Consider the following 115,343-nt stretch of genomic DNA (forward strand, 5'->3'; position numbering starts at 1 on the left):
CCAATGCTTTAACCACATCGAGACGATCTCGATACTTCTTGCGAAGCACATCGAGATCCCTATCGGTACCTTTACAAGCACTATTGATCTTAGATATTTCGCTCTCGTACGGATGGTCGGGGAGTTCCCCGCGAAGATGATCACAGATATTCCGCTTTTCAATAAAGGAAAGCACATCGTCCGGCAATCCGCGATCACCACAAGCTGATGCAGACGCAATTACGGCGACCCAGAGAAATACCACTCGCCTCATGTCAGTGGCCATCCTTCGCCAAACACCACCAATACACTGCACCTTCCACGAATATTACAGGCTAACGATCAATACCAGCCTAGTTAAAGTTCACATCTAGGGAGCGCCCCGATTGTTCCGCCTCCCACTCATACCAACCTCCTCGACTGCCAGAAAATATGGCTCGAAGATGTCTACAATAGGCTGGTCGGTTCAGTTTGATGAAGTATGTCCAGCCACTTCCCACTTCATGGTCCCCATAGAGGTACTCGGCACCAACAAAGAGCCGGTAAGCCAGACCCATGGCGATTATCAAACTGGCATAAAGCAGCCATTTCATGGGCCTGATGCTCATCATCGTCAAATATCACGCTCGTGCATCCTTGCGTAGCACATCACGATGTCTTTTATGCCAAAGCGAATTACGCAGAAGTCTTTGAGCTCCACTCTTTCTTCCGGGGTTAGGTCTCCGTAAGACTCAATGTCGAGCAGACGCTGAGCCGGGTTATGAAATTCGTATTGCCAGGTCGGCCGGCGCTTTATAAACATTGACCAAGTTGATCCGACCTCGTGATCACCGACCAATAATTCTGTGCCCACAAATAGGCGGAAGCCAAGGAACAACAACAAGATTACGCATAGCCGAGCCACCCAGTTCTTCATACATTACTCAATCATGCTTCTGTGGCGGACTTACCCCGAGCTCTCTACGGAGCTGATCAGCAACAATCAGGCCGTAGCCCCCTGGGCATGCGCGACTAGTACCCCTCGTGTGAGCAAACTCCCTATGGCCGCCGAGTTCTTTGATATGAAAAAAGTCCGCTAGGGTTCTAACCAATGCAGATGCAGCGTCAAGTTGACGTTCTGTCGGCTCGTCATGATCAATCGAGAATTCGTCCTTTGTTACACCCGCCCACTCTCGGACGGCGGGTCGAAATCCTCTCTTTTTGGCAACATTCAAGATTCCAGGCCCAAACTTTCCAGCTTCGCCGCGCACACTAAAATCAGCCAGGAAAACTATTCCGATCACGCCAGTATTGCGATCCTCAATGTGCGCGCCTTTGTATCGGATATCCAATGCCTCATAAATCACGCCCTGGCAGTCGATAGCGTAGTGATAGCTCACCTGGCCAAAGGTGCCCATATCAATCGCCTCTGCTTCGCGCATTTGCTCGGCACCGTCTGCTGAGCAACTGAAACTATTGCCTGCATGGTGGATGGCAATGCCCCAGTAGTCCCAGTCCTGCCAGGGGCTGATAGCAGGGGACTTTGCCTTCCAATCCGAGCGAGTCTTGACGGTGAATTTCTCATCGCGCAGCGCATCAATGATGGCCTGTCGAACCGCCGCACGATTGTTCACCGTAATCTCGATGGCATCATCCTTACTGCTGCCAATCTCAGTGGTCGCGGTAGTCCAATGTCGAATAACGTAATCGGCCATACTTATACTCCTCCATTTGCTTGTAACGGGCGTTTGGGCGAAGCAAATGAAACATGCAAGTTGATGACGCAACGACTCGTCGCGCTTATCACGGCGTATCCATCATTGTTTGTCATACCGTTGCGTCGAATGCCATCGATTTCTGCGATAAATGGGCGATCAGGTAGCGGATCGCCACTCGAACCATCACGAATGAGGAACCATCGGGCGTATTGGGCGCTTGCACCCGTGGATCGGTTCGCAGCGACATCCAAGGGGGCTGTTGCATCTTGAGCCGGCGCACTGGAAGCAGCTCGGGCTAGCGCCGTGGAGGTAGGCACATAGTCCTTGATCCATGCCCGATCCGCACAAGAACTGATGGCGTAGCACCCACAGCTGAGCCTGTGGCCCTGCAAGACGATGCCCTTTCCGTGATAGGAGCGTGATACGCACCCTTCGGTGAAGAACTGGATACCGCCGTGTTTTTTGCAGGTTGCCTGATCGCCTATCAACACAACAGGGCGACCAAATATATGCATGTTCGTTCCGCTGGCGCTGATTACCTTGCCGCCGCCCGTCGTTTCGTCACCCAACCGAATGGGCCCGCCCTCAATCGCCATGCTTGTCATCCGCAAGGGCGAATACGGTGGTGCTTCCGTCAGCAAGCCCGGCCCAATACAGGTAACCCTGGCCTGCCTCAACAATGAAGCTGCCGTTACTTAGCACGCTACCTAGCGCAGCAATCGCTCTATCACTTTCGGTGAATTCATCGAGCCCTGTGATGATGGTGACCTCTCCATCTACCGGGTCAATCAGCTTGTCTCCGACACGGGCGGCCCTTTTCCCATCGACCTGAAACGTGCTGGTGGTGCCACTAATTTCTAAGACAGCACCCGTGTTAGTTCGTGTGCCGACAACGGCAATGGGAAGTACGCGCTTGAGAGTACGGTCCGAAGTCATGAAGCCATTCCTCGCCTTTCGGTAGTGGAATCTACTTTCTAGCTGCGGCGATCTCTTAGGCCAATCGGATTTCACCTCGACAACAATGGAGGTTTTTCCGATACATCAGCCGTAGACAGTCGGGTCACGATGCATTGGCTACTCAAGAAGTGACCCATGACACACATAAAAGAAAGAGGGGCGGTGCAAAGCACCGCCCCTCTTCGTTTCGTAGCGAACGCAGTGGATTACTGGTTCACCGGCACCTGTGCAAGCTGGGCCAGACGACGGACGGCGACCGAAGCGATCGGGTAGTCCGCGTTCTGCGTGAGGATTTCCGCCAGCATGTTGCGCGTGTACTTGAGCGTGGCGTCGTCACGCTGCAGCCACGCCTGCACCGGCGAGATGTCCTTCGATGCACCCGTGAGCGAGAGCACCTGCAGGGCCAGCGCACGATGCTGGTGGTTGAGCTCGTCCAGCAGCGAACCGCGGGCCTGCGCATGCCATGCACCTTCCACCGGCAGCGCCTCGATCTGACTGCGAAGCCACTCGAGATCGAGCGACTCACCCAGTTCGTAGAACACGCCCGCCACCTTGGCAATCGGCTGACCGCTCTGCTGTGCCACTTCGACAATGTCGAGCATGGCGCGCAGTTCGGGGATGCGAGCCAGACGCAGGGCCAGCTCCGACGAAATGCCCAGGCCTACCCACTTCTCCTGGCTGGTGTCGAAATCCGCCTTGCCGGTTTCGGTGAGTGCATTCGGCAACGCCGCATGCAGTTGGCTGACGCCCGCCTGGTAACGCTCGACATTGGCATTGATGTCCAGCGTGCCGCCCGGGCGGTTGAGCAACCATCGCGTCATGTGACGCAGCAGCGACCAGATCTGCAGGATCGCGTCGATCTGCGTGCTCTCAGCCACCTTGCTGTCCAGCGTTTCGATCTGCGACCACAGCTCGCGAGCGCCCATGATTTCACGCGCCGCCGTATAGGCCTTGGCGATAGCCGCCGGGCCCTGTCCGGTATCTTCCTGCATGCGCATCATGAAGGTAGCGCCCATGCGGTTGATGGTGGAGTTGGTCACGGCCGTTGCGATGATTTCGCGCTTCAGGCGATGACGCTGCATGTGATCGGCATACTTGTCGTGCAGCGGCTCGGGGAAGTAGCGCACCAGCTCCTTCGACAGGTAGGTGTCTTCCGGCACGTCCGACTCGAGCAGCTGCTGGTACAGCTTGATCTTGTCGTACGACAGCAGCACCGAGAGTTCCGGACGCGTCATGCCGATGCCGCGCGTCTTGCGCTCGGTCAGCTCCGCTTCGCTCGGCAGGTTTTCCACCTGACGATCGAGCAGGCCTTCGGATTCCAGCATGCGGATGAAGTGCGCCATCGAACCGATGCGCTGCACCGACTGGTGCTCCATCAAGGTGATGGCCTGGTTCTGGCGGTAGTTGTCCCACAGCACCAGCTGGCCGACTTCGTCGGTCATGCTGGCCAGCAGGGTGTTGCGCTGTTCCAGCGTGAGCTCGCTGCGCTGCACGGCATCGCCGAGCAGGATCTTGATGTTCACCTCGTGGTCGGAGGTGTCCACACCGGCGGAGTTGTCGATGAAGTCGGTGTTGAGTAGCACGCCGTGCTGGGCAGCCTCGATGCGGCCCTTCTGGGTGAAGCCCAGGTTGCCGCCCTCGCCCACCACCTTGGCGCGCAGTTCGCCGCCGTCGACGCGCAAGCCGTTATTGGCGCGGTCGCCCACGTCGGCATGCGATTCACTGCTGGCCTTCACGTAGGTACCAATGCCGCCGTTCCACAGCAGATCCACCGGCGCCTTGAGGATGGCGCTCAGCAGGTCGTTCGGCGCCATCTGCGTCACTTCAGGCTTGAGGCCCAACGCGGCGCGCACTTCCGGCGACACCGGAATGGACTTGAGCGAGCGCGGATACACGCCGCCACCAGCGGAGATCAGCGACTTGTCGTAATCATCCCAGCTCGAACGCGGCACCTTGAACATGCGCTCGCGCTCCACGAACGTGCGCGCCGCATCCGGATTCGGATCAAGGAAGATGTGGCGATGGTCGAACGCGGCCACCAGGCGGATGTGCTTGGACAACAGCATGCCGTTGCCGAACACGTCGCCGGACATGTCGCCGATGCCCACGCAGGTGAAGTCCTGCGTCTGGCTGTCGCGGCCCAGCGCGCGGAAGTGGCGCTTGACCGATTCCCACGCGCCCTTGGCGGTGATGCCCATGCCCTTGTGGTCGTAACCGTTCGAGCCGCCCGAGGCGAAGGCGTCGCCCAGCCAGAAGCCGTGCTCGATGGAGATGGCATTGGCGATGTCGGAGAAGGTGGCGGTGCCCTTGTCGGCAGCCACCACCAGGTACGGATCGTCATTGTCATGGCGCACCACATCATGCGGCGGCACCACCTTGCCCTCGACGAGGTTGTCGGTGATGTCCAGCAGGCCGCTGATGAACATGCGGTAGCAGGCAATACCTTCGGCCAGCTGCGCGTCACGGTCGCCGTTCACCGGCGGGCGCTTGACGAAGAAGCCGCCCTTCGAGCCCACCGGCACGATCACGGTGTTCTTCACCATCTGCGCCTTGACCAGGCCCAGTACCTCGGTGCGGAAGTCTTCGCGTCGGTCGGACCAGCGCAGGCCACCACGCGCCACTGAGCCGAAGCGCAGGTGGATGCCTTCCACGCGCGGCGCACTGACGAAGATTTCGCGGTGCGGCACCGGCTTCGGCAGATCCGGCACGCGATGCGAGTCGAACTTGTAGCTGATGTAGCTGCGGTAAGCGTCGTTCCACTGCTGGAAGAAGCTGGTGCGCAGGGTGCCGCGAATCAGCGCCACGAAGCTGCGCAGGATGCGGTCGTCGTCCAGGCTGGAGACAGTTTCCAGCAGCGAGCCGATGGCCTCTTCCACCACCGTGATCTGCTCGGCGCGCGGCTTGGACAACGCAGCCACCAGGCCATCAATGAGGCCCGGATGCGCGGTGCGGATGGATTCCGGAATCAGCGCCTGCATCTCACCACGCAACGCCGCACCCGCCTTGCTCAGCTCGTCGGCCGAGAGCGCTTCACGGCGCGGATCGAACTTGGCGAGGAACAGTTCCACCAGCAGGCCGGCAATGGCCGGATAGCGGTTGAACGCGTCTTCCATATAGCTCTGCGAGAACGCCACGCCAGTCTGCAGCAGGTACTTGCAGTAGCCACGCAGCATGGCGATCTGACGCCAGCTCAGCTTGGCACCCAGCACGAGGCGGTTGAAGCCGTCGTTCTCGGCATTGCCGCGCCAGATCTGCTCGAAAGCGTCCTCGAACAGCGAGCCCACCTGCTCCACGCTGAATGTGAGGCTGCCGACGGTGCGCACTTCGAAGTCCTGGATGTACAACTTGCTGCCGTCGACATTGATGTCGTACAGGTGCTCGGTGAGCACGCGCAGGCCAAGGTTTTCCAGCTGCGGCAGCACTTCGGACAGGGCGATGTCGCCGCCACTGCGATAGATCTTGAAGCGCAGCTCTTCCGGGCGAGCGGCCGGGTGATAGAACGACATGCGCACGGCATCGTCGCCCTTCAACAGCGACAGCTGGTACACGTCATCGGCAGCCGCCACTGGGGCAACGTCTTCCACGTAGCCGGCCGGCATGGCCTTGCCGTAGCGGTTGGCCAGCACGACGCCATCGTGGTCACCCAGCTTGGCCACCAGCGCGTCGCGCAGGTCGTCCTGCCAGTTGCGCACGATGGTCGCCACGCCCTTCTCGAGTTCGGCGACGTTGTACTGCAGCTGGTCGCCGATTTTCGGACGCACCACCACATACAAGCGCACCAGCGAGGCCTCGGCCATCAGTACGGACGAGTCCAGATGCTCGCCGCGCATGGCATTGCTCAGCATGGCCTCAATGCGCTCACGCACCGTGGTGTTGAAACGATCACGCGGCACGTAGACCAGGCAGGTCACGAAACGGCCATAGCGGTCGCGGCGCACGAACAAGCGCGTGCGCGCACGCTGGCGCAGTTCCAGCGTACCCATCGCGTTGCTGTAGAGCTCTTCGTCGCTGCTCTGGAACAGCTCGTCGCGCGGCAGCGTTTCAAGAATGTGGCGCAGCGACTTGCCCGAGTGCGAATCGCGCTTCAGGCCGGACTGGTTCATCACATACTCGTACTTCTGGCGCACCAGCGGCACGTCCTGCGGACGCGACATGTAGGCGTTCGAAGTGAACAGGCCCAGGAAGCGCTGCTCGGCCACCGGCTTGCCGTTGGCGTCAAACTTGAGCACGCCGATGTAATCCATGTAGCCCGAACGATGCGCATGCGAGCGCGCGTTGGTCTTGGTCAGGATGATGGCGTCGGTGGAACCGGACTGCGGCAGGTCGTGCGCGACCAGCGAGCGCAGCGAACGCGGCGCCAGCGAACGCTCGCTGCGATGCAGGATGCCCATGCCGGAGGTTTCATCAGCGCGCAGCACTTCCTCGCCATCGGCCTCGGTCACGACGTATTCGCGATAACCGAGGAAGGTGAAGTTGTCGTCAGCAAGCCAGTGCAGGAATGCCGAGGCTTCCTTCACCGCTGCGGCGTCGATCGGCAGCTGGCGCGTCGGCAGGTCAGCTGCGATCGCCAGCGCCTTATCGCGCATTTTGGCCCAGTCGCTGACGGCGACGCGCACGTCTTCCAGGGCGCCTTCGAGCTTGGTCTTGAGCGCGGCCTGTTCGGCCTCGCCCGCCACGCGATCCACTTCAAAGTGCATCACCGACTCGGGCTGTGCGTCTTCCGCACCGAGCTTGAGCAGCTTGCCGGCGGCGTCGCGCGTTACGTTGACCACCGGGTGGATCACGCCATGAATCTGCAGCTTTTCCGACGCGACCATGGTGACGGTGTCCACCAGGAACGGCATGTCGTCGGTGACGACCTGGATGTAGCTACGGCCGGCGTGGCCCGATGCCGGGTTCACCACGCGCACCGAAGCGCGGCCCGGCTGACGCTGCTGCAAGAAGTTCAGCAGGTCACCGATAAGCGCAGCCCACTCGGCTGCGGTGTGCAATTCCAGATCGCCTTCGGCAATGCGCGCAAAGAAGGCGCTGATAAAAAATTGCGCCTCATCAAGGCGCGCCGTGGAAAATCCGCTTTGCTTCAGTTCTTCGAAAACAACAGTGGGGAATGAGCTGTTGCTAGCCGCACGAATCGCGTTCATGGCATCTACTGTTTTGGGGAGACGGAATGAGGCTAAAAAAGCCTTAAAAGCATACCCCTCGCGTGTGGGCTTATCCACCTGTTTAAAGGCACGACTTCAGCTGGCGGCAGGTCATGACGCCTGTGCAGCAAATTATTCCTCGTGCTTTCTGTGCGGATCACCCGCTTACCGCTGATGCCATGCATGCAAAAGCGCGAGCACAAAATACTTGTAGCCCTCGCATGTTGCCCGCCGCTTACCGTCTTGGCTCTGGGATTAATCGCGCGCCAATACCTTGGCGTATGTCATGACAGTGACAGGCTTAAAGCGCTGCATCGCAGCACGTAGAAAATCAGCAAGCCTTTGTCACAGCATTATGTGAGGGATGGCCGTCTCCCTTTTGGAAGACTTGCTCTCATCGCCGGCTTGCGTGCAACCCGAACCATCGGCACAGGACCGCCGCGAGGCTGGCTGGCAAGATCCAGGCATTAGTCGCGGTTCCCCCTGGCATCGACACCCTTCCTTCACGGAGTTGGGCCAAAATCAGTGACTCACGGACATATGACGGAGCATGGCCACCGCAATGGAAGTCCCTCGACGCACTCCCTGGGGCTCGATTTATCGTCTCTGGGCCACGGAGATGGCTCTACAAATTTTAAACTGTACGGTATAGTCCAAGCTTGACTGCTTTGTACAAGCGATCGCTAGCCGGGCCCTGCAACGTCCCAACCCTTTCCCCAAGGGCCGGGGCTGCAGGGTTGTCGTGCGCTTGGAGCAAGTCCGAATTCGCCGCCGGCCGTCGTGGCCTCGGCACCCTGCATCCCTGACCACTTATAAGAAATGGAGTCCACATGAAGTCCACGTCATTGCGCACGCCACTGTTGTGCCTTGGCCTGCTCTCTCTGGCCGCCTGTGGCAAAGGCAAGGAACAAGGGCCACCTCAGATGCCGCCGCCGGAAGTCGGCGTGGTCAAGGCGCAGCCCCAGAGCGTGCCCCTGACCAAGGACCTGGTCGGCCGCGTCTCCGCTTTCCGCAGCGCCGATGTGCGTGCCCGCGTATCCGGCGTACTGATGAAGCGTGTGTACCAGGAAGGTACCGACGTGAAGCAGGGCCAGGTGCTGTTTGAGATCGACCCGGCCGTGTACCAGGCTGCGCTCAACTCCAACCAGGCCAACCTGGCCGCGGCGCAAGCCACCTATGTGAACTTCCACAAGACGGCCGAGCGCTTCCGCCAGCTGCGTCCGCAGAACTTCGTTTCACAGTCCGATCTTGACGGTGCCGAAGCCAACGAGCGTTCCAGTGCCGCCTCGGTGAGGCAGGCACAGGCTGCCGTGGAAAATGCGCGCATCAACCTGGGCTATACCCGCGTGACCGCGCCCATCGCCGGTCGCGCCGGCCAGCAGCAGGTCACCGAGGGCGCCATCGTCGGCGCCAGCAACGCCGATACCGGCTCCACCTCGACCCTGCTGACCACGGTCGACCAGCTGGATCCGCTGTATGTGAACTTCACCGTCAGCTCGGCTGATCTGGACCGTCTGCGCAGCGCCCAGAAGGCGGGCAATGTTTCGCTCTCACAGCAGGACCAGACCACGGTCAAGATCACCCTGCCCGACGGCAGCAAGTTCGACCAGGCCGGTACGCTGGATTTCTCGGGCGCCACCGTCGACCCGACCACCGGTGCCGTGAACCTGCGTGCACAGCTGCCCAACCCGACGCACCGCTTGTTGCCAGGCATGTATGTGACGCTCACCGCCAACCTGGGTGAACGCCACAACGTGTTCCTGATTCCGCAGCAAGGCGTTTCGCGCGATGTCTCTGGCGCTTACACGCTGGTCGTTGGCCAGGACGGCAATGTCGCTCGCAAGCCCGTTACCGCCGAGAACTTCAATGAAGGCAACTGGGTGGTGACTGACGGCCTCACCAGCGGTGATCAGGTGATCGTCTCGGGCCTGCAGGCCGTGCAGCCGGGCAAGCCCGCCAAGGCATCGCCGTGGCAGCCGGACCAGCAGAAGCCCGGCGCCCCGGGGCAACCCGCCGCAGGTAACGCCAAGTCCGCGGCCGGCGCGCACTAAGGGAGTCGACCAACATGCCGAGTTTCTTTATTGACCGCCCCATTTTTGCTTGGGTGGTCGCCATTCTCATCACCCTGGTCGGCACCATCGCAGTGCTGAACATGGGTATTGAGTCGTACCCCAACATTGCACCGCCACAGGTGGTGGTGTCCGCCACCTACCCTGGCGCCAACGCCGATACCGTGGAGAAAACCGTCACCCAGGTGATTGAGCAGCAGCTCACCGGTATCGACCACCTGCTGTACTTCAGCTCGTCGTCCAACTCCAATGGCTCGGCGTCCATCACCCTTACCTTCGAAACCGGCACCAACGCGGATATCGCGCAGGTGCAGGTGCAGAACAAGGTACAGCTGGCGCAGCCGCGACTGCCTCCTGCCGTGACCCAGCAGGGCGTGGTGGTGGCCAAGAACAATCCGGACTTCCTGATGTTCGTGTCGCTGGTGTCCACCAACCCAGCCATCGATGGCAATCGTCTGGCTGACATCATCGCGTCGCAGGTGTCCGATCAGGTCGGCCGCATTCCTGGCGTGGGCAGCACCTTTCTGGTCGGTTCCGAATACGCGGTACGTATCTGGCTGAACCCGGACAAGTTGCAGGGTTATGGTCTCTCCGCCAGCGGTGTGTTTACCTCGGTGGCCCAGCAGAACGTGCAGTTCGCTGCCGGCTCGATCGGTGCCGACCCCTCGCCTCGCGAGCAGGGTTTCACAGCAACGGTGTCGGCGGAAGGTCGTTTCTCCACGCCGGAAGAGTTCGGCAACATCATCCTGCGCGCCAATAGCGACGGCACGGTGGTGAAGCTGAGCGACGTGGCACGCGTCACCTTCGGCCCGCAGAGCTACGGCCTGGCCTCGACCTGGAACGGTCAGCAGGTGGGTGGTCTCGGCGTGCAGCTGTTGCCGGGCGCCAACGCGCTGGACGTGGCTGATGCGGTCAAGGCCAAGATGAACGAGCTCTCCAGGGACTTCCCCGAGGGCGTCACCTGGTTTGCGCCGTACGACACCACTCCGTTCGTGAAAATCTCGATCGAGGAAGTGGTGCACACCCTGGTGGAGGCCATCATCCTGGTCTTCCTGGTGATGCTGATCTTCCTGCAGAACTTCCGCGCCACCATCATCCCGACCCTGGTGATTCCAGTAGCCCTGCTCGGTACCTTCATCGGTCTGGTCGCACTGGGCTTCACCATCAACCAGCTGACCTTGTTCGGCATGGTGCTGGCCATCGGTATCGTGGTGGACGACGCGATCGTGGTGATCGAAAACGTCGAACGCATCATGACCGAGGAAAACCTGTCGCCGAAGGATGCCACGCGTAAAGCGATGGGCCAGATCACCGGCGCCGTGGTGGCTATCACGGTGGTGCTGGCTGCAGTGTTTGTGCCTTCGGCCTTGCAGCCGGGCGCATCGGGTGTGATCTACAAGCAGTTTGCGCTGACCATCGCGGTGTCGATGGGCTTCTCGGCGTTCCTCGCGCTGTCGTTCACGCCGGCGCTGTGCGCCACCATCCTCAAGCCGACGCACGAGCACAAGAAGAACGCGCTGTATCGTGGCTTCAACCGTCTGTTCGACTGGGTGACGCACACCTATAGCGGCCATATCGGCAGCGCGGCGCGTCATGCTCCGCGTTGGATGCTGGTGTTTGCCCTGGTAACGGCGTTGGCGGGTTTCCTCTACACCAAGCTGCCCACCAGCTTCGTGCCGAGCGAAGACCAGGGCTTTGCCCTGGCCATCGTCAACCTGCCGCCGGGTGCCACGCTGCATCGCACGCAGGAAGTGATGGCGGAGATGCGTGAGCGCCTCAACAAGAGCCCGCTCAATGACGACATCGTCGGCGTCTACCAGATCAGCGGCTTCAGCTTCATTGGTAACAGTGAAAGCACGGGCATGGCGTTCATCAAGCTCAAGGACTGGAAGGAGCGCAAGATCACCGCAGATGAGCTGATCATGCAGGCGAATGGCGTACTGCACGGCATTCGCGATGCGCAGATCTTCGTGGTGAACCTGCCCACCATCCGTGGCCTCAGCCAGTTCGGCGGTATCGACATGTACCTGCAGGCTCGCGCCGGTCAGTCGCATGGTGAGCTGATGCAAGCCATGTTCACTGCGGTCACCAAGGCCAAGGACAACCACGCGCTGTACGGTGTGCGACCGAACTCGCTGGCTGACGCACCGCAGTGGGATCTGAAAGTGGACCGCGTGCAGGCACAGGCCATGGGCCTCTCCGTCGGTGACGTCTACACCGCCATCCAGCTCGCGCTGGCGCCGGTGTACGTCAATGACTTTGTCTACGGTGGCCGCGTGAAACGCGTCTTCCTGCAGGCGGATCAGGCCTACCGCATGGGCCCGGATGCACTGAACCACCTGTACTCGCCGAGCAGCCTGGCCAAGGGCTCCAACAGCGCTTCCAACGTCAACCCGTACAACATGATCCCGCTCTCCAGCGTGGTGAAGACCCAGTGGGATACGGGCTCCCCTGCCCGCACCCGCTACAACGGCTACGCGGCGGTGGAAATCGTGGGTTCTGAAGCGCCGGGTTACTCCACCGGCCAGGCCATGCAGGCATTGCAGGGCATCGTCGAGAACGATCTGCCGAAGGGCTTCGGTGCCGACTGGACCGGCCAGTCGTACCAGGAAATCCTGGCGGGTAACTCCGCGACGCTGTTGCTGGTGCTGTCGATCGTGATCGTGTTCCTGTGCCTTGCGGCCTTGTACGAGAGCTGGTCGATTCCGGTCGCCGTGCTGCTGGTGGTTCCGCTGGGTCTGTTGGGCACCGTGGTGTTCTCAATGCTCCGCGGCCTGCCGAACGATATGTACTTCAAGATCGGCCTGATCACCGTGATCGGTCTGGCGGCGAAGAACGCGATCCTGATCGTGGAATTCGCGGTGGAACAGCAGCAGCAAGGCCATTCGCTGTTCAGCGCGGTAGTCACCGCGTCCCGCCAGCGACTGCGCCCGATCCTGATGACATCCTTTGCGTTCATCCTCGGTGTGTTCCCGCTGGCCATCTCCACGGGTGCTGGTGCCAACTCCCGTCACTCCATCGGTACGGGCGTCATCGGCGGCATGATGTTCGCCACGTTCCTGGGTCTGCTGCTGATCCCGGTGTTCTACGTGACGGTGCGTCGTGCGCTCGGCGACAAGCTGGACGAGGCATCGCACACCATTCGCCAAGGTCACGGCGGTGGTTCGTCCGACAACCCGCCGGAGGGTGGTTCGCCCGGCATGCAGCCGTTCGATTCGGACCCGCGCCGCGGCGCCTGATTCGAGTCACCGTTGCAGTAGAAGAAAAGCCCCGGTCGCAAGACCGGGGCTTTTTCTTTCGTCGCGCGCTTCCTGCGTCGATGCCGATGCTGCACGTGATGGGATGCGTGTTACGGCCCACTCAGTTCACGGTGGATCGCTGGCTGCTCCGGCGCGACCGCTCACAGCTCGCCGCTGGCCGTCGTATTCCGCCCCCGCACCTTGGCGGAATAAAGTCTGCGATCGACCAATTCGAGGAACGCCTGCCGTTCGTCCCCCGGCATAGGCACGACCGTGCCCGCGCCGACGCTGAGGGTGAGCGCCATGCCGGCCATCGAGCGCTCGTGGGGAATCCACTGGGCACGAATCAGCTCGTGACAACGCTCGGCCACCTGCATGGCGGTTCCCGCATCGGTATCGGGCATCACCAGCACGAATTCTTCGCCGCCAAAGCGGGCAAGGAAATCGCGAGGGCCACGCACGGCCTGCTCCAGCGTTTTGGCCACCACCTTCAGGCAGTAATCGCCCTGCACGTGGCCATAGTGGTCGTTGTACTGCTTGAAGTAGTCGATATCGAGCATGAGCATCGACAACGGTCGCCCGCTGCGACGGGCGTTGTCCCACTCTTCCCCGAACACGGCGTCGAAACGGCGGCGATTGGCGACACCCGTAAGCCCGTCCTTGAATGACAGTGCTTCCAGTTCCCGCTGCAACTCGACCAGGCGCTGCTCGGTGCGCTTGCGCTCGCTGATGTCGAACATGAAGCCGACCAGCGCATCTACGCTGCCGTCGTCCTTGCGCACGACGTGCACGACATCGCGAATCCACACGTAGTTGCCGTCTTTGCACAGCGCGCGGTAGTCGGCCTCGTGGTCTACGCCGGCCTTGGATTGAGCCACGCAGAAGTTCACTGCCCAGTCTCGGTCCTCCGGATGGATGCGGTCAGCCCAGTCCTGCACGCTGACCCAGCTTTCGGGCGCCCAGCCAAGCAGCTCTTCGATCTGCGGCCCGATGTAAGAGAACGACAGACTGTCCCACTGGATGCGCCAGGGAATGGCCTTGGTGGATTCAAGTAGCGTCTTGTAGACCGCTCCTTCTTCTACGGCGACGTCGACTTCGGTCATGGGCGGCTTGCTCGATGCGCGGAGTGGCAGACCCATGGGGACAAGCAACCACCATGCCGCGAACCGGAACCTCCAGGGAAACCGCGCCGTGAAGCGGCTTGCGGTCGGGCGCGGAGTCGCTCCGGCGGGAGGCCCTGTCGCCCTCCCCGGTCAATTCACGACGCGCCCCGGCAGAGACACGGGGGAGCTTAGACAGGCCGTCCAGGCAGTGTCATGAAAAGCATCGACATCTGCTCACGCACGCGCGTGATGGCCAAGCACCAGCGCGATCAGCACGAGCAGAAACGTCAGTAGGGGGCCATCCTTGGCGGGAGGGGGCCTGACTCCCTGGCTGATCGCAAGTATTTGCGATTACATCCACTGACGTCAACCTTCCCGCCCCCTCCTGTAGGAGCGCACTGGTGCGCGACCGCTGCGCAACAACGAGTCGCATCGCGGTCGCGCACAAGTGCGCTCCTACAGGCGAAGCAAGGGCACTCACAAAAAAGCCCCCGGCGCAAACCGGGGGCTTTTCAGGATACCGTTCGCTCAGCGCAAACCAGTTTCCGCGCGAGCGATCACGATGCGCTGGATTTCGCTGGTGCCTTCGTAGATCTCGGTGATCTTGGCATCACGGAAGTAACGCTCCAGCGGCATCTCCTTGGAGTAACCCATGCCGCCGTGAATCTGCACGGCCTGATGGGCGATCCACATGGCGGCCTCCGAAGCGGTGAGCTTGGCCATGGAAGCCTCGGTACCGAAACGGCCGCCGTTCTTGTCCGCTTCGCCCTTGGCCCAGGCGGCGCGCAAAGTCAGCAGCGTGGCTGCATCCAGCTTGCACTTCATGTCAGCAATCTTTGCCTGGGTCATCTGGAACGTGCCAATCGGGTGGCCAAACGCCTTGCGGTCACGCGACCACTGCAGCGTGGCTTCGTACGCAGCACGCGCAATGCCCACTGCCTGCGAGGCGATGCCGATGCGGCCCGCATCCAACAGGCTCATGCCCATGGCAAAGCCCTTGCCCTCTTCGCCCAGCAGATTTTCCTTGGGCAATACGTAGTCGGAGAACTCGATTTCGCAGGTAGCCGATGCGCGGATGCCGAGCTTGGGCTCGCTCTTGCCGGCATGGAAACCCGGCAGCTGCGTGTCGACGATGAAGGCGGACACGCCCTTGGCGCCGATGCCCGGCGTGGTGATGGCGAACAGGATGATGTAGCGCGCGACCATGCCGGAGGTGATCCAGCTCTTCTTGCCGTTGATCACCCAGTCGCCATTGGCGTTCTTGGTGGCGCGGGTGTGCATGGCCGAGGCGTCGGAACCGGACTGCGGCTCGGTCAGCGCATAAGCACCAATGGCTTCGCCCTGCGCGATGGCGCGCACATACTTCTGCTTCTGCGCTTCGGTGCCGTGCTTGAGGATGCCGGTGCAGAACAGCGAGTTGTTGACCGACATGATGGTCGCGGTGGCCGCATCGGCCGCGGCGATCTCGATCATCGCCAGCACATAGGCGATCGGGTCCATGCCCGCGCCGCCGTACTCCGTCGGCACCTCGACACCCATCAGGCCCAGCTGGCCCATCTCACGGATGTTGTCCAGCGGGAACTCCCCCTTCTCATCCAGCTCTGCGGCCACGGGCACGATGCGCTTCTGGGCGAAGTCGCGTGCGATCGCCTGAATGGACAGCTGGTCTTCGGTAAAACGGAAATCCATGAACGACTCCAAGGGGAGAGGAGGAAGCTCTCCATTTTAACGTGGTGCGCGTGACGACCTCTGTGCGGGTGCAGCAACGGCACCGGTCCCTCCTTGTAGGAGCGCACGTGTGCGCGACCGTGGAACTGCATGCGCCCTCTCATTCGCAGGCTTGTCGCGCACACGTGCGCTCCTACAGGCAGTTGCCCCAACTTGACGGGCCGCCCGGCGGGGCCTAGCCTTATGCATCTCTGTATCGCGATATAAGGATGCTCGATGGATCTGGCCACCGCTTCCAGCGTCCTGCGCCTGCTGGCCGACCCCACACGGGTACGCCTGCTCGCCTTGCTGGAGCGCGAGGAGCTGACCGTGGCCGAGCTGGCGTCGGTGCTCCATCTGGCCCAGCCCCGCGTGTCCACCCACCTCGCCAAGCTCAAAGAAGCCGAGCTGGTCCGTGACCGTCGCGCCGGCGTTTCCGCGTACTACCGCGCCAACAGCGAAACCGACGAATACCTGCAGGTGCTGCTGAAGTCCCTGCGCGAAAGCATCGACGACGCCCTGCTCCGCGAAGACGCCGCCCGTCTGCCCAGCGTGCTGGCCGAACGCGCTCGCGAGGAAGGCTGGGCCGATACGGTCGCGGGTGACATGGAGCGCCACTACTCACCGGGCCGCACCTGGGAAACACTTGCGCGCTCGCTGCTGCAGCTGCTGGAAACCGGCGACGTGCTCGATATCGCCTCGGGCGACGGCATCACGGCCGAACTGCTCGCGCCGCATGCCCGTTCCATTGTCTGCGTCGACAGCAGCGAGCGCGTGGTCGAGGCCGCCACGCAGCGCCTCAAGGCCTTCCCTCATGTGGAAGTGCGCCAGGGTGACATGCAGGCGCTGGATCTCGGCGATCGCCGCTTCGATCTTGTACTGATGCTGCACGCCCTCACCTACGCCGAACAGCCGGCAAAGGCGGTGGCAGAGGCCGCCCGCCTGCTGCGCAGCGGCGGTCGCCTGCTGGCGGTGACGCTAGGCAAACACGATCACCGCGCCGTGGTGGAACCGTTTGATCACAGGAATCTCGGATTCTCCCCTGACGAACTGACCGGCTTCGCCAAGCAAGCGGGCCTGGAAGCCCTCAGCTGTACCCGCCTGAGTCGCGAGCGCAAGGCACCTCATTTCGAGGTGATCAGTCTGCTCGCTCGCAAATCCTAAGCCTGGAGTTGTTGTCATGAGTACGCTGCCCTGGCTCCACCCCGAACGCGTCGCCTTGCTGCAACGACAGCTGCGCGAGCGCATCCTCATCATCGATGGCGGCATGGGCACCATGCTGCAGCAACATCAGCTCGATGAAACTGCGTTTCGCGGCGAGCGCTTCGTGCATGGTCACGACAGCGCGCACACGCACGATCACCCGGGTGGTTGCGACCTGAAGGGCAACAACGATCTGCTCACGCTGACCACCCCGGACATCATTCGCGGCGTGCACCAGGCCTATCTCGAAGCAGGCGCGGATCTGGTCGAAACCAACACCTTCAATTCCACGCGCATCAGCCAGGCCGACTACCACCTCGAGCACCTGGCCTATGAGTTGAACCGGGAAGGTGCACGCATTGCCCGCGCTGCATGTGATGCCATGGAGGCGAAGACGCCCGACAAGCCGCGCTTCGTCATTGGCGTGCTCGGCCCCACCAGCCGCACCGCATCGCTGTCGCCGGACGTGAACGACCCCGGCTTCCGCAACGTGACGTTTGAAGAGCTGGTGACCAACTACACCGAAGCGGCAAGCGGCCTGATCGACGGTGGCGCCGACCTCATCATGGTCGAAACCATCTTCGATACGCTCAACGCCAAGGCGGCGCTGTTTGCACTCAGCGAACTGTTCCACCAGCGCGGCGCACGCTTGCCGGTGATGATCTCCGGCACCATCACAGATCGGTCCGGCCGCACGCTCTCGGGCCAGACGGCCGAAGCGTTCTACTACTCGGTACAGCATGCCCGGCCCATTTCCGTGGGCCTCAACTGCGCGCTGGGCGCGGCCGACCTGCGCCCGCACGTGCAGGTGCTGGCGAATAGCGCCAATTGTTTCGTCAGCACGCACCCCAACGCCGGCCTGCCCAATGCTTTCGGCGAATACGACGAAACGCCCGAACAGATGGCGTCGGTAATCGGCGGCTTCGCACGCGATGGCCTGTTGAATATGGTCGGCGGTTGCTGCGGCACCACGCCAGCGCATATCAAGGCCATTGCCGACGCCGTGCGCAACGTAACTCCACGCACGCTGCCGGCCGAAAAGCAGGAGGCCGCGTAATGCGAGGCATGGTTGCTGGTTTGGAGATTGACTACGTAACGCCGGGTCTCGCTCTCCGTCATTCCCACGAAAGCGGGAATCCAGCGTCTTTAGGGTTTGCGGCCAAGGCGAGCCACTCAAAGGCACTGGATTCCCGCTTTCGCGGGAATGACGTTGAGGGAACAACTCGCGGCCACTCGCCCCACCTCTGCTTGCACGTCTCCACGCGTACCACCATCCACGGTCTGACGCCCACGGCCCCTTCACACCAATCCTCTCCCCGCCGGGGAGAGGAGGACAAAGCATGATGCCCCGCTACACCCGTCTCTCAGGCCTCGAACCGCTGGTCATCACCCCCGATCTGTTGTTCGTCAACGTGGGCGAACGCACCAACGTCACCGGATCGGCGCAGTTCCGCAAACTGGTCAAGGAAGAGCGCTACGAAGAGGCTGTGGATGTCGCACGCCAGCAGGTGGCCAATGGCGCGCAGATCATCGACGTCAACATGGACGAAGGCCTGATCGATTCCGAAGCCGCCATGACGCGATACCTGAATCTGATCGCCGCTGAGCCTGACATTGCGCGCGTGCCGGTGATGGTCGATTCGTCCAAGTGGAGCGTGATTGAAGCCGGCCTGCGCTGCCTGCAGGGCAAGGGCATCGTCAACTCCATCTCGATGAAGGAAGGCGAGGAGCTCTTCCTCGAACACGCGCGCAAGGTGCAGCAGTACGGCGCCGCGGTCGTGGTGATGGCGTTCGACGAACAAGGCCAGGCTGACACCTGCGAACGCAAGGTGGAAATCTGCTCGCGTGCCTTCGAGCTGCTCACCACCAGGCTCGACTTTCCGCCTGAAGACATCATCTTCGACCCGAACGTCTTCGCCATCGCCACGGGCATCGAAGAACACAACAACTACGCTGTGGATTTCATCGAAGCCACGCGCGAACTGAAGCGCCGCTTCCCCGACTCACATATCTCCGGCGGCGTCTCCAACGTCTCCTTCTCGTTCCGCGGCAATAACACCGTGCGCGAAGCGATCCACTCCGTATTCTTGTATCACGCGATCAAGGCCGGCATGGACATGGGCATCGTCAACGCCGGTGCGTTGATGATCTACGACGACCTCCCAGACGAGCTGCGCGAACGCGTGGAAGACGTGGTGCTCAACCGCCGCTCCGACGCCACCGAACGCCTGCTGGAAATCGCCGACAACTACAAGGCGAAGAAGGGCGAAGTTGTTGTCGAAAACCTCGCATGGCGTGAAAAACCCGTGCGCGAACGCCTCAGCCATGCCCTCGTGCATGGCATCGACCAGTACGTGGTCGAGGATACCGAGGAAGCACGCGTTGCTACGACACGCACGCTGGACGTGATCGAAGGCCCGCTAATGGATGGCATGAACGTCGTCGGCGACCTGTTCGGCGCCGGCAAGATGTTCCTGCCCCAGGTGGTGAAGTCGGCGCGCGTCATGAAGAAAGCCGTGGCCCACCTCATTCCTTTCATCGAGGAAGAAAAGTCCCGCACCGGCGACGCCGGCAAATCCAACGGCAAGATCGTGATGGCCACGGTCAAGGGCGACGTGCACGACATCGGCAAGAACATCGTCGGCGTGGTGCTTCGCTGCAACAACTTCGACGTGATCGACCTTGGCGTGATGGTGCCGGCGCAGAAGATCCTCGACACGGCCATCGCCGAGCAAGCCGACATCATCGGCCTCTCTGGCCTGATTACACCTTCGCTGGAAGAAATGAGCCAGGTGGCGCGCGAGATGCAGCGCCAGAACTTCCAGATTCCACTGATGATCGGTGGTGCCACCACTTCGCGCGCGCACACCGCGCTCAAGATCGAGCCGCACTACAAGTCACCCACAGTGTGGGTGAAGGACGCCTCTCGAGCGGTAGGTGTCGCCCAGTCGCTGGTGAGCAAAGAGCTGGTCGATGCATTCATCGCGAAGATCAAGGAAGAGTACGCCGAAGTGCGCGAACGCCATCGGCAGCGTGGCAACGGCAAGCCGTTGGTGCCGCTGGACAAGGCACGCGCCCAGCGCTTCAGCACTGATTGGGCAAGCTATGCGCCGCCGCAGCCGCGACAGCCTGGCATCAGCGTATTTCACGACTACGATCTCGCCGAGCTGCGTCGCTACATCGACTGGTCACCCTTCTTCAATGCCTGGGAACTGGCCGGGCGTTATCCCGCCATTCTCGAAGACGAGATCGTGGGCAAGCAGGCCACCGAGCTCTTCAAGGATGCCCAGGCGATGCTGGACAAGCTCATCGCCGAGAAGTGGCTCACTGCTCGCGGCGTGATCGGTTTCTGGCCAGCCGCCAACGTGGGCGACGATATCGAGATCCAGGCCGGCGATGGAAAGAAGACGGTGCTGCACCATCTTCGCCAGCAGGTCGACAAGCCGGTGGAACGCCCCGACTTCTGCCTCTCCGACTTCGTGGCGCCAAAGAGCGCCGGCAAACAAGACTGGGTGGGCGGGTTCGCGGTCACAGCCGGCATTGGCATCGACGCGCACGTCGCGCGCTTCGAGGCCGAGCATGACGACTATTCCGCCATCCTGCTCAAGGCTCTCGCAGACCGCCTCGCCGAAGCTTTTGCCGAGCGCATGCACGAACGCGTGCGCCGCGAGTTCTGGGGCTACGCACCCGACGAGTCGCTGGACAACAACGCACTGATCGACGAGAAGTATCTCGGCATCCGCCCTGCCCCAGGCTACCCGGCGTGTCCAGACCACACCGAAAAAGCCACGCTATTCCGCCTGCTCGACGCCACCCACAACGCCGGCATCGAACTCACTGACGGCTTTGCCATGTTTCCCACGGCGGCGGTATCCGGCTGGTACTTCTCCCACCCGGACAGTCAGTACTTCGTGGTGGGCCGCCTTACCCGCGAGCAAGTAGACGATTACGCCAAGCGCAAAGGCTGGACGCGTGAGGAAGCCGAACGCTGGCTGGCACCGAACCTCGACTACGACCCGGATTAACAGCCCGACCTCACCCTTTTGTAGGAGCGCACTTGTGCGCGACAACCCAGCGAAGCGGTACGGTTGATGCGCCGCGGTCGCGCACAAGTGCGCTCCTACCGTGGGTCGCATCAGCGACAAACAGGCGGCCGACTATGCCGGGCTCAGAGGAGAAGCTGAGATCCCAGGGGCAACTACAGATTTGTAGGAGCGCACGTGTGCGCGACAACCCAGCGAAGCGGTACGGTTGATGCGCCGCGGTCGCGCACAAGTGCGCTCCTACAATGGGTCGCATCAGCGGCAAACAGGCGGCCGACTGTGCCGGGCTCAGAGGGGAAGCGGAGATCACAGGGGCAAGAACAGAGAAGTGAGAGAAAGCGCGAATGCCGGCTCTCGTTTCGCACTCCTCTGCACTCACTCCTCGCTCTCAGACCTCACTCTCGACCAGGTCGCGGCGCTTGACCTCGCGCATGTGCACCACGAGGTTGTAGACCGAGACAAACGCCGGGAAGAAGTTGGACAGAATGCCCACCGAGTCGTTCTTGCCGAAGATGAAGTACGACAGCAGCAAGGCACTGCCGACCACCGAAAGCCACCAGAACGACAAGGGCATCACCACCCGTTTCAGTTTGCGGGTGTAGTACAGCTGCACGAACCACCGGCTGGTAAACATCACCGAACCCAGAAATCCGACCGTTTTCCAAGGCGTAAGCTCGAAGTTACGCAAGGATTCCACTACGTGGGTGATGTGGTGCGGCTGGAGGTCCATGGGGCGAGCCAATATCGGGGAAACGGGCCATTGTACGCACCTACCTTTCAGCCAACTGCCTCGATGGACCTATTTTTATGTCGGAGACTTGACCCACCCGGCCACACCCCGTATATTTCCGGGCTCGGCGGGCGATTAGCTCAGCGGTAGAGCACTGCCTTCACACGGCAGGTGTCGCAAGTTCGATCCTTGCATCGCCCACCATCCGTATTTGAAAAAGCCACCCCAAAAGGGTGGCTTTTTTGTTGGCGTGTACGGCGCATAGAGGCTACCCCAACCAGGTGAGTCGCGTTTTTTGGCCCTTATTTCGAAGCTCCACCGAGTGGCCCATCGCTTACCGGGCTCACCAGCCCGAGACATCGCCCCTGGCGCCGGCGCCGCGCAACAAAAAATCGCCTCCGGGATTTGCATGGTAACGCGCGACTCGACCGCCCCTTGTTGAAGGTGCGCCTACACATATGCCGACACAACGTAGGCGAAACCCCGACAAGGTGGCAGGTGCCCGCCCGATTTACCGAAAGTTCTGGCATTGCGATGTTTCACAGACAACAGAGATATGGATATCTGTGCGCTGTGAACCGCCGTATTGCCTCTCATGACCTTATTGAAGCCCTGTCGATGATCCCGGCACTCCGTCAAACGGAGCGTCGTCTTCACCGGCAGTGGCACGACAACCCACCAGAATCCCTGGTGTACGCCATGGTGGGCAAAACCCTGGCGGATTGCTTTGCCGATCTGGAGCCGGCGCACCGCCTCTATGCCATGTCCGTTATCAAAACGGGGCTCGATCCACGTCACCCACGGGGTGCACTCGTAAGGCAGGCGCTGCTCGGCACGTTGAAAGCGCGCATGCGCTACATGGATAAGAAACGCGCAACGGCGATACGCGCAGCCTTGGAACAGATCGACCACGTTGCGGCATAGGGCTCTCGTTTGCTGGGGCGGACACGCCTTGCGTCAAAACCTGACCAAGGGGCAACGTAAGCACCCCGTCAACCTACCGCCGACGGGGTGACACCGCCGACCGGTGATCTGCGCCAGATGTATTGACGCGTTAGTTCGCTGCAAGGCTGAGGCCAGAGCGAACCACAGCACGCAACCACCTGACACTCATGGAGATTCATCGACGGGGGGGGGGGAGCTCTCAACGGTGGCACGCTCGTGGCTGCCATCCCTGGGACACTTCCATTCTTCCCATACACAAAAGCCCTCGCTCCGTGGACAATACGCCACTAACTATTCTCCGGAGGGGGTGCCGGAATGATGACCCAGAGTGAAGGCGGGGTTCGACCCGTCACTCAGCTGCTTGTTGTTACTCGTAGCCTGGTCGAGCTGACGGATCGAGCTGTTTCTGATAGTGAGCTGTCGCACGCGACGGCCGATGTGCTGGTATTTGCCGCCCGGCAGGCAGCCCGGCTGGTGGAAGATGTGGTGAATCTGCGCTCGCGTGACCCCGAGGGCGCACATGCCTTTGTGCAGTGCCAGAGCAGCACGGATCTGGATCGCGCCTATAACGACCTGGAATGTCTCGCCGAGGCCGCCAGCATGATTCGCGCGCATGGCATCGGCTCCCAGTACCGCGCCCACCTGGCTTACCTGATGCGCTACGCCGCGGAGTCGGCGTGCACCGCGCTAGAACGCGCAGAGCGTTCGATGAACCTGGCCGACATGGCCAACATGCCCCCTCCCGCTACGCTGGAAATGCACGGCTAATCAGGTGCGCCAAGGGCCAATGCGGGATGCTTCTTTCCACGAGGCGCCCCGCCGCGTGATGGGCAGCCCCGTTTCCTAGGCGAGCACCACACATCATCGCGACGAGGCGCGCGCATTGTGGACGCCTTGCTCCGCGCCGTCGTTGCGACGACTCTCATATTCACTTTGAACCACTGCGCAGTACGGGCATGTGCTGGCGATGGCGCGGATGGGCGCGTGGTGATGGACTCCCAGGATTTGCGACGCTTCTGGCCGAAGATGCGCGACATCTCTCGCCCGCTCGGTGAAAATGCCCCCATGAGCAACCTCGCCCCTTGCCTGCCGTGACGCACAACCTGGACCTGCCTCTGGAGGCCCCTATCAAGCCGGGCCTGATGGTGATCCATGGCAATCGCATGGAAGACCTGCGCGACCTGCTCACTGCGTGGCTGTCCCGCGCCCCCCTGCGCCCGCTGGAGAACGAGCTGATGCTCGTGCAGAGCAACGGCATTGCGCAATGGCTTAAGTGGGCTTTGGCACGGCCGGTGGATGAGGGCGGCCTGGGCATCAGCGCTGCCATTGACGTGCAACTGCCCGGCCGCTTTCTTTGGGCCGCGTACCGTGGCGTGCTGGGGCGCGAGGCGGTAGCCACCACCTCGCCATTCGACAAGTCACGCCTGAGCTGGCGCTTGTTGCGACTGCTGCCGGCCCATCTGCACGAACCCGACTTCGCACCGCTACGGGATTTCCTGCGCAACGACCCGGACGAGCGCAAGCGCTTCCAGCTGGCCGAGCGGGTGGCCGATCTCTTCGACCAGTACCAGGTCTATCGCGCCGACTGGCTGACCGACTGGGAGCACGGCCATTACCAGCTGCGCGACGAACTGCGCGGCAAGCACACGCCACTTGCCCCCGACCAGCGCTGGCAGGCTCGGCTATGGCAGCTGTTGCTCGACGACGTAGGCAGCGAGCGCCACAACCATCGCGCCGCCGTGCATCAAGCCTTTCTCGATCGCGTCGCCCTGCTGACCACGCGCCCGGCGGCGCTGCCAAGGCGCATCGTAGTGTTTGGCATCTCCTCGTTGCCGCAGCAGACGCTGGAGGCGCTGACGGCCTTGTCGAAGTTTTGTCAGGTGATGCTGCTGGTGGCCAACCCGTGCCGCCACTACTGGGCCGACATCATCGAGGACCGCGAGCTGTTCAAGGCCGCGCAACGCCGTCACTCCGGCAAGCCCGGTCTGCCTGCCGAGCCGCGTTACGAAGAACTGCATCTGCATGCCAACCCGCTGCTGGCGGCATGGGGGCGTCAGGGGCGCGACTATATCCGCCTGCTGGATGCGTTCGACAAGCCCGAAAGCTATCGCCAGCAATTCGCTGCGTGGAACCGCAGCATCGACCTGTTTGCCGACACCGACAGCAGCACCCTGCTGCGTCAGATGCAGCAGGCCATACTCGATCTGGAACCGCTGCCGACGCAGCCGGCGCAACGCAAGCCGTGGCATGGCAGCGACAGCTCGCTGCGTTTCCACATCGCGCACAACCCGCAGCGCGAAGTGGAGATTCTGCACGACCAGCTCCTTGCGATGTTCGAGGAAGCCGGCAGGAAAGGCGAAGCGCTGTCACCGCGCGATGTGATTGTGATGGTGCCGGATATCCAGACCTACGCGCCGCACATCCAGGCCGTATTCGGCCGCCTGTCGCCGGATGATCCGCGCCATCTGCCCTACGCCGTGACCGATCAACCGAGCCGTGGCGCCGTGCCGTTGATGGTGGCGCTGGAACACCTGTTGTCGCTGCCGGAATCGCGCTTTGCCGTAAGCAACCTGCTGGACTTGCTCGATGTGCCGGCGTTGCGCACGCGTTTTGGCGTGGACGAATCCGGCCTGCCCACCCTGCGCCGCTGGATCGAAGGCGCAGGTATTCGCTGGGGATTGGATGGCGAACAAAAACGCAGCCTGGAGCTTCCGGGCTTCGAACAAAACAGCTGGCGTTTTGGGCTGCGCCGCATGTTGCTCGGTTATGCCGTGGGCGATGGCGAAACCTGGCAAGGCATCGCCCCCTTCGACGAAGTAGGCGGACTCGATGCCGCGCTGGTCGGGCCACTGACCCAACTGCTCGACGAGCTGGAACGCTACTGGCAGCAGCTGCGACAACCGGCAGCCCCGACTCAATGGCATGAACGCCTGCAGCAACTGCTCACCGATTTTTTCGATGCCACGGATCCGGGCGACAGCGATCGCCTGACTCGCCTGGCCGACGCGCTGGACGACTGGAAAGAAGCGTGCGAACAGGCCGGCCTCGACCTGCCCCTGCCCTTGGGTATCGTTCGCGAGCACTGGCTGAAAACGATGGACGAGAGCCGTCTCTCGCAACGTTTTCTCGGCGGCGCGGTGAGCTTCTGCACCCTGATGCCCATGCGCGCGATCCCGTTCCGCGTGGTGTGCCTGCTTGGCATGAACGATGGAGACTATCCGCGTCGTCAGGCGCCGGCAGACTTTGACCTGATGGCGCAACCCGGTCACGCGCGCCCCGGTGACCGCTCGCGCCGCGAGGATGATCGCTACCTGTTTCTGGAAGCGCTGGTTTCCGCGCGTGACGCGCTCTACATCAGCTGGGTGGGCCGCAACGTGCGTGACAACACAGCGATGCCACCTTCGGTACTGGTGGGCCAGCTGCGCGATGTCGTGAGCACGGGTTGGCATCGTGACGATGACGATGCTGCGGACATCGATGCCGGCAAACACCTGCTTGCCGCGCTCACCACCGTACACCCGCTGCAGCCTTTCAGCCGGCGCTACTTCAGCGCCGATGCGGATGCGCACCTGTTTACCTATGCCAGCGAATGGCGGCAAGCGCATCGTTTGCCGGAGCCGGTAGCCAATGCGCCGCTGCCTGCGTGGGTGCCCGACGCCTCCATCAGCATCGCGCTACTGCAGGCTTTCCTCAATCGACCTGTCCGCTACTTCTTTAATCATCGCCTGAAAGTGCATTTCGGCGAGCTGGACGAGGAGGCGCTCGACGACGAACCGTTCGGGCTGAATGCGCTTGAGCGCCACCTTGCTACCGCCACCATCCTGCGCGCTGCCGTTATCGCTGGCGACGCTCGTGAGGCCGTGGATGCCGCCACGGACCAACTCGCCGTACAAGGCAACCTGCCGCCGGGTGGCTTTGGTGATTTGGCGCGCGGCCTGCTGGCCCGCGAGGGGCGTGAACTCGCCGGGCGCTGGCTGACTGCTTGCGAACGCTGGCCCATGACGGCCGACAAGATTGAGCTGCAGTACGCGGCATACGGCATCACCGTGGAGGACTGGCTCACCGACCTGCGTCGTGGCGAAGATACGTCGTACACGCGGCTTGAACTGGCGCCTGGGAAGCTGATGCAGAAAAGTGGCATCCGCTACGACAAGCTGCTGGGTGCCTGGGTGATCCACGTGCTGGCTCACGCCTGCGGGCTGCGTCTGCGCACGCGCATCATCGGTCAGGATGCGCACCTCACCCTAGGGCCGATGGATCAAGCGGACGCGAAGGCGACACTCGATGCGTTGCTCGAAGCCATGCAGCGCGGCATGAGCGCACCGTTGCCGGTGGCGCGCAAGACCGCCTTTGCATGGCTGCAGCAAGCAGACGATGAAGAGAAAGCCATCAAGGCCGCCCAGCTGGCCTATGAGGGCAGCGACTTTGGCGGTGTCGGCGAAGTCCGGGAAGATGCCTGTCTTGCCCGCGCCTGGCCGGATTTCAGTGCCATGCAAACCGGCGGCTTTACGCAATGGTTGACGCTGTATCGCCCATTGATGGCAGCCGTCTCGCCGGGAGAAGACGCTTGAGCACCAGCGCCCCACTCAAACCACTCTCGCTGCCCCTGCATGGCATTCAACTGATTGAGGCCAGCGCCGGCACAGGTAAAACCTGGACTATCGCTGCGCTGTATCTGCGGCTGGTGCTCGGTCATGGCACACCCGGCAACGCACCATTGCTCCCTGCACAGATTTTGGTGCTTACCTTCACCAAGGCGGCCACCGCAGAATTACGCGAGCGCATTCGCGAGCGATTGAGCGAGGCGGCCGACGCGTTTCGTCAGCGTCGCGAAGCGGATGATTTCCTGCGCGACTTGATGGCCGTCTACCCCGACGATGACGCGCGGGCACGCGCAGCACGTCAACTGGAACTGGCGGCACAGTGGATGGACGAGGCTGCCATCCACACCATTCACGCATGGTGCCAGCGCATGCTCAGCCAGCATGCGTTCGACAGCGGCCACGCTTTTGTGCAGGACACGGAAGTCGACGAAAGCGAATTGCTGGCGGAAACGGTGCGCGACTACTGGCGCAGCCACTTCTTTCCGCTGGACCGCGCCGGCGCCGCACTCATCTCGCATTGGTGGAAGACACCGGCCGAGCTTCAGCATGCGCTACGACCGCTGCTGCGCCAGCCACTGGAGAGCCTGCGACTGGCTGGCAGGCCTTTGCCGGACCCAGCGCATGTGCTCGATGACGTCAGCCAGCAGGTTGGGGCCGCACGCACCGTCGAGGATGAAGCCCGTCAGCGCTGGCGGAGTGACATCGAGCAGATTGAGGCCATGTTCGTCGAAGCACTGCAAAGCGGCGCCCTCAATGGCAACAAGATGCGGCGCGACAAAGTACTCGCCGAGCTCGCGTTGTTGCGGCAATGGGCACACGGCCAGGCCGAGGCCGCGGATACCCTACCCCGCTACGCCCAATCGGCCTTGATCGCCGCCAAGAACAAACAAGCGACGCCACTCACGCATGCTGCTTTCGACGCTGTAGAAAGATGCGTGGTGGCACTGGGAACGCTCGCACCACTGCAGGCACCCGTGCTTGCCCACGCCCTCATCTGGGTATCGACCCGGCTGGACCAGACCAAGCAGCGTCGCTCGCAGCTGGGCTTCGACGACATGCTGAAGCGTCTGGATGGCGCGTTGCATAGCACGACCGGCAAGCGACTGGCCGACACCATCGCCACGCAGTATCCGATGGCGTTGATCGACGAGTTTCAGGATACCGACCCACTGCAGTGGCGCATCTTCCGCCGTGTGTACGCAGGGCGCGAGGCCACCGGCCTGCAGTTGATCGGCGATCCCAAGCAGGCCATCTATGGTTTTCGTGGCGCAGATATCCACACCTACCTGAAGGCACGCGGCACCGCGCAGCAGCCTATGTGGACGCTGGGTACCAACTACCGTTCGACGCAGGCGCTGGTGAATGCGGTCAATCGCGTGTTCGAGCATGCCGACACGCACGAGGACGGTGCATTTGCCTTCGGCAAGGGCCACCATGCCCTGCCCTTTCATGCCGTCGGCGCACGTGGCCGCAGTGATCGGCTGGTGCTCGACGGGCAACCTTTGCCGCCCATGCAGCTCGCCGTGGAGGACCACCCGGAAGCCATCAGCAGCTCGGCCTATACCACTCTTATGGCAAGGCATGCGGCCGCTTATATCGTGGACCTGCTCACCGCCGCTCAGGAGAAACGTTGCGGCTTCGTCGATAAGGATGGCGAACTCACGCCACTCAAGCCCGGTGACATTGCCATACTCGTGCGCAAAGGCAGCGAAGCGGCGGCAGTGCGCGAAGAGATGCAGCGGCGCGGACTCAAGAGCGTTTACCTCTCCGATCGCGATTCCGTTTACGCCTCAGCTGAGGCGGCCGACTTGCTGCGTTGGTTGCGAGCCTGCGCGGACCCCGGGTCTGACCGTGCCATGCGCGCCGCCCTGGCCACCCCGACACTCGGCCTGAGCGATGCGGATCTGGATCGCCTCAACGTCGACGAGCACTACTGGGAACGCTGCGACGCGCGTTTTCACCAACTGCATGCCACCTGGCAGCGCCATGGCGTGCTGGCCATGCTGCACGACCTGTTGCATGCCTTTGATCTTCCGTCGCAATTGCTCGCGCGTATCGATGGTGAACGCGCACTCACCAATCTGCTGCATCTCGCCGAGTTGTTGCAGCATGCTGCCACCTATCTTGATGGCGAACATGCACTGATTCGCTACCTGGCCACGCAGATGGCCACCGCCACGGACCCGCAGGCGGAGACGCAGGACGAACAAATTGTGCGACTCGAAAGCGAGGCCGCACTGATCAAGGTAGTGACGATTCACAAGTCCAAAGGTCTGGAGTACCCGCTGGTACTTCTTCCCTTTGTGTGCTCCGCACGTGAGCTCAAACAGGACGACCACTTCACCTGGCACGACGAGCACGGCGATCCACGCACCGACCTGCGCGCCGATACAGCCGCATGGGCCCAAGCCGAACGCGAACGTCTTCAGGAGGACCTGCGCCTGTTATACGTGGCACTCACCCGCGCGCAATACGCGTGCTGGCTGGGCGTTGCCTGTTATCGCGTTGGCAACAGCAAGGCATCCGTCTTGCACAAATCGGCCTTTGGCTATGTGCTCTCTGGTGGCGCCACCATCCCACCTGAAGATTTGCTGCCACGCCTGAAGTCATTGCGCGGCGAATATGCAGGGCTGGAGATTCGTACGCTCTCGCAACCGGAGGCGCGTCCCCTCAAGGCGAGCGATAGCGATATCCCTTCGCTATGGGAAGCACGCGAATACAAGGGCATGCCCATCGAGCCGTGGCGAGTCGCCAGCTATAGCTCGCTGCGATATGACGAGATCGAGGAAATCCGCTTGCCCGCGCCGGAAACCGCTGCGCAGGACACGCGCATCGAAATGAGCGCCGAACAGCCGGCTGCCGTGGATATGCCACAAGCCATCGCACAAGGCATTCACGCCTTTCACGCCGGCGCGGAAGCCGGCACCTTCCTGCATGATTTGCTGGAATGGGCCGCCGACGAAGGTTTCGGCCTGGTCGCTGCGGACGCTAGCGGCCTCGAGACGGAAATTGCCAGGCGCTGCCAGCGCCGCGGCTGGCAATCACATATACCGTTGTTGACGCAATGGATACCTCAGCTGCTGCGTACACCACTTTCCCTGCCCGATGGCGGGTCGGTTAGCCTTGCCGGTTTCAGCAGTTACTACGCTGAACTGGAGTTCTGGTTTGAAGCCCGCCACGTGGACACGCTGGCGCTGGACCGACTGGTGACTGCGCACACGCTCGATGCACAGCCGCGCCTGCCCTTGCAGGCGGACCGCATCAACGGTTTGCTCAAGGGCTTTGTCGACCTGGTGGCCGAAGTTCAGGGCCGCTACTACGTCGTCGACTACAAATCCAACAAGCTCGGCGGTGACGCCAGTGCCTATACGCCGGAAGCCATGCGCGCATCGGTGCTGCGCGAGCGCTACGACCTGCAATACGCCCTCTACACGCTGGCCCTGCATCGACAGTTACGCGTGCGATTGCCAGGCTACGATTACGAGCGCCACATGGGTGGCGTGGCTTATCTCTATTTGCGTGGCGTGGATGGCATGGGTCATGGCGTGCACGGCGAGCGTTTGCCGCTGGCCTTGATCGAGGCGCTCGACCGTCTGTTTGCCGGAGGAGTTCGCGCCCATGCAGCCTGATCAGCGACTCGCCCCTCTCCTTCAGGCCGTTGAACGCGGCCTCTTGCGGCCGCTGGATGTCGCCTTTGCTCAATTTCTCGCGGCAGAGGACACGCATGCCACGGCCGCGCTGCCACTACTTGGCGCGCTCACCAGTCGCCAGCAAGCCGACGGACACCTGTGCCTGGATCTGGCCATGTGGAAGCCGCTGGCCGAAGAATCCGCATGGCCGGCCAGCTGGCACACCCTGCTTGCCGCAGCGGCTGCCGACACGACGGCATTGACCGATTCGATACTTGTCGCGTCTGCCGACGATACCCAACACGCTGGCTCACCGCTGGTGCTCGACGGCCAGCGCCTGTATCTGCGCCGCTACTGGAATCACGAACAGCGTGTGGCGCAAGCTGTTGGCAAACGGCTCGCCGCTTCTTACACCACGCCTGCGCATTTATCGGAACAACTCGCCCGACTTTTCCCACTCACTGACACGAGCGGCCCCGACTGGCAGCGCGTGGCATGCGCGCTGGCGGCGCGCGGTGCGTTCACAGTGATCACGGGCGGCCCCGGCACTGGCAAAACGACGACCGTCGTGCGCTTGCTCGGCTTGCTGCAAACGTTGCAATGGAAGGACGCGGCACGCGCCTTGCGGATTCGTCTCGCCGCCCCCACCGGCAAGGCCGCCGCGCGACTGCAAGCGTCCATCAGCACGCAGATTGCACAGCTGGATGTGGATGATGCCGTGCGCGCCACCATTCCCAGCCAGGTGGACACGCTGCACCGACTACTAGGCGCGCGACCGGATACGCGTCGCTTCCGCCACGACGGCAGCCATCCGCTGCATCTCGACGTCCTGGTTATCGACGAAGCGTCGATGATCGATCTGGAGATGATGTCGGCCGTGCTCGCTGCACTGCCTGACGACGCGCGACTGATTCTGCTCGGCGACAAGGATCAGCTCTCGTCCGTGGAAGCAGGCGCCGTACTGGGCGACCTTTGCTACCGCGCCGACGCTGGCCACTACGGCAACGACACGACCCAATGGCTGCGCGAAGTCACGGGAGATCGCGTCGATGAGTGGATGCATCAAGACGCAACGCCGCTGGACCAGCACGTTGCGATGCTACGCCACAGCCACCGCTTCGGCGCAGACAGCGGCATTGGCCAGTTGGCCCTGCACGTCAACGAGGGCAACACCACTGGCGCACGGCAACTGCTAAGCGGCGTGCACACCGACATCGCCTGGATGGACAAGGCGGTCGATGCCAGCAGCTTGGCCGAACTCGTTCTGCAAGGCGGCTTGAGCCGTTTCGCCACTCGCGCGGACGGCACGCAACCGCAGGGATATCGCCACTATCTCGAATGGCTGCGTCAACGGCGCCCGCAGGCGCGCGATGACGGGCGAGAGTTTGAAACTTGGGCGCAAGGTGTTCTGCACGCGTTTGGCAGCTACCAGTTGCTATGTGCGCTGCGACAAGGCCCGTTTGGCACAGAGGGGCTCAACCGGCAAGTCGCCGGCATCCTGCATCAGGCGGGTCTGATCGATGCCAGCCGCGAATGGTACGAGGGCCGGCCGGTAATGGTGACGCGCAATGACTACGGCCTGGGATTGATGAATGGCGACGTGGGCATTGCGCTGCGCGTGCCGGATGAGCGTGGCGCCATGCAGTTGCGCGTGGCGTTTGAGGTGGCGGGCCATGCCGGCGACGCCACGCCACGCATTCGTTTTGTCCCGCCCGCCCGACTGGGCGAACGGGAAACGGTGTACGCGATGACGGTGCACAAATCCCAGGGTTCCGAGTTCGATCACGCGGCTCTCGTGCTGCCAGACGAACCCGGCCCCGTACTCACCCGCGAACTGCTCTACACCGGTATTACCCGCGCAAAGCGCTGGTTTTCCCTGCTGTCGACGTCGGACATCGTCACTTACAGCATCGGCAACCAGAGCCGTCGTCAATCGGGGTTGTTGCATGCCTTGGATCGGGTGCAGCAGAGGAAGGTCATAGCGTAACCAAGCGAGTAGCGACGCTGCGGACATACACCCGTCGCCATCATATGCCGTGTTCAGCGAGGCTTGAGTACCCCCTGCTCTGCGCGGACGTCCGCAACTGTCCACGGACAGGCTCACGCCGCCTTTGAGGCCACCCAAGTGGCGATATATAGCGCGCGCCAACGCCCCCGCGATGGTTGGCTCAACCTTTGCTGTGTGTATCCACGATGCACCCATCCAAGGAAACAAGCTCATGTGTCGTGGATTGTTGTCGCTCGTTGCGGTACTCAGCTTTTGCATCGCCGCACCCCATGTACGCGCCGACGAATCGCCCTCGCCCCACAATCGGGCGGAAGCCGTAAAGATCATTGCTGACATGCAACGCATCGTTGCGCCTAACGGCATCGACAGGCACGAGAAGGTGCGTATTGGTGGTATCGACCAATGGGTGAGCATTCGCGGCAATGATCGGCACAATCCCGTGCTGCTGATGGTGCACGGCGGCCCCGGATGGGTGGCCATGCCCACGAGCTGGTATTTCCAGCGTGGCTGGGAGGATTACTTCACCGTTGTGCAGTGGGATCAACGCGGCGCCGGCAGCACGTACGCCGCCAACGATCCCGCAGCTGTCGCTCCTACGATGACGCCGGAACGCATGGTCGCCGACACCGAAGAAATGGTGGCGTGGCTAAGAAAGGAATTCGGGCAGAAGAAGATCTTTCTGCTCGGCCACTCTTGGGGCTCGTATCTTGGCCTGCAGTTGGCGCAACGGCACCCCGACTGGCTCTATGCGTACATCGGCATCGGCCAGATGACCAACATGCCCGAGAGTGAGCGCCAGGGCTGGGCGTTTGCCATGGAAGAAGCGCGCAAGGCTGGTAACGCGCAAGCGATCAAGGAGCTCCAATCCATCGCACCGTACGCCGAGGGAAATACGCCTGTGCCAATTGCCCACTTGATGATCCAGCGAAAGTGGCTCAATCAGTACGGCGGCATGGTCTATCGTCGAACCGGTGGTGATGCCGAAGCCGCCGCCATGTCGCTTTCACCCGAATACACCGACAGCGACGTGAAGGCGATCGACGCCGCCAACCAGCTCTCGCTCAACAAGCTGCTCAGCACCGCGCTCACCGTGGACTTCAGTCAGGTGCAGCATCTCGACTGCCCGGTGTTCCTTTTTCTCGGGCGACACGACCACAACGTCTCATCCAGCCTGGGCGAAGTCTGGTTCAACCACCTGCACGCGCCGTTGAAACGACTGGTCTGGTTCGAGAATTCGGCACACGAAGTGATGGTGGAAGAGCCAGGCAAGACGCTGGTTTCGCTGGTGGAGTACGTGCGCCCACTGGCTGACGAAGGCGCCGACGAAGCCAAAGGCTCGGGTGCCGCGGGCGATGGTGCGCGGTAAGCCGGCCCAAAGAAAAAGGCCCCCAGCGTTTGCTGGAGGCCTTATCTGAGACTTGCCTCGACATCATCGCTAAATCATTGATGAGTCAAGACAATTTCAAGCTGGTGCCGGAAATAGGAATCGAACCTACGACCTACGCATTACGAATGCGCCGCTCTACCAACTGAGCTATTCCGGCGAGGAACCGCCAATTCTACGGAGACAGGGAAGGCCGCGCAAGCTGTGAACGATCAGAATGATGTCGAGGTGTTGCCTGCCATGCGCAATTCTTTGGGTAGCGCGAAGGTAATCGTCTCAGGCTCGCCGTCGAGTTCGCGCACACCGCCCGCTCCCCACGATTGCAGGCGTGCTATCACGTCGCGCACGAGCTTTTCAGGAGCCGAGGCGCCCGCGGTGAGACCAATCCGGGTGGCGCCATCCAGCCAGCTGCGCTCGATGTGCTCGGCGCCGTCGATCAGATAGGAGCGCACGCCCTCCTTCTCCGCCAGTTCGCGCAGGCGGTTGGAGTTGGAGCTGTTGACCGAGCCGACGACCAGCATCAGGTCCACCGCGCTGGCGAGGCGGCGCACGGCATCCTGCCGGTTCTGCGTGGCGTAACAGATGTCGTCTTTGCGCGGACCATCGATGTCGGGAAACTTGGCGCGCAATGCTTCGATGATGGCCTTGGTGTCGTCCACCGAGAGCGTGGTCTGGGTGACGTAAGACAGCTCGTGCGGGAACTTGGGTTCCAGCGTGTCCACGCATTCCACCGATTCGACCAGCAGGATCTCGCCTTTGTTGGCGGGGTTCCACTGACCCATGGTGCCTTCCACTTCAGGGTGGCCACCGTGGCCGATAAGCACAACGCTGCGGCCGACGCGCCCCAGTCGCGCCACTTCCATATGTACCTTGGTCACCAGCGGACAGGTGGCATCGAACACTTTGAGGCCGCGCTGGTCGGCTTCTTCGCGCACTGCCTTGGAGACGCCGTGGGCGCTGAAAATCACCGTGGCGCCATCGGGTACCTCGTGCAGCTCCTCGACGAACACCGCGCCATCGGCGCGCAGCTTGTCGACCACGTAGCGGTTGTGCACGACTTCGTGTCGCACGTAGATCGGCGCGCCGTACGACTCAAGCGCACGCTCGACAATGGCGATGGCGCGATCCACGCCGGCGCAGAAGCCACGGGGGTTGGCGAGCAGAATATCCACGGAAGCTCCGGACCTATCGGGGGCTGACAGGTCCGTATTATCGCACGGCCGGTTTAGCCGTACGTGACGGTGGTTAGAGCCTGCTCCATCCATCCGCATGGCCCGCACCGGGAGCTGTTTACCCGCCAGACAAGGAAGAACGCGGGCGTGTATGTCGATACACAACCGAGTGATGACGCAGGATGCCGGGCAAACAGACTCGGCCCGAAGGGTTGGTCGCCCGCGCCCGCCAGAAAGCGGCGCGCGGCTTGACCTGACCACCAGTCAGGCGCTTCGCCACGCTCCACTCCCTGGCGGGCGCGGGCGATCAACGCGGGCTATGCGGATGGATGGAGCAGGCTCTTAGGCCTTGGACTTGCCCGAAAACAGGCCAAACACCACCAGCATCACCGCACCCACGGTAATCCCGCAATCGGCGAGATTGAACACGGGGTAGCTCCACTCCTGGTAATAGACCTGGATGAAGTCAGTGACCTGCGCCGCGTGCAGGCGATCGATAAGGTTGCCCAGCGCGCCACCGATGATCAGGCCCAACGGCATGGCCGTTTTCCAGTCCCGGCGCGGCGTGCGCGCGAGCCAGTTCACCAGCACGCCACTGATCACGAGTGCCAGCACCACAAAGAACCAGCGTTGCCAGCCAGTGTTGTTGGCGAGGAAGCTGAAGGCTGCGCCCCGGTTGAAAGCCAGCGTCCAGTTGAGGAAGCCCGGAATCACCGGAAACGGCGTACCGGCCGGCTGCAATGCCGTGAGCGCCCACCACTTGCTCAGCTGGTCGAGCACGATGACGACGATGGAGAGCAGCAACCAGGAAAGGGCGTTGGGTTTGGGTTTCATGAGAAATCTGTGTGCCGTGTCTGACCCGCGCACCATCAGGATGCGAACAAATCGTTACCGCATTCCAACCTAATGCCGTCATCCCAGCGAACGCTGGGATCCAGTGACTTTCGCCTGCCGTACCGCCTTGAAGGCGCTGGATCCCTGCTTTCGCAGGGATGACGAATAGGAGGACTGCCCGAGAATTGAGTCTTTCCTCTTTGGTCTGCCAAAGAAGAGAGAACGAAGAGCCTCAGAACCAGCGACGATCCTCACCCGGACCATCCACATTGCTGATGCAGCGATCGCACAGCTCCGGATGGTTCGCATGCGTGCCGACGTCGTCGCGACGATGCCAGCAACGCACGCACTTGGCGGCATCGCTCACCGTGGCCGACACCCACACATCCGCACCCTCCAGTTCCGTCAGCACCGCATCTGCCGGCTGACCACCAGCCAGATCCAGACGCACGTCCGAAGTGATGAAGAAGAAGCGCAACTCCGACGCAGCCGACTGATAACGGGCAATGATGGAAGCATCGGCGTGCACCGCCAACTTGGCCTCAAGCGACGCACCGATCTGCTCGCCCTTGCGCATGCCTTCGAGCACGCGCGATGCAGTGTCGCGAATGGCCAGCAGATCGGACCAGTAACGACGCTGCTCCGGCGAGCTCTGCGCGGCGGCGAGACCGTCATACCAGGTTTCGAACAGCACGCTTTCGCTGCGCTTGCCCGGCAGGTGCTGCCAGATTTCTTCGGCGGTAAAGGTGAGCACCGGCGCCAGCCAGCGCACCAGCGCTTCGGCAATGCGGTACATCGCACTCTGTGCGCTGCGGCGACCATGGCTTTCGGTCGGCATCGTGTAGAGGCGGTCCTTGGTGATGTCGAGGTACAGCGCGCCGAGCTCGTTGGTGCAGAAGTTCTGCACACGCTGCACGATCTCGGGGAAGTCATAGCGATCGTACGCCGCCGCCACCGCTTGTTGCACGTCGTACGCTTGCTGCACGGCCCACTGGTCAAGCAACAGGCTCTGTTCCACCGGCACCAGGTGCTTGGTGGGGTCGAAGCCGTCGAGGTTGCCGAGCAGGAAGCGCGCAGTGTTACGGATACGACGATAGGTGTCCGACACGCGTTTGAGGATTTCGTCCGACAGCGACATCTCGTTGCGGTAGTCGGTCGAGCAGATCCACAGGCGCAGAATGTCCGCGCCAAGGGTCTTCATGATGTCCTGCGGCTCGATGCCGTTGCCCAGCGATTTGGACATCTTGCGGCCCTGCGCATCCACGGTGAAGCCGTGGGTGAGCACGTCCTGGTACGGCGCGTGGTCGAACATCGCCGACGAGGTCAGTAGCGAGGACTGGAACCAGCCACGATGCTGATCCGAGCCTTCCAGATACATCACCTTGTAGCTGCTTGCATTGCCCTGCTGCAGCTCTGGACGCTGGCCAACCACCGCGAAGTGGCTGACGCCGGAGTCGAACCACACGTCGAGCACGTCGAGGACTTTTTCATAGTCCTTGGCCTGATCACCCAGCAGCTCGGCAGCATCCAGCGCGTACCACGCGTCGATGCCGCCCTGCTCCATGCGCTTGGCCACCTGTTCCAGCAGCGCGACGCTGTCGGGATGCGGCTCTTGCGTGGCCTTGTGGATGAACAGCGCGATGGGCACACCCCAGGTACGCTGGCGCGAGATGCACCAGTCAGGACGGTCGCCCACCATGCCGGCGATGCGCTCCTCGCCCCAGCTCGGCACCCAGCGCACCTGCTTGATCGCGTCGAGCGCGGTCTTGCGCAGGCCTTCCTTCTCCATGCTGATGAACCACTGCGGCGTGGTGCGGAAGATTACCGGCGTCTTGTGGCGCCAGCAGTGCGGATAGCTGTGTTCGATCTTGGCGAAGGCCAGCAGCACGCCGCGACGACGCAGCAGCTCGACGATTTCGTCGTTGGCCTTCCACAGATGCTTGCCGGCGATGACCGTGCCGTCGAGCGCCACCGGCGTATCCGCACGATACGTGCCGCGCGCTTCGGTGTAGTTGAGCGTCTCGATGCCGTACTTGCGCGACACCACGAAGTCTTCCACGCCATGGTCGGGCGAGGTGTGCACAGCACCGGTACCGTCTTCGGCGGACACGTGGTCGCCGATCAGTACAGGCACTTCGCGCGAGTAGAACGGGTGCTTGAGCAGCACGCCTTCCAGCGCCTGGCCGGCGGTATGGCCAAGCACCTTGGCCTCACCGTCCAGGCCATAACGATGGGTCACTTTTTCGACCAGCGCGCTGGCAATCACCAACAGCACACGCTGACCGTCACGCGGTTTCGCTTCGATCAAGGCGTATTCGAGATCGCCGCCCAGCGACACCGCCTGGCTTTCCGGCAGCGTCCACGGCGTGGTGGTCCAGATCGGGATGGCGACGATGGCGTCACCAGCGTCGACACCGAACTTCTGCGCAAGCGCCTTGGCGTCTACGGCGTCATACGCCACGTCGACGGCCGGCGAGGTTTTGTCGGCGTATTCGATCTCGGCTTCCGCCAAGGCCGATCCGCAATCGAAGCACCAGTACACCGGCTTGGCGCCGCGCACCACGTGGCCCTTCTCTACGATCTTGGCGAGCGCACGCACCATGTCGGCTTCGTACTTGAAGTCCATCGTGCGGTACGGATGATCCCAGTCACCCAGCACACCCAGGCGCTTGAAGTCGGTGCGCTGCAGATCGATCTGCTGCTGCGCGTATTCGCGGCATTTCTGGCGGAAGGCGGCGGCGTCGAGCTTGTCGCCGGCCTTGCCGAACTTCTTCTCCACCGCAATTTCGATCGGCAGACCGTGACAGTCCCAACCCGGCACATAAGGCGCGCGGAAGCCGGCCAGTAGGCGCGACTTCACCACCACGTCCTTCAGCACCTTGTTCACCGCATGACCCAGGTGAATGGCGCCGTTAGCGTACGGCGGGCCATCGTGCAACACGAACACCTTGTCGCGGCCCTCGGCGCGCTGTTGGATCTGCGCGTAACGGCCCACCTGCTCCCAGTCGGCCAGCCACTTCGGCTCGCGCTTGGGCAGGTCGCCGCGCATCGGGAATTCCGTCTGCGGCAGGTTGATGGTGTTCTTGTAATCCTGGGTCATTGCCTGGGGATGCTCTGATCGGGGTTCTGGCGCGGCCCTGCCGACGCCCTGAATGTGCGTGAGGCGCCGCCATGGACAGCACGGAAGCGCCAACGTTACCGGATTTGCCGCCGCTACGCCTCGCTGAGACGCGGGTTCATGCCCAGCAGTTCTCGCGCCTGGCGTGCGTCTTTGGCCATCTGGACGGTCAAAGCGTCCAGATGGTCGAACTTCTGCTCATCGCGCAGCTTGGCCACGAACTCCACCGCCATGCGCTGGCCGTAGAGATCGCCTTCGAAGTCGAACAGATGGACTTCCAGCAGCGGCTCGGGGACCTCGTTGACGGTCGGGCGCACGCCGAGGCTGGCGACGCCGGGCCAGCTGCATTCGCTCTCGCCAAGCCCCACCCGCACGGCAAAGATGCCGTGCACCGGGCTGGCGCGGTCGCGCAAATGGATATTGGCGGTGGGATAGCCCAGCTCACGGCCCAGTTGCTTGCCGTACTCCACCTTGCCCTCGATCACGAAGGGGCGACCAAGCAGCGGCGCCGCACCGGCAAACTCGCCAGCCGCCAGCAACATGCGTACCCGGGTCGCGGAGACGCGCGCCCCTTCCAGCAGCACGGGGGGCATGGTGCGGGCCACGAAACCGTGAGAAGCGCCCATGCTCTCCAGCAGCGCGACGTCGCCACCCCGCTTGTGACCGAAGCGGAAATCGCCGCCGACCCAGACCTCACGGGCGGCCAGCCGATCCACCAGCACGCAGCGGACGAAATCTTCGGCGGACATGGCCGTCAGAGCGCGGTTGAAGCGCATCAGCAGCACCTGCTCCATGCCGGCCGCGTCGAAGCCGCGCAGTTTCTCACGCACGCTGGACAGCCGGGCCACCGGCTCAGGCGAAAAGAAAGCCCGGGGCAGCGGCTCGAAGCTCACCACCACCGGTGTGAGGCCAAGCTCGGACGCGCGCTCGCGCACCTCCGCAAGCAAGGCCTGGTGACCACGATGCAAGCCATCGAACGCGCCGACGGCCACCACACTGCCGCCGGGCGCCAGACAGGAGCCGGCGACATCCCTGGAAAGTCTCATCATTCAGCGAGTATAGCGGGTGAAGCGAGCTATCCCGCTGCATTGCTCACGCGGTCTGACCTCAGGCGCCGCGCAACTCGCGCAGGCGGAACCCGGTCGCAAAAAGCGTCGCCACGTAGGCACCGCCACCGGCCACCACCAGCGCGCCGAGATGCCACACGCGCGTCCATATGTTGGTATCGGTCCAGTCCGACCAGACCCACCGGCCCAGCAGCAGCACCACCACCATCACCGCGCAAGCCGCCGCCAGGCGCAGCAGGTGCCGCGTCCAGCCCGGCTGACTCTGATACACGCCAGCCTGCTGCAGCCAGCGCCACAGCAGCCCCAGGTTGATGTAGCTGGCCAACGCACTGGCCATGCCCAGCGCCATATGCAGGCCCGGCACCTGCGCGACCGCGTCCAGCCAGGGCAGCTGCTTCTGCGCCGGTGTCGCCCACAGAGAGAACAACACGGCGATGAAGACGACGTTGAGCACCATATTCGCCACCAGCGAAGCCACGCCGGCGCGCACCGGCGTCCGAGTGTCCTGACGCGCATAGAACGCCGGCAAGGCCACCTTGACCAGGGCGAAAGCCGGCAGGCCGAAGCTGAGCGCGGTAATCGACAGCGTGGCCATGTGCGTATCGAACGGCGTGAAGCGACCATGCTGGAACAGCGTCGCCACCAGCGGCCTGGCCAACAGCATCAGGGCGAACATCGCCGGGATGGCGATCAGCAAGGTGATTCGCAGTCCCCAGTCCAGCGCCTTGGAGAAGCCTTCGCGATCCGTAGTCACATGGTGGCGCGACAGCGACGGCAGGATCACCGTGCCCAACGCCACGCCGAACAAACCTAACGGCAGTTCCAGGAAACGGTCGGCCTGCGACAGCCAGCTTTGCGAGCCGGTGATCAGGTAGGCGGCAATCACCGTATCGAGCAGCAGATTGATCTGCGCCACCGAAGAGCCGAACAAGGTCGGCACCATTAGCTTGAGGATGCGGCGCACATCCGGGTGTTTCCAACCCCAGCGCGGCAAGGTCAGCAGGTCCAGCCCACGCAGCGAAGGCAGCTGAAAGAGCAGCTGCAGCACGCCCGCCAGCATGATCGCCCACCCCATCGCCATGATCGGAGGATGCAGATAACGCGACAGCCACAGAGCGCCGCCAATCATGCACAGGTTGAGGATCACCGGCGTCAGCGCCGGCAAAGCAAACTTGTGGAAGCTGTTCAGCGCGCCGCCGCAAAGCGCCGTCAATGACACGAACAGCAGGAACGGAAAGGTCAGGCGCAACAGCTGCGTGGTGAGCTCGAACTTCTCCGGCGTATCGGCGGCGCCCTGCGAAAACAGCGAAGCCACCTGCGGCGCGAAAATCACGCCCAGCGCGGTAATCAGCAACAACACGCCACCCAGCGTGCCCGAGACGCGCGACATCAGCTGCTTGAGATCCTCATGGCTACGCTTCTCCTTCACCTCCGTGAAGACCGGCACGAAGGCCGTGGAGAACGAGCCCTCCGCAAACAGGCGACGCATGAAGTTGGGGATGCGGAAAGCCACCCAGAACGCGTCCGTGGCCGCATTGGCGCCAAACACCGCATTAATCGACATGTCCCGGACCAGACCGAGTACGCGCGAAATCATGGTCATGCTGCTGAACGACAGCAGCCCACGGAACATGCTGGGAGACTTCATGCCTCTTGGTGTGCCTTTACTGGTGAGACGAAGCCGCGCCGGTGCCCCTCTGCCCCGGCACGAAAGGCGCGTAGTTTGACAGCCTGAGATGGCCGGATGACAGCCTGTCCATGGCATAATTCGGGCCGCCCATTCACTTTTCGCCGCTTGCTGGACGCCAAAACAAGGGGTGGAGCGCCTTGACAAACAGCTAAGCTGTTGACGCTGCGGCTCATTGCCCGCATAATTGCCGTCTTTTTCCAACCCAGCAATTCATTCCGGAGTTCTACCTTGGCCAACATCAAGTCCGCGAAGAAGCGCGCGCGCCAGTCCGAGCAGCGCCGCCTGCGCAACGTCAGCGCCCGTTCCATGGTGCGCACCGCCCTCAAGAAGGTCGTCAAGGCCATTGAGGCCAAGGACAAGGCTGCAGCTGTCGAGGCGTTTGCCGCCGCACAGCCGGTCATGGATCGCTACGCCGCTCGCGGCCTGATCCACAAGAACAAGGCTGCTCGTCATAAGAGCCGCCTCAACGCGAAGATCCGCGAGCTGGCGTAAGCCAGCTCTGCGTACTGAATCTCGGGTTGGCGGAAAAGCCGGCGCAAGCCGGCTTTTTTGTGTCTGATATGAGAGCAGGCCGGCGCAAGCCGGCTTTTCTGCGTCTGATATGAGAGCGGGCCGGCGAAAGCCGGCTTTTTCACATAGCGCGGCAAATCCACGGGGCTTTGCTGCCCTTCCGATGCGAAGCGCAAGGGCAGCAAGACACAACCCTCAATAGAGCTTCGACCGTGCCGCCGCAATCTTCTCCAGGTGCCGCCGGCGCGCGCTGCTCCGCTTCATCAATGGCGAGCTCCCCGCCGTCAGGGAAATGTGCCGCGGCGTGCACAACCCCTCCCTCTTTCCCTGCTGCTTATGTACCCACTCCCGCAGGCTCGCGCCCTGCGCCGGCCCCATGTTGCTGATCGTAGGAGCCTTGGTCGGATCCAGGTATTGCAGCTGCTGCCATTCATCCTGCTGCTGGTCTATCCAGGAGATGTAACCACCCGGGAGCACTTGGCGCGGCGCCGTGAGAGCTCCCGTAAAGCTGTAGCGCGTCCCGGCGACCGTGACCGGGTCATAGAAGTGCGGAGTGATGAAATCCGATACGGCCACGCCCTGGATGGAGTACGCGTACTGATCGGCCTCGCACGGATCGCAGGCCTCCACCAGATATGCAAACTCGCTGGGGCCATCCTGGATCTTTCCACCGACGATTTCGAGGGAACGCGAAGTCTGCAGCCGATTGCCGTAGGGGTCGACTAGCATCTCCAAAATTTCATGACTGGCCGCAATCGTCCATCCATCACCCTCAGGACTGACCACGACTTCGGCGTATGGCTGATTGTGCTTGTCGAGGTGGAAGCCACCTTCGTCAGGCGGAAGCTTTCCCACCAGCAGCACGGGCCAGATGCCGCTGGGTATTTTCTTGGCGCTGGGCAGGTATGACACCGTGGCCTTCACATTCCAGAAAGCCGACAAATCCCGATTGACCTGAATATTGAGGGCTGCAGCGACTTGCTGCAGAAGGTTCGCGTCGAGCTTTCCCGTCTTATCGGCGAGACCAATCTGGATAATGCTCATCGGACATCTCCTCACGAGGCAACAAAACCAAGTGGACTGCGCAGGAGATGAGTCGAGATGTCATGCCACGTCATGTCCGGCCGACCGGCCATCCCTGCGTGGCGGCGATTTAAGCCCCGCAACGGTGCGCAAAATACTGGTCAGAGGCGATAGCGGAGTACGACCTTTGCAGTAATTCGAACGATACGTGTGCGGTGATGCCTCGCAGCATTAGTGCAATGAGTGGACTTGGCTCGGTTGGCTCCTGGCGTGTATACGCACGTCACACGGCGTGCACACAGCACTCTCTTCTGTCCGAATCTTGTCGTTGCATGAGCATCGTGGCGCCCAATGCTTTAAGTCCTCTTCGCCATGGTGCGTTACGGCGTAGCCGCGATGCATGTCGTGCGATCGTGACGACCAGGGCATCGCGGAAGCCAAGGCTTTTATTCAACACGACGCTACGGCAACCTCGCTTTTGAGGCCGTTTTCTTTGGGTTACTTTTGACGCGAAGCTAATCCCCGTGGGACTTTTGGGCCAGCAAAAGAAAAGTGACTCGAGCGCCGGCAGGCGACATTGCCACCTTCACGGTGGTCGAAGCGCCCGCCGCGTCCCACGGGACTAGCTTCGCGTCGTAGGCGGCACGCTGGCGGGAACGCTAAAGCCGAGCGCAAAGTCACTAGATGACCAGCTTCGCTGTTGTAAAGCGCTTCCGGCCTGCGCCGGGATGACGGTGAGGGAGACATACGTTCTCGCGAGTACCCACCTCTCACCCCAGCCCTCTCCCCGCAGGGAAGAGAGAGAGAGAGAGTAAAAAAGCGGCCATTGGCCGCTTTCTTCATAACCCGAGGAACCGAAGCGCGCGGACTTACTCCGCCACCCCATCCCCACGCAACCGCACGTCCCCCGGAAGCATATCCGTGCGCTCCTCATGCGCCATGTGCTGCGCCGCCATGAAGCGCCACACCTGCTGACACACCTGCATGGTGTTCTCACGCGCAATCGCCGACACCAGGAACCACGGCTGCTTCCAGTCCAGACGCTTGACGATGTCCTCGGCAATCGCCTGACGCTCGTCCTCGGGCAGCACGTCCTCCTTGTTCAACACCAGCCAACGCGGACGCTCGAGCAACTCAGGATCGAACTTGGCCAGCTCATGCTCAATGGCGTGCACCTGCTCCACAGGATCAGTACCGTCGATGGGAGCGATATCCACCACGTGCAACAGCAAACGTGTGCGCGACACGTGACGCAGGAACTGGATGCCAAGGCCGGCACCGTCCGCCGCACCCTCGATCAAGCCCGGAATATCGGCAATCACAAAGCTCTGATCAGTGCCCAGGCTGACCACACCTAGATTGGGATGCAGCGTGGTGAACGGATAATCGGCCACGCGCGGCGTCGCGGCGGACACGGCACGAATGAAGGTGGATTTGCCCGCATTCGGGAAACCCAACAGACCCACGTCCGCCAGCAGCTTCAGCTCCAGCTTCAGCTCGCGCACGTCGCCCGGCGTGCCCGGCGTCGACTTGCGCGGCGCGCGGTTCACCGAGCTCTTGAAGTGAATGTTGCCCAGACCACCCTTGCCGCCCTGCGCCACCAGCAGGCGCTGGCCGTGCTGGGTGAGGTCGCCGATGGTTTCGTCGGTGTCGACGTTGCCAACCACGGTACCCACCGGCACGCGAATGAAGGTGTCTTCACCGCCCTTGCCGTACATCTGGCTGCCCATGCCGTTCTGGCCGCGCTCGGCCTTGAACATGCGCTGGTGACGGAAGTCGATCAGCGTGTTGAGGCCTTCGTCGGCCACCAGCCACACGGAACCACCGCTGCCGCCATCACCGCCATCGGGGCCGCCAAAGGGAATGAATTTTTCGCGACGGAAGCTGATGCATCCGTTGCCGCCGTCACCGGCTTGGACCTTGATGATGGCTTCGTCGACGAATTTCATGGGAGAGGGAATCGGTATAGGGGAAGGGAGAATAGTAAAAGCAGGAGTGCGGGAAACATGAAGGGAGCGGCGCGCTTGGCCTGTTCCCGATGCTCTATTTCCCAATGCCTGCCTTCTCAAAAAAACAAAAGCCCCGCCGAGGCGGGGCCTTCGCTGCAACATCGAAGGCGATTAAGCCTTGACGACGCTGACGAACTTGCGACCTTCGGCGCCGCGAGTCTTGAACTCGACGGTGCCGTCGACCAGGGCGAACAGCGTGTGGTCACGACCCAGGCCCACGCCGGTACCGGCATGGAACTTGGTGCCGCGCTGACGCACGATGATGTTGCCGGCCTCGATGGCCTGGCCGCCGTAGATCTTGACGCCGAGGTACTTGGGGTTCGAATCGCGACCGTTGCGGGACGAACCTACGCCTTTTTTATGTGCCATGACTATTTGCTCCGGCTAATCAGGCGTTGATGCCCGTGATCTCGACTTCGGTGAAATGCTGACGATGTCCCTGCTGCTTCTTGTGGTGCTTGCGGCGGCGGAACTTGATGATGCGGATCTTGTCGGCACGGCCGTGCTTGCGCACGGTGGCGCTGACAGTGGCACCGGCCACGGTAGGCGCACCGACGGTGATCGACTCACCGGCGCCGACCAGCAGAACCTGGTCGAAGGTGAAGGCAGCGCCTTCTTCGGCATTCAGCAGCTCCACGCGCAGGACGTCGCCCTGCTGAACGCGGTACTGCTTGCCACCGGTCTTGATGACTGCGTAACTCATGGGAATATCCCTTCTGTCGTTATTCTCTTGGGCTCGCCAGGCCAAAAACGACGCTGGCGAACTCGGGAGTATAGCGAGGCATCGGCACTCTGGTCAATTACTGACCACTTTTGCCCGATGCCGCCGGTTCACTGACCGGCCTGCGGGCTGGCCTGGGTGGTCGTCTTGGCTGGCGCCGCCGTGGCATCGCTCTTGGCTGGTGCCTTCGCGTCGGTCTTGGCAGGTGCCTTGCTCGCCGTCGCGGGCTTCTTGGTGGCGGGCTTGGCGGGCGTCTTCTTGGCCGGCGTATGGGCCTTCGACTTGGATGGCGCCTTGGCAGCCGCCTTGGCCGGTGCCTGGTCCTCTTCGCTATCGCCGCCCTCATGGTCTGCGGTCGCTGTGAGCGCTGCCGCCCCCGCCACGCCGACCCCAGTGGTCGCGGCCACCTTGGCCGGGCAACGACCGCTGCCGTCCAGCGTCCCCATATGCTTGAGCTCGGCGATCATCTGGTCGCTGCGCTCATGGCTCCACTGCTGACCGGCCTGATTGGCTTCGGTCATGGTTTCGGGCATCTCGGTGATGACCTTCTGACCCAGCGGAGAGCGGTAGAACTTCAGCAGCCCTTCCATCTCATCGGCGGTGAAATGGCGTTGGTAGACGGGCACCAACCGCCCGATAAACAGCTGGGTCTGGTTGGCGTCCATGTAGTTCTGCCAGAAATCAGCCTGCACACAGGGCATCGACTGCTGCAGGTTGGTCACGGCCTGGGTGTTCATCTGGGCGAGCATCTTGCCCACGCCCACGACTTCCATCAGTTGGCGCACCTGCTCTTCGCTGGCCGGTCCAGCCGACCTTGCAAAGGCCTGCCCACCGGTTATTGCAAGCGCCAGGGCGACGCCCCATGTAGTCCACTTACGCATCCGCACTCTCTGTCTCGGTTCGGGCCGGCGACCGGCCAAAGATCGCATTAAGCCATACTCGGCCGGATCTTCTCTTAAGAGTTTGTTGGCGCGCTCTTAACAGTAATAACCGTACTGACAAGTTTGATATAGTGCAGTTTTTCCCTCCCCCACCATCCCGGGCGACATGGACACCATCCGCATACGCGGCGCGCGCACGCATAACCTGAAGAACATCGACCTCGACCTGCCTCGCGATCGTCTGATCGTGATTACCGGCCTGTCGGGTTCCGGTAAATCATCGCTGGCCTTCGACACCATCTACGCTGAAGGCCAGCGTCGCTATGTCGAATCGCTGTCGGCATACGCACGGCAATTCCTGTCGATGATGGAGAAGCCGGACGTCGACCATATCGAAGGTCTTTCCCCGGCCATTTCCATCGAGCAGAAGTCGACTTCGCATAACCCGCGCTCGACCGTGGGCACGATCACCGAGGTCTACGACTACCTGCGTCTGCTGTATGCGCGCGTGGGTACGCCACGCTGCCCGGATCACGGCATCCCGCTGGAAGCACAGACGGTGAGTCAGATGGTGGACACCACGCTGGCACTCGATGCCGAGAAGCGCTTCATGCTGCTCGCGCCGGTGATCCGCGAGCGCAAGGGTGAGCACGTGCAGGTGTTTGACCAGCTGCGCGCGCAGGGTTTTGTGCGCGCGCGCGTCGACGGCACGGTGTACGACCTCGATGCGGTACCGCCGCTGACGCTGCGCCAGAAGCACACCATCGAAGCGGTGATCGACCGCTTCCGTCCACGCGACGACATCAAGCAGCGCCTGGCCGAATCGTTCGAGACCGCACTGCGTCTTGGCGACGGTCTCGCCATCGTGGTCGACATGGACGACGCTAAGGCGCCGGAACAGCTGATGTCCTCGCGCTATTCCTGCCCGGTGTGCGACTACTCGCTGCCTGAGCTGGAGCCGCGCCTGTTCTCATTCAACTCGCCGGTGGGCGCCTGCCCGACCTGCGATGGTCTGGGCATCACCCAGGTATTCGATGCGGCGCGCGTAGTGGCGCATCCCGAACTGTCGCTGGCCGGCGGCGCGATTCGCGGCTGGGATCGTCGCAACGCGCACTACTTCCAGCTCCTGCTGTCACTGGCCGCGCATTACAAGTTCGATGTCGATACGCCGTGGCGCAAGCTGCCGGCGGACGTGCAGAAGGCTGTTCTGAATGGCAGCGGCAAGGACATGATCGCGTTCAAGTACATCACCGAACGCGGTGGCCGCGTCACGCGTGAGCATCCGTTCGAAGGCATTCTTCCGAACATGGAGCGGCGCTACAAGGAAACCGAATCGCCTGCCGTGCGCGAAGAGTTGTCCAAGTACATCAGCGACCAGGCGTGCCGCGAATGCGAAGGCCAGCGACTGAATCGCTCGGCACGCAACGTGTTCGTGGCGGATCACGCCCTGCCCTCGCTCACCTCGCGCTCGATCGATGACGCGCTCGCTTTCTTCGAAGCGCTGACGCTCACCGGCTGGCGCGGCGAGATTGCGGTGAAGATCGTCAAGGAGATTCGCGAGCGCCTGTCGTTCCTCAATGACGTCGGCCTCAATTACCTCACGCTGGACCGCCAGGCGGACTCGCTATCGGGCGGCGAAGCGCAGCGCATCCGTCTTGCATCGCAGATCGGCGCTGGCCTGGTCGGTGTAATGTACGTGCTCGACGAGCCCTCCATCGGCCTACACCAGCGCGACAACGAGCGCTTGCTGGGAACCCTCACACGACTGCGCGATCTCGGCAACACGGTGATCGTGGTCGAGCATGACGAAGATGCCATCCGCATGGCTGATCACGTGCTCGACATCGGCCCCGGAGCCGGCGTGCACGGTGGCGAGATTGTGGCGCAAGGTTCGCTAAAGGACGTGCTCGCTTCGCCTCGTTCCGTCACCGGCCAGTTCCTGTCCGGCAAGCGAGGCATCAAGGTACCGGAAGAACGTCGTCAGCAGCTGGACGCCGATTCGTGGCTGCACCTCAAGGGCGCCAACGGCAACAACCTGAAGAACGTCGACCTGGCGATTCCCGCCGGCCTGTTTACCTGCGTCACCGGTGTCTCTGGCTCGGGTAAATCCACGCTGATCAACGACACGCTGTTCCGTCTGGCTGCTGCCGAATTGAACGGCTCCAGCGAGCAGCCCGCGCCGCACAAGTCGGTTGAAGGGTTGGAGCTGTTCGACAAGGTGGTGGACATCGACCAGTCACCGATCGGTCGCACGCCGCGCTCCAACCCGGCCACCTATACCGGTCTGTTCACGCCGCTGCGCGAACTGTTCGCGCAGGTGCCGGAAGCTCGTGCGCGCGGCTATACGCCGGGTCGCTTCAGCTTCAATGTGCGCGGCGGCCGCTGCGAAGCGTGCGAAGGCGACGGCATGATCAAGGTGGAGATGCACTTCCTGCCGGATGTGTACGTGCCTTGCGACGTCTGTCATGGCAAACGCTACAACCGCGAAACGCTGGAAGTGCACTACAAGGGCCACACCATCGCCGACGTGCTCGATATGACGGTGGAAGATGCGCTGAAGCTGTTCGAGAACGTGCCGACCATTGCGCGCAAACTCGAAACCTTGCGCGCGGTGGGTCTGGACTACATCAAGCTCGGTCAGAGCGCGACCACGCTGTCCGGCGGCGAAGCGCAACGCGTGAAGCTGTCCAAGGAGCTTTCCAAGCGCGACACCGGCCGCACCCTCTATATCCTCGATGAGCCGACGACCGGTCTGCACTTCCACGACATCGAGCAGTTGCTCGACGTGCTGCACCAGTTGGTGGAACAGGGCAACACGGTGGTGGTGATCGAGCATAATCTCGATGTGATCAAGACCGCCGACTGGCTGGTCGATCTCGGCCCAGAAGGCGGCGCCGGTGGTGGTCGCATCCTCGTAACCGGCACACCGGAAACGGTGGCTGCCACGCCGGGTTCGCATACCGGACGCTTCCTTGCCCCGCACCTCGACATGAAGCCCGCCAAAGCGGCCAAGGCAGAGAGCAACGGCAAGAGCAAACCAGCATTACGGAAGAAGTCTGCATGAGTTCCACCCAACCCGTGCCTGAAAAGCGCTCGCGCAAGACCGCTGCCAAGGAAACTGCGCCGGCCATGACGGATGTACAGGCACCCGAGGCGGCGAACAGCCCGCTGTTCGTCGCCCCCATTGGCGTGCGTTGGCGCGACCTGGACGCGTTCAACCACGTCAACAACGCCAATTACCTCACCTACCTCGAAGAGGCACGTCTGCAGTGGCTGCAGCACGTACCGGGCTGGTTCGACGAACACTCCATGCCCGTGCTCGCCGCCAACGAACTCAATTACCGCCGCCCCATCGAATGGCCGGCGCAATTGAACGTCGAATTGTTCTGCGAACGACTGGGCAACAGCTCGATGACGCTCGCGCATCGCATCGTCGACGCGCGCAATGACAGCGTGCTCTATTGCGACGGCAAGGTAGTCATGGTGTGGATGGACCCCACCACCGGCACGCCGGTGCCGTTGCCGCAATCCATCCGCGACGTTGCCAACACGGACGCTTGAACGGCAGAAACTCCTTTCGGGGCTAAACAGCTCGACACGACGGATGCCCCAGCTTCATACGGCATCCGTACTATCGACGCCAACCACCCGAAAGGAGTTCGACCGTGACTTTGCTTCCCTTCCGCGCGCTCGCTTTTGCCATGGCCGCTGGCACCAGTGCGGCGGCCGCGGCCACGCCGACTACGCTCACCATCTATCGCAGCGACGATGCCACCCTGTTCAGTTCGGGCGACAGCGGCAGCGTGCACGCTGGCTATGCCGTGGCACGCGAACCGCGCATGCTAGAACTGAAGGCTGGCACGCAGGACATCAGCCTTGGTGGCCTGCCGCAGTATCTCGACCCGGAAGCACTATCGCTGAGCATCGAGGGCGACGCTGCCAAGGTCATCTCGCAACGCCTTCGCCTGGGCCAGGGCCAAAACGCCGCTCTGGGTAGCCTGATCGGTCAACCGGTGGAAGTGCTCGCCACCAGCGGTCAGCCGTTGGCCAGCGGCACCTTGCTCCGTGCTGACGACGGACTGCTGGTGCAGGACGCCTCGGGGCGCACCAGCCTGATCCGCGAATACGCAGCAGTGCGCGCGCAAGGCAGTTTTCAAACCGGTGCCAGCCTGCAGCTGCGGGTTGATGCCCAACGTGCCGGCAACGCCCAGGCCACCTTGAGCTACACCACGTCGGGGCTCGGTTGGCGTGCCGCTTATGTCGGCACCTTGCTTCCAGGCAACAGCTGCAAGATGAAGTTTGAATCGCGCGCCAGCATCGCCAACCGCAGCGGTCGCGACTGGAATGGCGTGGCATTGACGCTGGTCGCTGGTGAGCCGCAGTTTGCCAAGCCGATGGGTGGCCCGCCACGCCCCATGCCGATGGCTTACGCCGTACGCGCCAAGGCCGATGGCGCCGAACTTCCCGAGCAGTCCACGCTTGCCGACTACCGCACCTATACCATCCCCGGCATGGTCGATCTGCCCGATGGCAGCGTGAGCCAGGTGCCGCTGTACAGCACGCGCACGATCGATTGCGAGCGCACCGCACTGTTTGAAAATGGCAATGCCTGGATGCCCGCGCAGCCGATGATCAATCGCGCTTTCGTGGCGGGTGGCAATACCAATATCGTCAGCACGCTGAAGCTGCGCGCATTCGATAGCTTGCCGGCGGGTTACCTTCGCGTGTTGACGGCAGACCGCAACGGCACACCGCAATTCATCGGCGAAGGTCGGATCAATGACACACCCAAGGACAACGATGCACTGATCACGCTGGGTACCGCTTTCGACCTGCGTGGCGAGCATGAACGCACCGACTTCAAGCTCGACAACGCCGGTCGCAAGCTGGACGAAGCGTTCCGCATCACTTTGACCAACGCCGGCGACAATGCGCGCGTGGTCACGGTGCGCGAACACCCGTCGCGCTGGCGTCAGTGGACCTTGCTGTCGTCCAGCAGCAAGCCGAGCAAGCAGACGCCCGACACCCTGGAATTCCAGGTGACGGTGCCGGCCGGTGGCAAGGCGACGCTGGAATACTCGGTGCGCTACCAGTGGACGGCTGAGGAACACCCGCAGGGGTGAGAAGTGCGTGAAGGGGAGTGAGACGTGAGATAGATCTCGCTTGCTGGTCGGTGTTTGCTACTCTCACTTCTCACTCCTATCAACTCACTTTTGGCCCTCGCCATGCTCAACGTCATCACGCACGACGCGATTACCGAAATCAACATGGCGCGCCCGCCGGTGAACGCGCTCAACATCGACTTGCTTCGCGCTATCCGTCACGCGGTTGACGATGCAGTACAGTCCGGCGCTCGCGGGCTGGTGCTATCCGGGGCGCAGGGCATGTTCTGCGCGGGCGTGGACGTTCCGGCCCTGCAGGGGCGCGACCGCGAAGGCGTGCGCGATTTCTGGCGCGAGTTCTTTCACACCGCATCGAAGCTGGCCCTGTCGCCGGTGCCGGTGGTGGCCGCCATCACCGGGCATAGCCCGGCTGGCGGCGCGGTGCTTTCACTGTTCTGCGATTACCGCGTGATGGCGGAAGGCCCGTTCCGCATCGGCCTCAACGAAGTTCAGGTGGGCCTGGTGGTGCCGGAGTGCATCCAGTTCGCCATGCGCCGCATCGTTGGTGCGTACCGCGCCGAACGGCTGATGGTGGCTGGCGCGATGGTGGAATCGTCGGAGGCGCTGGCCTGCGGCCTGGTGGACGAGCTGACCGATGTTGACCATGTGACCACGCGCGCCATCCACTGGCTGCAAGGTCTGTTGGCCCTGCCCTCCAACGCCATGCTCACCACGCGCTCGCTGGCACGCGCTGACCTCACTGAGGTCTGGGCGGACCCCGATGCGCTGCCGATTGATCAGTTCGTCGATGCCTACTTCCATCCGGAAACGCAGGCCGTGCTGACGCAATTGGTGGCACGACTGAAAAAGAAGGACTAACCGCCCTCATTCCCTGTAGGAGCGCACTTGTGCGCGACCGTACCTCGCGAGGGTTGGGTCGCGCACAAGTGCGCTCCTACAGACAAGCGTTCAACCGGGATCAGCGCCTTTTGCTACCGGACGACTGGCATCGCTCACCCAGCCGCTCCACGACGGCGCATACAGGCGCGAGCCCGTAAGGCCTGCGTGTTCCATCGCGAGCAGGTTGTGACAGGCGGTAACTCCGGAACCGCACATGTGCACCACGTCCTGCGGGATATGGGTGCCAAGCAACGCGAGGAACTCCTCACGCAACGAAGCCGCCGACTTGAAGCGACCATCTTCCGCGAGGTTCTCAGCGAACGGTCGATTGAGTGCGCCAGGTACGTGCCCACCTACGGGATCAATCGGCTCGACTTCACCGCGATAACGCGGCGCCGCACGCGCATCGAGCAGCACGCGCTGCGGTTGGCCCAGCAGTTGCGCATGATCAGCGAGATATTGGCCGGCATCGAAGTGCAGCGTCACTTGGGTCGGCGTGCGATGCACATCACCTGACTCCACCGGCAAGCCCGCAGCAAGCCACGCCGGATAGCCACCATCCAACACTGCGGCATCGCGGATTCCAGCGAGTCGAAGCAACCACCACAATCGCGCCGCCGCTAGCGAACCGTTCGCTGCGTCGTAGCACACCACCTGCAAGCCGGGTTGCCAGCCCCAACGCGCGAGCACGGCGGAGAAAGCGCTTTCCTGCGGCAAGGGGTGTCGCCCCAACCCTTCGACCTTGCGTGAGAGATCGGATAGATCCGTATCGAGGCTCGCGTAAACCGCACCGGGGATATGACCGATGCGATAGTCATATTCACCCTTGCCGTGATTACGCTCGCCTGTTCCAGGAGCCATGAGGTCGAAACGGCAGTCGACGATCAAAACGCGATCGGGCGACAGCGAAGCCAGCTCTTTTGCCTCGATCAAGGTGGTTTTGGAGGTCATGCGCGGCCCATCCTCTGCAAAAGATTCAGTACCATCGCGGCGGTAGCGCCCCAGATGCGGTGACCACCGTGCACGAACTCCACCATGTCGCGGCGCTGTCCGCGAAAATCCATGGTGTAGCGGCGCAGGTTGGCGGGCTCGAGAAAAAACGACAACGGCACTTCAAACACTTCGGCGACTTCGGCTGGCGCGGGATAGAGCCGCGCATCCGGATCAATGCGCGCGACCACCGGCGTGATGTTGTACCCGCTGATCGTTTCAAACCGGTCGAGGAAACCCAGCGGTGTGACCAGCCGGCGTTCCAGTCCGATTTCTTCTTCGCTCTCCCTCAACGCCGTCGCGATCGCGTCGGTATCTTCCGGATCGGTACGGCCACCGGGGAATGCCACCTGCCCCGCGTGATCCTGCAGGTGATCCGTGCGCACGGTCAGCACCAATCGTGGCTGCACACCTTCGCGCACGCCAACCAGCACGGCAGCCGGCCGGCGTGGCGCGCTGCCGATCAACTGATTCATGTCTGCATGGTTCCAGCCCTGCCCGTTGGGAGGGGAGGACAACGGCACCAGCGCCGCGCGCAGATCAGTCATCACCTCACCCATCACGGTGCCTTGCGCGAAGGCAACACGTCGCGCATGACTTGCAGCCGCTCGGCATCGTTCATGCCTCGCCAGCGCGCGATCTCGTCACCGGTGCGCAGGCAGCCAACGCAGTAGCCACGATCATCGAGCCGGCAGACGCCGATACAGGGCGACAATGGGCTGGCTAACGCATGGGGATCGCGAGTATCAGTGGACATGCTCGAAGGGGGACGGCGAAACCTGGACAAGACATCATAGGCCCTCCTGGCGCATTGCGGGCCAGGAACGCTGTCACATAGCTACCCAGGTGCTATCAGGATTTGATTTCGAGCAACTCGATCTCGAAGACCAGGGCCTCGTTCGGGCCGATGCGCGGCGGATCGCCGCGCAGGCCGTAAGCCTGGTTGGGCGGCACGGTGACCTTCCACAGATCACCCACGTGCATGCGCTGGATCACTTCCTGCCAGCCCGGAATCACCTTGTTGTTGACCACGAAGCTCACCGGCGAACCATGCGCCCAGGAGCTGTCGAACTCCGTGCCATCAATCAGCATGGCGCGGAAGTTCACGGTCACCACCGAACCTGCCGGTACATCCTTGGTGCCGTTGCCTTTCTTCAGCACCTCGTACTGGATGCCCGACGGTAGCTGGATCACTCCGGCCTTGCTCCGGTTGTGCTCCATGTACTCGGCACTCTTGCGCGCATTGGCGTCGGCAAGACGGTTGAACTTCACCGTGGCTTCCGCACGCATCTGGTCGTCCAGCTTCTGCAGCTGGTCGTGCATATCCTGCATAGGAACAGCGGGGCGCTTCTTGGCGTAAGCGTCCTGGATAGCCCGCTGCAGCGTCGGAATGTCGATATCCGGCTCGCCGTTGGCAAACTGGCTGCCGATCTGATAACCGATGGCATAGGACAATTTGGTCTTGTCGAGCTTGACCGGTGCCGTATTGGGCGCCGGGGCCACGCTCTGCGCGTGTGCCACCACGCCCCAAAACAGGACGCCCAGTGCCAGCCAACGCAGTTGTGCCATGCCTATCTCCATTGCAGCTCGAACTCCACCATCGTAAGCGGTCCGGGCGAATCGTGCAGCGAACGCCGGCAACCCGGCGTCCCAGCTGAGAACGCGAATGGCCCCAAAGGTTCCCGCTGCTACCATTGGATACTTTATCCGCAGGAGTGGAGTCATGGCTTACCGCAACCTGGAAATCGCCAACCGTGGCGCAGTGCGCACCATCACCGTCAACCGCCCGGACAAGCTCAATGCGCTCAACCGCGAGACGCTCAATGAGCTGACCCTGGCGTTCTCCCAGGCTGCGCAGGACGATGCCGTGCGCGTGGTGGTGCTGGCCGGTGCCGGTGAAAAGGCCTTCGTGGCCGGTGCCGACATCGCCGAAATGAATGGCTACACCCCAGTGCAGGCGCAGGGCTTCTCGCGCGCTGGCCAGCGTCTGATGAGCCTGGTCGAACGACTGGGCAAGCCGGTGATCGCTCGCATCCAGGGCTTTGCCCTTGGCGGTGGCATGGAGCTGGCCATGTGCTGTCATCTGCGTGTCGCCAGCGAGAAGGCGAAGTTCGGCCAACCGGAAATCAACCTTGGCCTGATCCCCGGCTTTGGTGGCACCCAACGCCTGTTGCGCCTGGCCGGCCGTGGCGCGGCGCTGGAGCTGTGCCTGACGGGCGCATCGATCAACGCCCAGCGTGCCTATGAACTGGGCGTCGTCACCCGCGTGGTGGCACCTGAAGCGCTGGACGAAACGGTGACTGCCCTCGCCGACCAGCTCGCGGCGGCTGCACCGCTGGCAGCGGCGGGCATCCTGGACGCCGTGCTGCAGGGTGGCGAAACCAGTATCGATCAGGGCCTGGAATTTGAAACGCAGGCGTTCGCGCTCGCCTTCTCCACCGAAGACATGCGCGAAGGCACCACGGCGTTTCTGGAAAAGCGCAAAGCCGAGTTCAAAGGCCGCTGAGTCAAATGCAGGGCGGCCGAGCTCAAGGCTTGGCCGTCAGATCAGGAGCGCCGTGTTTGATTTCGATGGCTGCGGGGCGCAGCCATCGATGCAGCCATCAGTGCCCACCCTTGTACTTCTTTTCACCCGCGGTTACCGCGAGATCCATGCGGTTCTCCGGCGGCGCCAGCGGGCACGTTGCATAGGGCGTGAATGCGCACGGCGGGTTATAGGCGCGGTTGAAGTCCAGTACCACTTTGCCGTTCTTCGGCAGATCGGCGTACATGAAACGCGCTGCGCCGTAGGTTTCCTTGCCGGACGTGCGATCGGCAATCACGAAGAACAACGAATCGGGTTCTTCCTGGATCGGCATCAGCTCGTAGGTATGTCCGTCGCGGTGGAACACCGCCTTGCCCGGCACCTTTTCCTTGTTGATGGTGCCCAGCACCGATCCGATCTCCAGCTCCTGCGGCGGGTTGAACGGCACCCAGTCAGCCTCGATGCGCCATGACGGATCCATCGGGTAATAGTCCAGGCCCGCGAAGTGGGTACGCGTTTCCGCGTTGCTGTCCTTCACGCGCAGCGCTTTGCGGCCATCGCGCTCGATCACGATAAAGCTGGCGCTGCCAAACGCCACGAGAGTGGGCGCACCAGCCGTGGCGTTTGCGTCGTCGATGAGATTGGCCTCATGCACGACCTTGCCGTCCACCGTGGCGCCACTCTGCTTGTCGAGCACGATGTGCATGGCGCCATCTTTCGTCAGCGTCACGACACCCAGATGGGCAGGCCCGGCCTTGAGCACGATGTCATTGTCGGAGGCGGTGCCCAGACGATTGGCACCCTCCTTCAACCACTCCAGCCCGATAAGGCTCAGCCACCCGTTGGGAGCGGTAAGGCCCGCCAGGCGTTTGTTCTGCCAGTTCAATGTCTGCTGAGCGAAATCGGATGGTGCGGCGGCGTGGCTGGTTTGAGCTTGCACGGTGTTAACTCCAAGACTCAAGGCGAAAACGATAACGGCGGTACGCAGCATGGCAGGCCCCGTCGACAGGATGGATCGAGTATGGCCGTCCATTTGCCGGTGAAGCAAGCGTGACTAAAAACGACTAACGACCGCGGAGAAACAGCTTGTCCAGTTCGGGCAAGCTGAGCTGGGTCCAGGTGGGGCGACCGTGATTGCACTGACCGGAGCGCTCGGTGGCTTCCATTTCACGCAACAAAGCATTCATCTCCGGCAGCGTGAGGCGTCGCCCCGCACGCACCGAACCATGACATGCCATGGTGGCGAGCAACTCGTTTTCCAACTCCTGCAGGCGACGCGAACTGCCATGCTGGGCCAGTTCGCCGAGCACATCCCGGCAAAGCTGTGCCACGTCCGCACCTTCCAGCAACGCAGGAATGCGCCGTACCACCACGCCGGAGGGGCCGCTACGGGACAGCTCCAAGCCCCATTCCGCCAAGGCATCGGCGTGCTCTTCGGCCGCTGCTGCTTCTTTTGCACTCACCGAGACATTCAATGGCACCAGCAAGATCTGCGAACGCAGATTGCTGCAGGCCCGGCCAGCCTTGAGCTTTTCGTAGGTAATGCGTTCGTGCGCCGCGTGCATGTCGACCAGGATCAACCCGTGCGCATTCTCGGCGAGGATGTAGATGCTTTTCAGCTGCGCGATGGCGAAGCCAAGCGGGGGCGCTTCATCTTCCGATGTGTCGGGCATCGGCACCTGCGGCGCAAACGTCATCGGCGTTAGCTGTGTTGCCGGATCGCCCAGCAAGGCAGCGTAGCCCGCCAAGGGCTCCTCGCGCACACCGAGACTCAGGCGGCTCTGGCTGAAGGCGTTGGGCCACGATGGGGCAGACATGGCCGGCGACGCCGCCATGCGATACGACGGCATGGGCTCAGGCGTTGCCTCCTGGGTTGGCAGACTCACCTGCCCTGCACGCGTTTGCGCGAGCGCTTCATGCAACGTACGGAACAGGAAGTCGTGCACCAATCGCTGCTCGCGGAAGCGCACCTCGCTCTTGGCGGGATGCACATTCACGTCCACGCCGACCGGATCGAGTTCGAGATAGAGCACGAACGCCGGGTGGCGTCCATGAAACAGCACGTCCGCATAAGCCTGGCGCACCGCGTGTGCCACGATGCGGTCGCGCACGAGACGCCCGTTGACGTAGAAATATTGCGAATCAGCCTGCGAGCGTGATGCCGTGGGCAAGCCCACCCAGCCTGACAAATGCAGACCAGCGGCGGCGTGATCGATGCGCAGGCTCTGCCCGGGGAAATCCTCGCCCATGACCTCGGCCACGCGCTGCAGCGCGGCTTGCTCATCGCGCGCCGCCTTGAGGATGCGCACCGGCTTGCCGTTGTGACTGAGGCGAAACTCCACCGAGCCACGCGCCAACGCCAACGACTTCAGCAAGTCGTCGATATGTGCGAACTCGGTGCGCTCCGCACGGAGAAACTTGCGTCGCGCGGGTACGTTGTAGAACAGATCACGCACTTCCACGCTGCTGCCCTGCGGATGTTGCGCGGGGCGTGCGGCCTGCATCTTGCCGCCGTCGACTTCAATGCGGAACGCCGTGTCCTGGCCTTGCGCGCGCGACGTGAGCGCAAAGCGCGCGACCGACGACACCGAGGCCAGCGCCTCGCCACGAAAACCCATGCTGGCCACGTGCTCCAGATCGTCAAAGCTGCCGATCTTGCTGGTGGCATGCGAGGCCACGGCCAGCTGCAGTTCGTCTGGGACAATGCCACAGCCGTCGTCGCGCACGCGGATCAGCCGCGCGCCGCCCTGCTCGATATCCACTTCGATGCGCGTGGCTCCGGCGTCGAGACTGTTCTCGACCAGTTCCTTGACGACCGACGATGGTCTTTCGATCACTTCGCCAGCAGCGATCTGGTTGATAAGTTCAGGCGGAAGGGGACGGATAACAGGCATCGGCGAAGCTTAAGGCCTCGCGCGCAGGGGTAAAAGCAACAAATGGGCTGTCAGAAGCAAGAAGTGAGTGAAAGCAAGGGGTTGCGAATGACCCCTCATTGCTCACACGCTCAACGGGCCCAGAACTTATCAGCCAGCCGGAATGGTCAGCATCATGCCGACACGCATGCTGCTGTCGCTATCGAGGCGATTGGCGCTCTTTAGCGCATTCACGCTCACCCCGTACTGGTGGGCGATGCTGCGCAAGCTATCACCACGTTCGACGCGATGCATGTCACGCACATCGCCGTCCGCTCGCGAGGCGGTGCTATCGGATTTGGCGGCCATGGCCTGGGCGACAGCCTTGTTGGCCTTGGCCACCGTCTCGTCGTCCTCACCCTGTGAAGACGCCACTGTCGCCACACCATTGCGACGCGAAGCTTGGGCGGCAAACCAGGTGCCCGGTGGCGGCGTGGTTTCAAAGTAGTTCTTCACGCCACTCATCACCGCCGAGGCCAGCCGCGACTGATGAGAGGGGTCGCGCAGTTTGCGCTCTTCATCCGGGTTGCTGATGAAGGCCGTCTCAACCAGGATCGAAGGTACGTCCGGCGAGCGCAGCACCACGAAGTTGGCGCGTTCGACGTAACCACGATGGGTCGGACCCAGATTACCCAGCGCCCTTAGCACGTTGCCGGCCACCGATTCGCTGGCCTGCATCGAATAGCCTTGCTGCAGGTCAAGCAACACAGCGGCGAGACCGTCGTTCTTGTCGTCCAACGTCACACCACCGATCAAGTCGGCGCGGTTCTGACCATCCGCCAGCCAGCGGGCAGCCATGCTGGTTTTGCCACGCGGCGACAGCACCCACACCGACGAGCCTTTGGCATCGCCATTGATGAAGGCGTCGGCGTGGATCGACACGAACAGGTCCGCCGAGTTGTTGCGGGCAATCTGGTAGCGCTGCTGCAGCGGAATGAAGAAGTCGGCGCTGCGCGTCAGCACGGCACGCATGCCGGGCTGCTGATTGATCTGATCCGCCAGCTGGCGTGCCACGGCGAGCGTGACGTTCTTCTCCAGCGTGCCGCCCGGGCCGTGTGCGCCCGGGTCGTCGCCGCCGTGGCCGGCGTCGACGGCGATCACTACTTTGCGCTCGCCGTTGAGCAGCGCAGCGGCGGCTCGGGTGGAGGCCATCCCGCTCTGCGTGGGCTTCAGCGAGGACTTGCCCGAGCTGCGTACCGGCTCGGGTGCAGCGACAGGGGCAGGCACAGCGACCGGCGGCGGAACGGGTGCCGCCGGCGGGGGGGCATCCTGCGCTACGGGCGTCGGGCTGCTGTCGTCGTCGGTGTCCGGCGCGGCAGGCTTGGCGGGCGCCGGCGACTTGGTCGCCACCGCGCTTCCCGGATAGAGGTCGACCACCAAGCGATAGCCGTACTCTGCCTGGGGCTTGAGCAGGAAGCTTTTGACGCTGCTGGCTGGGTCGACCTTCGCGGTCAGGTGCAGATTGTTGCCTAGCCGCTCGCCGGTGAGGCTTTTGAACAGGCCTTGGGCCGCCGGCGAACTGAAGTTGCCGATGAGCGAGCTGCTTTCCAGATCGACGGTGAGCTGGTCGCCGTCCTGCTTGATTTTGTAGGTGACCGGGCCGGAGACATCCAGCACCACGCGGGTGTATTCGGGGCCGGCCCAGACGCGGGCGCCCTTGAGGTCAGCCGCGCGGGACGCGCACAAAGGTGCCAGGGCCAGCAAGGCCACGGCGCCAAGCACGGCAGGATGCGTCCTATATCCCTTCATGGGGCGGAATTGAAGCCCAGCCGAAGGCTGAATGCAAGAGGTTTTCCTTTGAATTTCCATGACCTGCAACGGATTTGTCAGACGTCGTACAGCTATCGGCCGCAAGCCGCGCAAATTAAAGGCTTCCCAGCCCCCGTCGAGACGGCAAAAATTCTCAAGAGGGATCGATACTTAGCCGCAACCAGCCGTATCCAGGGCCCGCCGTCAGTGCTCAGGAAAGCTGCGAAACGACCTTTGCCCCGCGCGGAGTGCGCACCTCCATCCGCGCCTGGCGCCCAAGGCCCGCGTAACCCAGATGCACGATGAGGTCGGGCGCCGGCAGTGCGCCGACACCACGCTCAGGCCATTCCACCAAAACCAACGCGGCCGGATCTGACAGGGCGTCCAAGCCCAGCCATTCCAGTTCACCTGGATCGGCAATGCGGTAGAGATCCAGATGCCACGCGGGGCGGTCCTGGGCCCGATAGGACTCGACCAGGCTATAGGTAGGGCTCTTGATCCGTTCGCCCACCCCCAGCGAGGTCAGCAGGGCGCGGGCAAAGCTGGTTTTGCCAGCGCCCAGCTCGCCATGCAGGTAGATCACCAACCCTTCCTGCAACGCGCTGGCGACACGCGCGGCCAGCGCCGCCGTGGCAGCCTCGTCAGGCAGCTCCCAATGGTGTTCCGTCATGATTCCCGTCCGTTGAGCAGCCGCCGAATGGGTTCCAGCAGGTCACTGGCGAGCAGGCCGCGCTCGCCACCCTGTTGCGCGGCCAGATCACCGGCACGTGCATGCAGGCTCACACCCAGACACGCGGCTTGCCAGGCATCGCAGCCCTGGGCCAGCAGTGCGGCGATGACGCCTGTGAGCAGATCCCCCATGCCACCCGTGGCCATGCCGGGGTTACCCCATTGGCATACCGCCACGCGTTCATCTGGATCGGCCACCAGACTTCCAGCGCCCTTCAGTACGGCGACGGCGTGATAGCGCCGCGCCAACTCACGCACCGCACCGAAGCGATCCGCGGCGATGGCGGCAGTATCGCAACCCAGCAGTCGAGCCGCCTCGCCCGGATGAGGCGTGATCACGGCCGCAGGGCCCAGTTTGCGCGGCTCGCGTGCAAGCAGATTCAATCCATCGGCATCCAGCACCAGTGGCAGCTCCGCATCCAGCGCAGTCAGCCACAGTGCGTGCCCCCACGCGCCCTGCCCCAGGCCAGGACCGATGGCCAGCACGGTGGCGCGCGGTAGCAGTGCTTCCAGCGCCTGCGGCCCGTTCACGTCATGCGCCATCAACTCAGGACGTGCGCTATTGAGCGACACCAGGTGTTCGGCACGAGTTGCCACACTCACCAATCCGGCACCAGCACGCAGTGCAGCCTCACCGCACAAGCGGATGGCGCCAGCAGTCCCGTGCTCGCCACCAATGGCCAGCACGTGACCGTTGTTGCCCTTATGCGATTGCCGCGGGCGCGGCGGCAATGTGGTTGCCTGCAACAGCTCGGCATCGGGTCGTGCCTCGTGCCAGAGCGTCTCGGGCAAACCCAGCGACTCCCATTGCATTTGCCCCACGTAACCGGGCGCCTGCCCGGTATAGAGGCCGCGCTTGGCAGCGATAAAGGTGACGGTGAGTTCGGCTTGTATCGCTTCACCCGGCACATCGCCAGAGTCGGCGTTGACGCCCGACGGCACATCGAGCGCCAGTACCGGCGCGCCAACAGCACGAATACCCTGCACCAGCGCTGCCACATCCGGTGCCAGCGCGCGTTGCAGACCCGTGCCGAAAAGCGCATCTACCTGCACATCCGCTGCAGGCAGCCCGTCGCCGCTTTGCCATAGCTGCACGGTGCCACCACCGTGTTCGTATGCGCGACGCGCGCGCACGGCATCGTCGCCGCGGCTTTCGCCAAGTGCGATGACATCGACCTGCAACCCGGCTTCACGCGCCAATGCGGCCAGCAGGAAACCGTCACCACCGTTATTGCCGGGGCCGCAGTACACCGCGATGCGTCGCGCGTGTGGCCAACGCCGGTGCAGGCAAACCAGCGCGGCGGCGGCGGCCCGTTCCATCAACTCGTAACCGGGCACGCCGAGGTCATCGATGGCGCGACGGTCAAGTGCGCGCACCTGGTCAACGGTATAGAGCTCGTGGCGATGTGCGCTGGCAGTCATGAGGGAATTATAGGCAACACTGATCCGGTATCACCGTTGTCACCGGCCCTGTCTGTTCGCAGGCCACAGGGCCTTTGGCGAAAGCAGGCTGGCCGTCTGTCGAGCCAAGGGACCGAAGGCAGGTGGACAGGCCGGACCGGTGGCGGTGGTGATACCGGATCAGTGTTGCCTAAACGCATGCCAGCGGGTGGCTCTGCACGCGGCAGCCTACAATAGGCGTATGTCCACGACTCACACCCCCGACACCGACTACGCCGCGCTGGCCCGCGACATCAAGGTGTGGGCGCGCGAATTGGGGTTTGCCGATGCAGGCATTGCCGGCACTGATCTGGGCGAAGACGAGCTTCATCTGAAGCGCTGGCTCGACGCGAACCACCACGGCGAGATGGATTACATGGCCCGCCACGGCGACAAGCGCAGCCGCCCGGCCGAACTGGAGCCGGGCACGTTACGTGTGATTTCGGTGCGCATGGACTACATCCCACCCGGCACCCGTAATGCATGGAACGTGCTGGAGGATGCCGAGGCAGGCTATGTCGCGCGTTACGCGCTCGGCCGTGACTATCACAAGCTGATGCGCAACCGGCTGCAGAAACTGGCTGATCGTATCCACGGCGCCATCGGCGATTTCGGCTATCGCGCCTTTGTCGACTCCGCGCCGGTGCTGGAAAAAGCACTCGCGCGCAACGCTGGACTGGGCTGGATCGGCAAGCACACCGTGCTGATCAATCGCCACGCCGGCTCCTATTTCTTTCTTGGCGAGCTCTACACGGATCTGCCGTTGCCGGTCGACGCACCCGCCAGCGCGCATTGCGGCAGCTGCCGGCGTTGTATCGACATCTGCCCGACGCAGGCGATCATCGGGCCGTACAAGCTCGACGCGCGTCGCTGCATTTCCTATCTCACGATCGAACTGCGCGGGAGTATTCCTGAAGAACTGCGCGCACCCATGGGCAACCGCATCTTCGGTTGCGATGACTGCCAGCTGATCTGCCCGTGGAACAAGTTCGCGCAGGACACCACTGAACCGGACTTCGCACCACGCCACCGGCTCGATGGCGCCAAGCTGGTGGAGTTGTTCGGCTGGAGCGAGCAGGAGTTTCTGCAACGCACGGAAGGCATGGCCATTCGCCGCACGGGCTACGAGGGCTGGCTACGCAATATCGCGGTAGCGCTCGGCAATGCGCCTGATTCAAACGACGTGCGGCAAGCGTTGCTCGCGCGTGCCGATCATCCTTCGGCGATCGTGCGCGAGCATGTGGCGTGGGCATTGGCGCGGCACGCCGCTTGAACGGTGACGCCGCCTCTTGCAAGGCGGCGATCTGAACCATCAGCGGCTGTGCTTCTCGAGGGTAATGCGCCGCTCTGCGATCTCCTCCAGCGACGCACGCGTGGCGGAATCGAAAACACTGATGTCGGAAGCACTGCCATCCAATGCCGGCAGGATCTGTCGCGCGATCGACTTGCCCAGCTCCACGCCCCATTGGTCAAAGGCGTTGATGCCCCAAAGATGGCCAAGCATGAACACTTTGTGTTCGTAGAGCGCAATCAGCGCGCCCAGGGTTTCGGGCGTCAGCGCGTCGAGCAGGAGCATCGTGCTGGGGCGATCACCCGGGAACATGCGCTGCGCGGCGAGCACACGACGCTCCTCTTCGCTGCCCTGCTTCGCCTCGGCCAGCGCCTCGTCGAAGGTCTTGCCCAGCGCGAGCGCAGCGGCCTGGGCGAGCAGGTTCGCCAGCAGTGCGTCGTGGTTGGCTTCCAGGTTATGCGCGGGCTTCACCACGCCGATAAATTCCAGCGGCACGACATCGGTGCCCTGATGCAGCGCCTGGAAATACGCATGCTGCGCATTGGTACCTACGCTCCCCCACACCACGGCCGAGGTCGACTGCGCCACAGGCAGGCCCAGCGGGGTCACCTGCTTGCCCAGGCTCTCCATCTCCAGCTGTTGCAGATAGGAGGTGAGATCGGTAAGCAGATCCGCGTAAGGCACCACGGCGCGACTCGCGCGCCCATGGCCGTTGCGGTTCCACACCTCCACCAGGCTCAGCAATACCGGCAGGTTTTCCTGCCAGGGGGCGGTACGGAAATGATCGTCGACCAGGGCCGCGCCCTTCAGCAACGCATGGAAATTGTATGAGCCGATGGCCAGCGCCAACGACAAACCGACGGCGGACCACAGCGAAAAGCGGCCGCCAACGAAATCCCACATGGGATACACCTGCGCAGCAGGCACGCCCCAGCTTTCCGCAGCAGCGACATTTGCGCTCACTGCAAGGAAATGGCGTTGCACCGCTGCAGCATCACCCTTATAGGCGCGACTGATCCAGTCGCGCATGACGTTGCCGTTGAGCAGGGTTTCCTGCGTGGTGAACGTCTTGGACACCACGACTACCAGCGTGCGCTTGGGATCGAGCTGGTGCATCAGCTCATACGCCGACTGCCCATCCACATTGGTGAGGAAATGGCTGCGGACGCCCGGTACGTGATACGGGGCCAATGCGCGCACGGCCAGGCGCGGCCCGAGGTCGGAGCCGCCAATGCCGATGTTGACCACATCGGTAATGCCCTTGGCGACGCCGAAAGCGGAAGCGTCGCCCAGCCCGATGGCATGCACCAAGGCATCCATGCGCTGCAGTGTCTGTTCGATTTCCTTGAGCACCTCACGCGGCGCTGGCGATGGCAACGGCGAGCCGCTGGCGCGCAGGGCCGTATGGAGTACGGCACGTCCTTCGGAGGTATTGATGGGGGAGCCTGCGAACATCGCATCGCGAGCCGCCTGCCAGCCGCTGGCTTCGACATGGGCGCCGAGCGCATCGAGGGCTGCGTCGTCCAGCTTCTGACGGCTCAGGTCCAGCAGCAGCGGACCCACCCGGTGTCGCAAACGATTGCCGCGAGCGGCGTCCTTCAGCAAGTCACGCAGATGGGTGCGTGCGAGACGGTCAACGTGTTCTGCCAGGAAGGACGAACGTTGGTCGGGCGACATGGGTGCTCATGCTTAGTGGACGGGAACGCCGATCTTACGCAGCTTCACGCGTCCCTTGCCAGCAGATTGTTGCACCGCAAACACGCCCCGCCGGGGCGGGGCGCGAGGTATTACGCCGCAGCCATCTGCTTGGGGATGGAGCGGTTGGTATGCGAGATGCGGTTGTTGGCATCAACGTACACCAGGGTCGGCTGAAACTGCTCCAACTCGGCCTCGGACAGCTGCGCGAACGCGGCGATGATGATCAGGTCGCCCGGTTGGGCGCGATGGGCCGCACTGCCGTTGACCGAGATGATGCCGGAACCTTCCTCAGCGCGCAGCGCATAGGTGACGAAGCGCTTGCCGTTATTGATGTTCCACGCATGGATCTGCTCGTACTCGCGCATGCCGGCGGCGTCGAGCAGCAGGCCATCGATAGCGATGGAGCCTTCGTAATGAAGCTCGGCGTGAGTCACCGTGGCACGGTGGATCTTGCACTTGAGCATGTTCAGATTCATGACTTCGTTTCCAGCAGGGACAGCCCGCGAAGCTCACCATTATCCGGCCGGGGAACGTCGCACTGCAACATCGCCCCCGGGACGGGCCCGATATGGGGCTGGTTCAATCAAACGGCAAGTTGTCGATCAGCCGGGTGGTACCGAGCCGCGCGGCAATCAGGGCCACCAGCCCTTCCTGCTCGCCGTCGGCCGGCTCAGCCAGATCCTCGGCCCGACGGATGGCCGCGTAGTCAGGATCGAAGCCGGCCCGGGCCAGCTTGGAGGCCGCCGCCTGCTCCACCACCGGGCGGGCGTGGCCCTTGGCGATCAGCTCCCGCATCTGCTGCAGGGTGGCGTAGATCTGGGGTGCCAGCGCGCGGTGCTCTGCCGACAGGTACTGGTTGCGGGAACTCAAGGCCAGCCCGTCATCGGCGCGCAGGGTGGGCGCGGCCATGATCTTCACCGGCAGCGACAGGTCGCGAACCATACGTTCGATCACCTTGAGCTGCTGGAAATCCTTTTGGCCGAACACGGCCAGATCCGGCTGCACCAGGTTCAACAGTTTGCACACCACGGTAGCCACGCCATCGAAATGACCCGGGCGATGCGCACCTTCCAGCGTCTCGGTGAGCTGGGGCACGTGAATGCTCAGGCTGCCGGCCGGGCCAAACGGATACATCGTGGCCACTTCCGGTGCGAACAGCAGGTCGCACTCGTGCTCGGCCAGGCCGACCTGATCCTGCACCAGGGTGCGCGGATAACGCTCGAAATCTTCATTCGGACCGAACTGGGTCGGGTTGACGAATACGCTCGCCACCACGCGATCGGCACGGGCACGCGCCAACTTGATCAACGAATGGTGACCCTCGTGAAGGTTGCCCATGGTGGGCACGAAACCCACCGTCAGGCCTTGGCCCCGCCAACCGCGAATAAGGGCGCGCAGCGCCGCTGCGTCTTGCACTGTTTGCATGGATGCTTGCTCTAGCTTCAGTCGAAGCAGTGTTCTGGCGCGGGAAAGGCGCCACTGCGCACGTCCTCGGCGTAGGCCGCGATCGCCGCAGCCACAGAGTCGCGTCCTGCGAGGAAATCCTTGCTGAATTTGGGTCGTTTGCCTGGCGTGATGCCCAACATGTCATGCAACACCAGCACCTGGCCATCGCAATGTGGGCCTGCGCCGATGCCGATGGTGGGAATGGACACGGCGCGCGTGATGCGCTCGCCCAGCGCCGTCGGAATGCCTTCCAGCACCAGCAGGGAGGCGCCCGCAACCTCAACGGCCTTGGCCTGGGCAACCAGATGGTCAGCCGCCTCCTGTTCGCGCCCCTGGATACGGAAGCCGCCAAACTTGTGTACGGACTGGGGCGTGAGGCCAAGGTGAGCGCACACCGGGATCACCCGCTCCACCAACGCCGAGATCACTTCCAGAATATGCGGTGCCGCGCCTTCGATCTTTACCATCGCGGCGCCACCTTCACCGACCAGCCGCGCGCCTGCTTCCAGCGCATGCGGCACATCGCGGTCGGCCATGAATGGCAGGTCGGCCACCAACAGTGTCGCGTTCAAGCCACGCGCCACCAGGCTGGTGTGATAGACCATGTGATCGAGCGTCACCGGCAAGGTGCTCGAATGCCCCTGCACCACCATGCCCAGCGAATCGCCCACTAGCGCCACATCGATGCCGGCCATTTCCAGCTGCGCGGCAAACGCCACGTCGTAGGCCGTCAGCATGACGATACGACGGCCCTCCGCCTTCATGGTGCGCAACGACGGCACAGTGACGGGCTTGCGCGTGGGTGCGTTCGCTTTTTGCGCGTACACGACGGATCCCTAGAGCGGAAAGAGAGGCGGATTATCCCGCGTAAAACGTGAAGGGCTCAAGGCAGGCGCGAAAGGCCAGTGATATCAAGCGACGCGAGCAGGTCACCCACCCGCCCCTGGCCTCGCAGGTGCAGATCCGGCGCCAGATCGTTCAGGGGCGCCAGCACAAAGGCTCGCTCACGAATGCGCGGATGCGGCAGATGCAATCGCTCGTCATCGACTGCCACGCCTTCGATATGCAGCACATCCAGATCCAGCGTGCGGGGCCCCCAGCGCTGCCCGTCACGCACGCGTCCGGCGGCACGCTCGATCGCCAGCAGGGCATCCAGCAGCTCATGCGGCGACAGCGCCGTTTCGAGTTGCGCCACGGCGTTGATGAAAGGGGGCTGGTCGATGACGCCCCACGGCGGCGTCAGATACAGCGGCGAACGCGCCACCAGGCGCGTGCCGGGCAAGTGCGCCAGCGCATCGAAAGCACCCAGCACCTGAGCTCGCGCATCACCCAGGTTGCTGCCTAACGCCACGAACGCTTGCTTCACGCCTGATCCGATTTGCTACCTGACTTGCCTGTCGGCTTGCGACGGCGACGTTTACGTACCCGGGGCACGGTGGCACTTTCGGTAGCACCACCGGCTGCCGCGCCACCAACCGACGGAGCGCTACCACCGAGCGCAGCCGCCAGCGTTTCGTGCGGCAATTGCTGGGCATGCGCCCACCACTCACCCAGTTCGCGAATGGCAGGCGATTCCGCGGCACGCAACAGCAGGAAATCGAAGGCGGCGCGGAAACGAGGGTGTGCCATCAGACGGAACACGCGCTTGCGCTGCACCTGTTCAAAACGCGGCTGCAATGCCCAGATCTCTTCCATCGTAAGCGTGAAGCGACGCGGAATAGCCACGCGCTGACACTGCTCGGCCATCACGTTCGTAGCGGCCCGCTCCCACGCCACGGGTGGCTCCTGGCCCTTGGTGATCAAGGTATGCGCCAGATCGCGCACCTCACCCCACAGCAGTACCGCGAACAGGAACGCCGGAGTGACCGATTTGCCTTCGGACACGCGCGCATCGGTATTCGCCAGGCCCTGCTCGACCAATGCGCGCAGCGCCTTGTCGCCGCGCTTGAGCGCGCGCGCGGTGGCCGGGAACATGAACTTGAGCAGGCCTGTCTGCTCCAGCATGTGGAAGCTCTTCAGGCCGTGGCCAGCCAGGAACAGCTTGAGCGATTCGTCGAACAGGCGCGCGGGCGCTGCGTCGGCAAGCAATGGTCCCAGCTCGGTGAAGGGCTCGGCAGCTGCAGTATCGATACGAAAGCCCAGCTTAGCGGCAAGCCGGACGGCGCGCAGCATGCGCACGGGATCCTCGCGATAGCGTGTTGCCGGATCACCAATGAGATGAAGCACGCGGTTCTCGACGTCTTGCACGCCGCCCACGTAATCGCGCACGGAGAAATCGCTGATGTCGTAGTACAGCGCGTTAACGCGGAAGTCGCGGCGGATCGCATCTTCCTCGATGGTGCCCCATACGTTGTCGCGAACGATGCGGCCGTCGACAATGTGGCGATCGCCCTCGCCCTCTTCTTCGCCGGTACCACGAAAGGTGGCTACTTCGATGATCTCCGGCCCGTACACCACGTGGGCCAGACGGAAGCGGCGCCCAATCAAGCGTGAGTTGCGGAACAGCTTCTTGACCTCGTCCGGCGTGGCATTGGTAGCCACGTCGAAATCCTTCGGGTGCCCACCAAGCAGCAGGTCGCGCACGGCGCCACCTACCAGATAAGCCTGGTAACCCGCCTCATTGAGACGATAAAGCACGCGCAAAGCGGCCTTGCTGATGTTCTTGCGCGAAATCACGTGCTGCTCGCGCGGAATGATGCGCAGTGCGGGCGTGGGAGTAGTCCTTGAATCGTGACTCAAGCGATTTGGATCCTTAAAGCTTGTCCAGTGTCTCTACGTAGTCCGCGCCGGGAGCTGTTTGCGCGCAGGCCAAGGAAGAGCGAAGGAGTGTACGTCCGTACACGACTGAGTGATGACGCCGGGATGCGTGCAAACAGACCCGGCCCGAAGGGTTATTCATCGAAAGCGCCCAGTGAGCGCCTAGCGGCTTGACCTGACCACCCGTCAGGCGCTGCGCCACGATCCGCTCACTGGGCGCTTTCGATGAATAACGCGGACTATGTAGAAACATTGGACAAGCTCTCGGCGCTACGCGCCATTCGAAGCGATCGGTTGCGCCCCCAGGGGGCGCGTCCACATTCGCCATGGCCTCAGTGGGTTGGCGGTACTGCTTAATACAGTAGGACAAAAAGCGTCCGAAGGCATTGCCGGGCGAAACAATTCCGCTATACTACCGCGCTCCGGTGCATTTCGCTCCCTTCGTCTAGTGGCCTAGGACACCGCCCTCTCAAGGCGGGAACACGAGTTCGAACCTCGTAGGGAGCGCCACTTCCGGCCTGGCACGGGTCGTGTCCATACAGCATAGGCGCGCGACAGCATGACTTTTGTCGTCACCGACAATTGCATCAAGTGCAAGTACACCGATTGCGTCGAGGTTTGTCCTGTCGACGCCTTCCACGAAGGTCCCAACTTCCTCGTGATCAATCCGGACGAGTGCATTGATTGCACCTTGTGCGAGCCGGAATGCCCGATCAATGCGATCTACCCCGAAGACGACGTGCCCGCCGGGCAGGAGTCCTACGTGGCGCTGAACGCAGAGCTGTCCAAGAGCTGGCCCGTGATCACCGAGCGCAAGGATGGCCTGGCCGATGCCAAGGAATGGGAAAACAAGCCCGACAAGCTCGGCCTGCTTGAGCGCTAAGTGCCCCCTCCCTATTTGGCGGCAGTGACTTTCACTCCGCACCACGCACAAAAAAACGCCGCCCTTGGGCGGCGTTTTTTGTGGACGGGCGATCGGCTATCAGCCGCCGCCGAGGCGACCCTTGAGCGTATCGATGACTTTGGCCACCGCGGCCGAGTCACCCTGGGCGCGCACTTCGCTGGCCGTCTGGCCGCTGGCGCTGACAGTCAGCTGCACCTGATGCGGCGCGGCGCCCGGTGCGTCAGCCGTCTGCTTGGACTTGCCATTGAACATGCTGCTGAAGAAGCCCTTCTTGGCGCTGGGCTCGTCCGTCGCTACCACGCTCAGCTGCAGCGTGCGCGCATCATCGTCGTGCGACAGCACCTGGCCGATATCGCCCTTTTCCAGCGCCTGGCTGATGCGGCGGTAGGTGTTGTCGACCGTATCGTTCAGCACAAACCCATCGGCAATAGTGGCGCTGCCCTGACTCACGTGGGCAGTGGCGCCGTTGGAGGTTGGGTTATTGGCACCTTGATCAGGAATGACCAGCGCGGCATTGGTGGATGGCTTATCCAGACCCGGAGGGATTTCCAGCGGCGTTTCCTGTTTGGCGGTTTCCCAGGCCTTCTGCGAACGGAACATGCCGCAGCCGGAGAGCAGCAAGGCGGACAGGGCCAGTACCGGCAGGGCCACGACAAGCGGGGATTTCTTCATGTAAGCAGATTCCGTAGAAGTATTCAGTTGCCCAAAACGTCAGGCCGCATTCGACAAGGATGCCAGACCTGCCAGCGCTTCGCGAAGCTGTGCGCGGGCGGGACCGTCTTCCAGCTCAACCAAAGGCAGGCGCGGCGCGGCCAGCCCAAGACCCAGCGATGGCAAACCCGCCTTCACCGCAATCGGGTTTGGCGCGCAGTTGAGCGCCTCCACCAGCGGTGCCAGCGCCGCGTCGCAACGTTGCGCTTCGAGCCGGTCACCTGCGGTGGCCGCTTCGCACAACATACGAAACGCACGAGGTACCAGATTGGCTACCACTGAAATGGTTCCGGCGGCCCCAGTCAGCATGGCTTTGCAGGCAGTGCCATCGTCGCCGGTCAGATAGACGAAATCCGGGCGCGCAAGTTCCGCCATGGCGCGAATGCGCTCATCGGTGCTCACCGCTTCCTTGATGCCGATAATGGCAGCGTGATCGCGCAGCGCCGCCACCGTTTCCGGCAGCAGGTCGCAAGCGGTACGGGTGGGCACGTTGTACAGCAGCACCGGCAAACCGCCCTGCTCGGCCACTTCCAGGAAATGACGACGCAGGCCCTCCTGGGTGGGGCGCACGTAATACGGGGCTACCACCAGCGCCGCGTCAGCGCCCAGCGCCTTGGCGCGACGAGTCAACGTCACTGTTTTGGCGGTGCCTGCCTCGCCCGTGCCGGCAATCACTGGAATGCGGCCAGCCACGCGTTCTACCGCGAAAGCCAGCAGGCGGTCGTATTCATCGTGTTCCAGCATGTGGGCTTCACCGGTGGAACCGGCAACGACCACCGCTTCCGTGCCGCCCTCGATCTGGTAATCAAGCAACTTCCCGAAGGACACCAGATCAAGTGCTCCGTCCGCCGTAAACGGCGTGACCAGCGCACAGATGCTTCCACGAATGTCCAAGACCCACTCCGGTCAAAAAAGCCAAGCCCTGCATGTTACTGGAAAACCCCGTTCAGCCAATACGGGGCCTTGGTTGCTCTGGCAACCCTCCCGCGGACCGTTGGTCCATTGGGGAAACAGCCGCCGATGAGACGCGCCGACAAACCACCCACGCCTGCCTTCATCGCAAGAAAACTCCTTCGGGGCCTTTACTTGCAGCGCCGCTGCGACGGCAAGTAAGCTCGAAAGAGCAGCCTTCACCCCGCATCCGCGGGGGCCGCCACAGGTGGATCTCATTGAATCGTTCTTCCGCGCGCACCAGCAGTGACAACCAGCTGCTGATCCAGACGCTGACCCCTTCCCCGCGCACGCCGCTGCTGACTCTGGCCAAGCGGATTGCCGAAGCGGGCTGCAACCTGGCCGATGCCCGCGTGGCGACCATGGGATCGGACACCTCGCTGACCTTGCTCGCGACCGGCACATGGGACGCCGTGGCCAAGCTGGAAACAGCACTAACCAAACTGGCACGCGACGAAGAGCTGCGACTGGTCCATTACCGCACTGGCCCACGCGAGCATCACTCGCACCTGCTGCCATACCTGATCGAAGTGATCTCGGCCGACCGGCCGGGCATTCTGGTCAAAATCATCGACTTCTTCGATCGCCGCGACATCGTGATCGAGCAGCTGAGCTCGCTACGCTACCAGGCCATGCAGACCGGTGCGGACATGTTCCAGGCGCAGATCACCGTCGGCATTCCCGCAGCGACCCACATTGCCGCGCTGCGCGATGATTTCCTCGAGTTCTGCGACGGCCTCAATCTAGACGCCATCATGGATCCGGTGAAGTTCTGAAGCTGCACGCTTCGATGCGGCAAAAAGCTGAATTTCCCGCCTGCCTGCCGGGCTTTTGAGCATGCTCTCAGCGGCGACCTCCCGCAAGGGCTGTCATTCGCCGCCGCAAGCGCTAGTCTCTATTCCCGTGGGCAGCACCGGAGAGGCATGCATGCAGCAGGCGGGTCGAATCGCACCGATCGCAGGGCGCACACCGACCGCCCTTACGCCCTCCTCCGCTGCCCTACTCCCCCAGATTCACGACATGCAGTCGAAGCCGGGAACGGCTTCGCAGGAGAACCCATGCCCGAAGTTGGCAAGAAAGTCCCCAAGCTCAAAGGCCTCACCGGCGATGGCAGTGAACTGAAGCTCGACAGCCTCAAGGGCCAGTGGGTAGTGGTGTACTTCTACCCGAAGGACAGCACGCCCGGCTGCACCAACGAGGCCAAGGATTTCCGCGATCTCCACGCAAAATTCCAGAAGCGCCACGCGGAAATCATCGGCGTCTCGCGCGACTCGGTGAAATCCCACGCCAATTTCGCCACCAAGCAGGAACTGGCGTTTCCGTTGGTATCGGACCCCGACGAAACCTGGTGCCAGGCCTTCGACGTGATCCACGAGAAGGTGCTGTATGGAAAACGTCACATGGGTGTCGTACGAAGTACCTTCCTGATCGATCCCGAAGGCAGGCTGGCCCAGGAATGGCGCAACGTAAAAGTGACCGGACACGCCCAGGCCGTGCTCGACGCCATCCCCGCCAAGTGAACCCTGACCGCCTACGCCGCCTTGTTGTCGCCCGCCCTTCGTGGCGGATGATGCCGACGGCGCACCGAAAACCGGCCGTGTTGGCCGGCTACCCGCGGCGTGCCGCACGCCGCGGATCTTCCACCTCGCACGCTCAAGAGGTCTCTTCCGTATGACCGGAAGCAAGCGCATCTACGCTCTCGACACCAATGTGCTGTTGCACGACCCGACGTCGCTGTTCCGCTTCGAAGAGCACGATGTCTTCATCCCCATGACGGTGCTGGAGGAGTTGGACGAAAAGAAGAAAGGTGCCTCGGAAGTTTCACGCAATGGTCGACAGGTCAGCCGCTTCCTCAACGAACTGATCGAACGCGGCAACGGCCACGGCATCAGTAACGGGCTGGAGCTGGCCAACCCTCAAGGCGTCAATCTCAAGCGCGGCGCCGGGGTGGGCCGGCTGTACTTCCAGCAGCGCACCACCAACGGCCACGGCAAGGCAGACAACCTGATTCTGTCGGCAGTGATCGAGTTGCGCGATCAGAACCCCGACCGTGCGGTGGTGTTGGTCAGCAAAGACATCAACCTGCGTATCAAGGCCAAGATCTACGGCATCCATGCGGAGGATTACGAGAACGACCGCGCGCTCGACGACTTCGCCCTGCTGTACACCGGCTCCACTGAACTGACGGAAGATTTCTGGGATCGCCACCCGGAAGTGCAGTCGTGGAACGAGCGTGGCCGCACCTTCTACAAACTCGATCGCCACAACGACGAGGACTGGTACCCCAACCAGTGCCTGTTCCTGCCCGGTGACAACAGCGTGGAGCTGCGCGTACTGCACGTGGACGACACCAAGGCCACGATGGTGCTGCTGGACGACCACAGCCACACCAACCACAGTGTCTGGGGTATCGCCGCGCGCAATCGCGAGCAGAACTTCGCGCTCAATGTGCTGATGGATCCCGACGTGGATTTCGTCACCCTGCTCGGCACCGCAGGCACTGGCAAAACGCTGTTGGCACTCGCGGCAGGCCTGGCACAAGTGATGGACCAGCAGCGTTACCGTGAAATCATCATGACCCGCGCCACCGTGTCGGTGGGCGAAGACATCGGCTTCCTGCCCGGCACCGAAGAGGAAAAGATGACGCCCTGGATGGGCGCACTCACCGACAACCTCGAAGTGCTCGCCAATCCCGAGGAAGGCGGCAGCTGGGGACGCCAGGCCACCAATGATCTGCTCGCGTCGCGCATCAAGATCCGCTCGCTCAACTTCATGCGCGGCCGCACATTCCTGTCACGCTACCTGATCATCGACGAGGCGCAGAACCTCACGCCAAAGCAGATGAAAACCCTGATCACCCGCGCCGGTCCAGGCACCAAGATCGTGTGCCTGGGCAACGTGGAACAGATCGACACACCCTACCTCACCGAAACCACCTCAGGTCTCACCTACGCGGTGGATCGCTTCAAACACTGGGACCACTCGGCGCACATCACCTTGCGTCGCGGTGAACGCTCACGCTTGGCGGACTTTGCGTCGGAGGCGCTGTAAGCTCCGCGCATGTCACTTATCGCACCACCCATCGCCCTCACCATCGCCGGCTCCGATTCCGGCGGTGGTGCGGGCATCCAGGCCGACCTGAAAACCTTCCATGCGCGCGGCGTGCACGGGCTATCCGTCATCGCAGCCATCACGTCGCAGAACACGCGAGGCGTCACGGCAGTACACACCGTTCCGCTCGCCCACATTCGCAGCCAGCTCGAGGCCGTCTTCGATGACTTCCCGATCGGTGCAGTGAAGACCGGCATGCTGGGCAGCGCAGCCGTCACGAAACTCGTGGCGAAAGAAATGCGCACGCGCAAACCCGCCTGGCTGGTAGTCGATCCGGTGATGATTTCCACCAGCGGCGCTCGCCTGCTGGACGAGGATGCCGTGCAAGCCATGGTGGAAGAACTGATTCCACTAGCCGACCTACTGACACCAAACCTGCCCGAAGCCGAGGCCCTGTTGGGCCGCAAACTGCGCAAGTCCAAGGATTTCGACAGCGCTGGCGCGGCGCTGCTTGACCTGGGCGCTCGCGCCGTGTTGCTCAAAGGCGGGCACTCCACCGAACGCGAAGTGGTCGATCGCTTTTATGACGAGCGCGGTGTCATGGAAGTACGCCATCGCCGTCTGCCCATTGAGGGGCATGGCACCGGCTGCACGCTAGCTTCGGCGATTGCGGCGGAGCTGGCCAAGGGACACGCACCCCGCTCGGCCGTGCGCCGCGCTGTGGCTTACGTTCAGCGTGCTTTGGACCGCAGCTACCGCCCCGGAGGCGGTGAGGTTCACGTCCTCGGCCATTGATGCGGCGATTCCGCACATTGCCTGAATCACCCGGATGGGCCGGAGCGGTCAGGGAGTAGAATGGTAGCTTCTGTCCATCGGCCGCGTTATCCCCATGATTCTTGCTCCGCGCCTCGTGTTGCTGATCGTGCTGTCGCTGTTCGTGCTGTGCGTGCTGCTGGTGCACCTGCGCGGGCGCACCAAGCTGCGCTTCGACCGCCAGCTGGTGGATCACTCGGCGGTGTTCGCACCCTACAACCTGCTGATGTACGCGTTTTCCGCCGTACCGGCCACGCCCATTCTCGATCGCCGTGGCTTTCCGCAGTTGGATCTGCTGCAGGCCAACTGGCAGGCCATTCGCGAAGAGGCATTGCACCTGTTCGACGAGGGTTATATCCGCGCAGCAGAAAAGAATAACGACGCCAGCTTCAACAGCTTCTTCAAGCAGGGCTGGAAACGCTTCTATCTGAAGTGGTACGGCGAACCGCTCGCCTCCGCCGAGGCGCTGTGCCCGAAGACCGTGCAGCTGCTCAACTCCATTCCGACTGTGAAGGCCGCGATGTTTGCCCTGCTGCCGCCAGGCAGCAAACTCAACCCGCATCGCGACCCCTTTGCCGGCTCGCTGCGCTATCACCTTGGCCTGATCACGCCCAACTCGGAAGACTGCCGCATCTTCGTTGATGGCGAGGTGCACAGCTGGGGTGATGGCAAGGACGTAGTGTTTGACGAGACTTACGTGCACTGGGCAGAAAACCGCACTGATCAGACCCGCGTGATTCTGTTTGCAGACGTGGAGCGCCCGCTTCGCACGCGTTTCATGAACGCGATCAACCATCGCGTCGGTGCCTTCATGGGCAAGATTACGGCATCGCCCAACACCGAATCGCCGGAAGAAAAGACCGGGTTCGTCAACCGCGTGTTTGCGCTCAACCAGCGTAGCCGCGAACGCAACCGGGCGTTCAAGAAGAAGCACCCCAAGCTGTTCCGCACAGTGAAATACCTGGGCATGCTGGTGCTCATCTGGATCATTTTCCTGGCACCCTGGCCGTTCTTCCGCTGAGCTGTCACGAAGAGAGACGTTCGCGCGTCCTTGAGGTATCGCCCCTCTGGAGATCGTCATGGACAGCGCCACCGCCACCTTCCAGCAACACCGTCCCCGCCTGCTCGGCCTGGCCTATCGCATGCTCGGCACCCAGGCGGATGCCGAGGATGTGTTGCACGACGCCTGGCTGCGCTGGCACCAGCAGGACGCCAGCACGCTGGACGATGCCGAAGCCTGGCTGGTCACCGTCACCACACGCCTGTCGCTCGACCGCCTGCGCCGCGCCAAGACGGAGCGCCAGCACTACACAGGCCCGTGGCTGCCCGAGCCACTGGTGGAGGAGACCGAGCAGCCCGAGGCCGAGCTGGAGCGCGTCGAAAGCCTCAGCCTTTCGTTTCTTGCGCTGCTTGAGCGCCTGAGCCCCGAAGAGCGCGCGGCGTTCCTGCTGGTCCAGGTGTTTGACTACAGCCACGCGGAAACCGCCGCCATGCTGCAGATTGCCGAGGATGCGTGTCGGCAACGCTTGCACCGGGCCAGGCAGCGCTTGCGCGAGGGACGCCCGCGCTTCACGCATTCACCAGACGCGCAGCGCCGATTGCTGGAGAAGTTCCGCGATGCACTGGAGAGCGCCAGCGTCGAATCGCTGCACGCGCTGTTTGCCGAGGACGCTGTCCATCTCGCCGACGGTGGGGGCAAGGTCACTGCCACATTGAGACCGCTGTACGGCAACGACCGTATCGTGCGCCTGTACGCCATCATCGCCCAACGGTATCGCCATCTGCCCATCGTGCACCGCCTGCAGTGGGTCAATGGCGCACCTGCGCTGCTTACCTGGGTGAATGCCAGGCTGGCGACGGTGGCATGGATCGAAACCGACGGCGAGCACATCACCAGCATCCATTCGCTGCGCAATCCGGAAAAACTGGCGCGGCTGGAAGCTGTCACGAATCCACAAGCCGGCACGTCCTTGTCTTGAACGGCCATAGTGGCCGCCTTACCAAGGAACCCGTCATGTCCAAGCGTCTCTCGATCATGAAGTACCCCCAGGCCCTCAAGCCGCTGCTCGACTTCGGCGTGGCCGTGCACCAGTCCGGATTGGAACGCCCGCTGGTCGAACTTGTGCTGATGCGCGTGTCGCAGATCAATGGCTGCGCCTTTTGTCTCGACATGCACAGCAAGGACGCGCGCGCTGCCGGTGAAACCGAACAGCGCTTGTATATGCTCCCCGGCTGGCGCGAGGCGTCCTCGATCTACAGCGAACGCGAGAGCGCGGCTTTCGCCTGGGCTGAAGCCATCACGCATCTCGGTGCCACCGGCGTGCCTGATGACGTTTATCAGCGCGCAATAGGCTCCTTCAGCGAGGAAGAGCTGCTGAATCTCACGATGGTTATTGGCCTTATCAACACCTGGAACCGCATCAATGCCGGATTCCATACGCCCGGGGGTAGCTACAAGCCGGCAGCGAAACAGACAGCCTGATTTCCAGCATCAGGTAGGAGCGGATACCGAACCCTGCTCGGTCCGGGCAGCCTTCAACGGCCGCCCGTGCTTTACGAACGCATGCAAATCGATGGACCGCGTCGACACCGGCCGATAACTCTCATCGAAAGCCACGTCACCGGATATCCAGCCAGCACGGCAGCGGATCGCACCCCACCAGCGACGCATCACCGTCAGCTGCTGATCCACGATGCCATAGCGATTGTCGGCATCCACCATCGGGTCACCAACGCCCGTGGGGCGAGCCGCCTCGCCGTAGAGCGCTGTGCCAAACAAGATGTCCCAGATGGGAAAGATAAAAGCGTAGTTGCAGTCGTGCAGCGTCGGACGATCCGGATCCACGCGCATGTGGTGCAACCGGTGGTAACCCGGCTCCACCAACACTTTGTTCAACACCGGCCCGAAGCGCATACGGATATTGGCATGCCCCAGGTTCTGCAGCAGCTCGCCAGACAGAATCAGCAGTGCGTATTCCGTCGGGGCCACGCCGATGACCACCCCAACGCCGGCCACGATCAACGCTTCCAGCATGTCGTCCAGGTAGTGATCTCGATCGTTCGACCAGCAATTCAGTTGTCGCTGGCTGTGATGCAGGCTGTGCAAAGCCCACCACCACGGAATGCGGTGCTGCAACCGATGCACCACGTAATAAACGAAGTCGTAGATGGCGTAATAAACCAGGAATGACACTACGGGGTGATGCGCCAGCCAGGGCACGCCTTGCTGGATCCTGACCAGGCCCGCTCCGTCACCGTTGCTGTCACCGCCCATCCATTGATTCAATGGAAAGAGCACCAGATAGGTGAATGCGGGTAGCACCAGAAACAACTTGATCAGCGTGTACCGGCAATCAATGGCTGTAGTGCGCCGCTGATCCCACCGTTCCACCGGCCATACGTTTTCCATGGGACGCAATACGAAAGCAATCACTGCCACCTGCACGGTCGTGAGTGCGAAATACTGGGCGATATCCGATGTTTGGCTGGCGAGCCAGGTGAGATGCAGAGTCAGCAAGGCGGGATGGATGAGATGCAAGGCCATCCAGTGCAACGCCAAGAGCCACAGAGCCGGCAAGCCAGACATGTCGCAACGAATCCACTGCCCGGGGCTCAATTTTACGGCGACACCGGCAGCACGATCTTGGCGAAAACAAACGCATAAATCTGCGCTTATTGGCCGTTAACGCGCGAAGAAAGGCGCAAAAAAAAGCCCCTCGCATGGAGGGGCTTTTTTCGGAAGCACAGAAGATCAGGCTGCGCGAACGCGCTTGACGATGGCGTCGCCAAAGGTCGAAGTGCTGCCCTTGCCGCCGATGTCCGGCGTAACGCTGTCGCGGTCGTTGGTCATCACGTCGCGGATGGCCTGACGCACCTTGTCGCCCTTCTCCACCATGCCGAGATGGTCGAGCATGTCGGCAGCGGCGAGCAGCAGCGCGCACGGGTTGGCGATGCCCTTGCCGGCGATATCCGGCGCGGAACCGTGTACGGCTTCGAAGATGGCTGCCTCGGTACCGATGTTGTCGCCCGGGGCCAGACCCAGACCGCCCACCAGGCCGGCGCACAGGTCGGACAGAATGTCGCCGAACAGGTTGGTGGTGACGATGACGTCGAACTGCTCCGGTTTCATCACCAGCTGCATGCAGGCGTTGTCAACGATCATCTCGTTGAACTCGATCTGCGGGTATTCCTTGGCGATTTCGCGCGCCACGTTGAGGAACAGGCCCGAAGCGGTCTTGATGATGTTGGCCTTGTGCACGGCCGTCACCTTCTTGCGGCCCTTTTTCACGGCCAGCTCGAAGGCGTAGCGCACGATGCGGCTGGAGCCCTTGCGGGTGTTGCGCACCATGGAGATGGCGGTTTCGCCGTCTTCCGAAATCGACTGACCTTCGGACAGGTACGCACCTTCGGTGTTTTCACGCACCGTGATGATGTCGATGTTCTCGAAGCGCGCCTTGGTGCCCGGGAAGCTGATGGCCGGACGCACGTTGGCGTACAGGTCAAAGTGACGACGCAGCGTGACGTTGATGGAGGTGAAGCCGCCGCCCACCGGGGTGGTCAGCGGGCCCTTCAGGGCCACCTTGTGCTTGGCGATGGCGTCGAGCGTCGGCTGCGGCAGCAGGTCGCCGCTCTTTTCCAGCGCAACCATGCCGGCATCGACGAACTCATAGGACAAACCGCAGTCCAGGGCGTCGAGCACGCGCAGCGTGGCGTTCATGATCTCGGGGCCGATACCGTCGCCCGGAATCACGGCAATGGTCTTGCTCATGGGGACACTCCTTGAGATAAGAATCGAGCAACCCTGTGGCGGGGGACGACAGGGTTATAAATCCCGTCAATTATCTCCGATGAGCCACCAAGCGGCCAGAGCGAATGGCCCTGCCGCAGTTGCAAATCCTCGCATGCAGCATTGAATAAACTCGCACGCGTCAAGGCGGCGCCAAGGAGTAGGCGCCGCCCGTCGGGGGTCAGCTGTGGCTGGCGCAGTCCTGGGCGGACTCGCCCGCCTCGCCGGATTCCAGCTGATCGAGGAAATCCACCGCCCGGCGCAGATGCGGAATCACGATGGAACCGCCCACCACCAGACCCACGCTGAAGGTTTCGAAAAATTCTTCGCGCGTGACGCCGGCTTCCTTGCACTGGGCCACGTGATAGCTGATGCAGTCATCGCAGCGCAGCACCATAGAGGCGACCAGGCCCAGCAGCTCCTTGGTCTTCACGTCCAGTGCGCCGGGCTTGTAGGTCTGGGTGTCCAGCGCAAAAAAGCGCCGAACCACCTGGTTGTCTTCGGCCAGGATGCGCTCGTTCATGCGCTGGCGGAATGCAGTGAACTCCGCCACGCGGTCCTTGCCCGGCTGATCGTCGATGGGCTTGCTCACGCGTTGGCCTCCAGCAGTTCTGCAAGCTTGCCGCTGCGGTCGGCAGCAACGAGGTCGTCGAAACCACCGACGTGATGGCCGTTGATAAAAATCTGCGGCACGGTGCGTCGTCCACCGCTGCGCGCCAGCATCGTTTCACGCTGGACAGGATCGGTATCGATGCGCACCTCACTCCACTCCAGCCCCTTGGACTTGAGCAGATTCTTGGCGGAAACGCAGTAAGGACACACTGCGGTGGAATAGACCTCGATCTTGGGCACAACACACTCCGGAACCGAAAAAAAGTACGGCGAGTCGCTAGTTTGGGGCGAGCCCATGGGAAACAAGCGGAGAACACTGAACTGACGCCATAAGTGGCGGTCACTAATGATATTGTCGCCGACATATGCGCATGGCACCACGCCCCATCTCCATGGCCTCAGGATCTCACCTCACCCCCTCGCCGGACCTTCGGCGAACGGGTAGTCAACGGACCGCAAAACGCATGTTGAAGCACCTATCAAGGGCAGGAAGCCCATGAGCCGGTTCCCGCTCTCCCATCTGATGACGGCCCTGCTTTTTGCCGGTCTCACCGTCAGTGCGCCAGCGCCGGCACAGGATCACGACGTGCGCCTGCCTGACCTCGGCAGCTCGGCCAATGCACTGATCTCCCCGCAGGAGGCACAGGAATACGGCGCGGCCATGCTGCGCCAGATGCGTGCGCTCGACATGGTGCTGGACGACCCGATGCTCGACGACTACATCAACGACCTGGGCTATCGCCTGGTCGCGGGTAGTGAAAAGCCCAAGGAGCATTTTTCGTTCTTCATTGAGAAGGACAACGTCATCAACGCGTTTGCCGCACCGGGCGGCTATATCGCGGTGAACTCCGGGCTGATCGTCATCACCAACAGCGAAAGCGAGCTGGCCGGTGTGATCGCCCACGAAATCGGCCACATCACCCAGAACCATCTGCAGCGCGCTTTCGAGGCCTCCAGGAAAGATACGCCGCTGATGGCGCTGATCCTGCTGGGTGCCATCGCTGCGGGCGCGGGCGCTGGCGCAGGCGATGCCGCCGGCGCCATCATGCTGGGCGGCCAAGGCCTGCTGATGCAGCGCCAGATCAACTTCACCCGCAAGGATGAAATCGAGGCCGACCGTGCGGGCATCCAGACCCTCGCCAACGCCGGCTACGACCCCGACGCCATGGCCGCGTTCTTTGGGCGCATGGAAGACACGCTACGTGTGGGTTCAGGCGGCGAGCGAGGCGAAGTGCCTTCCCTGCTGCAGGATCACCCGGTGTCGCTGGACCGCATCAGCGACGCGAAATCGCGCGCCGGCGCGCTGATTGCCAAGCAGAAGCAGCGCCCGAGCGAATCCACGATCGAGAAGAACCAATGGGATAAGAGCACCGCGCCCATTGCCTTTGTCAAAGACTCCACCAAACTCGCCAGCCGCGGCAATAACGGCGGCCTGGACACTTATCTTCTGATGCGGGAGCGAGTGCGCGTGCTCTCCGGCGATGCCGGCAAGATGGCGACCTATTACGCCTCCAACATGGAGACACAACACGGCTTCGATACACCGTCCAATCGCTATGGCTACGCCTTGGCGCTCGTGCGCAGCAATCGTGGCGCCAAAGCTGTCGATGAGCTGCAGCCGCTGCTGACGGCCCACCCGGCCAGCCCCATCCTGCGTCTGGCCATGGCCGACGCCAAACTGCAGGCCGGGCGACGTGCCGAGGCGCTGGCCATGTACTCAGACCTGAACCAGCAGTCCCCACGCAACCGAGCGATCGCCCTGGGCTATGCCAAGGCGCTCACCGAGAACGGCAGCCAGGACGAAGCCAGGCAGGCGGCCGCCATGCTGATGCCCATGCTGGACAACAACGACGAGCCCGAGCTCTATCGCAGCTACGCCCGCGCCGCCGACAAGGCAGGCGACCCGGTGCGCGCTGGCGAAGCGTTTGCTGATGCAGCCTACCTCTCCGGGCGCCCGTTCGACGCCATGGAGCAGCTCAAACGGTTGCTGCAACGCCCCGACCTGGACTTCTATGCCCGGGCCCGCATTCAGGCGCGCATCAACGACCTCACCCCGCTGGTGATGGAACTGCGCAAGCGCCGGATACAAACCGATGACAACCCCGACGGGCGCAGCCAGCAGCCCCTGCAGAACGGGTCTAACTGCCAGGGCAGGCTCTGTTTCAGCACCACCGGAGGGGCGCGCTAAGTGCTTCCGTAGTAAGACGGCGACATCACCGTCACGTTGTGACCGTGTGAAATGTCATCGCGGCGTAACATTGCCCCGCTGCAATAATTGCGTCACACCCCCTCCCTCAGCGGATTTAACGCGTGCACAAGCGCATCCTGATCGTCGAAGACGAAGCTTCGATCCGCGACATGGTCGCCTTTGCCCTGCGCAAGGCCGGCATGGACGCCATTCACGCCGCCGACGCGCGCGCAGCCCAACTGGCCATTGCCGAACAGGTCCCCGACCTGATTCTGCTGGACTGGATGCTGCCCGGCACCAGCGGCCTGGACCTCGCCCGCCGCCTGCGCAAGGAAGAACTGAGCCGGGAAGTACCGATCATCATGCTCACCGCCCGCGGCGAGGAGATGGATCGCGTCAACGGCCTGGAAGCCGGCGTCGACGACTACGTCATCAAGCCTTTCTCCACCCGCGAGCTGGTCGCGCGCATCAAGGCTGTGCTCCGCCGCAGCCAGGGCGACGATGGTTCGGGCATGGTGGAACTGGGCGGTCTGCGTATCGATGGCCCGGCCCACCGCGTGTTCGCCGGCGAAGAGCCGGTGACCATCGGCCCTACCGAATACCGCCTGCTGTACTTCTTCATGACACATCCGGAGCGTGTCTATTCGCGCGCCCAGCTGCTTGACCACGTGTGGGGCGGCAGCGTGTACGTGGAGGAGCGCACGGTGGATGTACACATCCGCCGCCTGCGCAAGACGCTCGAACCATGGAAGCTCGACGACATGGTGCAGACGGTGCGCGGCGCAGGCTATCGATTCTCCGCGAGCGTTTGACTTGCGGGAACACCGGCTTTTGCCGATGCTGGCGCACCGCTAGCTCGGCATCTTGCTACTAACCGCCCATGCCAAATCTTTTCGACCGCTCCTGGATGCTGCCGGCCGCATTGGCTGCCGGACTGCTTGTGGGCGCAGGTGTCGGCTGGTTGTCGGGAGGCCATGTAGCTACCGGCGTGGCGCTGGTCGCAATCGCGGAAATCGTCTTGTTGTTGACCCGAATCCGTCATCAAGCGCAGCTCATGATGACTCAAGGCCCTACGGCACTCTCCCTCCAGCATGACCGCTTCATGACGCGTTCCCGACGCATTGCCTCCAGTTTGCGCGACTTGCGCAGTGCCGCCGGCAGCCTGCCGGATGCCGTTGTGTTGCTCGATAACGAGCAGCACGTACGTTGGTTCAATCACGCTGCCGAAGATCTGCTTGGCTTGCGCCGCCCGCAGGATCGCGGCGCACACCTCGACGAACGCCTCAGCACCACCGAGCTGGCGAGCTGGTTGAAGGAAGGCGCGCGCGAACCGCTCAACGATGTGGCGGCGCCCGGTCACCCGAATCGCCATATCAACGTAACGCTGCTGCCGTTCGGACGCCGCCAGCGTTTGCTGCTGGCGCGCGATATCAGCCATCTCACGCGGCTGGAACAGATTCGTCGCGACTTCGTTGCCAACGTGTCGCACGAATTGCGCACACCGCTCACCGTGATTCACGGTTACCTTGAGCTGATCGATCCCGAAGATGTGCCGGAACTTGCCCCGGTGCTCAGCGAGATGCGCGCGCAATCCAAGCGCATGGGTCAGATCGTCGAAGATCTGCTCACCTTGTCGCGACTGGAAACGCAGGACCACGTGCAGGATGAGCGTGTGCAGATGACGCCGTTGCTGGCGACCATCCGCAAGGAAGCCGAAGCACTCAGCCAGGGCCGCCACCAGGTCACCGTGGAATCCACCGCCGAAGTTGATCTGCTCGGTTCGGTGAAGGATCTGCACAGCGCACTTTCCAATCTGGTCAGCAACGCTGTGCGCTACACGCCCACCGGCGGGCGCATCACCATTCGCTGGCGACGCACGTCCGACGGCGCGGTCTATTCAGTCACCGATACGGGTTACGGCATCCCGGCCTCGCACCTCGCCCGCCTTACCGAGCGGTTTTATCGTGTGTCGTCCAGTCGCTCGCGCGAGAGCGGCGGCACCGGGTTGGGCTTGTCCATCGTCAAGCACGTGCTGAACCTGCATCAGGCCCGCCTGGAAATCCAGAGCGAACCGGGCCAGGGCTCCACTTTCTCGTGCCGGTTCAATAGCGAGCGCCTGCTCGCACCGGGTACGGCCGACCCCGAGTGATACCGTATTTCCCAGGCGCGGCCGGCGTTGCGCCCTGGTGAGCTGAACGGCCGTCACACTACGCGGCGGTGCGCCATGTAACAAATCGCCGCATCGTCCAGAATGGGGGGATGCGTCGCAAACCTGCCACTCCATCGCCCGTCGTCGACCGGGCCGCTCCCGAGTTCTATCTCAGCCGCGAGCTGGCTGCGCTCGAGTTCAACTTCCGTGTGCTGGCGCAAGCGCGCGACACACGCATACCGCTGCTGGAGCGTCTGCGCTTCCTGAGCATCGTGGCCAACAACCTCGATGAGTTCTTCGAGGTGCGCGTGGCGATGCTCAAGCACCACCACATGTTCGGCTCGGCAGCACCCGGCCCGGACGGGCTGCCTTCGGGTGAGCTGCTCGCTCGCATACGCAAGCGCGTGCTGGATCTGGTGGATGGCCAGTACCAGACCTGGCAGGACGAGCTGGGCCCGGCGCTGGCCGCCGAGAATATCCACTTCCTCACCCGCGACCGCTGGACCGCCCGCCAGCGCCGCTGGCTGCAAGGCTACTTCGAGAACGAGGTGTTGCCGGTGCTGTCGCCGCTGGGACTGGATCCGGCGCACCCGTTCCCGCGCATTCTCAACAAGACGCTCAATATCGCCGTCGTGCTGAAGGGCCGCGATGCGTTCGGCCGCGAAGGCCACATGGCGCTGGTGCGCGCACCGCGCTCGCTGCCGCGCATCATCCGCCTGCCGGACGAGGTGTGCGACGGCGGCGACCACTACATCTTCCTGGCTGAACTGCTGCAAGGCTTCGTCGACCTGATGTTCCCCGGCTTCAAGGTGGCCGGCTCCTATCAATTCCGCGTCACCCGCAACAGCGAGCTGATGGTCGAGGAAGCCGAGGTGGAAAACCTCGCCCGCGCGCTCAGCGAAGAGCTGGTGGGACGCGGCTACGCCCGGCCGGTAAGGTTGGAGATCGGCAACGATTGCCCCAAAGCCATCGTCGCCATGCTCGTGGCCAACTTCGAGCTGGAGGAAACGGATGTCTATCGCTGCGATGGACCGGTCAACATCATCCGCGCTGGCACGATCTTCGACGGGTTGGACCGCCCGGAGCTGAAGTTCCCGCGCTTCATACCCCAGCTGCCATCGGCCTTCAACGCCAGTCGCTGCAAGTTCGAAGTACTGCGTCAGCGCGACGTGCTGCTGCATCATCCGTACGAATCGTTCGCCGCCGTGGTGGATCTGCTGCGCCAGGCTACGCAGGACCCGGCCGTACTCGCCATCAAGCAGACGCTCTACCGCGCCGGCGTGGACACGCCGCTGGTCGACCTGCTGGTCGAGGCGGCACGCAACGGCAAGGACGTCACGGTAGTGATCGAGCTGCGCGCACGCTTCGATGAAGAGGCCAATATCCGCCTCGCGACACGCTTGCAGGAGGCTGGCGTGCAGGTCGTCTATGGCGTCGTGGGCTACAAGACGCACGCCAAGATGCTCCTGATCGTGCGCCGTGAAGATGATGTGCTGCGCCGTTACGTGCACCTGTCCACCGGCAATTATCACCAGACCAACAGCCGCAGCTATACCGACATCGGCCTGATGACGGCCCATCCGGGCATCGGCGAAGACCTGCACAAGGTCTTCCAGCAGCTGTCGGGCCTGGGCCCGGTGATTGAGCTGAAGCACCTGCTGCATTCACCGTTCACGCTCTATCGCAACGTGCTGGAAAAGATCGAGCGCGAAACCGCGCATGCCGAAGCCGGCAAGCCGGCGCGCATCGTCGCCAAGCTCAACGCGCTTAACGAAGCGCACGTGATCCAGGCGCTGTATCGCGCTTCGCAGGCGGGCGTGGAGATCGACTTGATCGTGCGCGGCGCCTGCACGTTGCGCCCGGGGTTGCCGGGCGTGTCGGATCGCATTCGCGTGCGCTCCATCGTGGGTCGCTTCCTCGAGCACAGTCGCGTCTACTGGTTCGCCAACGATGGTGCGCCGGAGATCTACTGCGGCAGCGCCGATTGGATGGAGCGCAACCTGAAGCGCCGTATTGAGGTCGCCTTTCCCATCCTCGATCCGAACTACGCCGTGCGGGTGTACGAGGAAACCCTGGCGAATTACCTGGCCGACAACACCGAGGCTTGGCTGCTCGACAGCGAAGGGCGGTACAAGCGCGCCCAGCCGGGCGATGAACCGCCCCACAGCGCGCAACAGTGGTTGCTGAACAAGCTGGTGCCGGCCTCGGGCTAGGCACCTCGGCAGGAATTCACGCTACTCGCTCCGGGCCTCGCATGAGAGAATTCGCCCGAAGGGATGCCCTGCTCTATTCCACGCGGGTGTCACCGGTTCTGTTTGCCCGCAGCTGTGTGTTGCCTTGGCGAAGGCAGGCTTGCTGCCTGTCGAGACGACGCGGCGCGCAGCTGCGGGCAAACAGAGCCGGCCCTTCGGGTGACGTCCATAACCCCTGCAGGCTGCGGTGCGCCACGCCCCACACCCTGCAGGGGTTATGGACGTCATGCCACCCACGTGGAACAGAGCAGGGCATCCCAAGCCCCGGAACGAGCCCCGCATGAACCAAGGCGATCAGACCCCGATCAAGGACGGCGAACTGATCGCCGCTGTCGACATGGGTTCCAACAGCTATCACATGGTGGTGGCCAGGGTGGAACACGGGGAACCGCGCGTGATCGATCGTCTGCGCGAAACCGTGCGCATGGCCGCCGGTCTTCGCGCGGATGGCACGCTGGACGCCGAGCATCGCGCACGTGCGCTCAACTGTCTGGCCCGCTTTGGTCAGCGCATTGCGGGCGTGCCTTCCATTCGCATACGCGCCGTGGCCACCAACACGGTGCGCCGGCTCGCCTCCCCGCAAACCTTTCTCACGGCGGCGGAAGCCGCGCTGGGCCATCCGGTCGAAATCGTTTCCGGTCGCGAAGAAGGACGCCTGATCTTCCTCGGCGCCTCACATGACCTGCCCGCCTCGCGCGAAAGCCGGCTGGTGATCGACGTGGGCGGCGGCAGTACGGAGTTCATCATTGGCCGAGGTATCGCGCCGATGCATACCGAAAGCGTGCAGGCCGGGTGCATCGCCTCGACGCTGCGCTTCTTCCCCGGCGGCAAGCTCAATCGCAAGCGCTGGCAACGCGCCAACAATGAAATCGGCGTGCTGCTGCAGCAGTTCTCGGAAGATTATCGTGAGTCCGGCTGGGTGGAGGCCTATGGTTCATCCGGCACCGCCAAGGCCATCGGCTCGGTGGTGCAGGCCATGCGGTTTTCTGATGACGGCATTACTCCGACATCCCTCGCCCTGCTGCGCGATGCCCTGCTGGCGCAAGGCAACATCGGCACCCTGAAACTGCCTGGGCTGGCCGATGACCGTGCGCCGGTCATCGCAGGCGGCGTGGCCATCTTCGAAGCTGCCTTCGAGGCGCTGGGCATCGAGCGACTGCGTGTCTGCCAGAGCTCGATGCGCGAAGGGCTGCTATGGGATCTGCTGGGCCGCGCCGGCGGTACCGATCCGCGCACCGCAAGCATCGACGCGCTGGCCAATCGCTACGGCGTCGACCGCGCACAGGCTCGCCGCGTGGAATCCACGGCATTGATGTTCTTCGACCAGATCGCACGCGTCTGGAAGCTCGACGCCGAGGCGCGCGAGTGGCTGTCGTGGGCCTCGCGAGTGCACGAGATCGGGCTGGCCATCGCGCACAGCCAGCATCACCACCACGGCGCCTACATTCTGCGTCACGCCGACCTGGCCGGCTTCTCGCGGCAAGAACAGCAGTTGCTTGCAGCGATTGTCGAATCGCACCGCCGCAAGCCTGACCGCGCCACTTTCTCGGCGCTGCCGCAACGCTACCGTCAACTGGCTCGCTACATCACGGCCCTGCTGCGCCTCGCCGTGCTGTTCCGCCGTGCCCGCCGTGCCGAATCCCTGCCGCAGATCCAATTGGCCGCCACCAGCCAACGCCTGCGGCTCACCCTGCCCTCGTCGTGGCTGGACCAACACCCGCTCAGTGAAGCCGACCTGGAACAGGAACAAGCCCCGATGAACGAACTGGGCCTGCTGCTGGAAGTCCACCCGACATAGCAGCCTGCTGCCAGTCTCCACCGCGTATGATGCCCTGATGCCACAAGCCGCCCGACCTACCATGTCCCGACTCCTGCTTGCCGCCGCCCTGCTGTTGTCGCCGCTTGCGCTCCTTGCACAAGCCGCCAAGCCCACCGCGACGCCCGCTGCCGCACAACCGCATCCGCAGGTGGTGCTGCACACCTCGCAGGGCGATATCACGCTGGAGCTATTCCCGGACAAGGCACCCAAGAGCGTCGCCAACTTCCTGCAGTACGTGCGTGACGGCTTCTACAGCGGCACGGTGTTCCATCGCGCCATCCAGGGTTACCTCGTGCAAGGCGGCCTCTACACACGCGACCTGCAGGCCAAGCGCACGCGCTCGGCCATTGCCAGCGAGGCTGACAACGGCCTGTCCAACCTCCGTGGCACGGTGGCGGTGGCACGTGGCGCCGACCCCAGCTCCGGCACCTCGCAGTTCTTCTTCAACCTGGTGGACAACCGTCGCCTCGACTTCGTCGGCAACCAGAGCGGCCTGACCTGGGGCTACGCGGTGTTCGGCAAGGTCGTGAAGGGCATGGACGTGGTCGACAAGATGGCTGCCCTGCCCACGCGTGGCCTGGGCCCGTTTGCGGGTGACGTGCCCAACCCGCTGGTGATCATCGACAGCGCCAACGTGGTCGGCGAAGAAGCCCCCACCGCCACGACGACAGCGCCGAAGCCGGCCGAACCGTCGACCGTGAAGCCAGCCGCCCCCGCCAAGAACGGCAAGGCCACCAGCAAGACCAAGGGCTGACGCACGATGGCCACGCTGTTCATTTCCGACCTGCATCTGGATAACGGTCGCCCGCAGATTACACGCCTGTTCGAAACGTTTCTCGCCAGCGACGAAGCGCGATCAGCCGATGCGCTGTACATCCTCGGCGACCTCGTCGAGGCATGGATCGGTGACGACGACGACGCCGAGCTTCCCTCCCGCATTGCCAACGCCACCAAGGCGCTCCGCGACAGCGGCGTGCCGGTGTATTTCATGGTGGGTAACCGTGACTTCCTGCTTGGCGAAGATTTCGCAAAACGCGCCGGCTTCACGCTGCTCGATGACGGTACCGTGCATGACCTCTACGGCCGCCCCACCCTGCTGATGCACGGCGATGTGCTTTGCACGGACGACATCGCCTACCAGACGATACGCAAGCAGGTGCGCACACCGCAGTGGAAAGCGCAGATTCTCGCCATGTCATTGGACGCGCGTCGTGCCTTCGCCGCCAAGGCGCGCGAAGACAGCAAGGCGCACACCGGCACCGCCATGGAAACCATCATGGACGTCAATGCTGACGCCGTGGCTGACGCCATGCGCAAAGCCGGCGTCACGCGCTTGATTCACGGCCACACCCACCGCCCCGCCACCCACCACTTCGATCTGGATGGCCAGACGGCCGAACGCATCGTATTGGGCGACTGGTACGAGCACGGCTCCGTGCTGCGCGTTACGCCAGAAAGCGCCGAACTGCGTGGACTGGCTCTGAGCTGAGGCCCGAGACCATCTGTTGCAGGCAACGGATGGTCGGTGCAGCACAAAGCGACTCCCTTATAGCACTGGCCCCTAATGGCGGTGGCGATCGGCCGGCAAGAAAAAACCGACTGATCGCCATTTCCAGATAACTTCAGTGATGCCCGTTGTCGCCGCCGTGACTGGGCGCGGGACGAGCGGCGTGGCTCGCCGGAGCCGGGCGTGGTGCAGCCGCCACGTGATACGAGCCCGGATTATTCACTGGGTGATAGTTGTAGGTTGGATACGTTCGCTGCGTATTGGCCGTATACCGTGGCTGCATATTGGGCGCGTACCTGGGTTGCGCATTGGATGGGTACCCAGGCTGGGTCGTAACCGAATAGGTTCGCTGGTGATAGGACGGATACGTTCGCGCGTTGCTCATCGCGTGGCTGGCGCCTGGAGAACCCCAGCTCGCAGCTGACGGCATCGGCGCATGGGTGGCACTAACGTGTGGTGCGAAATTGGCAGAATGCAGTGCCAAGTTGTTCTGCGGCACCTGCGTCGGCGCGTTGCGAACGCCTGAAACGCTGACGGGGTCAGCGTGTGCAGGGCCTGCGATCACCGGTGCGCCGCGATTCACCGACGCACGCATGGCCGGATCATGGCCAGCTGCGGCCACGTGCTTCATCTGCGTCGCCATCGGCGCCACGTGAGCCTCACGGGCAACAGCTGCCTCCTGGCGCGTTGGATCAGCTCTCACACCACCACGACCGCCATTGAAACTGGTGCGATTCACGACGCCATTGTTGGGCACCGACCCGTTGTAGACGTTGGTGACGCGAGCATTGTTGATCTGATTGACTGAGCGGTTGTAGTGGAAACCGTCATGCTGCCAGCGACCGCCGTAATAGCCCCTGCCCGGATAACCAAACCCGTAGTCGATGCCACCGTAGTAGCCCACGTGCCGTCCCCAGTAACCGTCATGGAACACATACACGCCGCCCATCCAGCCCCAATAACCCGGTGTCCAGAGGGCTCCGAAATACGGCGGCATTTCCCAATAGCCAGGCACCCAGTAATAGCCGTCCTCACCCCAGTCCCAGAAACCGGGAATCCAGATGTACCCCGGGCCAGGAATAGGCGGCTGCACGTACAGCGGCAACGGCGGCGGCGGATAGTCCACAGATATGCCGACGCCTACCGATACTTCAGAGGCTGCTCGAAACGGTATGGCGGCGCATGCGATGAGCACCAGTACGAGCGCAAGAATGCGGATCAATCGATGGTGTTTCCGCAAGACAGGATGTTCGAGTCGAAGCACATCCATGACACGCCCTCCACGAGGGTTGACGATGAACAAGGTAACGCTGAAACCGTCGAAAGGCGGTACTTCGGGAGCTGGGATGGTTCTGTGGCGTTCATTCAGGGCTCGCGGGCTGAATGTGCGCTGTCGTCAGGATGAATGTTTTCGCGCGAGTAGACTCGATGCGCACGACGATCTCGAAAAGAGGCTTCGTCAGGTGGCGCTCAGCCTTTTGAAGGTGAGGATGACTGGGGGAATTTGTCGCTATCTGAAAAGCTACTGACAAATCCGTTGAACCAAAACCACAGATACGCAAAAAGCCCCGCGAGGGGCTTCGTTGTCGTGTGCTGTTACGTGGGGTCCGGGATTGTTCGGGCCAGCCTGCGGCTGTCCGAAATTGCTCCAGGCAATTTCGTCGAACCGGAGCGTTCGTCCACAACTCTCTCTCCGCCAGATACGCAAAAAGCCCCGCGAGGGGCTTTTTGCGTATCTGGCGGAGAGAGAGGGATTCGAACCCTCGATAAGGCTTTTGACCCTATACTCCCTTAGCAGGGGAGCCCCTTCGGCCTCTCGGGCATCTCTCCGTTTTTTGGTCCGCATTACTGCGGAGCCGGCAAGGATACTAACCGGCGAGCTCGAGGTAAAGCTTTTATTGCGTGATCAGTGTTCGCCAGTGTCACCGGATGCGCTGCTGTCCGGCTCGTGCTCGTTCTTGATCCGTTGATAGATCTCTTCGCGATGCACGGCGACGTTTTTGGGCGCATTGATCCCAATACGTACCTGGTTGCCCTTGACGCCCAGAACGGTAACGGTCACCTCGTCACCAATCATCAAGGTTTCACCGACCCTGCGGGTCAGAATCAACATGTTTGCCACTCCATGAATACTTTGGTCATAGGCCAACAGACGGTTATGCCTCACCCCTGAGCTTCACCGTCTGGACAGTTCGACGATCTTACCGCCGAAGGCCCTACCGCCTTCCCCGGTTCACAGACGAGGCATCCCCTGTAGATGCCCTTGTCGAGCGACACCGGCGCAACCATCGGTGTCGGCAGTGTTTGGATACTAGCCGAGCGTCCGATGGCAGCGCAATGCGTAAACGGCAACGGAGTCTGATGGGTTGACTCGTTTCAGGAAGCCAGTCGCTGTCCGACCCAGCCGACCAGACCATTCAGGATGTTGGGCAGCTCGGCGCTGTCGTTTCCGCCACCCTGGGCCATGTCCGGGCGACCGCCGCCCTTGCCGTCAATCTGGCCGGCCACATGGGCTACCACATCGCCTGCCTTGACCCTGCCCAGGGCTTTGCCGTTGACGCCGGCCACCAGCGAGACGCGGCCGTCGGCGGCGCCCGCCAGCAGGATCACGCAGTCAGCCAGCTGCTGTTTGAGCTGGTCCATGCTGTCGCGCAATGCCTTGGCATCCAGACCTTCGAGGCGAGCGGCCACCACTTTGATGCCGTCGATGTTGTGCGCCGAGGACGCCAGGTCGGCGGTGGCCGAGCCAGCCGCCTTGGCGCGCAGCGATTCGAGCTCGCGCTCGAGCTTCTTCTGCTTGTCGAACAGCTGGCGAAGTTTCTCCACGGCATCGTCACCGTTGGCCGACAACAGCTGCGCGAACTCGCCAAGGCGACGCTCTTCATCGGCCACATAGGCGAGTGCGCCAGCGCCAGTCACCGCTTCGATGCGGCGAACGCCGGAGGCCACACCCGCTTCGCTGACGATCTTGAACAACCCGATATCACCGGTGCGGCCCACATGGGTGCCGCCACAAAGCTCGGTGGAGAAGTCGCCCATTTTCAGCACGCGCACTTCATCACCGTACTTTTCGCCGAACAACGCCATCGCGCCGAAGGCGATCGCGTCGTCATAGCCCATGTTGTGAACTTCAGCCGCCGCATTGCGGCGCACCTCGGCGTTCACCAAGGCTTCGATCTCGCGCAGCTCATCCGCGCCCATCGGCTTGAAGTGTGAGAAGTCGAAGCGCAGGCGCTCAGGCGCCACCAGCGAGCCCTTTTGCGTGACGTGTTCGCCCAGCACCTTGCGCAGTGCGGCGTGCAGCAAATGGGTGGCCGAATGGTTGAGCACGATGGCCTGATGGCGCGCACTGTCCACGGCCGCATCCACGGTGTCGCCCACGCGCAGCGGCTGTGCACCCTGCCAACGACCGGCGTGACCGAAGAACACGCCGCCCATCTTGAAAGTATCGCTGACTTCAAAGCGGCCAGCGCCGGACGCAAGCTTGCCGGTATCACCGACCTGACCGCCCGATTCGGCATAGAACGGCGTGCGGTCGAGGATGACCAGAGCTTCCTCGCCTTCGCTCAGCTGGTCGAGCTGTTTGCCTGCGCGAACGATGCCGACGACTTTGCAGCCCTGGCTCTTCAGGGCCTCGTACCCCAGGAACACGGTCGGCTGCAGCTGGCTGGCCAGCTCGGCCGGCATCTGGCCCTTGGCTTCAAAGCGGCTGGCGGCACGTGCACGCTCGCGCTGCTCGTTCATGGCCTGCTCGAAGCCCGCCATATCCACTGTGAGACCGCGCTCGCGTGCGATGTCGGCGGTGAGGTCCACCGGAAAGCCATAGGTGTCATAGAGACGGAAAGCGTCGGCACCCGGGATGGTTTTGCCCGACTTGGCCGAGACCTCGTCAAACACGCGCATGCCGTGCTCCAGCGTTTCGCCGAAGCGCTGTTCTTCGGTGCGCAACGCTTCTTGGACGAACGACTGCTTCTGCGCCAGCTCGGGATAGGCCTCGCCCATTTCCTCGACCAGCGGCTGCACCATCTTCCAGAAGAAGTCGCCACGCACGCCCAACATCCAGCCATGGCGCAGTGCACGGCGGATGATGCGACGAAGCACGTAACCACGACCTTCGTTCGACGGCAGCACGCCGTCCACGATGAGGAACGAGCACGCGCGAATGTGATCGGCAATCACGCGCAGGGATTTGTTGGCCAGATCGTTGGTGCGGGTAAGCTCAGCCGCCACCTTGATCAGGTGCTGGAACAGGTCGATCTCGTAGTTGGAGTGCACGTGCTGCAGCACGGCGGCCAGGCGCTCCAGGCCCATGCCGGTATCGACGCAGGGGGCCGGCAGCGGTGACAGCGTGCCGTCCGGCGCGCGGTCGAACTGCATGAACACCAGGTTCCAGATTTCGATGTAGCGATCGCCGTCTTCGTCCGGCGATCCTGGCGGGCCACCGGCGATCTCTGCACCGTGGTCGAAGAAGATTTCCGTGCACGGACCGCAAGGACCCGTGTCGGCCATCTGCCAGAAATTGTCCGAGGCGTACGGCGCACCCTTGTTGTCGCCGATGCGCACAATGCGCTCCGCCGGCACGCCCACTTCCTTGTTCCAGATGTCAAAGGCCTCGTCATCGGTGTGATAGACGGTGACCCAGAGCTTCTCCTGCGGCAGCTTGAGGACGCTGGTCAGCAGCTCCCACGCATAGGCAATGGCGTCGCGCTTGAAGTAGTCGCCAAACGACCAGTTGCCGAGCATCTCGAAAAAGGTGTGGTGACGCGCTGTGTAGCCCACCGAATCCAGGTCGTTGTGCTTGCCGCCGGCACGCAGGCAGCGCTGCACGTCGGCCGCGCGCACGTACGGCAGCTTTTCGCTACCGAGGAATACGTTCTTGAACTGCACCATGCCCGAGTTGGTGAACAGCAGCGTGGGGTCGCTGGCCGGTACCAAGGAGCTGGACGGCACGATGGTGTGCCCTTTCGAACGGAAATACTCGAGGAAAGTCGAACGGATTTCGGCGGTTTTCATGCGGTTGGGGACGACCTGAAGGAAAGGCCACGCCCTGGGCGCACCGCCTCGGTCAGTCGGACTCGTCGGCAGCGTCGTCCACGTCGGCGTGGGTAACATTCCGTACTGTGGCGGCGGGAAAGCCCCGACGCAAGAGAAATTGCGCCCGCCGGGCCTTTTCTTCGCGATCTGGTGCCGATCCGACGCCAAAACGGCGCTTCAGCTGACTCAAGGCACTGGCTTCCCAGTCCACGTCGGCCTCGTCCAGCACAGCGCGGATTCTGGCGTCGGACAGGCCGTGGCTCTTTAGCTCAGCCCTTACACGCATGGGGCCGTAGCCCTGCGAGACCCGGCTGCGCACCAGCATTTCCGCGAAACGGTCGTCGTCCTGATACTGCTGCTCACCGAGGCGGTCGAGCGCCTCACCCGCCTCGTCGCCTTCGTAACCCTTCTGGCGAAGCTTGAGCTTCAATTCGCGGCGCGAATGCTCGCGACGCGCGAGCATGCCCAGCGCCTTGTTGTAGGCGGTGGGTTTGTCTTTCTTGTCGTCGCGGTCTTGCGCCATGAATCAGCAGCTAATGGTTACCAAGCCTGTGAAAAGGGCACCCATCGCACCGAGGATCGCCCCAAGTGCCAAACCCACAGCGATCACCAGCAACTTCACGACGATGCGCCAACCCGAGTCATAAGTCCGTTCTTGTGCTTCAACAGCATTGATATCCATGGTTCGCCCTAACCCTCTCGCGGACGGGCCGCAATGCGGGCCTGGATGTCACCGCGCAAATCATCCACTGATTGTCCAGCGGCCTGCACGACCTGCTCAATGGATGAGGCATCGAGGCCGCCAGGACTCGCCGCCTCCGCCAGCGCCCAAGTGCGGGCAGCGCGACGGCCACTACGGCAGTAAAGCAAGACAGGTTTCGGCTGCGTGGCCAGCACCTTCTGTAGCGCTTGGACCGCTTCATCGGGAATCGCACCGTGAGGCACTGGGTCGTAGGCGAAATGCAACTCGGCCCTGGCCGCGGCGCTAGCCATTTCGGCCGAGGACGGCTGCCCGTCCACTTCGCCGTCCGGCCGCAGATCCACAACAGTGGCGAAACGGCCGTTGCCCAGCAGCTCGAGCTGCTGTGGTGTGATCTGTTCCGAGACCCACACACCGCCGCTCAAACGCCTCGCGGCGACGCCATCGGGCCATGGGTGGGCATAGTGCTGATACGCCGCCCACCCCATAACGGCGGCGGCGCCCGCCAGAACTGCGATAAAGAAGCTTCCCTTCAGTCCTGGCATGGCGCCTCCAATGCGTCGATCAGGCTTCTTCCGTTTCCACGGCCGGCAGCGGTGAGGAGCCGTTATTCACAAGCAGACGAGCACGCAGCTCGGCATCGACCTCGTTGGCAATGGCCGGGTTGTCGCGCAGGAACTGGCGGACGTTTTCCTTGCCCTGGCCGATGCGGTCGCCCTTGTAGCTGTACCACGCGCCGGACTTGTCGATCAGGTTCTGCGCCACGCCTAGCTCAATGATCTCACCTTCGCGCGACGAGCCCTCGCCGTAGAGGATTTCGAACTCGGCTTGACGGAACGGCGGCGCCACCTTGTTCTTCACCACCTTGACGCGGGTTTCCGAACCAATGACCTCTTCGCCCTTCTTCACCGCGCCGATGCGGCGGATGTCCAGACGCACCGAGGCGTAGAACTTCAGCGCATTACCGCCTGTGGTGGTTTCCGGGCTGCCGAACATCACACCGATCTTCATACGGATCTGGTTGATGAAGACCACCAGACAGTTGGACTTCTTGATGTTGGCCGTGAGCTTGCGCAGCGCCTGGCTCATCAGGCGGGCGTGCAGACCTACGTGGGAGTCACCCATTTCGCCTTCGATTTCCGCCTTGGGCGTCAGTGCGGCGACCGAGTCGATCACCACCACGTCCACGGCGCCGGAGCGCACCAGCATGTCGGCGATTTCCAGCGCCTGTTCGCCGGTGTCGGGCTGCGACACCAGCAGGTCGTCCACGTTCACGCCCAGCTTGGCGGCGTAGGACGGGTCCAGCGCGTGCTCGGCGTCGACGAAGGCAGCGGTGCCGCCGTTCTTCTGGCAGTTGGCAATGACCTGCAGGGTCAGCGTGGTCTTACCCGAGGATTCCGGGCCATAGATTTCCACGATACGGCCGCGCGGCAGGCCGCCGACGCCCAGTGCGATATCCAGGCCCAGCGAGCCAGTGGACACCGTCTCGATGACGTCGTCAGAACGGTCGCCCAGGCGCATGACGGCACCCTTGCCGAATTGCTTTTCGATCTGGCCGAGGGCGGAGGTGAGCGCCTTGCGCTTGTTGTCATCCATCGTCTTGCATCCTGGGTGGCAGTGAATGAAAGGCATGATGCCCGCAAGTAATCTCACGGGCTGCGATCTGAGATGGGAAATTATCTCACACCGGTCAACCGGATCATGGCCGGCAGGGCGACTCAGCTCGTCAGTGTCTTGAGCACGCCCGTGAGCGCCGCTGCCACGGTTTGCCGGCGCACAGCTTCGCGGTCGCCGTCGAAGTGGAAAAGCTGGGCGTAGGCATAGCCGCCGCGGCGCTTCCAGCCGATCCAGACCGTTCCCACCGGTTTGTCTGGCGTGCCGCCGCTGGGTCCGGCGATGCCGGTGACCGCCACGGCCACGCCCGCGCCAAAACGGGACAACGCACCGGACACCATCTCCAGTGCGGTCTCTTCGCTGACCGCGCCGGTACGCTCGAGCGTGCGCGGATTGACTCCCAGCAACGCCTCCTTGGCTCCGTAGCTGTAGGTGACCACGCCGGCGTCGAACCAGGCAGAGCTGCCCGGCAAATCAGTCAGGGTCTTGGCAATCCAGCCGCCCGTGCAGGATTCGGCGGTTACCACCATCAACGCCTTTTGCTGGACGGTCGCGGCGACCTGCTCTGCCAACGCTTTCAGTTCGGCGTCAGTGGGAATGGACTGCTCCATGGACTACTCCTGCAGATTGGCATCTTCGCCAGCGAAGCTAGGGCAACACTGATTAAGTATCGCCGTCGTCATGATGACTGGAAGGCCCGCAGGGTGTGTCGCGTGGCGCGGGGAAGACTGGCCGTCTTGCCAAGCCGCGCGGCACACCCTGCGGGCCTTCCAGTCATCACCCCGTCGCTTCAAATTCAACATGTTGGGGCCAGCCCTGTCTGCCCGCACGCCTTCGGTCCCTTGGCTCGACAGACGGCCAGTCTGCCTTCGCCAATGCCCCTGTGGCCTGCGAACAGACAGGGCTGGTGACGGCGGCGATACTTAATCAGTGTTGCCCTAGCCGTTCTACCCGGTTGAGATGGTGCCGCCAAGCCCTGGGCCATGGGATCGCCCTTTGCCTGCGCGAGCTCAATGATTCCAACAGCGGCACACCTTCAGGCATCAAGCAGCTACAGTGACGCCTTTCGTGACGCGCCCGGCCAATAGCTGGCGACTGCTTCAGCCAGAGTCCGTCCGGACTCGTCGGCGCCCCCGTCACCCGGCCATTCAAAACAGACCAAAACAACCCGCCTTACATGTCAGAAAATCATAAAGACCATTCGCCCGTCATGCGGCAGTACCTGACGGCCAAGGCCGAGCACCCGGATGTGCTGCTGTTCTTTCGCATGGGTGACTTCTATGAGCTGTTCTACGACGACGCACGCAAGGCGGCGCGACTGCTCGACATTACCCTGACCCAGCGCGGCCAATCGGCGGGCCAGCCCATACCCATGGCGGGTGTGCCTTACCACTCGGTGGAAAACTACCTCGCCCGTCTGGTGAAACTCGGCGAGTCGGTCGCGCTCTGCGAGCAGATCGGCGACCCGGCGACCTCCAAGGGTCCGGTGGAACGCAAGGTGGTGCGCATTGTTACGCCAGGCACGGTGACCGATGCCGCGCTGCTGGAAGAGCGCCGCGACAACCTGCTGATGGCCATTGCTGCCGGCGCGCATGGCGCTTATGGCCTTGCCTGGGTGGATCTGGCCAGTGGCCGCTTCCTGCTGAGCGAAGTACCCAGTGCCGAAGCGCTCGCCTCGGAACTTGCGCGCTTGCAGCCAGCTGAAACTCTGGTGGGCGAAGACGTGGCGTGGCCCAAGTTTGTCAGCGGCCTGCCCGGCTTGCGCAAGCGGCCGCCGTGGCATTTCGACGGCGATGCCGCGCGTCGAGAACTCAATCGCTTCTTCGGCACGCGCGACCTTGGCGGCTTTGGCGTGGACAAACTGCCTCTGGCGATTGCTGCCGCGGGCTGCTTGCTGGGCTACGTGGAGGAAACGCAGCGCAGCGCACTGCCGCATCTTTCCGGCATGTCCGTGGAAAGCGCGGGCGACACCATTGCGCTCGATGCCGCCACACGCCGCAACCTGGAACTGGACACGCACCCCAGCGGCCGCACCGAGCACACCCTGCTCGGCGTGCTCGATGAATCCGTGACGCCGATGGGCGCACGCTTGCTGCGTCGCTGGCTCAATCGTCCGCTGCGTTCGCGCGATCTGCTGCGCAGCCGCCATCAGGCCATCGGCACACTGATCGACAACCGTCGCTACGACGCACTGCGTGAGCAGCTGCGCGGCATCGGTGACCTCGAGCGCATCCTTGCCCGCGTCGCACTCCGCTCGGCGCGTCCGCGCGATCTCTCCACGCTGCGCGATGGCCTTGCCGCGGCACCCGCGTTGCGCGAACTGATGGCACCACTCGACAGCCCTCTGCTGCACACGCTGGTGGAACGCATCGGCGATCACGCCGGCACCGCCACCCTGCTCGCCCAGGCCGTGGTGCCGCAGCCACCCGTATTGCAGCGCGATGGTGGTGTCATCGCCGATGGTTACGACGCGGAACTTGACGAACTGCGCCGTCTCGCCACCAACGCTGACCAATATCTGGTGGACATGGAGGAGCGTGAGAAAGCCGCCAGCGGCATCCCCACGCTCAAGGTGGGTTACAACCGTGTGCACGGTTACTACATCGAAATCAGCAAGGGCCAGGCCGACAAGGCACCCACGCATTACACGCGCCGCCAGACCACCAAGAACGCCGAGCGCTATATCACCGAAGAACTGAAGACCTTCGAGGACAAAGTGCTTTCGGCCAAGGAGCGCTCGCTGATGCGCGAACGCGCACTGTACGAGGCCTTGCTGGACAACCTGACCGGCCAGCTCGAAGCGCTCAAGAACGCGGCCACCGCCATGGCGGAATTGGACGTGGTGAGCACCCTCGCTGAACGCGCGTCAGCGCTGGATTGGAGCGCGCCGGAGCTCACAGACGAGCCCGGCGTCGCCATCGAACGCGGCCGCCACCCGGTGGTGGAGAAAGTGCGCGACGAACCGTTCGAGCCGAACGATCTCGCGCTGGACGACAACCGCCGCATGCTGGTCATCACCGGCCCGAACATGGGCGGTAAATCGACGTACATGCGCCAGAACGCCTTGATTGTGCTGCTGGCACATATCGGCAGCTACGTGCCGGCGTCGCGTGCCGTGATCGGCCCGATTGATCGCATCTTTACCCGCATCGGTGCGGGCGACGACCTGTCGCGAGGCCAGTCCACCTTCATGGTGGAAATGAGCGAGACGGCAAACATCCTCCACAACGCCACCGAGCACAGCCTGGTGCTGATGGACGAAGTGGGCCGCGGCACCAGCACCTACGATGGTCTTGCGCTCGCTCGCGCAGCGGCAGTGCATCTGGCGGCCAGCAGTCGCTCATACACCTTGTTCGCCACGCATTACTTCGAGCTCACCGAACTTGCCAACGAATTTCCCACCATCGCCAATGTGCACCTGGACGCAGTGGAATATGGCGAGCAGTTGGTCTTCATGCATGCCGTGAAGGAAGGTCCCGCCAATCGCAGTTTCGGCCTGCAGGTCGCTGCGCTGGCGGGTCTACCCAAATCGGTGATTGCCGATGCGCGACGCACGCTTGCGGAATTGGAGCGTGGCATGTACCAGCAGGCCTCAGCGGCGGGCAGTCACGCGCCTGCGCAGGAGTCGCCTCAGCTGGGATTGTTCGCCGCGCCGCCATCCGTGGTGGAACGCGCACTGGAGGGTATCGACCCCGATGCCATGACACCGCGCGAAGCGCTGGAAGCGCTTTATCGACTCAAGTCGCTGGCCTGATGGCTGGCCGTAACGCGCGTCACGTACGGCGCGCGTTATCTCTACCCTGCTCTCGTATGCACTGACGTCGCAACGTCAGTGCGGGTATTCCGACTTCCTGGCATGGCCTATCGCTTCCAGCACCGGACTGGCGAGCCGATCGAGATTGAGTATGACCTTGCCCGAATGCACCGCACGTATGGCGCCGGCGGGTATCTCGAAATCGCCACCATTCTCGATGTAGATCACGTAAGCATCGCCGCCGGCAAGCACGCGGCGCACTGAGCCGACGCCGTCCTCGCCGTCGACCACGAACACCATATCGCCTTCTTCAATGGCTTCGGCCACAACGTCATCTCCTTTCGTGCAGATGGGTCCGCATCGTCAGCCACCCTCGGTCGTACAGGTGTGAAGGCCATTCGAATACTTGTCTGCAACCGGCAGGCAGATGCCGTCAAACATGATTTCTGCAGTCGCATCCGCCTGAAAAACGCGAGGCGTCGGGCGTCTTCCCATGCCCTTCATGCCATCACGCAACCATCACCCTGACGGGGTACATCCTGCCGTTTCCATCTCGTGGCTGGCACCGCCATTCATAGGCTCAAGCTATGAATTGCATAAAAACAATCAAATTCCGTCAATGGACGCGCCCGTCTACATTGACAGGCAAGCCAGCTATCGCCAGCCATTCCCCGTCAGCAAGGATCTCGACATGAGCGCACACCGCAGAACCCTCACCACCTCGTCCGGCGCGGCGATTCCCGATAACCAGAACAGCCTGACGGCCGGGCCCCGTGGCCCCTTGCTGGTGCAGGACCATCAGTTGTTCGAGAAGCACGCGCACTTCAATCGCGAGCGCATTCCCGAACGCGTAGTGCACGCTGTGGGCTCGGCGGCCCACGGCACGCTGACCATCACCCACGACATCACCAAGTACACGCGCGCCAAGGTGTTCAAGCCGGGAACCAAGACACCGCTGTTCCTGCGCTTCTCTACCGTAGCCGGTGAACGTGGTGCGGCCGACGCTGAGCGCGACGTGCGCGGCTTCGCGATCAAGTTCTACACCGAGGAAGGCAACTGGGATCTGGTAGGCAATAACACACCCATATTCTTTGTGCGCGACCCGTACAAATTCCCCGACTTCATTCATACGCAGAAGCGTGACCCGCGCACCAACCTGCGCAACGCTACCGCCATGTGGGATTTCTGGTCGCTGTCGCCCGAGTCATTGCACCAGGTGACCATCCTAATGAGCGACCGCGGCCTGCCCGCCACGCTGCGCCATATGCACGGCTTTGGCAGTCACACTTTCAGCTTCTGGAACGACAAGGGCGAGCGTTACTGGGTGAAGTTCCACTTCAAGACCCAGCAAGGCATCAAGAACTGGACCAACGACGAAGCGGCGAAAGTGATTGGCGGCGATCGCGAATCGCATCAGCGCGACCTATACGAGGCCATCGAGCGCAAGGATTTCCCGAAGTGGACCATGTACGTGCAGATCATGCCGGAGAAGGATGCGGACAAGACGTCGTACAACCCCTTTGACCTCACCAAGGTATGGCCGCACAAGGACTATCCGCTGATCGAGGTGGGCGTGATGGAGCTCAACAAGAATCCGGAGAACTACTTCGCGGAAGTCGAGCAATCCAGCTTCTCGCCAGCCAACGTCGTACCGGGTATCAGCCACAGCCCGGACAAGATGCTGCAGTTCCGCATCTTCTCCTACGCCGATGCAGCGCGTTACCGCCTGGGCACCAATCATGAGGCGCTGGAAGTGAATCGCCCGCGCTGCCCGGTGCACAACTACTATCGCGACGGCGAAATGCGCTTCGACGGCAACGGTGGCGGCAGCGTCAACTACGAGCCCAACTCGTTCAATGGTCCAGTCGAAGACAAGTCGGTCAAGGAGCCGCCGCTGAAGATCTCCGGTGACGCCGACCGTTACGATCACCGCGCGGGCAATGACGACTATACGCAGGCTGGCGATCTGTTCCGCCTGATGAATGCGGATCAGCAGAAGCAGTTGTTCGGCAACATCGCCGCAGCGATGCAGGGCGTGCCGGAAGAAATCGTCCGCCGCCAGCTGGGCCACTTCAGCAAGGCTGACCCGGCTTACGGCGCGGGAGTCGCCAAGGCGCTAGGCCTCAAGCTCTAACCCACCTTCCAGCGCGTCTGGATACAACAAAGGGCGGCATCCCTGGGATGTCGCCCTTCTGTATGCACGACTCTCCGCTCAGGCCGCCAGTTCAGGGACGCTATGGACCGGTGGCACATCGCCCGTGGCATTGGCCAGCAGCGCAGGAATCTCCTCCAACGGCGCCGACAGCGGAATCACCTCGCCTGCCTCGCGCAGCGGCAGTCGTCCCAGGCGAACCAACCCATCGATACTGCGCGTCACATCGGCCTGGCCGAACGGCTTGCTGATGAAGTCATCCGCACCGAAACGCTGCACGTAGAACTGTTCGGTCGCCTGCTGGTTGCCACTGATCATCACGATGGGGATATGCCGCGTCAGCGGGTCATGCCGCAACGTGCGCAACACCGAGAAGCCATTGATGCCCGGCAGCACGATATCCAGGAAGATCAGCGAAGGTGGCTCGACCCGGGCCAGCTCCAGCGCACTTTCACCGTCCGCTGCGCGGGTGACCTGATAGCCATCCACCTCAAGCATGCGCCCCAGCACCGCGCGAATGGTGGCCGAGTCGTCCACCACCATGACGCGCGCGCCCTGGGTGGTCTTGGACCATGTGTCCGGCTGCCCCACCTGCGTCGTAGCGCCTAGCCACCGCTTCAGGAATGCCAAACTCGCCATTGTCGTTTCTCCAGCACCGAATTCGATGGAACACCGCGCCCCCTGCGCAGTCTTTCCACAGTGCTGATGCTCCCGCAGAATCGCCCCGCATTCTGCGATGGGTGACTCACATGGAATCCTTAAGCCGTCGCAATTCTCGACGTGCCTGCTTGTCTGGGCGGCCTGGAGGGGCCATGGCGCCTACAAGCTTGCGCTGGGCCTTCGCTTCTTCACGCGCCTTCACGCTGGCTTCGCTTTCCCGATAAAGCGTCTGGGCCACGAGTGCAGGCCCACGTTTTTCGGACAGGGACAATACCTCGACCTCCAGACGCTCCTCGCCGCGGCTGATGCGCAACACGTCACCCACGTGCACCGCCTTGGCGGGCTTGCAGGAGGCGTCGTTGAGATCGATCTTGCCGCCATCGATGGCTTGCTTGGCGAGGCTGCGGGTCTTGAAAAAACGCGCGGCCCAGAGCCACACATCGGCGCGAACCATCGCCGCGCCAGGAGCTTGAGGTGATGTCATAGCGTCATTGTCGCCCCGCTGCAGGGCTTTTTGTAGGCATGCGGGGTCGGCGTCTACAGCGGTGTGCCCTGGTGAAACACCATCTGCCACTGGCCATCGCGCTGACGCCAGAGGGAGCTGCGCAGCGAATCGGCGGCTGGGCGGTGGTCCGTCGCACAACGATGCGCACGGTAGGTGACCAGCGCCACGTCGTCAGCGAGCCGGTTCAAGCGGAAATCAAACGCCTCGCGCACCGAAAACGCCTCGTCCCGCAGCGCCTCGATAATCGACTCCCGGGTCCACACCGTGCCCGATACGCCAAATTCAAAGAAATCGTCGGCAATTAAGCGCCGCAAGGCATCGGCATCCCCGCGCACGTCCAGCCGGTGCAACTGGGTTTCCAGATCGAACAACTGCGTTGCAAGATCCATCGCCTCTTCCTCTTAGCCACTCAACAAGAAGTTGCCCAAAGGCACCGTAAGTAGGGACAGCACAATGCCCGCACCCAGCGTCGTGTTGGCCAGCGAAGGCTCTAGCTTGTACTCGTCGGCCAAAATCGCGGCCGAGATCATCGGCGCCATCGCCGCTTGCAGCACGCCGACGGTAAGCGTCAGGCCGCTGACCTGCGCGATGCTACCCAACGCCCAGGCGGCAAGCGGCGCCAGCACCAGTTTCCAACCCAGCCCCAGCGATAACGCAGAAACCTGCCGCGCACTGAGATGAAACTTGAACTGCAACCCCACCGAGAACAGCGCCAGCGGAGTCAGCGTGGCACCGATGGGTGTAAACACGCCGTCCAGCATCGCCGGCCAGCCGCCCCATGCCCCCACCAGCGCACCGAGGACCAACGACAGGAAGGCGGGAAACGTCAGGATGCGCCGTGCAATCAATCGCGGTTGCGGCGTCTTGCCGGCGTACAACGAGGCCACTGCCACACCCGCTGAAGCAAGCAGCGGAAAACACCCCAGCTGATCGGCCACGACGGCCAGTGCCAGCCCTTCCTTGCCGTGCAGCGCTTCCATCATGGGATAGCCCATGAATGAGGTATTGCCCAGGCCACACACCAGCGTGAGCGCACCAATGCGTTCACGTGACCAGCCCCGCCATTTGCCCACCAGCGCAAACAGCAGCCAACCACCGAAGAACACCACCCACATGGCGGCGACGGGAAACCACAGCTGCGCGTCTATCTTGATGCGCGGCACCAGCTCCAGCACCAGCGCCGGCAGCGCAACATTGATCACCCACCAGTTGATGCTATGGACGATGCCGGACGGCGGCTTGGCGAAGCGCGCGACCAAGACGCCGAGCAGAAGGCAGACAAATAGCAACAACAGTGCGCTCATAGGCATCCCGGACAACGAAACGGCCGCAGTATAGCGGCCGCTTCGTTGATGCCCTGGTCTACGGCATCGTTGCCGGAATCACAAAGGGCGTCAGCCCACAATCAAGCGATTCAAACGCTGCACAAATGCCGCCGGGTCTGGCAGCTGTGCACCGGCCGCAATCTCCGCCTGATCGAGCAGCAGGTTGGCTAGGTCTGCCGCCTTGGCGGCATCCGCCTCGCTTTCAACGCGCTTGAGCAACGGATGCTGCGGATTGATTTCCAGCGTCGGTTTGGCTTGCGGCATGTCGTGACCTGCCTCACGCAACAGGCGCGCCAGATGCGGCGCCATCTCGAAGTCGGACAGCGCCAGGCAAGACGGCGAATCCGTGAGGCGTGCCGACACGCGGACGTCACCCACACGATCACCCAACAGTTCCTTGAGCTTGCTGACCAGCGGTGCCGCTGCCTTGCTGGCCTCTTCCTGCTGCTTCTTGTCGGCCTCGTCGAGCGGCAACTCGCCCTTGGCGACGTTGCGCAGCTTCTTGCCCGCGTACTCGTTAAGGCTGCCAAGCATCCATTCGTCGATGCGATCAAACATCAAGAGCACTTCCAGGCCCTTGGCCTTGAACGCTTCCAACTGCGGGCTGCCAATCGCCGCGGCATACCCATCGGCGGTGATGTACCAGAGGGTGTCCTGGCCCACCGGCATGCGTGTGATGTAGTCATCCAGCGATACGGTTTGCGCCGCGCCCTCGCCCTTGGTCGAGGCGAAGCGCAGCAGCTTGGCGATGCGCTCGCGATTGGCCGCGTCTTCGGCAATGCCTTCCTTCAAGGTATTGCCGAAGGACTTGTAGAACGTTGCAAACTTCTCAGGCTCTTCGCGCGCCAGCTTTTCAAGCAGGTCGAGCACGCGCTTGACGCAAGCTGCGCGGATACGCTCCAGCTGGCGATTGTGCTGCAGGATCTCGCGGCTCACGTTGAGTGGCAGATCGTCCGAATCGACCACGCCACGCACGAAACGCAGATAGTTGGGCAGCAGCTCTTCCGCCGCGTCCATGATGAAAACGCGCTTGATGTAGAGCTTCAGCCCCTTGCGCTCATCGCGGCCACCCATCATCAAATCAAACGGCGGCTGCTCGGGGACGTACAGCAAGGTGGTGAAGCTCTGGCTGCCTTCGACGCGGTTATGCGTCCAGGCCAGCGGATCGTTGAAGTCATGGCCGAGCGACTTGTAGAAGCTCTGGTAATCCTCGTCGGAGATCTCGTTGCGCGGCTTGGCCCACAGCGCCGAGGCGTCATTGACGGTTTCCCACTCGTCGGTGGGCTTGCCGTCGTGCTCCTTCGGCATGCGGATCGGAAACGCGACGTGATCGGAATACTTGCGGATCAGCGAGCGCAGCTCCCAACCCTTGAGGAACTCCTCCTCGTCCGCCTTCAGATGCAGGATCACCGCGGTGCCGCGCTCAGGCAGGTCGACCTGGGCGAGGCTGTATTCACCCTTGCCGTCGCTCTCCCACTTCACACCCTCACCCGCCAGCAAGTCGGCGCGACGGCTTAGCACCGTCACGCGATCAGCCACCACGAATGCGGAATAGAAGCCAACACCGAACTGGCCGATCAGTCGCGCATCGGTTTTCTGCTCGGCACTCATCGCCTCAAGGAAACGACGCGTACCCGAGCTGGCGATGGTGCCGATATTGGCCACCACTTCGTCGCGGCTCATGCCGATGCCGTTGTCGCGCACGGTGATGGTGCGCGCGTGCTCGTCATAGCTCACGTCGATGCGCAGCCCGCCCTCGCCCGCCAGCAGCTCCGGCTTGGCCAGGGATTCGAAACGCAGCTTGTCGCAGGCGTCAGAGGCGTTGGAGATCAGCTCGCGCAGGAAAATCTCCTTGTGCGAGTACAGCGAATGCGTGACCAGGTTCAGCACCTGGGCCACTTCGGCTTCGAATTTGCGGGTTTCGGGCGCAGCGTTCGTCATGCGAAAGGACTCATGCGGATATCAGGCGGAAAGGATTCGGCACAGAGAAAGGGGCCGACAAGTCGGCCCCTCATGCTGCCCGCTCCCGTGGTGAGAGCGGGTGAAGATCAAGGGGGAAGATCAGGCGTTGGTCGACGCGTTCTGCAGCGCGGCGATGCGCTCTTCCAGCGGCGGGTGGCTCATGAACAGGCGCTTGAGACCCGTGGCCAGGTGGCCGGAGATGCCGAATGCGGCAATGGTCTGCGGCAGCGTGCTTTCGCCGTGCTGCACCTGCAGGCGCTGCAGGGCGGAGACCATCGCGCCACGACCGGCCAGCTTGGCACCGGCCGCATCAGCGCGGAATTCGCGCCAGCGCGAGAAGGCCATGACGATCATCGAGGCGAACAGGCCAAACACCAGCTGCAGCACCATCACCGAGATGAAATAGCCGATACCGCCACCATCGCGGCTATCGCGACCACCGGAAAGCCAGCTGTCGACCAGACGGCCGACCACGCGCGACGCCACGATCACCAGCGTATTGAGCACGCCCTGGATCAGGGTCAGCGTCACCATGTCGCCATTGGCGACGTGGCCGATTTCGTGACCGAGCACGGCCGAGACCTGTTCGCGATCCATTTGCTGCAGCAGGCCGGTGCTTACGGCCACCAGCGAGCTGTTCTTGGTCATGCCGGTGGCGAACGCGTTCATTTCCGGGGCGTCGTAAATCGCCACCTCGGGCATGCCGATGCCGGCGTTCTGCGCGTGACGGCGCACGGTATCGAGCAGCCAGCGCTCAGCCTCGTTCTGCGGCTGTTCGATCACGCGGGCGCCGGTGGACATCTTGGCCATCCACTTGGACATGGCCAGCGAAATGAAGGCACCGCCCATGCCAAAGATGGCAGCGAAGGCGAGCAACCCGCCCATACCGCCATAACCACGGGAGGCGGCCCACTGATCGACGCCAAACAAACGGCATACGATGCTCAGCAGGAACAGGACGGCGATATTGGTAAGCAGGAACAATGCGATGCGACGCATGGCTGTCTCTCAGGCAGTCATGAAAGGGGATGTGGCCTAAGCCACTGTCGAAGAATCGTGGCGAAATCTTACGGTTTCAAGGGTCGATAGTCGGTGATGTCTGTCCAGGCTGTTCTGGCTTTAACACCGCGTCAGCTTGCAGCTCTCTGCAGGTCGGGCACAAGCGTACTCTGCTACAAGGCACGTCCCACCCTTAAAATGGGCCGATGAGCTATCGCGGACGCTTCGCCCCTTCTCCGACCGGCCATTTGCACTTCGGTTCACTGGTTGCCGCCGTCGGCAGCTGGCTGTGCGCCCGGCATGCGGGCGGGCAATGGCTGCTGCGGGTAGAAGACATCGACCCGCCCCGCGAGATGCCCGGCTCAGCCGAAAGCATCCTTGCCGCCCTGCCTGCCTTCGGCTTGGTGGCAGACGCCCCCGCGTTGTTGCAGTCGACCCGCATCGGGGCCTATGACGCCGCCTTCGAGCAATTGAAGGCGGCCGGCCACGTGTTCCCGTGCTGGTGCAGCCGCAATGACCTCGCTGGCGGCTTGCACCTCGACGGCCAATGCCTGGCCGCCCCCGTCGAGGGGCGCGCCCCTGCGTGGCGACTGCACGTTCCGGATGTCGAGATTTGCTTTGACGATGCCTTGCAGGGTCCGCAGGCGCAAAACCTGCGGACCACCGCGGGCGACTTTGTGATTCGCCGCGTGGAGGGGTATTACGCCTATCAGCTCGCCTGTGTGGTGGATGACGCCTTCCAGGGCATCACCGACGTGGTGCGCGGCAACGACCTGCTGGATTCCACGCCCCGCCAGATTTACCTGCAGCGTTGCCTGGGCCTGCCTGCCCCCCACTACCTCCATCTGCCACTGGCGCTGGACGGCAACGGCCGCAAGCTATCGAAGTCGGAGCAGGCCCATCCGGTGGACCCCACCGACCCGATGCCTGCGCTGCGGCGGGCCCTCGTTTTTCTCGACCTGCCACTCGCGCACGGCGCGCGCGATCCTTCAGAGCTGCTGGCCCATGCGCTTGCTCATTTCGACCCGGCCCGTTTGCCGCATTGCAGCGAACGCGCCGCGGCGTAAAACGCTATAAAGACCTTCGCTTCTCATTTGTCGCTCGTGGTGGCAAAACGACGTCTGCCCGTCGACGTTTTGCCACATGGAGCGTGCTAGACATGGCATCGCCCCGGCAGCACGATCACGTCGGGCAGGTATCAGCATCTTTCGGAGAACAGGCATGACGCAGCGCACGGCATTGGTCACAGGCGGTACCGGTGGTATCGGCACGGCCATCATTCGCTATCTAGCCCGCCAGGGACATCGCGTGGCCACCAATTATCGCGACCAGGCGAAAGCCGAAGCGATGAAGGAAATGATGGCGAAGGAAGGCATCGAAGTCATGCTGGTGCCGGGCGATGTGAAGGACCCGGATTCCTGCGAAGCCATGGCGCGCATCATTGAGGCCGGTCTGGGCCCGGTGGAGATTCTGGTCAACAATGCCGGCATCACCCGCGACACCACCTTCCACAAGATGACCTATCCGCAGTGGATGGAAGTGGTGAACACCAACCTCAATGCCTGCTTCAACGTCACCCGCCCGGTGATTGACGGCATGCGCGCCCGCAAGTGGGGCCGCATTGTGCAGATCAGCTCGATCAACGGCCAGAAAGGTCAGTACGGCCAGGCCAATTACGCAGCGGCCAAGGCCGGCATGCACGGCTTCACCATCTCGCTGGCGCAGGAAAACGCCAAGTTCGGCATCACGGTGAATACCGTTTCGCCGGGCTACGTCGGCACCGACATGGTGATGGCCGTGCCGGAAGAAGTGCGCGAAAAGATCATTGCGCAGATCCCAGTGGGCCGCCTGGGCAAGCCCGAAGAAATCGCCCATGCCGTCGCCTTCCTCACCGGTGAAGAGGCCGCCTGGATCACTGGCGCCAACCTCTCGATCAACGGTGGTCATTACATGGGCTGGTAACGCGCTCGCGCGTTGCCAAAATAGGTAACGGGGCTTTGGAGCGGGCACCCATCGAGGCGCCCCGCTTCGTTTCGGCCGTTTCAGCCCAAGAGCTTCTCCATCACCTTCCCCACCGCCGCAAACGCAAACGCGCCGGTGACATGCGTGGCGGCACCAAGTCCGCCACCGCAGGCGAGATTCAGGGCTTCCGCCCCGTTCGCCACCGGCGGGCGCGCGCCGCACACCGTGCCGTTGGGCTGCGGGTACTGCACGTTCTGCAGCGAATACACCGCCGAGACACCAAAGTAGCGATCCGGGTTGCGCGGAAAGTTGAAGTCGGCTCGGAGTTTTTTGCGGATCAGGCTGAACATCGCGTCGTGCTCGGTACGTGACAGGTCGCGTACGCGAATCTGCGTAGGATCGGTACGGCCGCCGGCCGAGCCCACGGTCACCATCGGCAGCTTGCGGCGGCGGCACCACGCGATGGCCTCCAGCTTCACGCGGAACGCATCGCAGGCGTCGAGCACCACGTCGTAGCCGCGATCAAGCAGTTCGTCGAGCGTGGAGGTGGTGAGGAAACGCTCGATGGCGTCCACCCGAATGGCCGGGTTGATCGCGCGCAAGCGGGCCTCGATCACCTTGACCTTGGATTTGCCGTACTCGCCATCCAGCGCATGTAACTGGCGATTGGTGTTGGACACGCATATGTCGTCGGCGTCGATCAGCGTGAGATGACCCACGCCACTGCGCGCCAACGCCTCGGCGGCCCATGAACCCACACCGCCGATGCCGATCACACACACGTGGCGCTGGGACAGCCTATCCACGCTACCCGCGCCGTAAAGACGCTCGACACCCGCAAACCGCTCGCGTGGAAACGCGACGGCTTCAGCCTCGGTGTGCGCGTCATGACGGGCGGAACCCATGCCGTCCGCCACTTCTGGATGCTTCACTGGAACGATTCCAAACCGTTGAACTCCAGCCATTTTACCGGCTGGGCGCCGCTACTGCAGCTTGGCCGGGCAACCGGCGGGTTATGCTTGGGGGCTCTCACCCCAGGAAGATCCTGCATGCGCAACGCCATTCTGATCGCACTCGGCCTGGTCATTGGCATCATCGGCACCGTATTCGCCATGAATGCCCTGCGCGAGCGCAATCCGTTTCCGCATGCCGTGATGGCGGTGATGGCACACCATGCAGGCGCGCTCAGCCAGGCCGTGAAGACCCAGCGTTGCGACGCCGCCGAATCCCGCCAGCATCTGACCCGCCTGCTGGAAACCTCGGCCGATATCACCGCCGCGTTCCCGGGCATGGATCAGCCGTTCCTGGACGAGGCCTCCAAGTTGCACGACAAGGCCAAGGCCGCGCTGGATGCCGCCCCTGCCGACTGCAAGGCGCTGGCGACCGCCATCAAGCCGATCGGTGAGACCTGCCAGTCCTGCCATCAGCATTACCGGTAAGCCCCGGCCCCTCTGTAGGAGCGCACTTGTGCGCGACAGCACGCGCAAGGATACCGACGAGGCTCTGCGGTCGCGCACAAGTGCGCTCCTACAGAACAGCAGCCTTAGATCTTGACCTTGCCGCGCAGGATCTCCCAATACATCACCCAATCGCCCATCAGGCTGTAGAGCGGATGGGTGAAGGTGGCGGGTCTGTTCTTCTCGAACACGAAATGTCCGATCCAGGCGAAGCCATAGCCTGCCACCGGAGCCAGCAGCAGCCACCACGCGTTAGCAGTCACCAGCGCCAGCGTAATCACCGCCAGCACCAGGGTGCTGCCGATGAAGTGCATGCGGCGGCATTGAATGTCGCTGTGCTCGTTCAGATAGAACCGATAGAACTCGCGAAAGCTGGCGTAGCGGGACATGCGAATCACCCCTGAGGCGGTAGCGCCAGCGTAATCCGCCACACCCGGCGTTGCATGCGCGGATGCAGCATGCAACGCCTCTTGTG

The 115,343-nt window shown here is 62.8% G+C and carries 92 protein-coding genes, 4 tRNA genes and 1 pseudogene; 40 read left to right on the plus strand and 57 right to left on the minus strand.

Features of this window, described 5'->3' with window-relative positions:
- Positions 1-592: 592 nt before the first annotated feature.
- The 5 genes from AC0GUR_RS05950 to AC0GUR_RS05970 all read right to left on the minus strand — a co-directional run bounded on the left by AC0GUR_RS05950 (position 593) and on the right by AC0GUR_RS05970 (position 7,774).
- Positions 593-895 (minus strand): hypothetical protein, encoded by a 303-nt coding sequence (locus AC0GUR_RS05950; protein WP_472876551.1) that lies wholly within the window; start codon positions 893-895, stop codon positions 593-595.
- Between the two features lie 7 nt (positions 896-902).
- The gene (locus tag AC0GUR_RS05955; protein WP_472876552.1) at positions 903-1,673 is read right to left on the minus strand and encodes a peptidoglycan recognition protein family protein; all 771 of its coding nucleotides are present in this window, start codon (positions 1,671-1,673) and stop codon (positions 903-905) included.
- 2 nt (positions 1,674-1,675) lie between these two features.
- Positions 1,676-2,272: a PAAR domain-containing protein gene (locus AC0GUR_RS05960; protein ID WP_472876553.1), complete on the minus strand. Its 597-nt coding sequence runs from the start codon at positions 2,270-2,272 to the stop codon at positions 1,676-1,678.
- The gene (locus AC0GUR_RS05965; RefSeq protein ID WP_472876554.1) at positions 2,262-2,612 is read right to left on the minus strand and encodes a hypothetical protein; all 351 of its coding nucleotides are present in this window, start codon (positions 2,610-2,612) and stop codon (positions 2,262-2,264) included. Before AC0GUR_RS05965 ends, AC0GUR_RS05960 begins: the two co-directional genes overlap by 11 nt.
- Before the next feature lie 227 nt (positions 2,613-2,839).
- Positions 2,840-7,774 (minus strand): NAD-glutamate dehydrogenase, encoded by a 4,935-nt coding sequence (locus AC0GUR_RS05970; protein ID WP_472876555.1) that lies wholly within the window; start codon positions 7,772-7,774, stop codon positions 2,840-2,842.
- Between the two features lie 830 nt (positions 7,775-8,604).
- Between AC0GUR_RS05970 and AC0GUR_RS05975 the strand changes: the two genes are divergently transcribed.
- Together AC0GUR_RS05975 and AC0GUR_RS05980 are read left to right on the plus strand one after the other, a co-directional pair.
- On the plus strand, positions 8,605-9,825 hold the full coding sequence (locus AC0GUR_RS05975) for an efflux RND transporter periplasmic adaptor subunit (protein ID WP_472876556.1): 1,221 nt from the start codon (positions 8,605-8,607) through the stop codon (positions 9,823-9,825).
- 14 nt (positions 9,826-9,839) lie between these two features.
- Positions 9,840-13,082 (plus strand): efflux RND transporter permease subunit, encoded by a 3,243-nt coding sequence (locus tag AC0GUR_RS05980; protein WP_472876557.1) that lies wholly within the window; start codon positions 9,840-9,842, stop codon positions 13,080-13,082.
- Positions 13,083-13,243: 161 nt separating this feature from the next.
- On the opposite strand, the gene AC0GUR_RS05985 is transcribed toward AC0GUR_RS05980, so the two are convergent.
- Positions 13,244-14,185: a GGDEF domain-containing protein gene (locus AC0GUR_RS05985; protein ID WP_472876558.1), complete on the minus strand. Its 942-nt coding sequence runs from the start codon at positions 14,183-14,185 to the stop codon at positions 13,244-13,246.
- Between the two features lie 528 nt (positions 14,186-14,713).
- Positions 14,714-15,874 (minus strand): acyl-CoA dehydrogenase family protein, encoded by a 1,161-nt coding sequence (locus tag AC0GUR_RS05990; RefSeq protein WP_472876559.1) that lies wholly within the window; start codon positions 15,872-15,874, stop codon positions 14,714-14,716.
- 255 nt (positions 15,875-16,129) lie between these two features.
- Between AC0GUR_RS05990 and AC0GUR_RS05995 the strand changes: the two genes are divergently transcribed.
- From AC0GUR_RS05995 to metH, 3 genes are all read left to right on the plus strand, one after another.
- Positions 16,130-17,056, plus strand: coding sequence for an ArsR/SmtB family transcription factor (locus AC0GUR_RS05995; protein ID WP_472876560.1), 927 nt, complete (start codon positions 16,130-16,132; stop codon positions 17,054-17,056).
- Between the two features lie 16 nt (positions 17,057-17,072).
- Positions 17,073-18,152 carry a homocysteine S-methyltransferase family protein gene (locus AC0GUR_RS06000; protein WP_472876561.1) on the plus strand — a complete coding sequence of 360 codons (1,080 nt, stop codon included), beginning with the start codon at positions 17,073-17,075 and terminating at the stop codon, positions 18,150-18,152.
- A gap of 283 nt (positions 18,153-18,435) precedes the next feature.
- The gene (metH, locus tag AC0GUR_RS06005) at positions 18,436-21,120 is read left to right on the plus strand and encodes a methionine synthase (protein WP_472876562.1); all 2,685 of its coding nucleotides are present in this window, start codon (positions 18,436-18,438) and stop codon (positions 21,118-21,120) included.
- Between the two features lie 406 nt (positions 21,121-21,526).
- Here the strand turns inward: metH and AC0GUR_RS06010 are convergent, their stop codons facing one another.
- Entirely contained in the window at positions 21,527-21,868 is a 342-nt protein-coding gene (locus tag AC0GUR_RS06010; RefSeq protein ID WP_472876563.1) for a lipid-A-disaccharide synthase N-terminal domain-containing protein, read from the minus strand.
- A gap of 129 nt (positions 21,869-21,997) precedes the next feature.
- Between AC0GUR_RS06010 and AC0GUR_RS06015 the strand changes: the two genes are divergently transcribed.
- From AC0GUR_RS06015 to AC0GUR_RS06045, 7 genes are all read left to right on the plus strand, one after another.
- Positions 21,998-22,072, plus strand: a tRNA-Val gene (locus tag AC0GUR_RS06015).
- Between the two features lie 369 nt (positions 22,073-22,441).
- Positions 22,442-22,792, plus strand: coding sequence for a hypothetical protein (locus AC0GUR_RS06020; RefSeq protein WP_472876564.1), 351 nt, complete (start codon positions 22,442-22,444; stop codon positions 22,790-22,792).
- A gap of 336 nt (positions 22,793-23,128) precedes the next feature.
- On the plus strand, positions 23,129-23,581 hold the full coding sequence (locus AC0GUR_RS06025; protein WP_472876565.1) for a hypothetical protein: 453 nt from the start codon (positions 23,129-23,131) through the stop codon (positions 23,579-23,581).
- 323 nt (positions 23,582-23,904) lie between these two features.
- On the plus strand, positions 23,905-27,384 hold the full coding sequence (gene recC, locus AC0GUR_RS06030; protein ID WP_472876866.1) for an exodeoxyribonuclease V subunit gamma: 3,480 nt from the start codon (positions 23,905-23,907) through the stop codon (positions 27,382-27,384).
- On the plus strand, positions 27,381-31,046 hold the full coding sequence (gene recB / locus AC0GUR_RS06035) for an exodeoxyribonuclease V subunit beta (protein WP_472876566.1): 3,666 nt from the start codon (positions 27,381-27,383) through the stop codon (positions 31,044-31,046). Before recC ends, recB begins: the two co-directional genes overlap by 4 nt.
- Positions 31,036-33,033 (plus strand): exodeoxyribonuclease V subunit alpha, encoded by a 1,998-nt coding sequence (gene recD / locus AC0GUR_RS06040; RefSeq protein ID WP_472876567.1) that lies wholly within the window; start codon positions 31,036-31,038, stop codon positions 33,031-33,033. The genes recB and recD overlap by 11 nt, the downstream gene beginning before the upstream one ends.
- A gap of 232 nt (positions 33,034-33,265) precedes the next feature.
- Entirely contained in the window at positions 33,266-34,420 is a 1,155-nt protein-coding gene (locus AC0GUR_RS06045) for an alpha/beta hydrolase (RefSeq protein ID WP_472876568.1), read from the plus strand.
- Between the two features lie 102 nt (positions 34,421-34,522).
- Here the strand turns inward: AC0GUR_RS06045 and AC0GUR_RS06050 are convergent.
- The 6 genes from AC0GUR_RS06050 to murJ form a co-directional block, all read right to left on the minus strand.
- Positions 34,523-34,598, minus strand: a tRNA-Thr gene (locus AC0GUR_RS06050).
- Between the two features lie 52 nt (positions 34,599-34,650).
- Complete coding sequence (gene ispH / locus AC0GUR_RS06055; RefSeq protein WP_472876569.1) at positions 34,651-35,610, minus strand: 4-hydroxy-3-methylbut-2-enyl diphosphate reductase; 960 nt, start codon at positions 35,608-35,610, stop codon at positions 34,651-34,653.
- 342 nt (positions 35,611-35,952) lie between these two features.
- Positions 35,953-36,444: a signal peptidase II gene (lspA, locus tag AC0GUR_RS06060; RefSeq protein WP_472876570.1), complete on the minus strand. Its 492-nt coding sequence runs from the start codon at positions 36,442-36,444 to the stop codon at positions 35,953-35,955.
- Between the two features lie 232 nt (positions 36,445-36,676).
- A complete protein-coding gene (gene ileS, locus AC0GUR_RS06065; RefSeq protein WP_472876571.1) occupies positions 36,677-39,544 on the minus strand; it encodes an isoleucine--tRNA ligase in 2,868 nt (955 codons plus the stop codon).
- 113 nt (positions 39,545-39,657) lie between these two features.
- Complete coding sequence (locus AC0GUR_RS06070) at positions 39,658-40,611, minus strand: bifunctional riboflavin kinase/FAD synthetase (protein WP_472876572.1); 954 nt, start codon at positions 40,609-40,611, stop codon at positions 39,658-39,660.
- 58 nt (positions 40,612-40,669) lie between these two features.
- Positions 40,670-42,277 carry a murein biosynthesis integral membrane protein MurJ gene (murJ, locus tag AC0GUR_RS06075; RefSeq protein WP_472876573.1) on the minus strand — a complete coding sequence of 536 codons (1,608 nt, stop codon included), beginning with the start codon at positions 42,275-42,277 and terminating at the stop codon, positions 40,670-40,672.
- A 270-nt stretch (positions 42,278-42,547) separates the two neighbouring features.
- Between murJ and rpsT the strand changes: the two genes are divergently transcribed.
- Complete coding sequence (gene rpsT, locus AC0GUR_RS06080) at positions 42,548-42,811, plus strand: 30S ribosomal protein S20 (RefSeq protein WP_017460878.1); 264 nt, start codon at positions 42,548-42,550, stop codon at positions 42,809-42,811.
- A gap of 213 nt (positions 42,812-43,024) precedes the next feature.
- On the opposite strand, the gene AC0GUR_RS06085 is transcribed toward rpsT, so the two are convergent.
- From AC0GUR_RS06085 to AC0GUR_RS06105, 5 genes are all read right to left on the minus strand, one after another.
- Positions 43,025-43,873 (minus strand): hypothetical protein, encoded by an 849-nt coding sequence (locus AC0GUR_RS06085; protein WP_472876574.1) that lies wholly within the window; start codon positions 43,871-43,873, stop codon positions 43,025-43,027.
- An 848-nt stretch (positions 43,874-44,721) separates the two neighbouring features.
- The gene (cgtA, locus tag AC0GUR_RS06090) at positions 44,722-45,801 is read right to left on the minus strand and encodes an Obg family GTPase CgtA (RefSeq protein ID WP_472876575.1); all 1,080 of its coding nucleotides are present in this window, start codon (positions 45,799-45,801) and stop codon (positions 44,722-44,724) included.
- Between the two features lie 171 nt (positions 45,802-45,972).
- A complete protein-coding gene (gene rpmA, locus AC0GUR_RS06095) occupies positions 45,973-46,230 on the minus strand; it encodes a 50S ribosomal protein L27 (protein WP_472876576.1) in 258 nt (85 codons plus the stop codon).
- Positions 46,231-46,249: 19 nt separating this feature from the next.
- The gene (gene rplU / locus AC0GUR_RS06100; protein WP_472876577.1) at positions 46,250-46,564 is read right to left on the minus strand and encodes a 50S ribosomal protein L21; all 315 of its coding nucleotides are present in this window, start codon (positions 46,562-46,564) and stop codon (positions 46,250-46,252) included.
- A 128-nt stretch (positions 46,565-46,692) separates the two neighbouring features.
- Positions 46,693-47,463 (minus strand): DUF2059 domain-containing protein, encoded by a 771-nt coding sequence (locus AC0GUR_RS06105; RefSeq protein ID WP_472876578.1) that lies wholly within the window; start codon positions 47,461-47,463, stop codon positions 46,693-46,695.
- A gap of 166 nt (positions 47,464-47,629) precedes the next feature.
- On the opposite strand from AC0GUR_RS06105, the gene uvrA reads away from it, so the two are divergent.
- The 4 genes from uvrA to AC0GUR_RS06125 all read left to right on the plus strand — a co-directional run bounded on the left by uvrA (position 47,630) and on the right by AC0GUR_RS06125 (position 53,444).
- Positions 47,630-50,527 (plus strand): excinuclease ABC subunit UvrA, encoded by a 2,898-nt coding sequence (gene uvrA, locus AC0GUR_RS06110; protein WP_472876579.1) that lies wholly within the window; start codon positions 47,630-47,632, stop codon positions 50,525-50,527.
- A gap of 65 nt (positions 50,528-50,592) precedes the next feature.
- On the plus strand, positions 50,593-51,024 hold the full coding sequence (locus tag AC0GUR_RS06115) for an acyl-CoA thioesterase (RefSeq protein WP_472876867.1): 432 nt from the start codon (positions 50,593-50,595) through the stop codon (positions 51,022-51,024).
- A 104-nt stretch (positions 51,025-51,128) separates the two neighbouring features.
- A complete protein-coding gene (locus AC0GUR_RS06120) occupies positions 51,129-52,586 on the plus strand; it encodes a DUF4139 domain-containing protein (RefSeq protein WP_472876580.1) in 1,458 nt (485 codons plus the stop codon).
- 102 nt (positions 52,587-52,688) lie between these two features.
- Positions 52,689-53,444 (plus strand): enoyl-CoA hydratase/isomerase family protein, encoded by a 756-nt coding sequence (locus tag AC0GUR_RS06125; RefSeq protein WP_472876581.1) that lies wholly within the window; start codon positions 52,689-52,691, stop codon positions 53,442-53,444.
- A gap of 90 nt (positions 53,445-53,534) precedes the next feature.
- Here AC0GUR_RS06125 and AC0GUR_RS06130 read toward each other — a convergent pair whose 3' ends face one another.
- From AC0GUR_RS06130 to AC0GUR_RS06140, 3 genes and pseudogenes are all read right to left on the minus strand, one after another.
- Positions 53,535-54,416, minus strand: a complete 882-nt coding sequence (locus AC0GUR_RS06130) for a sulfurtransferase (RefSeq protein WP_472876582.1) — start codon at positions 54,414-54,416, stop codon at positions 53,535-53,537.
- A pseudogene (locus AC0GUR_RS06135) lies at positions 54,413-55,212 on the minus strand (CoA pyrophosphatase). Before AC0GUR_RS06135 ends, AC0GUR_RS06130 begins: the two are co-directional and overlap by 4 nt.
- A gap of 95 nt (positions 55,213-55,307) precedes the next feature.
- The gene (locus AC0GUR_RS06140) at positions 55,308-56,024 is read right to left on the minus strand and encodes an FKBP-type peptidyl-prolyl cis-trans isomerase (protein ID WP_472876583.1); all 717 of its coding nucleotides are present in this window, start codon (positions 56,022-56,024) and stop codon (positions 55,308-55,310) included.
- A gap of 154 nt (positions 56,025-56,178) precedes the next feature.
- On the opposite strand from AC0GUR_RS06140, the gene AC0GUR_RS06145 reads away from it, so the two are divergent.
- On the plus strand, positions 56,179-56,961 hold the full coding sequence (locus tag AC0GUR_RS06145) for an enoyl-CoA hydratase-related protein (protein WP_472876584.1): 783 nt from the start codon (positions 56,179-56,181) through the stop codon (positions 56,959-56,961).
- Positions 56,962-57,058: 97 nt separating this feature from the next.
- Here the strand turns inward: AC0GUR_RS06145 and AC0GUR_RS06150 are convergent, their stop codons facing one another.
- From AC0GUR_RS06150 to AC0GUR_RS06170, 5 genes are all read right to left on the minus strand, one after another.
- On the minus strand, positions 57,059-57,970 hold the full coding sequence (locus AC0GUR_RS06150) for a DUF1684 domain-containing protein (protein ID WP_472876585.1): 912 nt from the start codon (positions 57,968-57,970) through the stop codon (positions 57,059-57,061).
- Between the two features lie 73 nt (positions 57,971-58,043).
- The gene (gene mutL / locus AC0GUR_RS06155) at positions 58,044-59,873 is read right to left on the minus strand and encodes a DNA mismatch repair endonuclease MutL (protein WP_472876586.1); all 1,830 of its coding nucleotides are present in this window, start codon (positions 59,871-59,873) and stop codon (positions 58,044-58,046) included.
- A 129-nt stretch (positions 59,874-60,002) separates the two neighbouring features.
- The gene (locus AC0GUR_RS06160; protein WP_472876587.1) at positions 60,003-61,640 is read right to left on the minus strand and encodes an N-acetylmuramoyl-L-alanine amidase; all 1,638 of its coding nucleotides are present in this window, start codon (positions 61,638-61,640) and stop codon (positions 60,003-60,005) included.
- A gap of 211 nt (positions 61,641-61,851) precedes the next feature.
- Entirely contained in the window at positions 61,852-62,310 is a 459-nt protein-coding gene (tsaE, locus tag AC0GUR_RS06165; protein ID WP_472876588.1) for a tRNA (adenosine(37)-N6)-threonylcarbamoyltransferase complex ATPase subunit type 1 TsaE, read from the minus strand.
- Positions 62,307-63,791 carry an NAD(P)H-hydrate dehydratase gene (locus AC0GUR_RS06170; RefSeq protein ID WP_472876589.1) on the minus strand — a complete coding sequence of 495 codons (1,485 nt, stop codon included), beginning with the start codon at positions 63,789-63,791 and terminating at the stop codon, positions 62,307-62,309. Before AC0GUR_RS06170 ends, tsaE begins: the two co-directional genes overlap by 4 nt.
- Positions 63,792-64,011: 220 nt before the next feature.
- On the opposite strand from AC0GUR_RS06170, the gene queG reads away from it, so the two are divergent.
- On the plus strand, positions 64,012-65,082 hold the full coding sequence (gene queG, locus AC0GUR_RS06175) for a tRNA epoxyqueuosine(34) reductase QueG (RefSeq protein WP_472876590.1): 1,071 nt from the start codon (positions 64,012-64,014) through the stop codon (positions 65,080-65,082).
- Positions 65,083-65,121: 39 nt separating this feature from the next.
- On the opposite strand, the gene pgi is transcribed toward queG, so the two are convergent.
- The 6 genes from pgi to pcnB all read right to left on the minus strand — a co-directional run bounded on the left by pgi (position 65,122) and on the right by pcnB (position 70,983).
- Entirely contained in the window at positions 65,122-66,777 is a 1,656-nt protein-coding gene (gene pgi, locus AC0GUR_RS06180; RefSeq protein ID WP_472876591.1) for a glucose-6-phosphate isomerase, read from the minus strand.
- A 110-nt stretch (positions 66,778-66,887) separates the two neighbouring features.
- On the minus strand, positions 66,888-67,274 hold the full coding sequence (gene panD, locus AC0GUR_RS06185; RefSeq protein ID WP_472876592.1) for an aspartate 1-decarboxylase: 387 nt from the start codon (positions 67,272-67,274) through the stop codon (positions 66,888-66,890).
- Between the two features lie 103 nt (positions 67,275-67,377).
- On the minus strand, positions 67,378-68,223 hold the full coding sequence (panC, locus tag AC0GUR_RS06190; protein WP_472876593.1) for a pantoate--beta-alanine ligase: 846 nt from the start codon (positions 68,221-68,223) through the stop codon (positions 67,378-67,380).
- A gap of 17 nt (positions 68,224-68,240) precedes the next feature.
- Positions 68,241-69,071: a 3-methyl-2-oxobutanoate hydroxymethyltransferase gene (gene panB, locus AC0GUR_RS06195; protein WP_472876594.1), complete on the minus strand. Its 831-nt coding sequence runs from the start codon at positions 69,069-69,071 to the stop codon at positions 68,241-68,243.
- 56 nt (positions 69,072-69,127) lie between these two features.
- Positions 69,128-69,610 carry a 2-amino-4-hydroxy-6-hydroxymethyldihydropteridine diphosphokinase gene (folK, locus tag AC0GUR_RS06200; protein ID WP_472876595.1) on the minus strand — a complete coding sequence of 161 codons (483 nt, stop codon included), beginning with the start codon at positions 69,608-69,610 and terminating at the stop codon, positions 69,128-69,130.
- Complete coding sequence (pcnB, locus tag AC0GUR_RS06205; RefSeq protein ID WP_472876596.1) at positions 69,607-70,983, minus strand: polynucleotide adenylyltransferase PcnB; 1,377 nt, start codon at positions 70,981-70,983, stop codon at positions 69,607-69,609. Before pcnB ends, folK begins: the two co-directional genes overlap by 4 nt.
- Before the next feature lie 452 nt (positions 70,984-71,435).
- Between pcnB and AC0GUR_RS06210 the strand changes: the two genes are divergently transcribed.
- Positions 71,436-71,511: transfer RNA gene (locus AC0GUR_RS06210), tRNA-Glu, on the plus strand.
- 49 nt (positions 71,512-71,560) lie between these two features.
- Complete coding sequence (gene fdxA / locus AC0GUR_RS06215; protein WP_472876597.1) at positions 71,561-71,884, plus strand: ferredoxin FdxA; 324 nt, start codon at positions 71,561-71,563, stop codon at positions 71,882-71,884.
- Between the two features lie 99 nt (positions 71,885-71,983).
- On the opposite strand, the gene AC0GUR_RS06220 is transcribed toward fdxA, so the two are convergent.
- Positions 71,984-72,577, minus strand: a complete 594-nt coding sequence (locus AC0GUR_RS06220) for a hypothetical protein (protein ID WP_472876598.1) — start codon at positions 72,575-72,577, stop codon at positions 71,984-71,986.
- A 39-nt stretch (positions 72,578-72,616) separates the two neighbouring features.
- Positions 72,617-73,510, minus strand: coding sequence for a 4-hydroxy-tetrahydrodipicolinate synthase (dapA, locus tag AC0GUR_RS06225; protein ID WP_472876599.1), 894 nt, complete (start codon positions 73,508-73,510; stop codon positions 72,617-72,619).
- A gap of 269 nt (positions 73,511-73,779) precedes the next feature.
- Between dapA and AC0GUR_RS06230 the strand changes: the two genes are divergently transcribed.
- From AC0GUR_RS06230 to AC0GUR_RS06260, 7 genes are all read left to right on the plus strand, one after another.
- The gene (locus tag AC0GUR_RS06230; protein ID WP_472876868.1) at positions 73,780-74,343 is read left to right on the plus strand and encodes a glycine cleavage system transcriptional repressor; all 564 of its coding nucleotides are present in this window, start codon (positions 73,780-73,782) and stop codon (positions 74,341-74,343) included.
- A 282-nt stretch (positions 74,344-74,625) separates the two neighbouring features.
- Positions 74,626-75,087: a peroxiredoxin gene (locus tag AC0GUR_RS06235; RefSeq protein ID WP_472876600.1), complete on the plus strand. Its 462-nt coding sequence runs from the start codon at positions 74,626-74,628 to the stop codon at positions 75,085-75,087.
- A 151-nt stretch (positions 75,088-75,238) separates the two neighbouring features.
- Positions 75,239-76,618 carry a PhoH family protein gene (locus AC0GUR_RS06240; RefSeq protein WP_472876601.1) on the plus strand — a complete coding sequence of 460 codons (1,380 nt, stop codon included), beginning with the start codon at positions 75,239-75,241 and terminating at the stop codon, positions 76,616-76,618.
- A gap of 9 nt (positions 76,619-76,627) precedes the next feature.
- Positions 76,628-77,413: a bifunctional hydroxymethylpyrimidine kinase/phosphomethylpyrimidine kinase gene (gene thiD, locus AC0GUR_RS06245; RefSeq protein WP_472876602.1), complete on the plus strand. Its 786-nt coding sequence runs from the start codon at positions 76,628-76,630 to the stop codon at positions 77,411-77,413.
- Between the two features lie 94 nt (positions 77,414-77,507).
- A complete protein-coding gene (locus tag AC0GUR_RS06250) occupies positions 77,508-78,452 on the plus strand; it encodes an aspartyl/asparaginyl beta-hydroxylase domain-containing protein (protein WP_472876603.1) in 945 nt (314 codons plus the stop codon).
- 58 nt (positions 78,453-78,510) lie between these two features.
- Complete coding sequence (gene sigJ, locus AC0GUR_RS06255) at positions 78,511-79,410, plus strand: RNA polymerase sigma factor SigJ (protein WP_472876604.1); 900 nt, start codon at positions 78,511-78,513, stop codon at positions 79,408-79,410.
- A 35-nt stretch (positions 79,411-79,445) separates the two neighbouring features.
- A complete protein-coding gene (locus AC0GUR_RS06260) occupies positions 79,446-79,913 on the plus strand; it encodes a carboxymuconolactone decarboxylase family protein (protein WP_472876605.1) in 468 nt (155 codons plus the stop codon).
- A gap of 9 nt (positions 79,914-79,922) precedes the next feature.
- Here the strand turns inward: AC0GUR_RS06260 and AC0GUR_RS06265 are convergent, their stop codons facing one another.
- From AC0GUR_RS06265 to grxC, 4 genes are all read right to left on the minus strand, one after another.
- Complete coding sequence (locus AC0GUR_RS06265; RefSeq protein WP_472876606.1) at positions 79,923-81,017, minus strand: sterol desaturase family protein; 1,095 nt, start codon at positions 81,015-81,017, stop codon at positions 79,923-79,925.
- A 165-nt stretch (positions 81,018-81,182) separates the two neighbouring features.
- The gene (locus tag AC0GUR_RS06270) at positions 81,183-82,199 is read right to left on the minus strand and encodes an isocitrate dehydrogenase (RefSeq protein WP_472876607.1); all 1,017 of its coding nucleotides are present in this window, start codon (positions 82,197-82,199) and stop codon (positions 81,183-81,185) included.
- Positions 82,200-82,398: 199 nt separating this feature from the next.
- Positions 82,399-82,740 (minus strand): carboxymuconolactone decarboxylase family protein, encoded by a 342-nt coding sequence (locus AC0GUR_RS06275; RefSeq protein ID WP_472876869.1) that lies wholly within the window; start codon positions 82,738-82,740, stop codon positions 82,399-82,401.
- A 65-nt stretch (positions 82,741-82,805) separates the two neighbouring features.
- Complete coding sequence (gene grxC, locus AC0GUR_RS06280; protein WP_472876608.1) at positions 82,806-83,069, minus strand: glutaredoxin 3; 264 nt, start codon at positions 83,067-83,069, stop codon at positions 82,806-82,808.
- Positions 83,070-83,325: 256 nt separating this feature from the next.
- Between grxC and AC0GUR_RS06285 the strand changes: the two genes are divergently transcribed.
- The 7 genes from AC0GUR_RS06285 (at position 83,326) to AC0GUR_RS06315 (ending at position 92,726) form a co-directional block, all read left to right on the plus strand.
- Positions 83,326-85,017: a M48 family metalloprotease gene (locus AC0GUR_RS06285; protein ID WP_472876609.1), complete on the plus strand. Its 1,692-nt coding sequence runs from the start codon at positions 83,326-83,328 to the stop codon at positions 85,015-85,017.
- A gap of 122 nt (positions 85,018-85,139) precedes the next feature.
- The gene (gene phoB, locus AC0GUR_RS06290; protein ID WP_114823539.1) at positions 85,140-85,829 is read left to right on the plus strand and encodes a phosphate regulon transcriptional regulator PhoB; all 690 of its coding nucleotides are present in this window, start codon (positions 85,140-85,142) and stop codon (positions 85,827-85,829) included.
- 68 nt (positions 85,830-85,897) lie between these two features.
- Entirely contained in the window at positions 85,898-87,166 is a 1,269-nt protein-coding gene (phoR, locus tag AC0GUR_RS06295; RefSeq protein WP_472876610.1) for a phosphate regulon sensor histidine kinase PhoR, read from the plus strand.
- A 110-nt stretch (positions 87,167-87,276) separates the two neighbouring features.
- Positions 87,277-89,379, plus strand: a complete 2,103-nt coding sequence (ppk1, locus tag AC0GUR_RS06300; RefSeq protein WP_472876611.1) for a polyphosphate kinase 1 — start codon at positions 87,277-87,279, stop codon at positions 89,377-89,379.
- Positions 89,380-89,698: 319 nt separating this feature from the next.
- Positions 89,699-91,216 (plus strand): Ppx/GppA phosphatase family protein, encoded by a 1,518-nt coding sequence (locus tag AC0GUR_RS06305; protein WP_472876612.1) that lies wholly within the window; start codon positions 89,699-89,701, stop codon positions 91,214-91,216.
- Positions 91,217-91,277: 61 nt separating this feature from the next.
- Positions 91,278-91,991, plus strand: coding sequence for a peptidylprolyl isomerase (locus AC0GUR_RS06310; RefSeq protein WP_472876613.1), 714 nt, complete (start codon positions 91,278-91,280; stop codon positions 91,989-91,991).
- 6 nt (positions 91,992-91,997) lie between these two features.
- The gene (locus AC0GUR_RS06315) at positions 91,998-92,726 is read left to right on the plus strand and encodes a UDP-2,3-diacylglucosamine diphosphatase (protein ID WP_472876614.1); all 729 of its coding nucleotides are present in this window, start codon (positions 91,998-92,000) and stop codon (positions 92,724-92,726) included.
- A gap of 133 nt (positions 92,727-92,859) precedes the next feature.
- Here the strand turns inward: AC0GUR_RS06315 and AC0GUR_RS06320 are convergent, their stop codons facing one another.
- The 9 genes from AC0GUR_RS06320 to AC0GUR_RS06360 all read right to left on the minus strand — a co-directional run bounded on the left by AC0GUR_RS06320 (position 92,860) and on the right by AC0GUR_RS06360 (position 100,703).
- Positions 92,860-94,014 carry a YXWGXW repeat-containing protein gene (locus AC0GUR_RS06320; protein WP_472876615.1) on the minus strand — a complete coding sequence of 385 codons (1,155 nt, stop codon included), beginning with the start codon at positions 94,012-94,014 and terminating at the stop codon, positions 92,860-92,862.
- Between the two features lie 467 nt (positions 94,015-94,481).
- Positions 94,482-94,574 (minus strand) — tRNA-Ser (locus tag AC0GUR_RS06325).
- A 76-nt stretch (positions 94,575-94,650) separates the two neighbouring features.
- Entirely contained in the window at positions 94,651-94,857 is a 207-nt protein-coding gene (gene csrA / locus AC0GUR_RS06330) for a carbon storage regulator CsrA (protein ID WP_472876616.1), read from the minus strand.
- Between the two features lie 263 nt (positions 94,858-95,120).
- A complete protein-coding gene (gene alaS / locus AC0GUR_RS06335; protein WP_472876617.1) occupies positions 95,121-97,757 on the minus strand; it encodes an alanine--tRNA ligase in 2,637 nt (878 codons plus the stop codon).
- 52 nt (positions 97,758-97,809) lie between these two features.
- Entirely contained in the window at positions 97,810-98,301 is a 492-nt protein-coding gene (locus AC0GUR_RS06340; protein ID WP_472876618.1) for a regulatory protein RecX, read from the minus strand.
- A gap of 3 nt (positions 98,302-98,304) precedes the next feature.
- A complete protein-coding gene (locus tag AC0GUR_RS06345; RefSeq protein ID WP_472876619.1) occupies positions 98,305-98,460 on the minus strand; it encodes a hypothetical protein in 156 nt (51 codons plus the stop codon).
- Between the two features lie 8 nt (positions 98,461-98,468).
- A complete protein-coding gene (locus AC0GUR_RS06350; RefSeq protein WP_472876620.1) occupies positions 98,469-99,023 on the minus strand; it encodes a protein tyrosine phosphatase family protein in 555 nt (184 codons plus the stop codon).
- Positions 99,024-99,042: 19 nt separating this feature from the next.
- A complete protein-coding gene (gene recA, locus AC0GUR_RS06355) occupies positions 99,043-100,074 on the minus strand; it encodes a recombinase RecA (protein WP_472876621.1) in 1,032 nt (343 codons plus the stop codon).
- A 122-nt stretch (positions 100,075-100,196) separates the two neighbouring features.
- Positions 100,197-100,703 (minus strand): CinA family protein, encoded by a 507-nt coding sequence (locus AC0GUR_RS06360; RefSeq protein ID WP_472876622.1) that lies wholly within the window; start codon positions 100,701-100,703, stop codon positions 100,197-100,199.
- A 599-nt stretch (positions 100,704-101,302) separates the two neighbouring features.
- Here AC0GUR_RS06360 and mutS point away from each other — a divergent pair.
- A complete protein-coding gene (mutS, locus tag AC0GUR_RS06365; RefSeq protein ID WP_472876623.1) occupies positions 101,303-103,846 on the plus strand; it encodes a DNA mismatch repair protein MutS in 2,544 nt (847 codons plus the stop codon).
- Positions 103,847-103,921: 75 nt separating this feature from the next.
- Here mutS and AC0GUR_RS06370 read toward each other — a convergent pair whose 3' ends face one another.
- Positions 103,922-104,173: a hypothetical protein gene (locus AC0GUR_RS06370; RefSeq protein WP_472876624.1), complete on the minus strand. Its 252-nt coding sequence runs from the start codon at positions 104,171-104,173 to the stop codon at positions 103,922-103,924.
- Positions 104,174-104,537: 364 nt separating this feature from the next.
- On the opposite strand from AC0GUR_RS06370, the gene AC0GUR_RS06375 reads away from it, so the two are divergent.
- Positions 104,538-105,980, plus strand: coding sequence for a catalase (locus AC0GUR_RS06375; protein WP_472876625.1), 1,443 nt, complete (start codon positions 104,538-104,540; stop codon positions 105,978-105,980).
- Between the two features lie 78 nt (positions 105,981-106,058).
- Here the strand turns inward: AC0GUR_RS06375 and AC0GUR_RS06380 are convergent, their stop codons facing one another.
- The 6 genes from AC0GUR_RS06380 to htpX all read right to left on the minus strand — a co-directional run bounded on the left by AC0GUR_RS06380 (position 106,059) and on the right by htpX (position 111,449).
- Positions 106,059-106,637 (minus strand): response regulator, encoded by a 579-nt coding sequence (locus AC0GUR_RS06380; RefSeq protein ID WP_472876626.1) that lies wholly within the window; start codon positions 106,635-106,637, stop codon positions 106,059-106,061.
- Between the two features lie 106 nt (positions 106,638-106,743).
- Entirely contained in the window at positions 106,744-107,142 is a 399-nt protein-coding gene (locus AC0GUR_RS06385; protein WP_472876627.1) for an RNA-binding S4 domain-containing protein, read from the minus strand.
- 53 nt (positions 107,143-107,195) lie between these two features.
- Positions 107,196-107,552, minus strand: coding sequence for a nuclear transport factor 2 family protein (locus AC0GUR_RS06390; RefSeq protein WP_472876628.1), 357 nt, complete (start codon positions 107,550-107,552; stop codon positions 107,196-107,198).
- A 12-nt stretch (positions 107,553-107,564) separates the two neighbouring features.
- The gene (locus tag AC0GUR_RS06395; protein WP_472876629.1) at positions 107,565-108,467 is read right to left on the minus strand and encodes an AEC family transporter; all 903 of its coding nucleotides are present in this window, start codon (positions 108,465-108,467) and stop codon (positions 107,565-107,567) included.
- 90 nt (positions 108,468-108,557) lie between these two features.
- A complete protein-coding gene (htpG, locus tag AC0GUR_RS06400; protein ID WP_472876630.1) occupies positions 108,558-110,429 on the minus strand; it encodes a molecular chaperone HtpG in 1,872 nt (623 codons plus the stop codon).
- Positions 110,430-110,549: 120 nt separating this feature from the next.
- The gene (gene htpX, locus AC0GUR_RS06405; protein WP_472876631.1) at positions 110,550-111,449 is read right to left on the minus strand and encodes a protease HtpX; all 900 of its coding nucleotides are present in this window, start codon (positions 111,447-111,449) and stop codon (positions 110,550-110,552) included.
- A 206-nt stretch (positions 111,450-111,655) separates the two neighbouring features.
- Here htpX and gluQRS point away from each other — a divergent pair, with 206 nt between their 5' ends.
- Both gluQRS and phbB read left to right on the plus strand, forming a co-directional pair.
- The gene (gene gluQRS / locus AC0GUR_RS06410; protein ID WP_472876632.1) at positions 111,656-112,516 is read left to right on the plus strand and encodes a tRNA glutamyl-Q(34) synthetase GluQRS; all 861 of its coding nucleotides are present in this window, start codon (positions 111,656-111,658) and stop codon (positions 112,514-112,516) included.
- A gap of 154 nt (positions 112,517-112,670) precedes the next feature.
- Entirely contained in the window at positions 112,671-113,411 is a 741-nt protein-coding gene (phbB, locus tag AC0GUR_RS06415; protein WP_472876633.1) for an acetoacetyl-CoA reductase, read from the plus strand.
- A gap of 80 nt (positions 113,412-113,491) precedes the next feature.
- On the opposite strand, the gene AC0GUR_RS06420 is transcribed toward phbB, so the two are convergent.
- Complete coding sequence (locus tag AC0GUR_RS06420) at positions 113,492-114,316, minus strand: tRNA threonylcarbamoyladenosine dehydratase (protein ID WP_472876870.1); 825 nt, start codon at positions 114,314-114,316, stop codon at positions 113,492-113,494.
- Between the two features lie 144 nt (positions 114,317-114,460).
- On the opposite strand from AC0GUR_RS06420, the gene AC0GUR_RS06425 reads away from it, so the two are divergent.
- Positions 114,461-114,850: a cytochrome c gene (locus AC0GUR_RS06425; protein WP_472876634.1), complete on the plus strand. Its 390-nt coding sequence runs from the start codon at positions 114,461-114,463 to the stop codon at positions 114,848-114,850.
- 104 nt (positions 114,851-114,954) lie between these two features.
- On the opposite strand, the gene AC0GUR_RS06430 is transcribed toward AC0GUR_RS06425, so the two are convergent.
- Entirely contained in the window at positions 114,955-115,257 is a 303-nt protein-coding gene (locus tag AC0GUR_RS06430) for an Mpo1-like protein (protein ID WP_472876635.1), read from the minus strand.
- Positions 115,258-115,343: the final 86 nt, after the last annotated feature.

Source organism: Dyella sp. PARNA 12/25, assembly GCF_055702865.1.

Coding starts and splice junctions, on each gene's coding strand:
- AC0GUR_RS06360 (WP_472876622.1), bottom strand. CDS start 100,703: ATGGAGCAGTCCATTCCCACTGACGCCGAACTGAAAGCGTTGGCAGAG.
- lspA (WP_472876570.1), bottom strand. CDS start 36,444: ATGAAACCCAAACCCAACGCCCTTTCCTGGTTGCTGCTCTCCATCGTC.
- recA (WP_472876621.1), bottom strand. CDS start 100,074: ATGGATGACAACAAGCGCAAGGCGCTCACCTCCGCCCTCGGCCAGATC.
- AC0GUR_RS05950 (WP_472876551.1), bottom strand. CDS start 895: ATGAAGAACTGGGTGGCTCGGCTATGCGTAATCTTGTTGTTGTTCCTT.
- AC0GUR_RS05965 (WP_472876554.1), bottom strand. CDS start 2,612: ATGACTTCGGACCGTACTCTCAAGCGCGTACTTCCCATTGCCGTTGTC.
- AC0GUR_RS06265 (WP_472876606.1), bottom strand. CDS start 81,017: ATGTCTGGCTTGCCGGCTCTGTGGCTCTTGGCGTTGCACTGGATGGCC.
- mutL (WP_472876586.1), bottom strand. CDS start 59,873: ATGCCTGTTATCCGTCCCCTTCCGCCTGAACTTATCAACCAGATCGCT.
- AC0GUR_RS06390 (WP_472876628.1), bottom strand. CDS start 107,552: ATGGATCTTGCAACGCAGTTGTTCGATCTGGAAACCCAGTTGCACCGG.
- csrA (WP_472876616.1), bottom strand. CDS start 94,857: ATGTTGATTCTGACCCGCAGGGTCGGTGAAACCTTGATGATTGGTGAC.
- AC0GUR_RS05975 (WP_472876556.1), top strand. CDS start 8,605: ATGAAGTCCACGTCATTGCGCACGCCACTGTTGTGCCTTGGCCTGCTC.
- phoR (WP_472876610.1), top strand. CDS start 85,898: ATGCCAAATCTTTTCGACCGCTCCTGGATGCTGCCGGCCGCATTGGCT.
- AC0GUR_RS05960 (WP_472876553.1), bottom strand. CDS start 2,272: ATGGCGATTGAGGGCGGGCCCATTCGGTTGGGTGACGAAACGACGGGC.
- AC0GUR_RS06150 (WP_472876585.1), bottom strand. CDS start 57,970: ATGCTGCGTACCGCCGTTATCGTTTTCGCCTTGAGTCTTGGAGTTAAC.
- AC0GUR_RS06285 (WP_472876609.1), top strand. CDS start 83,326: ATGAGCCGGTTCCCGCTCTCCCATCTGATGACGGCCCTGCTTTTTGCC.
- AC0GUR_RS06375 (WP_472876625.1), top strand. CDS start 104,538: ATGAGCGCACACCGCAGAACCCTCACCACCTCGTCCGGCGCGGCGATT.
- ileS (WP_472876571.1), bottom strand. CDS start 39,544: ATGACCCAGGATTACAAGAACACCATCAACCTGCCGCAGACGGAATTC.
- AC0GUR_RS06000 (WP_472876561.1), top strand. CDS start 17,073: ATGAGTACGCTGCCCTGGCTCCACCCCGAACGCGTCGCCTTGCTGCAA.
- metH (WP_472876562.1), top strand. CDS start 18,436: ATGATGCCCCGCTACACCCGTCTCTCAGGCCTCGAACCGCTGGTCATC.
- AC0GUR_RS06310 (WP_472876613.1), top strand. CDS start 91,278: ATGTCCCGACTCCTGCTTGCCGCCGCCCTGCTGTTGTCGCCGCTTGCG.
- tsaE (WP_472876588.1), bottom strand. CDS start 62,310: ATGACGGAACACCATTGGGAGCTGCCTGACGAGGCTGCCACGGCGGCG.
- AC0GUR_RS05990 (WP_472876559.1), bottom strand. CDS start 15,874: ATGGATTTCCGTTTTACCGAAGACCAGCTGTCCATTCAGGCGATCGCA.
- AC0GUR_RS06235 (WP_472876600.1), top strand. CDS start 74,626: ATGCCCGAAGTTGGCAAGAAAGTCCCCAAGCTCAAAGGCCTCACCGGC.
- mutS (WP_472876623.1), top strand. CDS start 101,303: ATGCGGCAGTACCTGACGGCCAAGGCCGAGCACCCGGATGTGCTGCTG.
- AC0GUR_RS06105 (WP_472876578.1), bottom strand. CDS start 47,463: ATGCGTAAGTGGACTACATGGGGCGTCGCCCTGGCGCTTGCAATAACC.
- cgtA (WP_472876575.1), bottom strand. CDS start 45,801: ATGAAATTCGTCGACGAAGCCATCATCAAGGTCCAAGCCGGTGACGGC.
- pgi (WP_472876591.1), bottom strand. CDS start 66,777: ATGTCGCCCGACCAACGTTCGTCCTTCCTGGCAGAACACGTTGACCGT.
- AC0GUR_RS06430 (WP_472876635.1), bottom strand. CDS start 115,257: ATGTCCCGCTACGCCAGCTTTCGCGAGTTCTATCGGTTCTATCTGAAC.
- AC0GUR_RS06305 (WP_472876612.1), top strand. CDS start 89,699: ATGAACCAAGGCGATCAGACCCCGATCAAGGACGGCGAACTGATCGCC.
- AC0GUR_RS06260 (WP_472876605.1), top strand. CDS start 79,446: ATGTCCAAGCGTCTCTCGATCATGAAGTACCCCCAGGCCCTCAAGCCG.
- AC0GUR_RS06125 (WP_472876581.1), top strand. CDS start 52,689: ATGCTCAACGTCATCACGCACGACGCGATTACCGAAATCAACATGGCG.
- AC0GUR_RS06420 (WP_472876870.1), bottom strand. CDS start 114,316: ATGGGTTCCGCCCGTCATGACGCGCACACCGAGGCTGAAGCCGTCGCG.
- AC0GUR_RS06320 (WP_472876615.1), bottom strand. CDS start 94,014: ATGGATGTGCTTCGACTCGAACATCCTGTCTTGCGGAAACACCATCGA.
- AC0GUR_RS06240 (WP_472876601.1), top strand. CDS start 75,239: ATGACCGGAAGCAAGCGCATCTACGCTCTCGACACCAATGTGCTGTTG.
- queG (WP_472876590.1), top strand. CDS start 64,012: ATGTCCACGACTCACACCCCCGACACCGACTACGCCGCGCTGGCCCGC.
- fdxA (WP_472876597.1), top strand. CDS start 71,561: ATGACTTTTGTCGTCACCGACAATTGCATCAAGTGCAAGTACACCGAT.
- AC0GUR_RS06395 (WP_472876629.1), bottom strand. CDS start 108,467: ATGAGCGCACTGTTGTTGCTATTTGTCTGCCTTCTGCTCGGCGTCTTG.
- AC0GUR_RS06010 (WP_472876563.1), bottom strand. CDS start 21,868: ATGGACCTCCAGCCGCACCACATCACCCACGTAGTGGAATCCTTGCGT.
- AC0GUR_RS05995 (WP_472876560.1), top strand. CDS start 16,130: ATGGATCTGGCCACCGCTTCCAGCGTCCTGCGCCTGCTGGCCGACCCC.
- AC0GUR_RS06070 (WP_472876572.1), bottom strand. CDS start 40,611: ATGATGAGACTTTCCAGGGATGTCGCCGGCTCCTGTCTGGCGCCCGGC.
- AC0GUR_RS05980 (WP_472876557.1), top strand. CDS start 9,840: ATGCCGAGTTTCTTTATTGACCGCCCCATTTTTGCTTGGGTGGTCGCC.
- AC0GUR_RS06045 (WP_472876568.1), top strand. CDS start 33,266: ATGTGTCGTGGATTGTTGTCGCTCGTTGCGGTACTCAGCTTTTGCATC.
- AC0GUR_RS06250 (WP_472876603.1), top strand. CDS start 77,508: ATGATTCTTGCTCCGCGCCTCGTGTTGCTGATCGTGCTGTCGCTGTTC.
- AC0GUR_RS05985 (WP_472876558.1), bottom strand. CDS start 14,185: ATGACCGAAGTCGACGTCGCCGTAGAAGAAGGAGCGGTCTACAAGACG.
- AC0GUR_RS06170 (WP_472876589.1), bottom strand. CDS start 63,791: ATGACTGCCAGCGCACATCGCCACGAGCTCTATACCGTTGACCAGGTG.
- panC (WP_472876593.1), bottom strand. CDS start 68,223: ATGCAAACAGTGCAAGACGCAGCGGCGCTGCGCGCCCTTATTCGCGGT.
- rplU (WP_472876577.1), bottom strand. CDS start 46,564: ATGAGTTACGCAGTCATCAAGACCGGTGGCAAGCAGTACCGCGTTCAG.
- AC0GUR_RS06160 (WP_472876587.1), bottom strand. CDS start 61,640: ATGAAGGGATATAGGACGCATCCTGCCGTGCTTGGCGCCGTGGCCTTG.
- htpX (WP_472876631.1), bottom strand. CDS start 111,449: ATGCGTCGCATCGCATTGTTCCTGCTTACCAATATCGCCGTCCTGTTC.
- AC0GUR_RS06130 (WP_472876582.1), bottom strand. CDS start 54,416: ATGACCTCCAAAACCACCTTGATCGAGGCAAAAGAGCTGGCTTCGCTG.
- AC0GUR_RS06140 (WP_472876583.1), bottom strand. CDS start 56,024: ATGGCACAACTGCGTTGGCTGGCACTGGGCGTCCTGTTTTGGGGCGTG.
- AC0GUR_RS06350 (WP_472876620.1), bottom strand. CDS start 99,023: ATGCCAGGACTGAAGGGAAGCTTCTTTATCGCAGTTCTGGCGGGCGCC.
- uvrA (WP_472876579.1), top strand. CDS start 47,630: ATGGACACCATCCGCATACGCGGCGCGCGCACGCATAACCTGAAGAAC.
- AC0GUR_RS06380 (WP_472876626.1), bottom strand. CDS start 106,637: ATGGCGAGTTTGGCATTCCTGAAGCGGTGGCTAGGCGCTACGACGCAG.
- ppk1 (WP_472876611.1), top strand. CDS start 87,277: ATGCGTCGCAAACCTGCCACTCCATCGCCCGTCGTCGACCGGGCCGCT.
- AC0GUR_RS06345 (WP_472876619.1), bottom strand. CDS start 98,460: ATGGATATCAATGCTGTTGAAGCACAAGAACGGACTTATGACTCGGGT.
- AC0GUR_RS06425 (WP_472876634.1), top strand. CDS start 114,461: ATGCGCAACGCCATTCTGATCGCACTCGGCCTGGTCATTGGCATCATC.
- AC0GUR_RS06385 (WP_472876627.1), bottom strand. CDS start 107,142: ATGACATCACCTCAAGCTCCTGGCGCGGCGATGGTTCGCGCCGATGTG.
- sigJ (WP_472876604.1), top strand. CDS start 78,511: ATGGACAGCGCCACCGCCACCTTCCAGCAACACCGTCCCCGCCTGCTC.
- AC0GUR_RS06145 (WP_472876584.1), top strand. CDS start 56,179: ATGGCTTACCGCAACCTGGAAATCGCCAACCGTGGCGCAGTGCGCACC.
- AC0GUR_RS05970 (WP_472876555.1), bottom strand. CDS start 7,774: ATGAACGCGATTCGTGCGGCTAGCAACAGCTCATTCCCCACTGTTGTT.
- thiD (WP_472876602.1), top strand. CDS start 76,628: ATGTCACTTATCGCACCACCCATCGCCCTCACCATCGCCGGCTCCGAT.
- htpG (WP_472876630.1), bottom strand. CDS start 110,429: ATGACGAACGCTGCGCCCGAAACCCGCAAATTCGAAGCCGAAGTGGCC.
- AC0GUR_RS06220 (WP_472876598.1), bottom strand. CDS start 72,577: ATGAAGAAATCCCCGCTTGTCGTGGCCCTGCCGGTACTGGCCCTGTCC.
- AC0GUR_RS06270 (WP_472876607.1), bottom strand. CDS start 82,199: ATGAGCAAGACCATTGCCGTGATTCCGGGCGACGGTATCGGCCCCGAG.
- phbB (WP_472876633.1), top strand. CDS start 112,671: ATGACGCAGCGCACGGCATTGGTCACAGGCGGTACCGGTGGTATCGGC.
- AC0GUR_RS06025 (WP_472876565.1), top strand. CDS start 23,129: ATGATGACCCAGAGTGAAGGCGGGGTTCGACCCGTCACTCAGCTGCTT.
- AC0GUR_RS06115 (WP_472876867.1), top strand. CDS start 50,593: ATGACGGATGTACAGGCACCCGAGGCGGCGAACAGCCCGCTGTTCGTC.
- alaS (WP_472876617.1), bottom strand. CDS start 97,757: ATGAAAACCGCCGAAATCCGTTCGACTTTCCTCGAGTATTTCCGTTCG.
- recD (WP_472876567.1), top strand. CDS start 31,036: ATGCAGCCTGATCAGCGACTCGCCCCTCTCCTTCAGGCCGTTGAACGC.
- AC0GUR_RS06275 (WP_472876869.1), bottom strand. CDS start 82,740: ATGAACGAGCGCATCCTGGCCGAAGACAACCAGGTGGTTCGGCGCTTT.
- murJ (WP_472876573.1), bottom strand. CDS start 42,277: ATGAAGTCTCCCAGCATGTTCCGTGGGCTGCTGTCGTTCAGCAGCATG.
- AC0GUR_RS05955 (WP_472876552.1), bottom strand. CDS start 1,673: ATGGCCGATTACGTTATTCGACATTGGACTACCGCGACCACTGAGATT.
- AC0GUR_RS06340 (WP_472876618.1), bottom strand. CDS start 98,301: ATGGCGCAAGACCGCGACGACAAGAAAGACAAACCCACCGCCTACAAC.
- AC0GUR_RS06085 (WP_472876574.1), bottom strand. CDS start 43,873: ATGAGCATTATCCAGATTGGTCTCGCCGATAAGACGGGAAAGCTCGAC.
- rpmA (WP_472876576.1), bottom strand. CDS start 46,230: ATGGCACATAAAAAAGGCGTAGGTTCGTCCCGCAACGGTCGCGATTCG.
- gluQRS (WP_472876632.1), top strand. CDS start 111,656: ATGAGCTATCGCGGACGCTTCGCCCCTTCTCCGACCGGCCATTTGCAC.
- panD (WP_472876592.1), bottom strand. CDS start 67,274: ATGAATCTGAACATGCTCAAGTGCAAGATCCACCGTGCCACGGTGACT.
- AC0GUR_RS06315 (WP_472876614.1), top strand. CDS start 91,998: ATGGCCACGCTGTTCATTTCCGACCTGCATCTGGATAACGGTCGCCCG.